This is a genomic window from Streptococcus sp. 449_SSPC, assembly GCF_001073005.1.
Classification (GTDB): Bacteria; Bacillota; Bacilli; order Lactobacillales; family Streptococcaceae; genus Streptococcus; species Streptococcus salivarius_F.
The window spans coordinates 115,344-222,839 of sequence record NZ_JVGR01000022.1; the positions used below are offsets into that span (position 1 = coordinate 115,344).

The 107,496-nt window shown below is 40.8% G+C and carries 103 protein-coding genes and 1 tRNA gene (1 of these 104 cut by a window edge); 19 read left to right on the plus strand and 85 right to left on the minus strand.

The window, feature by feature from the left end:
- From rsmH to ADH51_RS04930, 10 genes are all read right to left on the minus strand, one after another.
- Nucleotides 1–682, minus strand: the 5' portion of a protein-coding gene (rsmH, locus tag ADH51_RS04885; RefSeq protein WP_048674875.1) for a 16S rRNA (cytosine(1402)-N(4))-methyltransferase RsmH. The gene continues 269 nt to the left of window position 1, outside the view; only the first 682 of its 951 coding nucleotides appear in the window; it begins with the start codon at nt 680–682; its stop codon lies beyond the left edge, outside the window.
- A gap of 113 nt (nt 683–795) precedes the next feature.
- On the minus strand, nt 796–1,848 hold the full coding sequence (locus tag ADH51_RS04890; protein WP_048674877.1) for a DUF6287 domain-containing protein: 1,053 nt from the start codon (nt 1,846–1,848) through the stop codon (nt 796–798).
- Between the two features lie 30 nt (nt 1,849–1,878).
- The gene (locus ADH51_RS04895) at nt 1,879–2,334 is read right to left on the minus strand and encodes a Wzz/FepE/Etk N-terminal domain-containing protein (protein WP_048674878.1); all 456 of its coding nucleotides are present in this window, start codon (nt 2,332–2,334) and stop codon (nt 1,879–1,881) included.
- 141 nt (nt 2,335–2,475) lie between these two features.
- Nucleotides 2,476–2,868 carry a DUF805 domain-containing protein gene (locus ADH51_RS04900; protein WP_048674880.1) on the minus strand — a complete coding sequence of 131 codons (393 nt, stop codon included), beginning with the start codon at nt 2,866–2,868 and terminating at the stop codon, nt 2,476–2,478.
- A 99-nt stretch (nt 2,869–2,967) separates the two neighbouring features.
- Nucleotides 2,968–3,366 carry a DUF805 domain-containing protein gene (locus ADH51_RS04905; protein ID WP_022495876.1) on the minus strand — a complete coding sequence of 133 codons (399 nt, stop codon included), beginning with the start codon at nt 3,364–3,366 and terminating at the stop codon, nt 2,968–2,970.
- Nucleotides 3,367–3,465: 99 nt separating this feature from the next.
- A complete protein-coding gene (locus tag ADH51_RS04910; RefSeq protein ID WP_048674883.1) occupies nt 3,466–3,858 on the minus strand; it encodes a DUF805 domain-containing protein in 393 nt (130 codons plus the stop codon).
- Between the two features lie 91 nt (nt 3,859–3,949).
- Nucleotides 3,950–5,200 (minus strand): glutamate-5-semialdehyde dehydrogenase, encoded by a 1,251-nt coding sequence (locus ADH51_RS04915; protein WP_022495874.1) that lies wholly within the window; start codon nt 5,198–5,200, stop codon nt 3,950–3,952.
- Nucleotide 5,201: 1 nt separating this feature from the next.
- Nucleotides 5,202–6,005: a glutamate 5-kinase gene (proB, locus tag ADH51_RS04920; protein WP_022495873.1), complete on the minus strand. Its 804-nt coding sequence runs from the start codon at nt 6,003–6,005 to the stop codon at nt 5,202–5,204.
- Nucleotides 6,006–6,124: 119 nt separating this feature from the next.
- A complete protein-coding gene (locus tag ADH51_RS04925) occupies nt 6,125–7,714 on the minus strand; it encodes a hypothetical protein (RefSeq protein WP_048674884.1) in 1,590 nt (529 codons plus the stop codon).
- A 2-nt stretch (nt 7,715–7,716) separates the two neighbouring features.
- Nucleotides 7,717–8,448, minus strand: a complete 732-nt coding sequence (locus tag ADH51_RS04930) for an ABC transporter ATP-binding protein (protein ID WP_048674887.1) — start codon at nt 8,446–8,448, stop codon at nt 7,717–7,719.
- A gap of 273 nt (nt 8,449–8,721) precedes the next feature.
- On the opposite strand from ADH51_RS04930, the gene ADH51_RS04935 reads away from it, so the two are divergent.
- On the plus strand, nt 8,722–9,453 hold the full coding sequence (locus tag ADH51_RS04935) for a DUF554 domain-containing protein (RefSeq protein ID WP_048674888.1): 732 nt from the start codon (nt 8,722–8,724) through the stop codon (nt 9,451–9,453).
- 351 nt (nt 9,454–9,804) lie between these two features.
- Here ADH51_RS04935 and addA read toward each other — a convergent pair whose 3' ends face one another.
- From addA to ADH51_RS05010, 15 genes are all read right to left on the minus strand, one after another.
- Complete coding sequence (gene addA, locus ADH51_RS04940; RefSeq protein ID WP_048674890.1) at nt 9,805–13,458, minus strand: helicase-exonuclease AddAB subunit AddA; 3,654 nt, start codon at nt 13,456–13,458, stop codon at nt 9,805–9,807.
- A complete protein-coding gene (rexB, locus tag ADH51_RS04945; protein ID WP_048675015.1) occupies nt 13,448–16,768 on the minus strand; it encodes an ATP-dependent nuclease subunit B in 3,321 nt (1,106 codons plus the stop codon). Before rexB ends, addA begins: the two co-directional genes overlap by 11 nt.
- Before the next feature lie 248 nt (nt 16,769–17,016).
- The gene (locus tag ADH51_RS04950; RefSeq protein ID WP_048674893.1) at nt 17,017–18,390 is read right to left on the minus strand and encodes a GHKL domain-containing protein; all 1,374 of its coding nucleotides are present in this window, start codon (nt 18,388–18,390) and stop codon (nt 17,017–17,019) included.
- A 33-nt stretch (nt 18,391–18,423) separates the two neighbouring features.
- Nucleotides 18,424–19,734, minus strand: coding sequence for a hypothetical protein (locus tag ADH51_RS04955; RefSeq protein WP_048674895.1), 1,311 nt, complete (start codon nt 19,732–19,734; stop codon nt 18,424–18,426).
- Between the two features lie 331 nt (nt 19,735–20,065).
- The gene (locus ADH51_RS04960; RefSeq protein ID WP_048674898.1) at nt 20,066–21,805 is read right to left on the minus strand and encodes a DUF6287 domain-containing protein; all 1,740 of its coding nucleotides are present in this window, start codon (nt 21,803–21,805) and stop codon (nt 20,066–20,068) included.
- Between the two features lie 9 nt (nt 21,806–21,814).
- On the minus strand, nt 21,815–22,075 hold the full coding sequence (locus ADH51_RS04965; RefSeq protein WP_002884593.1) for a hypothetical protein: 261 nt from the start codon (nt 22,073–22,075) through the stop codon (nt 21,815–21,817).
- Entirely contained in the window at nt 22,076–22,891 is an 816-nt protein-coding gene (locus tag ADH51_RS04970; RefSeq protein WP_048674900.1) for an ABC transporter permease, read from the minus strand. It lies immediately after the preceding gene.
- A gap of 8 nt (nt 22,892–22,899) precedes the next feature.
- Nucleotides 22,900–23,685: an ATP-binding cassette domain-containing protein gene (locus tag ADH51_RS04975; protein WP_002891779.1), complete on the minus strand. Its 786-nt coding sequence runs from the start codon at nt 23,683–23,685 to the stop codon at nt 22,900–22,902.
- A gap of 9 nt (nt 23,686–23,694) precedes the next feature.
- Nucleotides 23,695–24,207: a hypothetical protein gene (locus tag ADH51_RS04980; RefSeq protein WP_048674902.1), complete on the minus strand. Its 513-nt coding sequence runs from the start codon at nt 24,205–24,207 to the stop codon at nt 23,695–23,697.
- Nucleotides 24,204–25,802: an Hsp70 family protein gene (locus ADH51_RS04985; protein ID WP_022495864.1), complete on the minus strand. Its 1,599-nt coding sequence runs from the start codon at nt 25,800–25,802 to the stop codon at nt 24,204–24,206. The genes ADH51_RS04980 and ADH51_RS04985 overlap by 4 nt, the downstream gene beginning before the upstream one ends.
- A gap of 333 nt (nt 25,803–26,135) precedes the next feature.
- Nucleotides 26,136–26,831, minus strand: a complete 696-nt coding sequence (locus ADH51_RS04990; RefSeq protein WP_048674903.1) for a hypothetical protein — start codon at nt 26,829–26,831, stop codon at nt 26,136–26,138.
- A gap of 4 nt (nt 26,832–26,835) precedes the next feature.
- A complete protein-coding gene (locus tag ADH51_RS04995; RefSeq protein ID WP_004183428.1) occupies nt 26,836–27,282 on the minus strand; it encodes a LytTR family DNA-binding domain-containing protein in 447 nt (148 codons plus the stop codon).
- A gap of 210 nt (nt 27,283–27,492) precedes the next feature.
- A complete protein-coding gene (locus ADH51_RS05000; RefSeq protein ID WP_048674905.1) occupies nt 27,493–29,220 on the minus strand; it encodes a zinc ribbon domain-containing protein in 1,728 nt (575 codons plus the stop codon).
- 46 nt (nt 29,221–29,266) lie between these two features.
- A complete protein-coding gene (locus ADH51_RS05005; protein WP_048674912.1) occupies nt 29,267–30,484 on the minus strand; it encodes a DUF6574 domain-containing protein in 1,218 nt (405 codons plus the stop codon).
- Between the two features lie 117 nt (nt 30,485–30,601).
- Nucleotides 30,602–31,987 carry a Cof-type HAD-IIB family hydrolase gene (locus ADH51_RS05010; protein ID WP_048674915.1) on the minus strand — a complete coding sequence of 462 codons (1,386 nt, stop codon included), beginning with the start codon at nt 31,985–31,987 and terminating at the stop codon, nt 30,602–30,604.
- Nucleotides 31,988–32,057: 70 nt separating this feature from the next.
- Here ADH51_RS05010 and ADH51_RS05015 point away from each other — a divergent pair, with 70 nt between their 5' ends.
- On the plus strand, nt 32,058–33,026 hold the full coding sequence (locus tag ADH51_RS05015) for an asparaginase (RefSeq protein ID WP_037602584.1): 969 nt from the start codon (nt 32,058–32,060) through the stop codon (nt 33,024–33,026).
- 3 nt (nt 33,027–33,029) lie between these two features.
- Nucleotides 33,030–33,173, plus strand: a complete 144-nt coding sequence (locus tag ADH51_RS10105; RefSeq protein WP_013991161.1) for a hypothetical protein — start codon at nt 33,030–33,032, stop codon at nt 33,171–33,173.
- A gap of 55 nt (nt 33,174–33,228) precedes the next feature.
- On the opposite strand, the gene ADH51_RS05020 is transcribed toward ADH51_RS10105, so the two are convergent.
- The 14 genes from ADH51_RS05020 to ADH51_RS05085 form a co-directional block, all read right to left on the minus strand.
- Nucleotides 33,229–33,435 (minus strand): helix-turn-helix domain-containing protein, encoded by a 207-nt coding sequence (locus tag ADH51_RS05020; RefSeq protein WP_048674918.1) that lies wholly within the window; start codon nt 33,433–33,435, stop codon nt 33,229–33,231.
- A gap of 9 nt (nt 33,436–33,444) precedes the next feature.
- A complete protein-coding gene (locus tag ADH51_RS05025; RefSeq protein ID WP_048674921.1) occupies nt 33,445–34,053 on the minus strand; it encodes a DUF2975 domain-containing protein in 609 nt (202 codons plus the stop codon).
- A gap of 190 nt (nt 34,054–34,243) precedes the next feature.
- Nucleotides 34,244–34,681 (minus strand): hypothetical protein, encoded by a 438-nt coding sequence (locus ADH51_RS05030; RefSeq protein WP_048674924.1) that lies wholly within the window; start codon nt 34,679–34,681, stop codon nt 34,244–34,246.
- Nucleotides 34,682–35,301: 620 nt separating this feature from the next.
- Nucleotides 35,302–35,808: a hypothetical protein gene (locus ADH51_RS05035; protein ID WP_048674927.1), complete on the minus strand. Its 507-nt coding sequence runs from the start codon at nt 35,806–35,808 to the stop codon at nt 35,302–35,304.
- 11 nt (nt 35,809–35,819) lie between these two features.
- Complete coding sequence (gene recG, locus ADH51_RS05040) at nt 35,820–37,850, minus strand: ATP-dependent DNA helicase RecG (RefSeq protein ID WP_275043210.1); 2,031 nt, start codon at nt 37,848–37,850, stop codon at nt 35,820–35,822.
- A gap of 120 nt (nt 37,851–37,970) precedes the next feature.
- Nucleotides 37,971–39,074, minus strand: a complete 1,104-nt coding sequence (gene alr / locus ADH51_RS05045) for an alanine racemase (protein WP_048674933.1) — start codon at nt 39,072–39,074, stop codon at nt 37,971–37,973.
- Between the two features lie 27 nt (nt 39,075–39,101).
- Nucleotides 39,102–39,455, minus strand: coding sequence for a holo-ACP synthase (gene acpS, locus ADH51_RS05050; RefSeq protein WP_022496303.1), 354 nt, complete (start codon nt 39,453–39,455; stop codon nt 39,102–39,104).
- A gap of 2 nt (nt 39,456–39,457) precedes the next feature.
- A complete protein-coding gene (locus ADH51_RS05055) occupies nt 39,458–40,489 on the minus strand; it encodes a 3-deoxy-7-phosphoheptulonate synthase (protein WP_048674935.1) in 1,032 nt (343 codons plus the stop codon).
- A gap of 84 nt (nt 40,490–40,573) precedes the next feature.
- Nucleotides 40,574–41,605: a 3-deoxy-7-phosphoheptulonate synthase gene (locus tag ADH51_RS05060; protein ID WP_002891816.1), complete on the minus strand. Its 1,032-nt coding sequence runs from the start codon at nt 41,603–41,605 to the stop codon at nt 40,574–40,576.
- 23 nt (nt 41,606–41,628) lie between these two features.
- Nucleotides 41,629–44,178: a preprotein translocase subunit SecA gene (gene secA, locus ADH51_RS05065; protein WP_014635034.1), complete on the minus strand. Its 2,550-nt coding sequence runs from the start codon at nt 44,176–44,178 to the stop codon at nt 41,629–41,631.
- Nucleotides 44,179–44,360: 182 nt separating this feature from the next.
- A complete protein-coding gene (locus ADH51_RS05070) occupies nt 44,361–44,705 on the minus strand; it encodes a hypothetical protein (RefSeq protein ID WP_239682169.1) in 345 nt (114 codons plus the stop codon).
- Nucleotides 44,706–44,707: 2 nt separating this feature from the next.
- The gene (manA, locus tag ADH51_RS05075) at nt 44,708–45,655 is read right to left on the minus strand and encodes a mannose-6-phosphate isomerase, class I (RefSeq protein ID WP_048674938.1); all 948 of its coding nucleotides are present in this window, start codon (nt 45,653–45,655) and stop codon (nt 44,708–44,710) included.
- Nucleotides 45,656–45,720: 65 nt separating this feature from the next.
- Nucleotides 45,721–46,614 (minus strand): fructokinase ScrK, encoded by an 894-nt coding sequence (gene scrK, locus ADH51_RS05080; RefSeq protein WP_048674940.1) that lies wholly within the window; start codon nt 46,612–46,614, stop codon nt 45,721–45,723.
- 182 nt (nt 46,615–46,796) lie between these two features.
- Nucleotides 46,797–48,698, minus strand: coding sequence for a sucrose-specific PTS transporter subunit IIBC (locus ADH51_RS05085; protein ID WP_048674943.1), 1,902 nt, complete (start codon nt 48,696–48,698; stop codon nt 46,797–46,799).
- 189 nt (nt 48,699–48,887) lie between these two features.
- On the opposite strand from ADH51_RS05085, the gene ADH51_RS05090 reads away from it, so the two are divergent.
- A complete protein-coding gene (locus ADH51_RS05090) occupies nt 48,888–50,330 on the plus strand; it encodes a sucrose-6-phosphate hydrolase (RefSeq protein ID WP_048674946.1) in 1,443 nt (480 codons plus the stop codon).
- Between the two features lie 8 nt (nt 50,331–50,338).
- On the plus strand, nt 50,339–51,304 hold the full coding sequence (locus ADH51_RS05095; protein WP_048674949.1) for a LacI family DNA-binding transcriptional regulator: 966 nt from the start codon (nt 50,339–50,341) through the stop codon (nt 51,302–51,304).
- A 90-nt stretch (nt 51,305–51,394) separates the two neighbouring features.
- Here the strand turns inward: ADH51_RS05095 and nusB are convergent, their stop codons facing one another.
- The 12 genes from nusB to uvrA form a co-directional block, all read right to left on the minus strand.
- A complete protein-coding gene (gene nusB / locus ADH51_RS05100) occupies nt 51,395–51,829 on the minus strand; it encodes a transcription antitermination factor NusB (RefSeq protein WP_048674951.1) in 435 nt (144 codons plus the stop codon).
- On the minus strand, nt 51,822–52,211 hold the full coding sequence (locus tag ADH51_RS05105) for an Asp23/Gls24 family envelope stress response protein (protein WP_002884704.1): 390 nt from the start codon (nt 52,209–52,211) through the stop codon (nt 51,822–51,824). The genes nusB and ADH51_RS05105 overlap by 8 nt, the downstream gene beginning before the upstream one ends.
- Nucleotides 52,212–52,281: 70 nt before the next feature.
- Nucleotides 52,282–52,842, minus strand: coding sequence for an elongation factor P (efp, locus tag ADH51_RS05110; RefSeq protein ID WP_002891830.1), 561 nt, complete (start codon nt 52,840–52,842; stop codon nt 52,282–52,284).
- 115 nt (nt 52,843–52,957) lie between these two features.
- The gene (locus ADH51_RS05115; RefSeq protein ID WP_002884736.1) at nt 52,958–53,413 is read right to left on the minus strand and encodes a deoxycytidylate deaminase; all 456 of its coding nucleotides are present in this window, start codon (nt 53,411–53,413) and stop codon (nt 52,958–52,960) included.
- A gap of 18 nt (nt 53,414–53,431) precedes the next feature.
- Nucleotides 53,432–54,493 carry a M24 family metallopeptidase gene (locus ADH51_RS05120; RefSeq protein ID WP_013991173.1) on the minus strand — a complete coding sequence of 354 codons (1,062 nt, stop codon included), beginning with the start codon at nt 54,491–54,493 and terminating at the stop codon, nt 53,432–53,434.
- A 132-nt stretch (nt 54,494–54,625) separates the two neighbouring features.
- A complete protein-coding gene (locus tag ADH51_RS05125; RefSeq protein ID WP_239682170.1) occupies nt 54,626–55,348 on the minus strand; it encodes a hypothetical protein in 723 nt (240 codons plus the stop codon).
- The gene (locus tag ADH51_RS10155; RefSeq protein ID WP_048674954.1) at nt 55,338–56,159 is read right to left on the minus strand and encodes an ABC transporter ATP-binding protein; all 822 of its coding nucleotides are present in this window, start codon (nt 56,157–56,159) and stop codon (nt 55,338–55,340) included. Before ADH51_RS10155 ends, ADH51_RS05125 begins: the two co-directional genes overlap by 11 nt.
- A 128-nt stretch (nt 56,160–56,287) precedes the next feature.
- Entirely contained in the window at nt 56,288–57,148 is an 861-nt protein-coding gene (locus ADH51_RS05135; RefSeq protein WP_048674957.1) for a thioredoxin family protein, read from the minus strand.
- Nucleotides 57,149–57,415: 267 nt separating this feature from the next.
- Entirely contained in the window at nt 57,416–57,616 is a 201-nt protein-coding gene (locus tag ADH51_RS05140; protein WP_037604727.1) for a hypothetical protein, read from the minus strand.
- Between the two features lie 36 nt (nt 57,617–57,652).
- Nucleotides 57,653–57,802, minus strand: a complete 150-nt coding sequence (locus ADH51_RS10110) for a hypothetical protein (protein ID WP_162837454.1) — start codon at nt 57,800–57,802, stop codon at nt 57,653–57,655.
- A 185-nt stretch (nt 57,803–57,987) separates the two neighbouring features.
- A complete protein-coding gene (locus tag ADH51_RS05145; protein WP_048674959.1) occupies nt 57,988–58,218 on the minus strand; it encodes a DUF3923 family protein in 231 nt (76 codons plus the stop codon).
- A gap of 97 nt (nt 58,219–58,315) precedes the next feature.
- Nucleotides 58,316–61,141, minus strand: coding sequence for an excinuclease ABC subunit UvrA (uvrA, locus tag ADH51_RS05150; RefSeq protein WP_037611178.1), 2,826 nt, complete (start codon nt 61,139–61,141; stop codon nt 58,316–58,318).
- Between the two features lie 295 nt (nt 61,142–61,436).
- Here uvrA and ADH51_RS05155 point away from each other — a divergent pair, with 295 nt between their 5' ends.
- From ADH51_RS05155 to ADH51_RS05165, 3 genes are all read left to right on the plus strand, one after another.
- Nucleotides 61,437–62,381 carry a magnesium transporter CorA family protein gene (locus ADH51_RS05155; protein WP_002884446.1) on the plus strand — a complete coding sequence of 315 codons (945 nt, stop codon included), beginning with the start codon at nt 61,437–61,439 and terminating at the stop codon, nt 62,379–62,381.
- Between the two features lie 68 nt (nt 62,382–62,449).
- Nucleotides 62,450–63,121: a DUF1129 domain-containing protein gene (locus tag ADH51_RS05160; protein ID WP_048674962.1), complete on the plus strand. Its 672-nt coding sequence runs from the start codon at nt 62,450–62,452 to the stop codon at nt 63,119–63,121.
- Between the two features lie 116 nt (nt 63,122–63,237).
- Nucleotides 63,238–64,119: a DUF4300 family protein gene (locus ADH51_RS05165; protein ID WP_022495971.1), complete on the plus strand. Its 882-nt coding sequence runs from the start codon at nt 63,238–63,240 to the stop codon at nt 64,117–64,119.
- A gap of 121 nt (nt 64,120–64,240) precedes the next feature.
- On the opposite strand, the gene rpsR is transcribed toward ADH51_RS05165, so the two are convergent.
- From rpsR to rpsF, 3 genes are read right to left on the minus strand one after another with little or no spacing between them, the layout of a single operon-like run.
- Nucleotides 64,241–64,480 (minus strand): 30S ribosomal protein S18, encoded by a 240-nt coding sequence (gene rpsR / locus ADH51_RS05170; RefSeq protein ID WP_000068665.1) that lies wholly within the window; start codon nt 64,478–64,480, stop codon nt 64,241–64,243.
- A gap of 41 nt (nt 64,481–64,521) precedes the next feature.
- Nucleotides 64,522–65,040 carry a single-stranded DNA-binding protein gene (locus ADH51_RS05175; RefSeq protein ID WP_002891844.1) on the minus strand — a complete coding sequence of 173 codons (519 nt, stop codon included), beginning with the start codon at nt 65,038–65,040 and terminating at the stop codon, nt 64,522–64,524.
- An 11-nt stretch (nt 65,041–65,051) separates the two neighbouring features.
- A complete protein-coding gene (gene rpsF / locus ADH51_RS05180) occupies nt 65,052–65,342 on the minus strand; it encodes a 30S ribosomal protein S6 (protein ID WP_002884188.1) in 291 nt (96 codons plus the stop codon).
- A gap of 220 nt (nt 65,343–65,562) precedes the next feature.
- On the opposite strand from rpsF, the gene ADH51_RS05185 reads away from it, so the two are divergent.
- Nucleotides 65,563–66,516 carry a hypothetical protein gene (locus tag ADH51_RS05185; RefSeq protein WP_002884801.1) on the plus strand — a complete coding sequence of 318 codons (954 nt, stop codon included), beginning with the start codon at nt 65,563–65,565 and terminating at the stop codon, nt 66,514–66,516.
- A gap of 1,041 nt (nt 66,517–67,557) precedes the next feature.
- On the plus strand, nt 67,558–68,709 hold the full coding sequence (mutY, locus tag ADH51_RS05190) for an A/G-specific adenine glycosylase (protein WP_037611174.1): 1,152 nt from the start codon (nt 67,558–67,560) through the stop codon (nt 68,707–68,709).
- Nucleotides 68,710–69,003: 294 nt separating this feature from the next.
- Here mutY and ADH51_RS10160 read toward each other — a convergent pair whose 3' ends face one another.
- Complete coding sequence (locus ADH51_RS10160) at nt 69,004–70,098, minus strand: DUF6287 domain-containing protein (RefSeq protein ID WP_037611246.1); 1,095 nt, start codon at nt 70,096–70,098, stop codon at nt 69,004–69,006.
- A 416-nt stretch (nt 70,099–70,514) separates the two neighbouring features.
- Nucleotides 70,515–73,154, minus strand: coding sequence for a DNA polymerase I (gene polA, locus ADH51_RS05200; protein ID WP_038676779.1), 2,640 nt, complete (start codon nt 73,152–73,154; stop codon nt 70,515–70,517).
- Between the two features lie 229 nt (nt 73,155–73,383).
- On the opposite strand from polA, the gene ADH51_RS05205 reads away from it, so the two are divergent.
- Nucleotides 73,384–75,732, plus strand: a complete 2,349-nt coding sequence (locus ADH51_RS05205) for an endonuclease MutS2 (protein ID WP_048674966.1) — start codon at nt 73,384–73,386, stop codon at nt 75,730–75,732.
- Between the two features lie 102 nt (nt 75,733–75,834).
- On the opposite strand, the gene ADH51_RS05210 is transcribed toward ADH51_RS05205, so the two are convergent.
- Together ADH51_RS05210 and zapA are read right to left on the minus strand one after the other, a co-directional pair.
- Nucleotides 75,835–76,377, minus strand: a complete 543-nt coding sequence (locus ADH51_RS05210; protein WP_048674969.1) for a CvpA family protein — start codon at nt 76,375–76,377, stop codon at nt 75,835–75,837.
- Nucleotides 76,374–76,688: a cell division protein ZapA gene (gene zapA / locus ADH51_RS05215; protein WP_004183554.1), complete on the minus strand. Its 315-nt coding sequence runs from the start codon at nt 76,686–76,688 to the stop codon at nt 76,374–76,376. The genes ADH51_RS05210 and zapA overlap by 4 nt, the downstream gene beginning before the upstream one ends.
- Nucleotides 76,689–77,004: 316 nt before the next feature.
- Between zapA and rnhC the strand changes: the two genes are divergently transcribed.
- From rnhC to ADH51_RS05230, 3 genes are read left to right on the plus strand one after another with little or no spacing between them, the layout of a single operon-like run.
- On the plus strand, nt 77,005–77,895 hold the full coding sequence (gene rnhC / locus ADH51_RS05220) for a ribonuclease HIII (RefSeq protein WP_037602749.1): 891 nt from the start codon (nt 77,005–77,007) through the stop codon (nt 77,893–77,895).
- An 18-nt stretch (nt 77,896–77,913) separates the two neighbouring features.
- On the plus strand, nt 77,914–78,555 hold the full coding sequence (gene lepB / locus ADH51_RS05225) for a signal peptidase I (RefSeq protein ID WP_048674972.1): 642 nt from the start codon (nt 77,914–77,916) through the stop codon (nt 78,553–78,555).
- A gap of 60 nt (nt 78,556–78,615) precedes the next feature.
- The gene (locus tag ADH51_RS05230; RefSeq protein ID WP_048674975.1) at nt 78,616–81,120 is read left to right on the plus strand and encodes an ATP-dependent RecD-like DNA helicase; all 2,505 of its coding nucleotides are present in this window, start codon (nt 78,616–78,618) and stop codon (nt 81,118–81,120) included.
- 51 nt (nt 81,121–81,171) lie between these two features.
- On the opposite strand, the gene ADH51_RS05235 is transcribed toward ADH51_RS05230, so the two are convergent.
- The 5 genes from ADH51_RS05235 to tsaB are packed head-to-tail and all read right to left on the minus strand — an operon-like array spanning nt 81,172 to nt 84,343.
- Nucleotides 81,172–81,498: an AzlD domain-containing protein gene (locus tag ADH51_RS05235; RefSeq protein WP_048674977.1), complete on the minus strand. Its 327-nt coding sequence runs from the start codon at nt 81,496–81,498 to the stop codon at nt 81,172–81,174.
- Nucleotides 81,485–82,177, minus strand: coding sequence for an AzlC family ABC transporter permease (locus ADH51_RS05240; RefSeq protein WP_002884750.1), 693 nt, complete (start codon nt 82,175–82,177; stop codon nt 81,485–81,487). The genes ADH51_RS05235 and ADH51_RS05240 overlap by 14 nt, the downstream gene beginning before the upstream one ends.
- A 51-nt stretch (nt 82,178–82,228) precedes the next feature.
- Nucleotides 82,229–83,242, minus strand: a complete 1,014-nt coding sequence (tsaD, locus tag ADH51_RS05245; RefSeq protein WP_002884621.1) for a tRNA (adenosine(37)-N6)-threonylcarbamoyltransferase complex transferase subunit TsaD — start codon at nt 83,240–83,242, stop codon at nt 82,229–82,231.
- Nucleotides 83,242–83,697, minus strand: a complete 456-nt coding sequence (gene rimI, locus ADH51_RS05250) for a ribosomal protein S18-alanine N-acetyltransferase (protein ID WP_048674980.1) — start codon at nt 83,695–83,697, stop codon at nt 83,242–83,244. The genes tsaD and rimI overlap by 1 nt, the downstream gene beginning before the upstream one ends.
- Nucleotides 83,657–84,343 (minus strand): tRNA (adenosine(37)-N6)-threonylcarbamoyltransferase complex dimerization subunit type 1 TsaB, encoded by a 687-nt coding sequence (gene tsaB / locus ADH51_RS05255; RefSeq protein WP_014635061.1) that lies wholly within the window; start codon nt 84,341–84,343, stop codon nt 83,657–83,659. Before tsaB ends, rimI begins: the two co-directional genes overlap by 41 nt.
- Nucleotides 84,344–84,603: 260 nt before the next feature.
- On the opposite strand from tsaB, the gene ADH51_RS05260 reads away from it, so the two are divergent.
- Nucleotides 84,604–84,834 (plus strand): DNA-dependent RNA polymerase subunit epsilon, encoded by a 231-nt coding sequence (locus ADH51_RS05260; RefSeq protein WP_002884752.1) that lies wholly within the window; start codon nt 84,604–84,606, stop codon nt 84,832–84,834.
- Between the two features lie 4 nt (nt 84,835–84,838).
- The gene (gene rnjA / locus ADH51_RS05265; RefSeq protein WP_048674982.1) at nt 84,839–86,521 is read left to right on the plus strand and encodes a ribonuclease J1; all 1,683 of its coding nucleotides are present in this window, start codon (nt 84,839–84,841) and stop codon (nt 86,519–86,521) included.
- Nucleotides 86,522–86,621: 100 nt separating this feature from the next.
- Here the strand turns inward: rnjA and ADH51_RS05270 are convergent, their stop codons facing one another.
- From ADH51_RS05270 to ADH51_RS05290, 5 genes are all read right to left on the minus strand, one after another.
- Complete coding sequence (locus ADH51_RS05270) at nt 86,622–87,254, minus strand: CHAP domain-containing protein (protein ID WP_048674984.1); 633 nt, start codon at nt 87,252–87,254, stop codon at nt 86,622–86,624.
- Between the two features lie 186 nt (nt 87,255–87,440).
- A complete protein-coding gene (glnA, locus tag ADH51_RS05275; RefSeq protein WP_002884322.1) occupies nt 87,441–88,784 on the minus strand; it encodes a type I glutamate--ammonia ligase in 1,344 nt (447 codons plus the stop codon).
- 48 nt (nt 88,785–88,832) lie between these two features.
- Nucleotides 88,833–89,207, minus strand: coding sequence for a MerR family transcriptional regulator (locus tag ADH51_RS05280; RefSeq protein ID WP_004183576.1), 375 nt, complete (start codon nt 89,205–89,207; stop codon nt 88,833–88,835).
- 173 nt (nt 89,208–89,380) lie between these two features.
- Nucleotides 89,381–89,884, minus strand: a complete 504-nt coding sequence (locus ADH51_RS05285; RefSeq protein WP_002884568.1) for an FUSC family protein — start codon at nt 89,882–89,884, stop codon at nt 89,381–89,383.
- A 187-nt stretch (nt 89,885–90,071) separates the two neighbouring features.
- Entirely contained in the window at nt 90,072–91,271 is a 1,200-nt protein-coding gene (locus ADH51_RS05290; protein WP_002884739.1) for a phosphoglycerate kinase, read from the minus strand.
- A 141-nt stretch (nt 91,272–91,412) separates the two neighbouring features.
- Between ADH51_RS05290 and ADH51_RS05295 the strand changes: the two genes are divergently transcribed.
- The gene (locus ADH51_RS05295; RefSeq protein ID WP_048674986.1) at nt 91,413–92,117 is read left to right on the plus strand and encodes a hypothetical protein; all 705 of its coding nucleotides are present in this window, start codon (nt 91,413–91,415) and stop codon (nt 92,115–92,117) included.
- Between the two features lie 111 nt (nt 92,118–92,228).
- Here ADH51_RS05295 and gap read toward each other — a convergent pair whose 3' ends face one another.
- From gap to rsgA, 10 genes are all read right to left on the minus strand, one after another.
- Nucleotides 92,229–93,239: a type I glyceraldehyde-3-phosphate dehydrogenase gene (gene gap / locus ADH51_RS05300; protein WP_002884461.1), complete on the minus strand. Its 1,011-nt coding sequence runs from the start codon at nt 93,237–93,239 to the stop codon at nt 92,229–92,231.
- A 187-nt stretch (nt 93,240–93,426) separates the two neighbouring features.
- Nucleotides 93,427–95,508: an elongation factor G gene (gene fusA, locus ADH51_RS05305; protein WP_002884537.1), complete on the minus strand. Its 2,082-nt coding sequence runs from the start codon at nt 95,506–95,508 to the stop codon at nt 93,427–93,429.
- Between the two features lie 212 nt (nt 95,509–95,720).
- Entirely contained in the window at nt 95,721–96,191 is a 471-nt protein-coding gene (gene rpsG / locus ADH51_RS05310) for a 30S ribosomal protein S7 (protein WP_002884746.1), read from the minus strand.
- Between the two features lie 18 nt (nt 96,192–96,209).
- A complete protein-coding gene (gene rpsL / locus ADH51_RS05315; protein ID WP_002884809.1) occupies nt 96,210–96,623 on the minus strand; it encodes a 30S ribosomal protein S12 in 414 nt (137 codons plus the stop codon).
- 228 nt (nt 96,624–96,851) lie between these two features.
- Nucleotides 96,852–97,667 (minus strand): pur operon repressor, encoded by an 816-nt coding sequence (gene purR / locus ADH51_RS05320; protein WP_002891918.1) that lies wholly within the window; start codon nt 97,665–97,667, stop codon nt 96,852–96,854.
- A 93-nt stretch (nt 97,668–97,760) separates the two neighbouring features.
- Entirely contained in the window at nt 97,761–98,702 is a 942-nt protein-coding gene (locus ADH51_RS05325) for a 3'-5' exoribonuclease YhaM family protein (protein ID WP_048674989.1), read from the minus strand.
- On the minus strand, nt 98,692–99,966 hold the full coding sequence (locus tag ADH51_RS05330; RefSeq protein ID WP_048674992.1) for a DNA recombination protein RmuC: 1,275 nt from the start codon (nt 99,964–99,966) through the stop codon (nt 98,692–98,694). Before ADH51_RS05330 ends, ADH51_RS05325 begins: the two co-directional genes overlap by 11 nt.
- 1 nt (nt 99,967) lies before the next feature.
- Nucleotides 99,968–100,600, minus strand: coding sequence for a thiamine diphosphokinase (locus ADH51_RS05335; protein WP_048674995.1), 633 nt, complete (start codon nt 100,598–100,600; stop codon nt 99,968–99,970).
- Nucleotides 100,593–101,252, minus strand: a complete 660-nt coding sequence (gene rpe, locus ADH51_RS05340; RefSeq protein WP_002884311.1) for a ribulose-phosphate 3-epimerase — start codon at nt 101,250–101,252, stop codon at nt 100,593–100,595. Before rpe ends, ADH51_RS05335 begins: the two co-directional genes overlap by 8 nt.
- 7 nt (nt 101,253–101,259) lie before the next feature.
- Nucleotides 101,260–102,132, minus strand: a complete 873-nt coding sequence (rsgA, locus tag ADH51_RS05345) for a ribosome small subunit-dependent GTPase A (protein WP_022495977.1) — start codon at nt 102,130–102,132, stop codon at nt 101,260–101,262.
- 136 nt (nt 102,133–102,268) lie between these two features.
- Here rsgA and ADH51_RS05350 point away from each other — a divergent pair.
- Nucleotides 102,269–102,351: transfer RNA gene (locus tag ADH51_RS05350), tRNA-Leu, on the plus strand.
- 39 nt (nt 102,352–102,390) lie between these two features.
- Here ADH51_RS05350 and rsmA read toward each other — a convergent pair.
- The 5 genes from rsmA to trxA all read right to left on the minus strand — a co-directional run bounded on the left by rsmA (nt 102,391) and on the right by trxA (nt 105,584).
- On the minus strand, nt 102,391–103,263 hold the full coding sequence (gene rsmA, locus ADH51_RS05355; RefSeq protein ID WP_048674997.1) for a 16S rRNA (adenine(1518)-N(6)/adenine(1519)-N(6))-dimethyltransferase RsmA: 873 nt from the start codon (nt 103,261–103,263) through the stop codon (nt 102,391–102,393).
- A 126-nt stretch (nt 103,264–103,389) separates the two neighbouring features.
- Nucleotides 103,390–103,950 (minus strand): ribonuclease M5, encoded by a 561-nt coding sequence (gene rnmV, locus ADH51_RS05360; protein WP_013991215.1) that lies wholly within the window; start codon nt 103,948–103,950, stop codon nt 103,390–103,392.
- Nucleotides 103,943–104,719, minus strand: a complete 777-nt coding sequence (locus ADH51_RS05365; RefSeq protein WP_048675023.1) for a TatD family hydrolase — start codon at nt 104,717–104,719, stop codon at nt 103,943–103,945. Before ADH51_RS05365 ends, rnmV begins: the two co-directional genes overlap by 8 nt.
- A 53-nt stretch (nt 104,720–104,772) precedes the next feature.
- A complete protein-coding gene (locus tag ADH51_RS05370) occupies nt 104,773–105,204 on the minus strand; it encodes a CoA-binding protein (RefSeq protein ID WP_014635075.1) in 432 nt (143 codons plus the stop codon).
- A 65-nt stretch (nt 105,205–105,269) separates the two neighbouring features.
- Entirely contained in the window at nt 105,270–105,584 is a 315-nt protein-coding gene (trxA, locus tag ADH51_RS05375) for a thioredoxin (RefSeq protein ID WP_014635076.1), read from the minus strand.
- Nucleotides 105,585–105,778: 194 nt separating this feature from the next.
- On the opposite strand from trxA, the gene ADH51_RS05380 reads away from it, so the two are divergent.
- Nucleotides 105,779–106,561, plus strand: a complete 783-nt coding sequence (locus ADH51_RS05380) for a protein-ADP-ribose hydrolase (RefSeq protein ID WP_002884817.1) — start codon at nt 105,779–105,781, stop codon at nt 106,559–106,561.
- Between the two features lie 34 nt (nt 106,562–106,595).
- Here the strand turns inward: ADH51_RS05380 and ADH51_RS05385 are convergent, their stop codons facing one another.
- Complete coding sequence (locus tag ADH51_RS05385) at nt 106,596–107,009, minus strand: acyl-CoA thioesterase (RefSeq protein ID WP_002884641.1); 414 nt, start codon at nt 107,007–107,009, stop codon at nt 106,596–106,598.
- Nucleotides 107,010–107,027: 18 nt separating this feature from the next.
- Nucleotides 107,028–107,363 carry a conjugal transfer protein TraF gene (traF, locus tag ADH51_RS05390; RefSeq protein WP_048675000.1) on the minus strand — a complete coding sequence of 112 codons (336 nt, stop codon included), beginning with the start codon at nt 107,361–107,363 and terminating at the stop codon, nt 107,028–107,030.
- Between the last annotated feature and the right edge of the window lie 133 nt (nt 107,364–107,496).

Sequence of the window (107,496 nt, forward strand, 5' to 3'; positions counted from 1 at the left end):
ACTCATCCGCAGCACCAAGCTCATCATTCACTTCGATGCGAATAGCTTGAAAAATTTGCTTGGCTGGATGGCCTTTCTTCTTCAATTCCTTAGCAGGCTTAGCCGATTTAATGATTTCCGCCAGTTCCGTCGTGGTCTCAATTGGTTTAACCTGACGAGCCTGTTCAATCTTACGTGCAATCTGTTTAGAGAACTTGTCCTCACCATACTTGAAGAAAATACGCACCAAATCGTTGTAAGGGTAGGTATTGACCACATCATAAGCGGTCAAGCTCGCCTCCTCATTCATGCGCATATCCAGCTTAGCATCCTGTTTATAGGAGAAACCACGCTCACGCTCATCCAACTGTGGGCTAGAGACACCCAAGTCATAGAGAATGCCATCAATTTCAGACACCCCCAAGGCTTCAAGGTTGGACTTGAGATTACGGAAATTATCCTTGATGAAAGTCACCATACCCTTATCAATATAGTCCTTAAGACGCACTTGAGCATTATCAATAGCCTTTTGGTCCTGATCAAAGCAGTACAAATGGCCCTTTTCAGATAATTGCGACAAAAGATAAGACGAATGTCCTGCGCCACCCAAGGTCGCATCAACATAGATACCATCGGGCTTGATATCAAGCATATCAACAGTTTCGTGTAAAAGAACGGTTATATGGTGAAATTCATTAGTCATAACTTTTATTATAGCACAAGAATAGAGAAATTGTCTCGTTCTGTAAGTTGACAGAATAGTAAAAGAGCCAGACCCGAGGCCTAACTCTTTAGTTACTATATCATCTGATAAGATTAATCCACTCTGTAAAAATAGCTTTCCTCAGATGGCACTCCATTCGTCGCTAGAATACGGTCCTTACTGTTATCTCCCGCATCACTTGCATCACTAACTCCCTTAGGACAAAGCTGAATTGGAGTATTCCCAACTGGACTAGAATCAACATAAGTTAAGGTATATATACCAGACACATACTGATTCGGTGAGACTTTGTCGATAGGATAAGTATAGCCCCAGAAATCCAACTGTCCATCCGAAGTAATGGTGATGGTCTTTCCATTTGAAGACTTCCATGTTCCTACGGCTGACTTATAGTTACCATTTTTCAATTCATCAGCGTTAAGTGAGGTTGAGCTTGTTTTATCTTCCGACGATGTTTTAGAACTACTATTACTTGAAGCACTACTCAAGTCCTTCCAATCCCAACTAGAAAGGTCCGCTTTCTCAGCACCCGAATCACTGTCATCTTTTACAAGAGACTGGCCATCCCTACTAAAGTGGTAGCCAGAACCTCCACCAGCCATAGCACCAGCACTACCATAGTAGCTAAAGGTGTTATCCATGAGGTAGGCCAATGTCATACGCTCACCCAGCATGCCCAGTTGTGGACCTTCTGTCAGACGAATGACCTGACCACTATCCTTAGAGATAGTGTAAATATCCGTAATCATATGCTCTTTAAAAAGTTTCCCCGGCTTAAAAGCAAGAATCAACTCATCAACACCATTACCATCCAAATCACGATAAGTATAGACCGTTGAGGCAGGACTTGTTTGAGAATTAGCATAGGTCACAATAAGAGAATTAATTGAGGCATCCGTTTGGTTGTTGGCCACAGCCGTTTGGTACTTACTAATGATGCTATCATAGGCAGAGGTATCTACCTTTTTCTCTTGACTAGAGCTTGAACTTGTACTTATGCTAGAGCTTTCACTACTACTTGATTGTGACTGCTCTACTGATGAAGATGAAGTCGTCGAAGTCAACCCATTTTGCTGGTTTGAACAAGCTGCTAACAGGACTAAACTAGACAAAGCCGTCACTAACACTAAAACTTTACTTTTCATTTTTAGTCTAACTTTCCTTCTCTTTGACTCTTACTCTGCTGTCCCAGAGCTGACATCTGCACTGTAGGCAGGAGCTGTGTAACTTGGAGCCTCACTATGTGACTCGGTATAAGTTGTTGGTGGCACATAGTTATACTGAGGAGCTTGATAAGTCTCTTGTGCTGAAGAAGGCGTTGGAGCCGATGCTACCGCAGGAGTTGAGCTTGCTTCTGTCTGACTAGCTGCTTCTACCGTTGAGCTTGATGACGACGATTCGCTTGAAGACTCACTTGAAGTTGAAGAAGATGATGACGAACTTGAGCTCGATGACTTGAATGAAGCTTTGGGTTTGCTTGATGATGATTGCTTAGTCCCCACCTTAACTTGGACCTTAGCATGATTCTGCGCAGGTTGCAAAAAGACAATAGCCAATGCCAAAAGAATAGCCGGTAGGGTAAATGCCAAAATAAGGTAACGTTTTTCTTTTAAATGACAAAGTAGTTTCATAGTGTGTTCACATTTCTTAAATTATATTTTAGTATTGATTAGTCTCAGATAAGATTATATCAGAAATATTAAAATGTTCAACATTAACATAAAACTTTTTTGACATCAGAAAAACCAACTCAAAGAGTTGGTTGATTGTCATTATTGCTGTGGGTTATCGACGTTGTTCAATGGCACTTCTACTTCTGTTGGTTGACATAGTAGAAAAATAAGGATAAAAATACCGACAAATGGAATTAAAGGAATAATAATATACGGCCAATTATAGCCAGCATCACGTAAACGACGAACCGTTAGAGCAATACCAGGTAAAACCGCAGCAACACCATAGGCAAAAAAGATAAGTAGGAAAATCACTTCATTAGTAAGTAAGGATATTTCATCTACCGCCATTCTTTGAAACACTGCTAGGAGCAAATAAGAAGCAAAGAAAATCAATACATGTGCCGAATATGCAAGCCAGTAATCCGAGGGTGTTGAACGGCCCTTAAAATCAACATAGCCCTTCCAAAATTTTTTGTAGGCTTCAATCATAATAAAATCCCCCTTTTTTATGTTACTCCCAGTATAACAAGAGAAGAGAAGCTTGACAAATCAACTAAAAAACAGCCTAGCTAGGCTGTTAAGTCATTATTATTGCTGTGGATTATTGAAGTTGTTAAATGGATACTCAACTTTAGTTGGTTTACATAGTAAAACAATGAAGATAATAGGACCTACAAATGGAATAAATGTAACAAAAATATACGGCCAATTGTAGCCAGCATCACGTAAACGGCGAACTGTTACAGCAATACCAGGTAAGATGGCAGCAACACCAAAGGCAAAAAAGATAAATAGGATGATGAATGAAATAACAGCTAAAAAGCTTGATTCTGTAGCACCTGCAATGCCTCCAAAGATTGCCAGCAACACATAAAAAGCAATAACTGTTAACATATTTGCCAAATATGCAAACCAGTAATCTGAACGTGTTGAACGTCCCTCAAAATCTACGTAGCCCTTCCAAAACTTCTTATAAGCTTCGATCATAATAAAATCTCCTCATTTTTTGATACTTATACTATACCAAAAGACTGGTCTTCTGGCAAATCAACTAAAAAACAGCCTAAGGAGGCTGTTAAGTAACTATCATTGCTGAAGATTATTAAAATTGTTGAAAGGAAATTCTACTTTTGTTGGTTGACAAAACAAAACCAACAGAACGATATCGCCTATAACAAAGGCAAAACGTAAAAAAATCAAGGCCCAATGATAGCCCGCATCACGCAAGCGACGGACCTGAATAGCAATAGATGGGATAAAGCTAGCAGGAAAATAGGTCATTACAAGCAGATACAGTATGTTGAGAATAATATGGTAAGGACTATCGGGACTATCAAAAACAATTACAACTATAAGTATGCTAAATAAAATGATAGTTACGATAGTATTTGCTAGAACTGCCAACCAATAATCTGAGCGACTTGAACGTCCCATGAAATCGACATAGCCCATCCAATACTTTTTATAAGCTCTAAACATCACAAAAGCTCCTCATTTTTGATACCCCCAGTATATCAGAAGACCCTTGGTCTAGCAAACAGACAAAAAAGCCCCATGAGGAGCTTTTTGTTTATTCTCTAACTTGACCTCGGCCGTTGATATAGAACTTAGTTGAGGTTAGGGCCTCAAGTCCCATTGGGCCACGGGCGTGCATTTTTTGGGTTGAGATTCCGATTTCAGCCCCCAATCCAAAGACGAAGCCGTCTGTGAAGCGGGTTGAGGCATTGACATAGACAGCTGCAGCGTCTACGTCGTCTTGGAATTGCTCAGCACGACTGATATCCTGAGTCACGATAGCCTCTGAATGCGATGTCGTGTAAGTATTAATCCAACCAATAGCCTCGTCAAGGCTGTCTACCACTTTAACTGACATGATATAATCAAGAAACTCTGTCGCAAAATCTTCAGGTGAAGCGGGTACAGCTTTTTCCATAAGTTTCAAAGCCCTTTCATCCGTACGGAACTCAACAGACTGAATTTTTGAAATAGCTTTTTCCAAGTTAGGCAAGAACTCTTCTGCAATATCAGCATGAACAACGAGAGATTCTGCAGCATTACAAACACTTGGTCGTTGGGTTTTGGCATTGATGACAATCTGTGTCGCCATATCTAAGTTAGCATATTTATCCACATAAATATGACAGTTACCAACACCCGTTTCAATGACTGGAACTTTGGCTTTTTCTTTAACCGTTTGAATGAGACGGGCTCCGCCACGAGGGATGAGCAAGTCTACATACTTAGTCGCCGCCATAAGTTCTTCTGCTACCTCATGAGAGGTATCTTCAACCAGCTGAACGGCATCTGCTGTGATACCCGCATTTTCCAAAGCCTTACGAGCTACCGTAACCAAGGCCTTGTTGGAATTGATGGCATCACGTCCTCCACGAAGAATGATAGCATTATTGGTTTTAAAGGCAAGGCTAAAGGCATCGATTGAGACATTGGGACGGCTCTCAAAAATCATAGCGATAACACCCATAGGAACACGCTTTTGAACGATTTTGAGACCATCTAGATTCGTATAGCCACGAACTACTTGACCGATTGGGTCCTGAAGATCTGCCACCTGACGGACACCCTCAGCAATCCCTGCGATACGGTCTTCCGTTAAGAGCAAGCGGTCTTGCATAATCTCTGAAATACCATTTTCCTTGGCATTGGCCATATCCTTAGCATTTTCAGTGATAATATAGGCACTCTCAGCTACTAGAGCTTTAGCTACCTGATTTAAAAGGTCGTTTTTAGCTGCTGTTGATAATTTAGCAATCTGACGACCTGCCACCTTGGCCTGTTGACCTAGTGTATCGATATATGTCATCTTAGTCCTCCTGTTTAAAGAGTGTACCAATCTTGGCTCCTTCTAGGACACGAAGGATGTCACGTGGATTTTCACCATTCATCAAAACCATTTGGCTTTGATTTTCAAAAACCATCTGAGCTGACTTAATCTTACTCATCATACCACCTGTACCAAATTTACTACCGGCACCACCAGCTGATGCTATAATTTCCTCTGTAATCTCTGGGACATAGCTACGAAGGGTGGCATCCTCATAGACATTTGGGTTCTTATCGAAGAGCCCATCAATATCTGACAACATAATGAGTAGGTCAGCACCAACAATCTTAGCTACGATAGCTGACAAGCGGTCGTTGTCCCCAAACTTAGTCGCATGGTCCATTTCATCTACGCTGACAGCATCATTTTCATTAACAACTGGAACAACTCCAAGCTTGAAGAGGCTCTCGAAGGCATTGATGGCATTGGCCAAACTCTCAGGATACTCGACCACATCACGGGTCAAAAGAAGCTGAGATACCTTAGTTTGGTAATGTGAAAAGACCTGAGAATAGAGGCTCATCATGGCTACCTGCCCTACACTTGAGACGGCTTGTTGCTTACCGACTTCAGCCGGTCGCTTGTCTAGGTCTAGGACATTGAGCCCGAAGCCCATGGCACCAGAGGATACGAGGACAACCTCAATCCCTTTATTATGCAGGCTAGAAATGACAAAAGCTAATTGATCGATTTTTTCAAGATTAATTTTTCCTGATGGTAAAACCAGAGAGCTAGTCCCGATTTTGATAACCAGGCGTTTTACTGAGTCAAAATTTCGTTTCATGTTTATGATTATACACTAAATTCAGGTTTTTTAACATATATAATGCATAAGTTTACATATTAAAGATTTTCAGTAAAAAAGAATCCCTCCAATCGGAGAGACTCTTTAAACAGTTTGTTCTAGGCAAAAAACATGGCTCTAATACGTTTCCAACGTCTGCGATCAACAAAGAGATAAACGATTAGGACAACTAAAGCTATAAGCCCAGATACTATGGCATTGACTACTAGGGCAATCCAGAACTTACTTGCAAAGAAGACAATACCTCCTAGCAAGGCAGCGATGAAAATTGTAAGAATAAAGATACCCATATAGAGCCACTGTCCTCCACCTCGATTGAAGAGCTGGGTAACTTCCTGCCAATTCACTTCCAACAATTTAAGGTCACGTTCAAAGTAATAGCCACCTACAAGATAGGTTGTTACGAGAAAACCAAGAGTGAAACTTGCTACCAAAATAGGATGGAGATGAGCCAAGAATATTAAACCAAGTCCTCCTAATAAGAGGGAAACACCGACTTGCAAGCTATAGAAAAGCCAGAACTTTTGACGAAGATAGTCACCCGTATTGATTGGTAGGCTACGAATAAAGTCAAAGTTTGTCCCCTCTAAGGATGTTGCTACACCAAGAAAACTTGTTGGTTGAGCTGAAAAGAAACCAAAGGCAATTCCGACCAAAAGCAGGAGTCCGAAATAGTCTGGACCTAGATCTTTCAAAAAGACCGCACCCCCACCTAACATGATCATATAGAAGACCGGCACCACATAGGTATTGATAATGAGGGTTGAATTCCCCAAAGTAGATAAATGATGGCGGACCAAGACCTGTCTTTGGCTTCGAGTAACAGCTTTGGCCTGAGGCTTTCTAGCCTTTTGGTTATAAATGGCTTCGTGGAAATAACGAGGCATTCTGACTTTATAAAACCAATAGCCCAAGATAAGCACTACGAAAAGAGGAAGATAGAAATTTAGTAGAGCCTCCGGAGATAGAGGGGCAGCTACGACATCATAGTAACCTCTTAGATAAGGAAGCAAGGGAAAATCGGCATGTCCAGCACCATCAACATAGCCTTTAATAAAACCAACCATCATAATAGGCAACATAATCAATAGGGTTGACAGGGTCATCAAAATGGTTGAATAGAGCTTTTTATGAGAACTGCGAACAATCAGCGTTCCAATACTATTAGACAGAATCACTGAAAAAACGAGATTGATAAAGAGAGAAACGATAAAGGTCAGAAGTCCAACGACTATCCCCAGTGGGCCAATAAATTGCCAGTAAGCTAGAATGAGAAGACTAAGGATAGGTACCATGAAGGTCATCCCAACCATAGAACCTGACAAGGTCTTGGCCAAAAAAACTTCCTCTGGCTTCAAGGGAAGAGGCAGATAAGCCTTGCTATCCTTACTGTCATAAAAGGTACTATAGAGAGCCGTAAAGGTCTGGAGAAGCCCCATTATTGAAAATGTCAAGAGATATAGGGTTAAGACTCCAGGATTAGCCTTATAATCGACACCTACAAAAAGATAGCTATAGACAACCGTAAAAACAACTAGAATCAAGAGTTGTTGTCTAAGCATGGCATTAACGATGGAGAAATTGGCTTTTTTCTTTTTCTCCTGACGTTTCTGTAGGTTAGTTACTGCTTGAGGATTAGCGTAGAGGAGATTAATTTTAAAAAGCTCCCAAACATGATTCCAGTTCATGACTATACCTCCTCAATCTTACGTCCAGCCATTTCCAGATAAATAGTTTCCAAATCCTTGTCAGGGTACTGAGCTTTCAGTTCAGCTAGAGACCCTTGGAAGATAAGTTTTCCTTTCTTCAAAATAGCAATCCGATCACAGAGCTGCTCAGCTACACTTAGAACGTGGGTTGAGAAAAGAACACTATTACCTTCCTTGGCATGATGACGCATGGCTTCCTTCAAGTCAAACGATGCCTGTGGATCCAAACCAGTCAGAGGCTCATCCAAAACCCAAATCTGTGGATTAACCAAAAGGGCACCGATAACAACAACTTTCTGACGCATACCGTGAGAAAAGGAAGAAATGAGGTTATAACGACTCTCCGTCAAGTCAAAGGTAGCCATGAGATTAGTCAAACGTTCCTCAACCTGACTAGCTTCCAAATCATAGATACGTGTCAAGAAGTACCAATAGTCATTGGCCGTCAAATTTAGGAATAGGTCCGGTGAATCTGGCACATAAGCGATTTTTTTCTTGATGGCATCACGATGTTGACTGAGGGCCATATCATCAACGTAAACTTCACCGTAGCTAGCTTCAATGATAGACGTCAAAATGGAAATGGTCGTGGTCTTACCAGCTCCATTGTGACCAATCAGCCCAAAAATCTCACCATCTCGAATATCGAGGTTAAGATCTGAGAGAGCATCTTTATCTTCATAACGTTTCGTTACGTGTTCAAAACGAATCATCTTTTATCCTTTCTTGAGAATCTATTTAACAATAGTCTCATTTTACACTTTATATTAAATTATAAATTAGAATTATTGCTATGTTTTTTATGAACAATACTCTAATAATGTCGACAATAGGTTTAGATAAGGCTATTTCGTTGTCTTCTCATTTATTTTATCATTTCAAAGGTACAATTTCAAGAAAACGTTTGTAAAAACGGGACAATTTTGCATTCGGTCTTTGATAATGCTAAACTTATAGTATTTAGAACAATAGGAGGAAAATCACTGGTGCCAACTGGAATTATCATCAACTCGCTATCTATTATCTTAGGAGGAATCGCTGGAGGACTCTTTGGGGATTATCTCAGAGACGATTTCAAGGACAATCTTAACCTTATCTTCGGCCTAGCCTCTATGGTTATGGGGATTAGTGCTATTATGAATATGGTTAATATGCCTGCAGTTATCTTTGCAGTAGTTATCGGTACCATTATTGGACTGGCCCTAAAGTTTGGAAACCTCATCAACAAGGGAGCTGGACTTATGGAAAAAGGCTTGTCTAAGATTACGCCAAGCAAACAAACAGGATTAGCTCACGATGAGTTTTATGCACAGCTCTTGACAGTTATCGTCCTTTTTTGTGCGAGTGGTACAGGAATTTACGGGAGTCTTGAGTCTGGGATGACAGGCGATGCTTCCATCTTGATTTCCAAATCTATCCTAGATTTCTTTACGGCCATGATTTTCTCTTGTAGTCTAGGCTACATCGTCTCCATGATTGCCATTCCACAATTTATCGTTTTCTTCCTCCTCTTTGTGAGTGCTGGTTTCATTCTTCCTCTAACAACAAAAGCTATGATTGGTGACTTTAAGGCTTGTGGGGGCTTTCTCATGATTGCGACTGGTTTTCGTATTATGAGACTTCGCCAATTTCCAACCGCAGATATGATTCCAGCCATGATTCTGGTTATGCCGATTTCCTGGGCCTGGGTCAATTGGGTGGTGCCTTTGATTAGTTGATATTAGGATTAAAATAAACTAAAACCGTCAGTCTAATGTTGGCGGTTTATGTCTCTATTTATTGCCGTTATGGACTCTAACTATTAAAAACTAGTAATGTTTATGGTGTTTAATTCTAATTTTTCTAACCTTGTTTAGACTTAGATGAGTTTGTTATAATAACCCTTGTAGGCCTAAGCAACCTACAAGATACTTTTTTTCATAACTATTTCCATCCTCTAATATTTTAACGAACTTACAATACTGATGGAAATCTATCGAAAAGACTGGTGTGTGCACACCGGTCTTTTTTGGTGGGATTAAGACACAAAAAACCACTCTTTCACTATGAAAGAATGGTTATGTTATAGCTTATACTTCTACGACTTCCAAGTCTTTTCCACCTAGGAGAATAAGGTATTTATCAATCTTATCTATTTGATAGGCTTGGCTGAGTGCTTTAGCATAGAGGCTCATTTGCCCTTTGTAACGTTCCTTAAGCTCACTAAGATGAGTGAAGCGGTCCGTCTTATAGTCAAAGAGGACAATACGGTCTTCAAGAAGAAGGTAGCCATCAATGATACCACGGACGACAAAGTCTTCTTTACTAGCGGGATCTTCTGCCAACATGGCAAATGGCGCTTCACGACGCAACTTATCACGGTTAGCTAAAATGAGCTTCCCAAGTTCGGTGTCAAAGAAGCCTAGTAGCTTTTCTAACTGTACACGCGCCTTGACTTGATCATCTGCGGATACCCGACTCAAGGCCTGTGTCAAATCTTGGAGGGTCACCTTGTCAGAAAGAATCAAGCGTTGCATGAGTTCATGGGTGGCTGAACCAACTGCAGCTCCAGTGACCTTCGTTTTTTGCCCAAAATCTGGAAGTTCAAAGCTAGTGGATGTCTCAAGAGGTTGTACCTCCTCTTTCTTGTCCATAATATCCACCCCTTCGGTATCCATAACAGGTTCGTAGAAGGCTTTGAGCTGGCTGGGCGTCCGCACAGATGGCAGGTCAATCGCTGGTGCATAAAGTTGGTTGAGCTTTTCAACACTTTCTAAGACAGTTAGGGCACGCTTAATGTCTTCCGTCTGGCGATTGTTAGATAGATCATCAGCATCTACTGCCGCTTGAACTTCAACCTGACCAATAGCCTCTGGAGTCAACTCCTCAGCCTCAACAAAACGAACAGTAAACTTGAGATCCTTTCTCATAAAGGCAGTATCCAAAGCCATAACCCAATCCTGGTAAGTAGCGATTTGGTCACGTAGAGCTACTGGTAGGCGATTATTTTCAACATCCGTGCCAAATTGCTGGGTTAATTTTTCCTTACTGCCCTTACCAACTAGGTAGAGTTTTTTCTCTGCCCGTGTCATTGCAACATAGAGGAGACGCATCTCTTCTGAAATACTTGCTCGACGCTCTTCTAACTGATTTTCTTGGAAGGTCAGGGTTTCGAGAACAACATTTAACTTAGGCAAATTGGTGTTTATCTGGTCTTTAAGATCAGCCAGGTATTTAATGCCTAGTCCTTTTTCACGGTTAATGATGTACTTACCACTTAGTCCGTCCTTACTGTGACCAATGAACTTGCGATTCATCTGCAAGACAAAGACATACTTGAACTCTAGTCCCTTGGACTTGTGAATGGTCATGAGGCTAACAGCATTTTTGGGAACCAAGTCTGTTACTTCCTCTAGGTCGTTACCGCTAGAAATAATCTTATCAATCATACCAATAAAACGAGAAAGTCCCTTAAAGCCAGTCTTTTCATAGGCATTGGCACGCAAGGCAAGGGCGTAGAGATTGGCCTGGCGTTGCTCAGCTCGTGGAAGACTGCCGACATAATCATAATAGAAACGATTGTCGTAAATCTTCCAGATGAGGTCATAGAGCGAGTGCCACTTACTGTAATCACGCCAATCTGCCAGAGTCTCAATGAAGAGAGTCAACTTGGCCTCCAGTCCTTGCGTCACGACTTCTGGATGAAGTCCTGATTTAGTATGAGCTGCAAGAAGCTTATCATAGAATTGTCCTTTGTCAGCCTGAACAGCAATCCGAGCCAGGTCGTCCTCGTTGAAGTTAAACATAGGTGAACGAAGGAGGGCAACCAAGGCGTAGTCGTTGAGAGGATTATTGATGGCACGAAGGGTATCCAACATAATCATAACTTCTAGTGACTCTAGGTAGCTTGACTTGTACTCGTCAGGAACCAATGGAATTCCGTGCTCCTCAAAGCTTGCCATCAAGTCCAGATAGGTGTTACGGGTTGGTGCTAGGAGGGTAATGTCCTCAAAACGTACACCCTGCTCGTGAAGTTTGATGATTTCTTTGATAACCAAGGAAATCTCGCCGCTACTGATAGGTTGATCAGCACTTTCCTCATCAGGAGTCACACTTGCTTCATCACTATTGTAAATCAGAACCTCTGTCTCATTTTCAGGATGGGGTTCTTTTTGCTTCTGGCTACCCGCTACCAGCATATGAGTCTTGTCATAGAGGATGTCCCCGATTTCCTGGTCCATGAGGTGGCTGAAAACACCATTAGTCGCATCAAGAACCTCAGATTGACTACGGAAGTTCTCTTTAAGGAGAATCAGCTTACCTGCATCTGGATTTTCAAGGAAAAGCTGGAACTTACCATTAAAAATCTGAGGGTCTGCCTGACGGAAACGATAGATGGACTGCTTGATATCTCCCACCATGAATCGGTTGTGTCCATTAGATAGGAGTTCCAACATGCGTTCTTGGGTATGGCTATTGTCCTGATACTCGTCTACCATTACTTCATGGTAACGGTCACGGTAGCTAGCTGCCACCTCTGGATTTTCCTCCAAAATACGGATGGCAAAATGGGCAATATCCGAGAATTCAAAAGCATTTTCCTGAATCTTGGCCTGTAAATACTGGTCCGAAAAATCAAGTACAAAGGCCTGAAGCAACCCCAACAGAGGTAGGATGTCATCATTATGCTTGGTCAAAACCTCGAGGACCGTTAGCTGGGTATCAAGCTCTCGCAACTGGGCCACAAACTCATTTTTGGTCTTGTTGTAAGCTTCCTTGTAGGCCTTGAGTTCCTCGTCTTTAGGACGGGTCATATTGGTCAAACCAGTCCCTCCTGACAAAGTCAAAAGTTGTTTGAGCAAGTCCTCCATATCGGTTTGGTCATTGGCCAAGGCTCCTTCAAGAAGGCTAATGGCATCTGACACATTATTCAGATACTTGGCCTTGGCAAATTCACGCTGAGCTAGGCCTAGATGGTCTCTTAAGAAGTCTAAGAAATCAGCCAACAAGCCATCTTTGAGACCCTCTAAAAGCTCAGCTTTAGCCTTTTCTGGATTGGCCTCTGCCTGCCCTTTTAAAAGATTTTGACGTAGCCATTTTTCAGGACCTGCAGTAGCCTGAGAAAAGTTATAGACATCGTAAACTAAATCACGAAAGGCCTTACTAGTCTTGCCATTTCCTGCGAAGTTGCGGACCAATTTTTGGAAAAGTTGGGCATCCTTTCCTTGCATGTAATCGTTGAAAAGATCGGCATAAACCTCATTTTTCATGAGTGTCTGCTCGGCAGGGTCTGTCATGATGCGGAAAATAGGTGACACACCCAGGAGATAGCCATACTGATTGACCAATTTCTGGATGAAGGCATCCATAGTTCCAATATCAGCCGTCCCAATCTTGGCAATCTGATCTGAAAGAAAGGCACGCTCTTCATCCGTCTCAACCTGTCCCAATTGCTCTGTCAGACGTTTTTCCAGACGCTCTTTTAACTCACCTGCGGCCTTTACCGTAAAGGTTGAGATAAAGAGTTGGTCAATGCCAACGCCACGTCCAATCATATCAAGGATACGCTCAACCATGACAAAGGTTTTTCCTGATCCAGCCGAAGCTGACACAAGAATATTAGTACCATTACTGTAAATGGCCTCAATCTGCTCAGGTGTTAACTTGCGTTCCTTGTCAGAAGCTGCTTCTTGGGCAATGCGTTCCTTAATCTCTGTTGGACTTAAAAAAGCTTTAGTCAACATGGTTGTCCTCCTGGTCTTTTTTGTCTGCTTTTACAGCTTGATCAGTGACTGGAAAGGGGATGATTTTTTCAGCAACTTGCATCTGATTCTTGTCCTCATCTTTTGCCATCAGCTCCAAATAGGCTTCCTTCTTGCCCCTACTTGGTAAACGCAGGAGCTTTCGAGCCTGTCCCATGTGGCGGTCGGCCTCAAAATGAGTAATAGCCTTGATTTGATCCCCTTGAACAGACTTGCCATCCTCAGTATAAGGATTGACAGCAAAATTCCCGCTTCGAATAACTTCAGCAGCACTTGTGAAGAGCTTGATATTGTAGTCTAGCAAGGTTTCTAGGTCCTCCTTGTCATAGGTGACAGTCTTTTGTAAATCATAGTTCCCACCAGCCAGATGCTCTGTTTCTGAAGCCACAAAAAGTCCCTTATAGGTCAATTCCTTATGAGCCTGAGCTGCTAGCTTATCCAGACCAAACTGAGCTAGGTTAAGCTGTGGGTCCTGCATGTGAAGATACATGGCCCCAAAAAGCTGATCAGCATCCACCTTATAGGTCTGGCGGAGGGCTTCTAGATAGGTTACCAACTGCGGACTAAGGCCATTGTAGAATTTTTGAATGTCAAAGACATTTTTACCTGACTTGTAGTCAACGACACCCAGAGCCCCATCCGTTAAACGGTCCACACGGTCAATAATCCCTGTAATCTTGATGCTATTTGCTAAGAGCAAATCAAACTTGGCTTCCTCACGCTCAACCTTAACAGCCGCATTGTCACGCAAAACACTGGCAGTTGAACGGGCGATATCTTCTAAAATCTGACGAGACAAGCGACTCTCTTGATCCTCTGTATAGAGAAGTTCAAAGGGCTGTTCCTGATTGGTCTGAGCAATAGCCTTTTCCAATTTATCATCGAAGTTTTCTGACGAAGAATCCCCCATAACACGCTCAAAGACACGGTGCAAGTAAGTCCCGTGGTGTCGAGCATCTGGATGGATGGACTCCAACTCTTCAAGCCCCAAAACATAACGCAAGAAATAAAGATATTGGTTGTTATAGAAGGTCGTCAGAGCCGAGGCTGATAATTTCAGTGGTTCTTCCCCTGGAAAGACCAGCTGCATGACCTGATCATCAACCTTGGTTGTCGTCACATCGTCAATCACATTTGGAATCAAGACTTGGTCCTTATCAAGTCGCTTACGGAGATAACGCACAGCAACTGACCAGAAAGTCTGCGTTTCCTTATCCAAATCAGCATCTAAATGGCTACTGTTAAGGGCAATGACAGTTGATAGAAGGTCCTTGTAGTTCCCAATCTGGTCACCCTTGGCCTCGAAACGATTACGTCCCTTTTCAACCAAAGAAAGACCAAGGTCAAGCAGCTCTTTCAAATAAACCGACATGTCATCTTGAGTCTCATTGAGAATTTGTGGCTGACTAAGCACCAATTGTTCACTAGCCGCATTAAAAAGTGACATAGCCACAAAATGCCCCCGCTGACTATTGCTCTGCGTAACAATATCCAAACTCCTGTCTTCATCCGTCGCCTCATTGATACGACTCCGTTCCTCGTCAGACAGGAGACTCTTATTTTGCCCTACCTTAGGAAAATGTGACTGGGTCATCCCCAAGGCAAAAACATAAGGAGCAGAATGGGGTTGAATCAAATCGTATTTCTTCACATTAACCACATCGACAGTGGCTGGGACCGTACGGTAATCACAGGCCAACATTCCCGAACGCAAAATGGACAAAAAGTCGTCCACTGACAGAGTTTCTTCCCCAAAAATAGTCTCAACCTGCTCCAAGAGTTGTGTGAAAGCCTTCCAGACCTGTTCGTTCTGTTCTTTTTCGGCCTCACTGGCCTTGGCAGTCAAACTAGCCATTTGGCTTGGCACTTGCACAGCCTCTAAAAAGACCACAAGTTTCTTGAGTAGACTAGAACCCTTTTGTTTGCGACTATTAAGCAACTTGTCCAAGGGCTCTACCAACTGTGACCGCAAGGTATTGAGCTGGTCTAAATCATACTTATCACGACTATTGGCCGTAAAATCAGATAAGAACTTGTGACGCCCCTTGATGTCTGCAAAATTGACATAATACTCAAAAAGATCTAAGTCCTCTTGAGCAAAACCACCATAGAGACCGGATTTTACGAGATTAAGCAAATCCTCGGCACGATAATTATAGCGTTTGATACGTTCCAGCGAATCCACAAATTGCACCAAAGGATGGCTAGACATGGTTTCTTCCTTACCGAAATAATAGGGAATATCAAATTTTCGGAAAATCTGCCCCACCTGAAGCTTATAACTCTCCTCATCACCAAGTAAGACCAGAATATCCTTATAGCGCTTACCATCTGCCAGCAACTGACGAATACTCTTGGCAACCTGAGCTACCTCTTCCTTTTGGTTGACCACTTCCCAGACCTGCAATGCTTGCTTGTCTTGATTGGTCAACTGCTCGTCTACCGTACTAAAATCATGACGGCTCTCCAAAAGACGGCTAATGCGAGCAAAAGAAGGATTGCCCTCTTTGTCTGTCGTCACGTAGTCGGGTGTCACCTTATAGGTCTGAGCCAAAGTTCTCAAAAAATCCACTGAGGCCTGATAAACATTGCCATAAACAAAGTTAGCCCTATAAGCTTTTTGACTGGCATAAGTCCCAATGACAATTTGATGACACTTATCATTCAAGAGGGCAACCAGAGCCTCCTCCTCGGCAGAAAAACGCGTAAAGCCATCAATGACCAAAACCGTGTTACCCAGTGCCTTATCCAGATGGCCTGAGGTAATTTCCTTGAAGAAGGCACTAAGTTTTGATTGATTGTCAAAATCTCCTGCCAACAAGAGGTCCTGAGCTGCACTGAAAATCCTGAGCAAATCCTCTTGTTTCTCAACCTGATCCAAATGCTGCAAATCCAGAACCGTCATATTAGCCTGTTGCAACTCTTTGTAAAGGTCTACCAATTGATTAATAAAGTTACTATCCTTGCGCAAACGGCCATAAACCTTGAGCTCATCATCGCCCATATGCGACAACACCTTATAAAAAATCATGGCCAGACCAGTATCATCCAGCTGCGTTTTAGGGTTGCTCGTATTGAGAATAAAGTATCTCGCCATCTGAGTAAAACGAGTCACCGTAATCTCAAAGGATGCTGACTGAGGCAGGTATTCCAAGACCTTACGCTCCTTCTCAAATGACAGAGCATTAGGGGCAATATAAAAGACCCTTTTCCCTTTTTGAGCATAGCTGGTTGCCTGCTCCGTCAGAATTTCTGTTAAATCCTGAGACATATCCGTATAAAGTAATTTCATAAGACGTCCCTTTCTTGTCTCTACACCAGTCGTTAGGGTAAGCAAGAATTGCCATTCACTTAGCGCTAACAACCACTAATCCTTGCTATTATAACACAGAATGAAGCAACAATCAGACTCTTCCCTCGCCCCTATCTCCTCCAATGTCCTAAGTTCCTCACATAAGCACAAGCACCACAGCAAAGAGCCCTCCTTTATGGACCTGTAAGTAAAAAAAGAGCCAAATCCTCTGATTTAGCTCTACATCTTTATTTAAAAATCAATTCCTGTTTGAAGAGGTAATCACCACTACTTGTAATCAGATTGGCATCACTATACTTCCTAAGAATATCCTTGGCCGAGTGGAGGTTAAGACCTGAGGTCTTCTTCTGGTTTTCTTCCTGCATAATGGCATCAAGGTCAACTTTTTCTTCTCGCGTCCTATTTTCCATAACGAAATGGTAACTTCCATCCTTATCATGTCGATGAAAACTAAAATTGATTTGACTGGCAGGTACCTGCTTACTCTCATCAATCGCATTACTAAAGAAAATAGACACCAGCAAGGTCAAGTCAACCACGTTCATGGTAAACCCTGAAATCTCCTCAGGAATATCACAAGTCACTGGAATATTACTACGTTTAGCCTCCATCATACGAGCCGAAAGAAGACTACGTAAGGGTAAGGACTGAATATTTTCTAGCTTAGGATTATCAACGACACGGAAACGTTCAAACTCCTTGGCACTCTCTCTAAGGACATTCTGGTACACCTGTTCAGCAAGAGCCTCTTCCTGGTCACGTACTTCCTCTGAAAATTGTTCCACAACCGTCTGATAAGACTGTCTGTATTGTAACAACTCATTGTAGAGAAGATCAATCTTTTGGTTGGCCTTGGTCAAACTATTCAAATGCCTCTTTTCCTCCATGGCCAAACTCTCTTCCAAATACTGCCGAGACAGTTGATTAAGATGGGCAATTAGGAAAATGAAAGCCACTGCAGACAAGAGAACCCAGAGCATCCGAAATCTCAATTCTACCTCTGAAGAATAGCCGGGGAACCAACTGTCTAAATTCACACTGAGATAGATTCCCAATAAATAAATGGCCATTGCTATAGCAACTCTTCTAGAAATCTGGAGGTTCTGGAAAGAGTCATCGCTATAGACCTTCCAACGCTTCAAATCCAAGCCCAAGAAACGGTCAAATACAAAATAAAGTGGCAAAATCAAACCGTAAGATAAGAGATAGAAAAGAGCATTTGACCCTACCTCAGCGACAGGGAGATTCAAGAGAAGGGGAATAAAGAAGAGTCCCAATAAACGATAAAGTAAATCTGACGTCACCACTGGAAACAAAGTATGAAAAGCATACTGGGTCACCGACCAGGTCTTCCCTTTAGCAAGAAAGGCCAAAATCATTAGGATAAAGACATCAAAAACCATAATCATGTTAGTAATATTATACTGAATGACTACATCTAACAGGGCTAAGGTCAAGAAGACCGTCCAGGAGATACGAATGTCTGTCATTCGTTTGAAAATGGCACAATTTATCGTCAGCGTTAAAATAAGCTGAATGGCTAGAAAGGCATCTGTATCATAGAGATTTAAAAAATTTATTCCCAAAAACGATTCAAACATCGAATCTCCTTTCTATATTTTTTTTACAAGTCTTTAGTATTCAAATTGCTGTCTATAGATGAACTTATCATTCTTAAAGCTAAGTTTAGACTGAGGGTAACGCTCCATAATATCTTCGAGCTGCTCATTGATTGATAAGTGACTCTCATACGTCTCGTGGGGCGCCTCGGTACTATCTTGCGAAAGGGTTGTCTCTACAGAGAGGACCTGGACCTCACCTCTTTGGTAATAAGACATACGAACTAAACTATTTTCTTGACCATGAGCTCTCAACAAGGCATTGTCCAAGAAGGTCGTTAGAACAGCTGATAAATCCACCACATCGATATGAACTGGGGATATAGGGTCTGGAACCTCCATGATAAAATCAACGCCAACAGCATGAAACTCCATATACTTACTCTCAATGACGGAACGTAACAATTGAGAAAGCAGGTTAGAAATATCTGGCATAACCTTGCTGAAGGGAACCTCTTCATCAGATAGGTTCTGAGTGTCTCCCTCTTGACTAGTAGCCAGAACGGTATTAGCCTTCTTAGGTACGACCACCTTAGGCACTCCATCACGGTATAGCTCCTGATAAAGATGGAGGATATGCCTACTAGATTCCTGTAAGCTCTGGAAATGACGCTCCTGCTCCTCTTTCAACTCCAGAAAAAGTTCATCCTTAATCCACTGGTTGGCATAGGAAACAACGATGAAGAAGGCTCCTGTTGCTAATAGAAGGATTAACTTGGCATAATTGTTAACCACTTCCACAGGCCAGATGCTAGCAAAGTAAGGCATGAAATCATTTAGAAGCCCGTATGAAAGAAAGGCAAAACTAACCCCAATAACAATAGGGGTGAAGTGAATGCGTAAGCGCTCCTTTTCCTCGACCTGCAAATATTCATAACCAATAAAACGGTGAACCAAGAGGTATAGAGGATAGGTAACTACCACACATATAAACTCCGTTAAAGATTCTGGAATACGGCTCATCAAGTCGTCTCCCAAAAGTAAAGGAAAGACGATTAATGACAAGCCTCGTATAATGATATTGGTTGTCCCCCAGGCATAAAAACTATTAAATACCGGCTCTATCCATGGCAAGTCTGGACGTTTGTAATAACTAAAACAAAATAAAATGAGAGGATTAAGTAAAAATTTGAATCCCATAGGAAGAAGGGGAGTCAAAACAACTGATAAAAGGCCACCTAATAAAAGTAGCCACCAAGAAATCTTGACCCTACCAGCTGCATGAAACATCAGATAATTGACAAAGAAAACCAAGAGCATGTCTATAGATACTAGCCAATGAAAATCTTTAAAAACAGCAAGTAGTGATTCAATAATAGAAGTCATTCTTTTCCCCCTCTCCCTTTAATCTGATTTAAGAAACTTCCTCAAAAATCCCCTAGGAAGCCCTTTTTACAACACTACTCATTATATAGCTTTTTGTAAGTTTTCACAATAATTAATTTTCTATTAAGGTCTATAATACCTCTAAGAATCCATTTATTTATAGAAGATAGACTTACTATTAAATTAAAGTTACAAATGTAACATAAAAAGTTGAGACAATTTTATCTCAACTTTTTCATTAAAAACATATTCTTTTAGAAACTTTCTTTAGGTGACTAGGGACCTCTGCGACCTTCTGAGAAATTCCAAGACTTATTTTTAAGCCTAAAGTCTAGTCAGCCTTGTAGTAGAATTGTTTGGCGTCAGATTGTGGTGATGCTGACTGAGTAATCAAAATACGATCTTTAGTATTATCCGAACCGTCCACAAATCCCTGCACTGTCGGAAGTGTGACTCCCTTAGGAATAAAGAGAATACCTGCTCCGGTAATTCCCATCCTTAAACTTGATGTGAGATAGCCATTCTCAAGTTTTCCATTTGTATTTTCAACAACATAATTCTCAGGAGCTGTTAAATTGTCCTTAGAAAAATTCAGACTTAAGCCATTCCCATTCTTCCAAGTCCCTTCGAGGCTTTGGAAGTTATTATCCTTGATAGCATTAACATCCATACCTGTTTGTTCGGTCTTGGTTTCCGTTTTTGATTCTGTCTTAGCCTCTGATGAGCTTGATGATGACTCCGATGTTTGTGAAGAACTTGAAGATTCTGAGCTTTCAGATGTGCCAGCACTAGAGTAATGCTTGAGCAACTCTTGGTAAGCCTCTTGCATGTCATCTGGTGCTACCTTATAGGTCTGAACAGCCTTCTTATCGTAATTACCCTTCCAGTAGTTCGTCACATAATAAACGGTACCGTTGGAGCCTAGAACGATTTGGTAAGAATCCTTATCTTGGTCAACCAAATCCTTATAGAGCTTGTTGTAGCCATTATAATTGCCACCAGTTTTGTCATCAGCTGAAAAGTCCTTAAAGAGGGCTTTTTGTTCAGCAGCATCGTCTTCATACATAGCATGTTTCTTATCCTTCAAGGTATAAAGACGGAAGGATGATGTGGGACTATAGTCTGCGGTCTTACCACTATTGTCATTAATCCCTAAAGCAAAGGAATCAACCGTGTTTTTATAATCCTTGAAATCATAGTTTGAGACTTCCTTGCCATTGATGATACCACTAGGAACACCAGTAATATGTTCATAGCCATCCGCATTGATGAGATTTGCAAGGACGGTAATCGTTTGGCTGCTACCTTTTTCCTTAGGTGCCTTAAATGAAAGGAAGGTTGGACTACCATCATTGACCTTGGTGATGCTGTCAAAGCTACTTTGAACTAAAACAGCATCCTTGGCATAATCAGACTGATAGAGCCATTTCCCAAAGGCTTCTGTGATAGACTTAATGTCCTCAGTCGAATAGTCTGCAATATAAGTGGTTTCCTTATCACCATTGACATCAGTCTTAGTCTTGATATCTGCATTTGGCTTATTTGGATCGTTAGAAGACGATTCTGAGCTTGCATCACTACCTGAGGATGAACTACTTGATTCCAAAATATCCTTAATAATGCTTTTAACTTGGCTACTTGAAGAACTAGACGAAGCCTCGCTAGACTCAACGACTTCAGAACCTCCCTCAACCTGAGTATAGGTGTCTGATTCAGTCATTTCAACCTTCGCATCTCCTCCAGGTACCATACTTGGTGTGATACGGATAGTACCGTCTGAGCTACCGTTAGTTCCAGGCAACTTAAAGCTCAAAGAACGGTCTTCGCCGGATTGGGCATTAGCCTGATAAGTATCCCCGGTCTCCGTATTTTTAACTTCGTATTTGTCTCCCTTGATCTTACGAACTTCAAAACGCACCTTGTTCCCGGTATTCTTATCGACAACGGTTGTGGCATAAACTCTTGAAGACGATGTAAAAGCCGTGCTCTGAGTGTATTTTCCAAGTACCATGAAGACCAAAAAGACAATCAAGGCTAAACCGATAAACTTTTTATGTTTAAACTGTTTCATGAGGTCCTCCTAGATAAATAGATAGCCAACAACATAGCCAAAGAGAGCAATACAAATCAAGAGCAAAATTTCCAAAACTAAAAACCAGCTAAACTTGAGATCACCCAAACCAACCTTAGACAAAACTTGTCTGAATTTAGAATTTTTCTGTCTGCTCAAGCCACTAGAAAGAGCAAAACCAGTCTTAGCAGCTTCTGCGACTTCCTTATCACTTGGCTTGCGACCATGCTGCACTTGGAAGTCAATCAGCCATTCATCATATTGTTGCATTTATTTCTCCTTCTTCTGAAGTGTGACAAAAAAGAGTAGGGCATAAACGAGGCAATGAAGCACCAAGGCCCACCATTGTCCCCAGAATTCGCCTGTAGACCCTTGAAAGGCCTCCAACTGGCTCTTAGGGACAGGAACACGGTACTTAGCCAAGCTAGATGGCAAGTCTGACAAGTCACTAGAAATCCCAAAAAGCTTGTGGCCATAACCAAGATAGATAAACTTTTGTACCCAATCAATGGCTTTGGGCAAAGACAGGATAGTTCCCGACAATGAAAATTGCATGATACCCACAACGACTGCTAGGATAACAGAGGTAATCTCAGATTTGCCAACCAAGGCTGAGATAAAGAGGGCAATAAAATGCGACGCCAAGAAAACCAGGAGTACTGTAATCCCAACTTCCCAACGGTAGGAACCCAAAATATGACCAGCGTCTGGAAATTCCTTGTCAAAGAACTTACTAAAGACAGAGTAAGATAGAATAAAGACAATGGTTTCCAAAACGGCAAAGAAGGCGTGAATCCCCATACTAGCCAAGGCAAAGGCCGAACGACTCAAACCTGAGAAAAAGTCGCGGTTGAGGACCGAGCGTTCCTTAGAAATATAAATGCTGTTTTGAACCACAATCAAGAGACTGGTTGAGAAAAGCAAGAGAAAGAGGGTCATTCGAGTTGTTTCGAAATCTTTCAAAAATCCCTTGTCTTGGATATAGAGAATTAAGCCTTCAAAAGCGACAATGCCCAGAAGAACCTTCACAAAATCCATGTAGTGGTGTTTAAATTTATACCAACTTAATCGTAATGCTGCGTTCATAAATCTCCCTAAATCTTGTAAATACGTGTTGAAGCATTGAGCTCTTGGTAGACATCTGCGATATTCATATCCATATATTTACGAATCATATAAGGATCGCTAGTCTTGTATTCCAAAAGCAACTCTTCATAGGTTCCTGCAAATGTCGGACGTCCCTTAGACAAGAAGATGATCTTGTCAAAAATAGCCAAGTTTTCTGTATTGTGAGTAATAACCACAATAGACTTGTTAGCTGATTTAGCCAAGATTTTCAAGGTACGTAAGAGATTACGATCACTAAGGGCATCCAAACCTGAAGACGGTTCATCAAGAATAAAGTAGGGACTAGGGCTAAGAAGCTCGATACCAATAGAGACACGACGTTTTTGCCCACCAGAAAGCTCTGAGATCTTCTTATTGGCAAATTCCGTCAACCCTAAATCATCCATGATGCCTGCAATGCGATGCTTTTTAGTCAGCTTACCGCTCCCTTTCAGATGGTGGTCCGCATAAAAATCAAAGGTCTCAGATACCTTGAGGTACTCACGTAGGAGATTTTGTTGGGGCACATAGGACCAAGAGCGTGAACCAGCAGTCACAGGTTTACCATTTTCTAAAATACGAAATTGTTGGCAAGTCGGTTTAAGCTGGCCTAGGAGAATCTCTGTTAAAGTTGTTTTCCCTGAACCAGAGGCACCCAAGATACCGACAACTTGACCAGTCTCCATAGTAACATCCAAATCTGTAAAGAGCTGGTTATCATTTCCCTTATATTTGAAACAGATATGTTCAAATGTTAATTGATTGGTTTCCATTAATATCTCCTAAGACATAAGTAACATCAAAGCCACAATTAGAATGGCTCCGATAATAAGAACGATGACATTGATATTGAAGAAGAGAATCAAGCTTAGTAAAATCACAAAGGCGAAGGCGGCAAAGAGGTAATTTTTAAGAGGTGACTCTTTGGTCTGAGTCACCGCAACAGGTTCAAAAGGGATTTCCTTTTTACCTGATACATTGCTAGTATCAGTGGCCGTCCCCTTCTCAACTTCCAAGGCCTTTCTCTGAGCCTGTCTGAGTTTTCGGTCATATTGTAACTTCTCATGGTCTGAGAAAAAGATTGAGCGAATCGTGTAGAGTTCACTGCGTAAACGCTCACCTTCTTTATCCAAGGTACCATTTGTCCAGAGCTCCTCCAGCTCCTCACGTAAAAAGGAAAGGGACACGAAACAATCTTGAGCCGACATCTCTGGAGAGATACGGTTACTGACCTCTCTTAAATAGGGCACTTCCTGTCCTGTCTCTGTATCAATTGCTTTGTAGTAGTCTATCATGAGATGAATTTAGCAAAAATAGCTTGAAGTTCTGACAAATCTTCCTTAACCACTTCTTGGGTTTGGTTGACTTGTGCATTGACTGAAAAGCGTGCCACAACAGTATTGCTTCGAGGATCCGATACTGTCACGGTAACAATTTGTTCTGAGTCAAAGGCATAGGTGACTTGCGCCAAGAGCTCGCCTTTCTGACGAGGTTGTGGCACTTGCCCTTCCACTTGTCCTAAAATCTTCACAGCAAATGGATTTTCATAATTTCCTTCTGTGATACGAAGTTTAAACTTACTCTGTCCATCCACGACCGCAAAGAGATCCTTGGTAACAGCCAAAGGCAAGACCGAGTTACGTGGAACCACGACACTATTATAGTAGTCACCCACAAAGCTGTAGTTCTTATTTGGATTTTTCTTGAAGAGCAGACCGATTCCCTGAGAGGTCACATCCTTAACAACTACTCTATCTGTCTCAGTTGTCTTACCATCCTGGTGTTCAGAGAAGCTAACCTCATTATTGACGATAAGGTCAGCCAAAATAGATGCCCCTTGTGCCACGATAGTGTCTGGATTAAGGTCAAACTTAGGTTCCAAACCACTCATCAGGCGAATCATTTGACGAATCATTGGCATACGTGTTGACCCACCTACAAGGAGAATATGGTCAATCTCTTCCCATTTCAAACCAGATGCTTGAAGGGTAGACTGCACCTTGATTTCAGTATCTTTGAGAAGGTCCAAGGTAATTTCATTGAAAATCGCTTGAGTAATCAAGACACCGTAACCTTGACCATTGACATAGTGCTCATAGAGAGCTTGGTCATTCACAGATAGACTAGTCTTAATCTGCTCAGCCTTATATTGAAGTTGAATTTTTTCCTTCTCGGAAAGGTTAGTCATATTGACCCCTTGTTTTTCCAACTCCTGCATGATGTAGCCCACAAGGCGCTTATCAAAGTCAATCCCACCAAGGCGTGAATTCCCGTCAGTTGCCAAAATATCATAGGCATGATCAGCCACGCGCATGATGGTAACGTCAAAAGTTCCTCCACCAAGGTCGAAGACCAAGACATTTCCTTGAGCATTTTTAGTGTGGGCATAGGCAATGGCCGCAGCTGTAGGCTCATTGATAATACGCAAGACATTAAATCCTGCAATACGACCAGCATTCTTAGTTGCCGCACGTTGATCTGATGTAAAGTAGGCAGGCACTGTGATAACAGCATCCTTGATACCATCTGCTTGACCCATCTCCTGACCAACTACATAAGCGCGTTTACGAAATTCGTTCAAAACCAAGGCAGAAAGAATAATAGAATTGACACGTGTGTGGTCTGGTGTATCACTAGCAATTGGACGCCCAATATCACGTTTAAAATCAAATTTAAAGTTTTCTGTACTTCCGATTTCTGTCCCACGTTCAATGGCTTCCTTACCAAAAGACACATGGTTTTGGCCACTAATATTTGAGAAATAAACCGCTGAACGTAGGACCTGATCGTCATTCGTTCCCATCGGAATAATCTCTGGCACATCTTCACGAACAACAGCCATAACGGAATTCGTTGTTCCTAAATCAATACCAATCGCTTTTTTTCTCATAACAATTTCCCTTCTAGCCTCATTTTGAGTTTACTTGACTATCACTCCTAGCGGGTATCCGCTTAGATTGTCTCCATGCATCGCTGTCACATAAAACTCCAAAAGAGTAAAGTTATTCCAGTCTAGTTTTTTTCACTATACTATATTATCACAAATAAAGAGACTATAAAATAGGAAAAAAGGGAGTGAGACCGAACAACTTTTTAAAAATTGTTCCCTGTCCCACTCCCTTGAGTATTAGTTATTAGTTGATTTGAAAGACTTGATGAACTTAGGAATCCCAGAGCTATTGCCCCCCTAAATTGTCATACTTATAGCAAATTCTCTCCTAACTTAATCAATTGAACTCTCACCAACATAAATAATTTCTAAATTACCCAAGGAAACATCTCCTTTGATATAAAGGTCCTTGCTAGTCAAGTTGCTAGGATTTTCCTCATGCTGTACAGCTGAAAGCGAATTATCCACATTCACATGTACTCGCCAATCACTGGGCACATAGAGGCTAAGACTTCCAAGAGAAACGTCCACATCAAACTGGGCAGATGGCCCCTCAATACGGCAATTATCAAAATAGACGGAAGCCTGTCCTAAACTAACATCTGCACTCCCATGCGTAAATTGCTGGTCATTGAGATACTTGGTCACCGCTGAAAAAGTGACATCAATATCATTTCCTCCATTATTAGCGTCTGAACCAGTTGCACCCAATCCAAAACGATTCTTTGTTTTACTAGAAGAATTGAAGAGAATGTTCAAGCCAATAACTGCAAGAATAGAAGAAAAAATAAGGACTGAATTAGATACTGGAAGAAAATGGAACTGTCCATTGAGTGAGAAAAGAGCCACAATACCATAGGCGAAACCAAGACCAAAATGTCGCTTCAAAAGACTAGAAAGGGATAAGATAGCCAGTAAGACCACCCAGGCCAACATCCAAATACTAATTTCCCATTTTATAAAGTAGTCCTGTACAATTACCAAAGCTGCCAAAAGGATCAAGAGGACCCCAATTAATTTCTTTCTCATTATCTTACCTCATTTCGTTTAGTCGTTCTTTTAAAACTTGATAATAGCGTCTTGATACATGGACCTGCTTGTGGGTCTGATAGAAATTCACCGTACTGGTCCCTGAAAAAGACTTCTCCAAAGAATAAATCTGCTTAGCATTAACAATCGTCGATTTGGAAATCCGACAAAAGGCAATCGGAAGCAACTCTTCCAATTCGTAGAGCTTTTGCTTCACCTCATAGGCCTCATCCTTAGTATGACCATAAATTTTCTCCCCGTCTGTTTCAAAAAAGAGAATATCTGCCAAATCCAGAAAATATTCACTGCGATCCTTGTAAAAGGCTAACGGAACTAACTTTTGCTTTAGAATAGACTCTTGGAGCTGGGCTAATTCCTGTGTTAACCGAGGCGCTCGAATCAAGATTTCAGGCTCATCCATGGATGGGTCTAATTCGATTCTAACTTTCATAAGACTCCTTTCCTGTCCTTTTGATGCTTCCATTATAACAACTGCTTTACACAAAACAAGGCCTTTTGGGTAAGTGGCACGGTTTAGCCCCTAAGAGGTAAAAACAGACAAACAAAAGAACCTGGCAATTACCAGGCTCTCATTTTTAGTGTGGAGGTCTAGCCTCCTATTTGTAATCTGTTCAATGCTAACTAACTGAGCAAGCAACTACTACTTCACAGTATCTTCACGACTCACTTTTTGTGATTCACCAGCCTTACCATTGATACGGTAGTCGCTATAGTTAGAACCACTACTGCTAGAGTCGCTATCGTCACCAACATATTCCACATTACATGACCAAGAGATTTTATCCTTGATATCTCCTGATGACTTGAATTTCGAATCATAACCATAATAGAAATCATAAACTGCTGTGAAGGTCACCTTGAAGGTCTTCTCACCAGTCTGAACGACTTCTGTGACGTCAACGTCTGAGAAAGAAATACTATCAGCAGCACGGTTTTTAGCACCCGTAGTATTTCTATCAATATCAGCCGTTACATCCTTGTACATGGTGTCATCAGTACCATTAAGGAATATGTCGGATACACCATCTGGTGTCGTGTTGTGATTAGAAGCGTAGCTACCAAATTTACCGTAGGCAGCAGTCAAGAGACGATCTGCCGTATCACGATCAAGAACACCATCAGCATCTAGAGTAACCGTTTGACCTTCAGAGATTTTCTTAATAGACAATGTCTCTGTCTTGATAGAGCTACCATCTTCGAAATTCTTCTTGACATAAACGGCTGATGATCCAGCTACTGCTACCTTGTTAACATCTAGTTTCCCTGAGTTAAGGGTTCCAATCTTAGTACCACCCACGTAGAGGTCTCCATCCTTAAGATTAGACTTAACAGTAAAGCTGAGATACTCTACAGAAAGATTGACTTCTGTTTTAGAGGTCACATTTTCCTCAGATGAGACAGTGATATCTTGATCATTGACCTTACCAGAAGCCACAAAATTGTAAGTACCTGGATAGAGATGATTCAATTTAGCCGTGTAGTTATTGCCATCTGTAGTTGCGTAAGAAACCCCGTTAATAGTCACATTCAAATCAGCTGTATTAACGGTCAAATCAACCGTTCCAGGATCTACCACGATTCGCCACTTAGGAAAAATAAGGAACTGACGTCCAACCTTTTGCATACGTTCGCCAGACATGAGTTGGCTCTTGCTATAGGCTTGTGTACTTTTAGTGTCTGTGTACTTGACTTCGGATGTTTTAATCTCTTTTTTAGTATCAGACCATACTTGGTACTCCAAGCTATCTTTAAAGCTCTTCTTGGCTGCTGCTTCATAACGTTCTGCTACTTGACCACGTGAGTAGTAGTAAGAACCAAAGCCGTAACCAGCAAGTGCTAAGACTGCTGCAACAACACCAGCAATAATCAGGATTTTCTTCCCTTTAGCCATAGCTGGCTTGGCTGGTTTCGCAGCCTTACCATCTGAGATAAACTGATGGATGGTTGATACATCATAACCTGAAGACTTACCAAGTAGGAATTCCTCAGGAAGAGGCTGACGTCCAACATAGGTTTTAAAAGCCTTCATCCAGATAGCTTGTGCTTCTTTAGAAGCGGCCTCTGAATTCTCTTCAGTTTGACCTTGATCTGCTTGAGATACTGGTGAAAGCTCCTCAGTTTCTAAAGGAGTCGTTTCCTCTTCATCACCAAGCGGTAAATCTTCAAACACTTCCTCGGCAACGTCATACTCATCAACTTCTTCTGTTGGTTCAGAAGGAGTGGTCTCTTGGTCCAAGCCCATTGCCGCAATGCCTTTTATAGCCTTTAAGTCAAAGTCTGCTTTCTGGCCTTCTTCAATCTCCAAAGCATGGGGCGGACGACCAACTGCCTTTTCAAATAAATCAATCCACTTTTCTTTTGTTGCCATAAAGACTCCTATAAACTTGCTTTTTCAAAAATCGTTAGAGGTTTACTTAGAATAGAAGACCTACTGTAAATGATGACATGATAGCAAATACGATTGCAAACAAGATTGACAAAATCACACCATTCAAAAGTGCTGCCAAAATCATTTGATAGAACTTATCAGCCTTCCACGCTGTTGTTACAGGAACAATTGTAAATAGATTAGCAATTGCAAATAAGAAGTAAACAACATAGAACAAGAATCCTGGGAAGGCAACAAGTCCAATAGCTCCCAACAAGATTGTTACAAGCAAGATTGGCAAGGCTAATGACGTCAAACGACCAAAACGATCAAAGCTATTCAAGAAAGTAGTCTCAGGGTCACGGAAGATGGCCTTACGTGTCACAAATCCTGCCAAGATAAAAGCAAAGATAAAGAGGAAGGCAGCTAGGATACTTGCGAAGAAGGCTCCAAAACCAATGCTAGATGTATGACTTGAAATTGAAGATGAGTAACTATCTGTTCCATAAGAACCAAACATACTAGACAATGCATTTGTTGTTGATACAACTGGGCTAATAAATTTACGTGCCACAGCGCTCAAAATTGCAAAGAAGGCAAGTCCAGTGAAGAGTGACAAGAAGATATAATTAAGCCAACCATTGTGCTTACCATAGTCTGTCATATCAGCTGGACGACGCCATGCATTAAGCAACCATGTCCAGTAGTTTTTGAAAGTTGTCGCAAATGCTGATGGTTGCGCTGGAACAACTACGGCTTGGCCATTGATAAATTGAACATTTTGACCTGGTTGAAGCGGTTGACCGTTAGCAAAAGCTGTTTGATGACCAGCTTGAGCATTCACAAAACCAGCTTGTGGTTGCGCTGCTTGATTTGGCACTCCTTGTACTGGAGCAGTTTGAGCCCCTGCAAAGCTTGGTTGTGCTTGAGCAGCCTGAGCATTTGCAAAAGGAGTTTGCGATTGTGCTTCTTGTGCACCAGCGAAAGTCGGTTGTTGTTGCGCCTCTTGTGCACCAGCGAAAGTCGGTTGTTGTTGCGCCTCTTGTGCACCAGCGAAAGTTGGCTGTGGCTGCGCCTCTTGTGCTGGTGTTTCTTGGGCACTAGCGAAAGCTGGTTGCGCTGGCGCTTCTTGTACTGGAGCATTTTCTACTGCTGGGGCGTCATCTTGGAACTCACCAGCTGCAAGTGCTGCTGCAATTTCTTCTTCAGTCGCTGAACGACCATTGATAGCTTCAAAAAAATCTAACCAATCTGCTTTAGTCATAATAATCTCCTTAAAAATACATAGAATGAATTTATTCTATCACAAATAAAGCCATTAATAAATGTCATTTTTATTAGAAAAAGGTTCGGAGCAAACTGTCCAAACCTTTATAACTTCTTATTTACTTCTTTGTAGAGATTTTTGAATCTGACGATCTAGCTCACGTTTAATGTGTGGTTCTGGTGCAAATCGCGCTTCCCAATCACTTGGTTTAAGAATTTTGTGAGACACAGGATCAAAGTGAGCTTTGCCATCTGGGAAAATTTTACCCATATTAGCCTCATGAACCGTATCAAAGAAAGGCTTAGGATCCACACCCATAAGGACAAATGAACCATAGGTCAAATAAAGCAAATCAGTCAAAGCATCCACCTGACCAACCATAGTTGATTCTGAGTGCTCTTTAGAACTAACTTTGAGTGCTGCCTTGTCAAGAGCAGCATGCAAATCCAGAACAGCCTGACCAAAGACACGCTTGTCCCCACCTGATGAAGCATAGAGGAATTCGACAATTTCTTCCAACTTGAAGTCCGAACGGTGACTAGCTTCCTCAATACCGTAAACACGAGGCATATCGGTAGTTGAGCCATCCATCAAATGGTGGAAATCCTTAACCTTGTTGAAGTTGTCATCATCACTGGTAAATGAATTCTCTGTTTCAAAGTGAATCAAACCATAGTGTGACAAGGCTTTGGCAATCCCATTCTGGTTATTAGTATCAGTGACATGGGTAGCCTGATCTTTCAGTTCATCCTCACCATTTCCCATGGCAACACCAATACCAACACCAGATAGCATTTCTAGGTCATTTTCCGAATCTCCGAAGGCCATAACCTCGCTGAGTTCGAAACCAAAAACCTCACCTAGATGGGCAATTCCTTTAAGTTTAGACTGTCCAGCTGAAATGATATCAGCTGAATAAGGGCTCGAACGTGTAATCTTCACGTGTGGAAATTTTTCCTCGATAGCCTGGGTTTCACCCACTGTCGCTACCATAACCACCTGATAAACTGGCTCGCGCATGATTGTTTTGAGGGTCTCCATGCTTTGTGGCTTGAAACGACGAATTAAGGATTTGAAACTACGTTCCACCATCTTAGCCCAAGACTTTGGTACAATACGGCTTACCATTTGCCCAAACTTGCTAGTCCCCATACTGATGATATTGGAACCAACCAGTCCTGTGCTAGTCCCCAGAGAAATCTCTCTACGGTGCTTGGTAGCATAGCGGATCAAGTTGTAGATAGTTGATTTAGGGAGCTGGTTTTGATAGAGAACCTTATCGTGGGTCAAGATATACTGACCATTATAAGTCACTGCAAAATCCAGACCCAGATTGTCCATGAAAGGCTGAACAAATCCTGGACCACGACCAGTTGCCAAACCAACCAAGATACCATCATCCTTCATTTGACTGATGGCTTTTTTGGTTGAACTCGATACGCGCTTTCGGTCATTTAAAAAAGTCCCATCAATATCAAAAAAGACTGCTTTAATCGCCACAGAGCTCCCCTCCTTCTAACATTTTATGCTAAAATAAATTATAACATAAATATGATAGTGAGTAATATAAATGACAAAAAAAATCCTAGTCCTTCACACTGGAGGAACAATTTCCATGTCAGCGGATAATGATGGCAAGGTCAGTCAAAACGCTGATAATCCCATGAACCATGTGGGGCTTGATTTAGACAATTTAGAACTAACCGTTCTCGATTTTCTTAATATCCCTAGCCCACATATCACACCCTACCACATGCTGGATATTTACAAAAAAATCAAGGAAACAGCTGGGCAATATGATGGTGTGGTCATCACCCACGGAACAGATACTCTGGAAGAGACAGCCTACTTCCTAGACACCATGGCCGTCCCTGAGATTCCAATCGTCCTAACTGGTGCCATGCGTTCGTCGAACGAACTAGGAAGCGACGGAGTCTATAACTATCTCTCAGCCCTACGTGTTGCTAGCGACGACAAGGCCGCTGACAAAGGAATCCTGGTCGTTATGAATGATGAAATCCATGCAGCCAAGTATGTGACTAAGACCCATACCACAAACGTGGCAACCTTCCACACACCAACCCACGGTCCACTAGGAATCATCATGAAGCATGACATCCTCTGGTTCAAAACTGCAGAGCCTCGGGTTCGTTTTGACTTGGAACAAATCACAGGAACAGTACCAATCATCAAGGCCTATGCTGGGATGGGTATCGGAGATGGAATCATCAGTCTCCTAGACCCTGAAAAGATTGATGGCGTGGTTATCGAGGCACTAGGTGCTGGAAACCTCCCACCATTGGCTGCAAGAGAAATCACAAATCTTATGGAAAAAGGAGTCCCTGTTGTGCTCGTTTCCCGCTGCTTCAACGGTATCGCCGAACCTGTCTACGCCTATGAAGGCGGGGGAGTCAAACTCCAAGAAGCTGGCGTTATGTTTGTTAAAGAACTCAACGCACCAAAGGCTCGCCTCAAACTCCTCATCGCACTCAGTGCGGGACTCAAAGACCAAGAATTGAAAGACTATATCGAGGGATAAGACATGAAACTTAGTATTGAAGCAACCGATAAATTGGAAAATAAAGATTTCCACTATGAGCTGACAGTCTCAAAAACACATATCGCCATGGTCTGTGGCACCGTGCTAGCCAGTCTAGCCCTGGTCGCATGGTTGAAGAAAAAATAAAAAGCTTGAAGCATGATCACTAGAGAAGTGACTGAACTGCTTCAGGCTTTTAATTTTATTCATCTGGTCTATATTCAAGAATATCTCCTGGTTGGCAATCTAGCTCCTTACAAATAGCATCCAGTGTTGTAAAACGGATTGCCTTGGCCTTGCCTGTCTTAAGAACTGAAAGGTTGGCTGGGGTAATACCAATACGTTCTGCTAGCTCACCCGAGCGCATCTTCTTCTTGGCAAGTTCAACGTCCAAATTGACAATAATCATAAGCCCCTCCTAAATCGTGTACTCATTTTCCTCAGCAATGGCATTAGCCTTAGTCAAAATCATAGCAACAGCATAGAGAACAAAGCTAACTAGCAAATAACTGATATTAAAGAAACTATAACTCTGGTTGCCTGTCCCAAATGTAAAAATACCATTATTGATAAAGGCCCCAAGAACGAGCAAATGCGCTGACCAACGAACTAACTTAGCATTTTTAGCGATGAAAATATCAGAACGATAAAGATTAATCAGAAAGGCACGTAGACACAACAAGAAGCCAATGTTGACTGCCAAACGAAGGAAATCAATGATTGCTGCAAAAAGTGTCAAACTTGGACCATTACTTTTCACAGTAACACCCGAACCAAGAAGCATCCGCAAGCCTTGTTGCAATAGTCCTTCATGACCAGTCAGAATAAAGGCATCATTAAGAATGGTAATCACAAGACTTAAAAATCCCGCAAAGAGGAGGACATTTACGAAAAGAAGGCCACTACGCAAACGCTTTTGTTCTTGTGTCTCCTGACGATTCTTAGCACTTTTGGCGGATCTCCAACCATAATAACTAGAGCCAGCCAAGGCTAGGACGATTAAAAAATAGAATAAGATAGTTGTCATGCGTTACCTCGATTGTAAATTCAATTGATTTCTCTGATGATAGACTAGAAAAGCCAAGGTGCTTCTAGAAGCCCTTGACCTCATACCAAATCAGTAGCTAGCTATTAACAGTATCAATTATATCGAATATCAATATAAAATACTAGTTTATAGATAAGATTTTACTACTTTGCAAATAAGATTTATTAAATTATTTAGCAGCTGTTTGTCCCTTACGAAGACGGACAGCATCACAAGCTAGAGAGACCAAGAGGAGCCAGACTGATGTGCTGAAGTCCACTACAAGGTGATTAGTCGTTCCCAACTGCAGGAAGATATTCAAGGCTGATGGCACAAAGGTTAGAAGAGCAGCCTTTTTCAAGAAGAGAGAAAAATCTTCTGTCCAAAATGCCTTCCAAGTAAAGTCTTTAAGCTCTTTACGAAGGAGACAAAGCAAGGCAAGATAGAAGGCGAATTGTAACTCTGAGACTAGCCAGTAACCCCATCCAGAAAGGTAATGAACCTCAGCACCTGGAAAAAGATTAGTCACATCCACAAAAGGAAGGATAAGTAAAGCAAGCATTGCAAGACCGTAGATTGCCATAAGAAGAATAAGAACAGCGTTGATGATTGATTTAAGTGTTTTCATGATAAGTATTTCCTTTATTAAATAGTTTTTGGTATATAATTTCTCTTTTTCGCGAATAAGATTATCTTTATCGAAAACTTATTATCGTTTATCGATAATTATATATTACACTCTTTATTTCTCCTTGTCAACACATTTTTATCGTTTTTCGATATTTTTTATCTAAAATTCAAAAAATAAAAACCAGCCAAGAAAATCTCAACTGGTTAGCTTACTTATTTTAATCTCCTAGACTGGTCATGGTTCCGTCTAGACTTTTTATGAGTTTAAGAAGAGGGATTCTACGTTATGAAAAAAAGGAAAAAGGGATTTTGGAAAATGAAGGATGAAAGTTGTAGAATATGGGTAAATTGAGCCTCTTCCTAGCATCAATACTAGTTTTGATAAACCTTAAAGTCTTGAGGATGCTTCTGGAAATTTCGGTTGTAGGTTACTTTAATTTTTACTGTCATTGTTTTGTCCTCCTTTTTTAGGAATGGTTTGGCTTAGCCAAAACGTTTTATTATCAAAACCTATCTCGTTTTGATGGTTTTATTATAGGTGTCCTAACTTAAAGAAAGCTTGTAATAAGCTTGAAGGAAACTTAAAACTCTCAGTGAGTTTACTGAGAGTTTTTCTGTCTAAAGCATGGATAAAATAATTCCCAAGACCAGAGCCACCCAAACGGCATAGCGAATTGTCGCATGATAGCGGTAACTTTCAATAACCTTGGGTAGCTTTGTAAAGAGATAGGCAATGTAGGCAACTATGGAAAGAAAATACCCTTTAAAATTCCAGGACGAGCTTAAGATACTAAAATCTTCGAATAGGGGCACAAGCATCAGTACAGCCGTAAGCATACACCAGACCGGCAAAAGCGTCCTTTCCTTTTGATGCTGTATATGTATAATCAGCTGAGCTATAAAACCCGCGACGTACATAATCAGTAATATCGAACAAGCTAGAGAGATAAGAAGTGAATAAAAATATAGAGTATGAAAGTCTGTCTTTCCTTCTATCAGCTTTGCCAATTCGGTAATAAACCAAATCAAGATGAAGGCGAAAAAATAAAACATGAGACCTAACATCATAAGAAACAAGGGATGCAAAATCGCAAAAAAATCGAGTTTTAACCGTTTCTTTTTCATGGTTTTCCTCCTCAATCAAACTCGCCTTGGCTTCTCAAATGAGCTCCAAGCACCTGCCAATCAGGATTCTCGCGCCAGTTAGGGTCAGATACAATTTGGCTGGCCACGCGCCTTGCTTCTTCTAGGATATTATAGTCTTCCACAATATCAGCCACTTGAAATTCAGGAATTCCTGACTGACGTGTTCCAAAGATTTCTCCTGAACCACGCATTTTAAGGTCCTCTTCTGCTAGAACAAAACCATCCGTAGTCTCACACATGGCCTGCATGCGTTTTTTTCCAGTATCATTTTTAGGATTGGCCACTAAAACACAGTAGGACTGCTTATGGCCACGACCTACACGTCCTCGAAGTTGGTGAAGCTGGCTAAGTCCAAAGCGGTCGGCATCCATAATGATCATAACTGTAGCATTTGGCACGTTAACCCCTACTTCGATAACTGTGGTTGATACTAAAATCTGAGACTTTCTTTCCTTGAAGTCCTGCATAATTTGGTCTTTTTCATCATTTTTCATGCGACCGTGCATCAGAGCCACTTTAGCTAAATCCCCCAAAAAATCTGTGAGTTCCTGATGAAGGGCCACCGCATTTTTCAAATCGAGAGCCTCGGACTCTTCAATCAAAGGTGAGATAAAATAGACCTGAGCATCTTTTTCCAACTCACCCTTGATCCAAGTCAGTACGGTATCTAGTTGCTCATGTTTAACCCAGCGAGTAATAATGGGTTTCCGTCCAGCTGGCATCTGGTCAATAATCGACACATCCATTTCTCCAAAAGCAGTGATAGCCAAGGTCCTAGGGATAGGTGTCGCTGTCATCATGAGGACATCAGGATTGTCACCTTTCTCACGGAAAATACGACGTTGATTAACCCCAAAACGGTGCTGTTCATCAGTAATAACTAACCCAAGTTTGTGATAAATTACAGCATCCTGAATCAACGAATGAGTCCCCACTATCATCTGAGCCTTCCCAGATTCAATTTTAGAAAGAGCTACTTTTTTGTCCGCTGCCTTCATCCCAGAAGTTAAGAGCACTACCTCTAACTCAGGGAAAAGCCCCTGCAAACTCTGATAATGCTGCTCAGCTAAGATTTCCGTCGGTACCATGAGGGCAGACTGGAGGCCCGCCGTGTAGGCTCCATACATGGCAAGGCTAGCGATAACTGTTTTCCCTGATCCCACATCTCCTTGCAAGAGACGGTTCATATGAGCCCCAGATTTCATATCAGCTAGGATTTCCGACAAACTACGCTGTTGGGCTTCTGTCAAGGGGAATGGTAATTCTGCAATTTTGGCTTTGATTTTGGCTTCATCATAAGCAATTGCTAGACCATTGGTTTCGGACTTATTTTCAGCCTTGAGCACCTGTAAGTTCATCTGGAAATAAAAGAGTTCCTCAAACTTGGTCCTACGTAGGGCCTGCTTATATTCAGCCAAATCTTTCGGAAAATGCATGGCTCGCACTGCCTCTTGACGCCTCATGAGACGATACTTGTCCATTAGCACCTGCGGGAGACTCTCCTCCAACAAATGAAGGGCCCCACTATCAAAAGCTGCCTTTATAGCCTTTATCAGCTGGGCCTGACTAACCCCCTGGGCCACATGATAGACTGGCTGCATATCGTCCTCAACTTGAGCCAACACTTTCATACCAGTTACTGCAGACTTCTTCTGGTCCCATTTGCCAAAAATAGCCACTTCTGCTCCCATCTCAATCTTGTCCACAAGATAAGGCTGGTTGAAGAAACTAATGGCAATCACAGCCTCTCCTTGCTTGATTTTAAAACTCAGACGATTACGTTTAAAGCCATAATACTGCACATTGGCAGGTGTCACCACTGTTCCCGTAATAACTGCCTTTTCGCCATCCATCAGTTCAAAGATAGACTTACTCTTAAAATCTTCATATCGGAAAGGAAAATAAAGCAAGAGGTCCCCAACCGTGTGCAAATCTAATTTGGTAAATTTTTCAGCGGACTTAGGACCAAAGCCTTTCAAATCCGCAATTGGTGAATCTAGTTGAATCATATCCTCTATCATTTCTATCGTGTTCTTCTCCTCGTGAAAGAGGAAGCCTTATCAGCTATTATAACACATGAAAATGGTCTTCACTAAAATCAAAAAATCCAGTATCAAACTGGATTTCTCTTTTTATTTATATTAATCATAGCTACGAGGTACACGATCACTAAGCAAACAAAGAACTTCGTAGTTGATAGTACCACGTTTTTCAGCCACCTCTGTCGCAGTGATGCTTGCTCCCCCATTTTCCCCCATAAGAGTGACAGGAGTTCCTAGGGGATAAACCTTAGGAAGTCGAACAGTGATCTGGTCCATAGACACACGCCCAACAATAGGACAAAGCTGGCCATCCACAACAACGTGGAAACCTTGTAAATCTCTGGTCCAACCATCCGCATAGCCAATCGGAATGGTTCCAATAACCTCATCAGCTGTCGTCGTATACGTTGCACCATAACCCACATCTTGACCTGCTGGCAGGGTCTTAACATGAACAAGTGCTGTCTCCAAGCTTAAAGCAGGACGAATGTTATAGGGAAGGTCTAAAGCACTGCCACTAGGATTGAGACCATAGATGACGACACCTAGACGTACCGCATTAAAGACTGTTTCTGCATGCCAAATACTTGTCGCAGAGTTGCTAGCATGTACCAAGCGAGGGCGGTCCACCAAGTTATTAACCAAATCCGTGAAGAAGGCCAATTGACGCTTGAATTTACTATCATCTGCCTCATCAGCTGTTGCAAAATGGGTAAAAATACCTTCGACATCCGCACCAAGTGCCTTAAGACCAGCAATCAAACTATCTGCATCCCCTTGGCTACGCACCCCAATGCGTCCCATGCCTGAATCAATCTTAATATGACAGGTCAAACCAGTCAAATCAAGCCCTTGATCCTTAGCCATTTCCAACCACTCAAGCGAAGCGACCGTCAGCGTGATGTTTTCTTGAATTGCCAAAGGAACCTCGCCTGGCAAGACAACTCCTAAAATAAGTATCGGTTGCTCTAAGCCAGCTTGACGGAGTTCAAGTGCCTCGTCTAGGTTGGAAACACAAAAACCATCCACCTGCTTAGATACATGCTTGGCCACTTCGACAGCGCCATGACCATAAGCATTGGCCTTAACAACTGCAAAAGTCTGCACCTGTTTAGGGATGTGACTAACCACTTGTTCAATATTTTCTGAAATTGCTGATAGATCAACCTTTGCCAAGGTTGGTCGATGTAAACTTGAAATCATAAGCTATCCTCTTCCAACATCTATCTCTTAGTTTTTTTCTAAAATGACACTTGCCTGAACAAAATCACCGCTATGGGAAATCGAGATAAAAACCTTGCCTTCAAAAGGTGATTGGGTCACCACTGGAGCTCCCTTGTCATTGGTCAATATTTCAATATCCTTAAAGCCGACTGCTCCAATACCAGTACCCCAGGCCTTTGAAAATGCTTCCTTACCGGCCCAACGCCCTGCTAAATAGGACATCTGACGATTACCAGAAAGGGATTCAAAACGCTCCCACTCTTTTGGTGTCAATACCTTTTTTGCAAAGCGTGGATTACGGTCATAAGCCTTTTTTACAGCTGAAATTTCCTGCAAGTCTATACCATATCCAAAAATCATAATTATAACGAAAGTCGATTGTGGATTTCACGAATAAGGCTATCTGTCTTATCCCAACCAAGACATGGATCTGTAATTGATTTCCCATAAACTTCAGGTGTATCTTGACGACCATCCTCAAGGTAAGACTCAATCATAAAGCCACGCACGGTATCCGCGATACGCTTATCCCACTCACGGTTAAGAAGGACTTCACGCACAATACGAACTTGCTCCATGAAGTTTTTACCTGAGTTGTCATGGTTAGTATCAACAAGGATAAATGGATTTTCCAGATTAAATTCACTATACTTGTCCAAAGCCTTAACCAAGTCCTCGTAATGGTAGTTAACAATATTCTGCCCATTTTCATTATTGGCACCACGCAGGATAGCGTGAGCTAGTGGGTTACCATCTGTTCTAACTTCAGCGCCATTGTAAAGGAAATGCTGTTGATTCTGCGCAGCATAGATACCATTAAACATGACATTCAAATTTCCTGACGTTGGGTTCTTCAAGCCAATTGGCACATCAATACCTGAAGCTACAAAGCGGTGCTCTTGGTCCTCAACAGAACGGGCTCCAACAGCATGATAGCTAAGCAAATCATCAAAGAAGGAAAGATTTGACGGATAAAGCATCTCGTCAGCGATTGGAAGACCTGTTTCAGTAATAATACGTGACTGAAGGTGGCGAACTGCCTTAACCCCCTCAAGAAGGTCTACTTCTCCCTCTGCATCCGGTTGGTGGATAAGTCCCTTATAGCCATCCCCATTGGTACGTGGTTTAGCTGTATAAACACGCATAACAATAAAGATTTTGTCCTTCACCTCTTCCTGAAGTTTGGCCAAACGGTGAGCATAGTCAAGAACAGCTTCTTCATTATCGGATGAACATGGACCAATAACCAAGAGAAGACGTTTGTCCTCACCCTTGATGATTTTTGCCAAAGCCTCATCATTAGCTTGTTTAGTTACTAGAGCGTCTCCCGTAAGAGCATGCAATTTCCTTACTTCCGCTACATCAATCAGCGGACTATTTTGATGAATTCCCATTTATTTCCCTCTCTTTGTGAAAAGAGAGTGAACCGCTTGGTCATCCAAACGGCTCACTCCCCATATATGGTTTCTGTTACCTTATTATTTTGACAATGTATCGTGGATTTCACGAATCAATTCTTCTGTCTTATCCCAACCAAGACATGGGTCAGTGATTGATTTACCATAGACATCTGGTGCATCTTGACGACCATCTTCAAGGTAAGATTCAATCATGAAACCACGTGCAACTTTGTTGATTTTTTCATTCCAGTCACGGTTAATCAAGGTTTGGCGAACGATACGGATTTGTTCCAAGTAACGTTTACCTGAGTTATCATGGTTTGTATCAATAACGATGAATGGATTTTCAAGGCCCATTTGTTCATAGTGTTCAATTGTTTCAAGCACATCATCATAGTAGAAGTTAGGCACGTTTTTACCATATTCATTCGTTGAACCACGAAGAATAACGTGTGCCAATGGGTTCCCTGGAGTTTCAACTTCTTCACCGTTAAAGAGGAAGTTTTGTTTGTTTTGTGCAGCGTAGATACCGTTAAACATCACGTTAAGGTTCCCTGATGTTGGATTCTTCATACCAGTTGGAACATCAATACCTGACGCAACAAAACGGTGTTGTTGGTCTTCTACAGAACGTGCACCAACGGCAATGTATGACACAAGGTCATCTACCAAAGGAAGATTTTCTGGGTAAAGCATTTCGTCAGCAGTTGTGATACCAGTTTCAGTGATAACACGGTAGTGAAGGTTACGCACAGCCTTGATACCGTTAATTAGGTTTGGTTTCCCTTCAGCATCAGGTTGGTGTACAAGTCCTTTATAGCCATCACCATTTGTACGAGGTTTAGCTGTATAGACACGCATAACCATAAAGACTTTATCTTTAACTTCTTCTTGAAGTTTAGCCAAACGGTGAGCATAATCAAGAACAGCTTCTTCATTATCAGATGAACATGGACCAATAACTAAAAGCGTACGGTCATCTTCACCCTTGATGATTGCTTCAAGCTCTTTATCACGAGCTTGTTTCTTGGCAAGGGCTTCACCTGTCAATGTAGTTGATTCTTTAACTGCATCAAAATCAATTTTTTCACTTACTGCTTTAAAAACCATAATAATTACCTATTTCTTTTTTCCTAAAATTGTTTACGACCGTGACAATTTTTAAATTTCTTACCAGAGCCACATGGACAGAAGTCATTACGACCAACCTTACTAAAGTCAATTTCTTGACCATTAGCATCTGCTTGGTGAGCCTGGATATTGCCTGTTGCTGTTGTTGACACACGTTCATTCACATTTTCACGAGATTGTTCATGAATTTGTGCTTTCATCATTGTACGTGTCACATCATATTCAATTGCCCCAATCATATCTTGGAACATCTTGAACCCTTCAGATTGATACTCAACGATTGGGTTGTTTTGGGCATAACCACGCAAACCAACGGCATTACGTAATTGATCAAGGGCATCGATATGGTCCGTCCACTTGTTATCAACAACCATCAAAATCAAGACTTTTTGGAATTCACGGATAGCTTCCTCTGAACGCAATTTCTTGATTTGACGATCATAAACATCATCTGCTAACTCATTCAAGTAAACTTTAATAGCGTCATAATTAACACTACGTTTCGTTACCTCTCCCACTTCTCGTAAATCTTCAAGTGAGATGGCATTCTCAGGAACCAAGGCCTGACGAGCAAAGTTCAAGATACCTTTAAGAGCTTCCTCTTGATCATTGCGGCTGTGACCATCTACCGTACGGTTAATCGTACGCTTAATCATAGCCTTAATCTCAGGTTCAAGGTCACGTTCTGCTGTGATAACATCATAACGCTCAGCGTAGATGATTTCACGTTGTTCACGCATAACGTCATCGTACTGAAGGACTTGTTTACGAGTATCGTAGTTATTTCCTTCGACACGTTTTTGAGCCGCTTCCACTTGGCGTGTCAACATACGTGATTTGATAACGATATCTTCATCATCAGCATTCAAACGTTCCAAGACTTGCTTGATACGATCAGAACCGAAACGACGCATCAATTCGTCTTCAAGTGAAAGGTAGAATTGAGATTCCCCTGGGTCCCCTTGACGTCCCGCACGACCACGCAACTGGTTATCAATACGACGGCTTTCGTGACGTTCTGTACCAATAACACAAAGGCCACCAAGTTCAAGAACACCTTCACCAAGTTTGATATCGGTACCACGACCGGCCATGTTGGTCGCAATCGTAACGGCACCACGTTGACCCGCATTCATGATAATATGCGCTTCTTTTTCGTGGTTCTTAGCATTAAGCACTTCATGAGGAATGCCTGCTTCAACCAACATCTTAGAAATCAAGTCAGATGTTTCAACGGCAACCGTACCAACAAGGACTGGTTGTCCCTTTTCATAACGACGCTTAACATCTTGTACCACAGCACGGAATTTAGCATCCAAGGTTGGGTAAAGAAGGTCATCGTGGTCAATACGTTGAATTGGACGGTTAGTTGGAATCGGAATGATTCGCATGTTATAGATTTCACGGAATTCATCTTCCTCGGTCTTACCAGTACCGGTCATACCTGACAATTTCTTGTACATACGGAACATATTTTGGTAAGTGATTGAGGCAGATGTCTTCGTTTCTTCTTGAACTGGCACACCTTCTTTTGCCTCGATGGCTTGGTGGAGTCCATCTGAGAAACGACGACCTTCCATGGTACGACCTGTAAATTGGTCGACGATAAGAATTTCTTGCTCAGGACTTACCACATAGTCGATATCATGCAACATGATGTAGTTGGCACGAAGGGCATTGTCAATATAGTGAGTCAAGGCAACATTATCAATATCGTACAAGTTGTCCAAGTTGAAGAATTCTTCAGCCTTGTCAATACCTGAGTCATTCAAACCAATTGTTTTTGTTGGAATATCAATGGCATAATCATCTTCTGTTAATGTTTTAACAAAAGCATCCGCACGGTGATATAACTGATTAGTTTCTGAACTTACAGGTCCTGATACGATCAATGGTGTACGGGCTTCATCAATAAGAACCGAGTCAACCTCATCGACCAAGGCATAGTTCAATGGACGTTGTACCATGTTTTCCTTACGAACAACCATGTTATCACGAAGATAGTCGAAACCTACCTCTGAGTTGGTTGAGTAAGTGATGTCACAGTTATAAGCTTCACGTTTTTCAGCTGGTGATTTGGCAGAAAGGTTAATCCCTACTGACAAACCAAGCCAACTATAGAGCTCACCCATTTCAGTCGCATCACGCTCTGAAAGGTATTCGTTAACGGTGATAACGTGTACACCTTCACCTGAAATAGCATTTAGGTAAACAGGCATGGTCGCAGTCAGGGTTTTCCCTTCCCCTGTACGCATCTCTGGTACGTCACCATGGTGAAGAACGATACCACCCATGATTTGCACACGATATGGGAAAAGTCCAAGGACACGTTTTGCCCCTTCACGAACAACTGCAAATGCCTCTGGCAAGAGTTGGTCTAGGCTTTCTCCGTTTTGATATCGTTTTTTAAATTCTTCTGTTTTTGCCTGAAGTTCTTCATCTGAAAGAGCCGCCATTGCATCAGCATAGCTCTCAACTTTCTTGGCAGTTTTTTCTAGTTTCTTAATTTCGCCTTTATCATTTTCAATGATTTTGCGTAATATATTTGCCATCTTTTTTCCTTTCGACAGTCTTTATCTCCATATTTTACCACAAAAGCCCCCTTTAAACAAGAAATCACTCAAGGATTGACAAAGAAAAAAGCCCTAGTTTAAGGGCTTTCACAATGAATTCGCAAATAAAGTAAAACTTTTTTATTAGATTCACTGAAAATATCGACAATAATACTTTATACCTACTTCTCAGAGTTTTCTTGGCTCTCTAGAATATCCTCAAAATCATGCAAAAGATTTTCAAAAGCCTGCTCAAAGAAAACATGGTCGGTGCTACTATAGGCCTTCATTATCATAGGACTAGCTTCAAAATCAACGTAGAATTGATAGTCCAAGACACCATTTTTCCAGTAAAATTTGATGCTAGGGGAAGCTGTTTTTTCACCACACATACCAGGAATTGCCCGTTGTAAGCCATAAATGTGGTCGCCATAGTCTTTCAGACGATAATAAGCTCCCTCAAAATAATAGGATTTGTTGATTTCAATATGCTCAAATAGTGCCACTAAAACTTTTTCATTACTCATACTTAAGCCTCGTTAGGGTGACTGACAATCATCTCCAATTGTCCATCAATTTCCCAATCTGTCACATCATTTGGAAGAATGAAGTGATCGCCTTTTTTTAGACAATAAATGCGTGAATCGATAGTCATGGTCCCATTGCCAGAAAGTACGGAACAAAGCAAATAAGGAGCTGATTGCTTGAAGTCAACCAAGCCACTGAGTTTCCATTTATACACAGTGAAAAAGGAGTTTGATGTCAAACAAGTCGACTCTAATTGCAAGGTCTTAACAGTTGCTGGGACACTATTTTCAGGATTCCCTAGATTCAAGACATCAAGAGACTGTTGAATATGAAGTTCACGTTTATTGCCCTGATTATCCCTACGATCAAAATCATAGACACGGTAAGTGGTATCGCTAGATTGTTGAGTCTCTAAGATCAAGATACCTGGACCAATAGCATGCATGGTACCACTTGGTACAAAGAAAAAGTCACCTTTCTTAACAGGAGTTTTCGACAAAAGTCCGTCCCAATCACCTGCTTCAATTAAGGACGCCAATTCTTCCTTGGTCTTAGCCTTGTGACCATAAATAATCTCTGCACCCTCTTCAGCATCAATAATATACCAACATTCTGTCTTTCCTAGCTCACCTTCATGCTCTAGTCCATAAGCATCATCAGGGTGTACTTGTACTGAGAGCCAGTCATTAGCGTCCAAAATCTTTGTCAACAAAGGAAAAACACTAGTCTTGGGATTTCCAAAAAGTTCCGGTTTATCCTTGTAAAGCTCTGCCAGGTGGAAACCAGCATACTTTCCGTTTTTGACATAGGATACACCATTAGGATGGGCAGAAATTGCCCAGTATTCACCAGTGTGTTCACTGGGAATATCGTAACCAAACTCTGTCTTGAGGCGATTACCTCCCCAGATTTTCTCATGCATTGGTGAATCTAAAAATAAAGGTTCCATTACACCCTCCTGTATAGAGCAAAACGCCTTAAGATTATCTCTTAAAGCGATTTTACATATTTTGTTTATTTGTTTGCATGCTTATCAGCTACGTCTTTAGCAAGTGCGAAGTTACCAAGCGTTGCAGAACCATTACCTGAAACAGCGGGTGTCACAATATACTCATTTACATCTGGTACTGGAAGGTAACCATTCAAAAGAGCTGTGAATTTTTCACGAACACGACGAAGCATGTGTTCTTGCCCCATAACACCACCACCAAAGACGATAACTTCTGGACGGTAGAGCACAGTTGCCTGGACAGCAGCTTGAGCAATGTAGTAAGCTTGAACATCCCAAACCTCAGAATTTTGCTCAATCAATTCGCCACGAATACCTGTACGGGCTTCAAGTGATGGACCAGCAGCCAAACCTTCCAAACATCCGCGGTGGAATGGACAAGTTCCGTTAAATTCATTGGAAACATCATTTGGGTGAAGAGGTACATATACGTGACCAGCTTCAGTGTGACCCATACCACCAATGAACTCACCATTTTGAATAGCACCGGCTCCAATACCAGTTCCGATAGTGTAGTAAACAAGACTCTTAACACTTTTACGAACAAGTGTCTCACCATAAGCAGAGGAGTTAACATCAGTCGTAAAGTAGAAAGGAATATTAAACTCTTTAGCAATCAAACCAAGAAGGTCGACATTTGACCAATGTGGTTTTGGAGTTGAAGTCACAAAACCATATGTTTCAGAGTTTGGATCAACATCAATTGGTCCAAATGAACCAATTGCAATTCCAACCAATTGATCTTCATAACGTTTGAAAAATTCAATCGTACGGTCAATTGTTTCGTAAGGTGTAGTTGTTGGGAATTGAGTTTTTTCAACGACTTGGAATTTCTCATCACCGACAGCACAAACAAATTTTGTACCACCAGCTTCCAAGCTTCCGTAAAGTTTAGCCATATCTAAAGCTATCTCCTTCTGTGATCTATAAATAACTATCTTATACTATTATAAAGAAAAGCAGGATAAAAGACAATCTAAATGAGGCCTTATTTGACAAGGTACAGACTACTCTGCTTCATACTTTTCTTTATGAGACTTTTAACTAAAAAAGCCGAATTGGCTTCGACTTTTCTAGCTTATTATTTAACTGCGATGAAGTCTGCACCTTCAGCAACTGAACCAGTCGCTACTGATGAAACATCTTCGAAGTCTGCAGTGTTTGTAACGATAACCATAGTTGTATCGTCAAGACCTGCTTCAGTGATTACTGAGCTATCGAAGGTAGCCAAGACATCACCTTTTTTAATACGTTGATTTGCTTGAACTTTAGCATCAAATCCTTTACCGTCAAGTGAGACAGTGTCGATACCGATGTGGATAAGCACTTCAGCACCTTTATCAGATTTAAGACCGTAAGCGTGACCTGTTGGGAAGGCGATTTGCACTTCACCATCAAATGGTGCAACTACTTGGTTACCTGAAGGTTTGATAGCGGCACCTTTCCCCATAGCTCCTGATGAAAAGACTGGGTCATTAACATTTTCCAAAGCTACAACTTCACCTTTAAGTGGTGCAGCGATTGTTTCAGCTTGCAATGCAACTGGAGTTGATTCTGCAGATGCAATATCTTCAGCAACAACTTCTTTTTGAGCTTCAACTTCTTCCTCTTTGTAACCGAAGATCCAAGTAAGAGCAAAACCAAGAGCAAGTGTTACAAGTACCATAAGAACATATTTTAGTACTTGACCGTTAAGGTAAAGAAGTGTACCAGGAACGATTGTTACACCAAATCCTGTACCAGCAAGGTTAAGGATTGATGCCAACCAACCACCAGCAGCACCGGCGATAAGACCCATGATAAATGGTTTACCGAAACGAAGGTTAACCCCAAAGATAGCTGGCTCAGTGATACCAAGTACCGCTGAAAGAGTTGCAGGGAAAGCAAGTGCTTTCAATTTAGCATCTTTAGTTTTTACACCAACTGCAAGTGTCGCACCAGCTTGTGCAGTCATAGCAGCTGTGATGATTGCGTTAAGTGGGTCTTTACCAGTATTTGCAATAAGGTTAGCTTCAAGCAAGTTGAAGACGTGGTGAACCCCTGTAACGACGATAACTTGGTGAACACCACCAATAACAAGACCAGCAAGACCAAATGGCAAGTTAAGAATCCATTCTGTAGCAGCAAGAACATAGCTTTCAACAGTATGGAAGACAGGACCAATAATAAAGAGGGCCAAAGCTGACATTACAGCGAAGACGATAAGTGGACGCAAGAGTAGGTCAAGAACGTCTGGAACCCATTTACGAACCCATTGCTCAAACTTAGCACCTAGCAAACCTACGAAGAAGGCTGGAAGAACTGAGTTTTGGTAACCTACTACAGGAATAAAATCAAAGAAGTAGATTGGTTTAGCTGCACCTGATGCAACGTCCCAAGCATTTGGAAGGGCGTTATTAACCATCATCAAACCAAGAACCAAACCAAGAAGTGGTGAACCACCAAAGACGTTAAAGGCTGACCAACAAATCAAAGCTGGGAAGAAAGCGAAGGCTGTATCTGTCAATACAACTGTGTAAGTATAGAAATCTGTAGCAGCAAAAGCTTTAGATGTTGTACCGAACAAACCAAGAACTGTATCGTTATTGATTGCTCCACGGATACCCATGAAAAGACCAGTCGCTACGATAGCTGGAAGCAATGGAACGAAAACGTCACCGAATGAACGGATAGCACGTTGGAACCAGTTCCCTTGTTTAGCAGCTTCTGCTTTTTGTTCGTCTTTAGATGCTGTTGGAAGACCTTGAGCAACGACTTCGTCGTAAATCTTGTTAACAGTACCTGTACCAAAAATCATTTGGTATTGACCTGAGTTGAAGAAAGCACCTTGAACTTTTTCAATGTTCTCAGCCTTTTCTTTATTGATTTTGTTTTCATCTTTGACCATCACACGTAGACGAGTCGCACAGTGAGCAACACTGTTGACGTTTTCACGTCCACCGAGGGCATCGATGACTTCTTTTGCAATTTGTTTGTTATCCATTTGCAAAATTCTCCTTAATAAAATTTGGTATGAAAGCGTTTAGCTTTTCTTTACGGTAACTATTTTAGCATCTTTCTGTCATATGTCAACCGTTTAGCATAATTTTTTGTTTTTTTATGATAAATCGTTGATTTTTCTAGGTAAAACGTTTACTATATTATTAACAAATAGATTAGGAGATTACTAAATATGAATCTACCAACAGAAGTTCGTTACCGTCCATACGCAGATTGGACAGACGAAGAAAAAACAAAGATTAGAGAAAATGTCGCTAAATCACCTTGGCGTGCAAGTTACCATATCGAACCAGAAACAGGGCTTCTTAATGATCCAAACGGTTTTTCTTACTTTAATGGTAAGTTCCAACTTTTCTACCAAAGTTGGCCATTTGGAGCTGCTCATGGTTTGAAACAATGGGTGCATACTGAAACTGAAGATTTGGTTCACTTTACAGAAACTGGTGTCAAACTCTTGCCAGACCATGAAAATGATAGCCACGGTGCCTACTCAGGTTCTGCTTATCAAATCGGTGATAAACTCTTTATCTTCTATACTGGGAACGTTCGTGATGAAAACTGGGTTCGTGACCCACGTCAAATCGGCGCTTGGATGGATAAAGACGGCAAAATCGAAAAATTCGACAAGGTTCTTATCAAACAACCTGCTGACGCTACTGGGCACTTCCGTGACCCTCAAATCTTCGATTACAAGGGACAATTCTACGCTATCGTAGGTGCTCAAAACCACGATAAACAAGGTTATATCAAACTTTACAAGGCAGTAGACAATGATGTCGAAAACTGGGTTGAGGTTGGTAATCTTGACTTTGGTGGCACTGGGTCAGAGTACATGATTGAGTGTCCTAACCTTGTCTTTGTAGATGACAAACCTGTTCTTCTTTATAGCCCACAAGGTCTCGATAAAGCTGAACTTGACTACGGTAACATCTACCCTAACACTTATAAGATTTTCCAAGATTTCGACACAGAAAAACCTGCCCTCGTTGATGGCACACCAATTATCAACTTGGACTACGGATTTGAAGCATATGCAACTCAAGGCTTTAATACTCCAGATGGTCGTGCCCTTATTGTCAGCTGGATCGGTCTTCCAGATGTGGACTATCCAACTGACAAATACGACTACCAAGGGGCTATGAGCTTGGTTAAAGAATTGTCTATTAAAGATGGCAAACTCTACCAATATCCAGTCGAAGCCATTACAAGCTTACGTGCTAGCCAAGAAGATTTCTCTGAAAAAACGGCAACAACTAACACTTACGAGCTTGAACTTAACTTTGAAGCTAACACTCAAACAGAACTTGTCCTCTTCGCAGACCAAGAAGGAAATGGCTTGTCACTTACAGTTGATACTGAAAACGGAAAAGTTATCCTTGACCGTTCTAAAGCTGGTGAACAATATGCTACTGACTTTGGAACAAGTCGTGAATGTACACTTGATGCCGGTCAAGCTGCAACAGCAAACATCTTTGTAGATAACTCAATCGTTGAAATTTACTTCAACAAAGGTGAGAAAGTCTTCACTAGTCGTGTTTTCCCAAGTGCAGAACAAACTGGTATCAAAGTAACGTCAGGAAACGTTTCTGGACACTACTTCGACTTGAAATACTAAGGTGATTTATGGTCGCAAAGCTTACTGACGTTGCCGAACTGGCTGGTGTGAGCCCAACCACAGTTTCTCGCGTCATAAACAAAAAGGGCTACCTCTCACAGAAGACCATTGACAAAGTTCACGCTGCTATGCAAGAACTCAACTATAAACCTAATAATTTAGCTCGAGGTCTTCAAGGAAAGTCGGCCAAACTCGTTGGCTTGATTTTCCCAAATATTTCCAATGTATTTTATGCCGAACTTATTGAACGTCTTGAGGATGAACTCTTTAAGCAAGGTTATAAAACCATTATTTGTAATAGTGAGCATGATCCTAACAAGGAGAGGGACTATTTGGAGATGCTCGCCGCCAACCAATGTGACGGCATCATCTCATCTAGTCACAATCTTGGTATTGAGGATTATGAGAAGGTTGAAGCTCCCATCGTTGCCTTCGACCGTAATCTCGCCCCAAAGATTCCTATTGTTTCGTCTGACAACTTTGAAGGTGGCAAGTTAGCCGCAAGAGCTATGGTCAAGGCTGGCTGTCAACGCATTGTCATGATTACAGGCTATGATAATTCGGATTCTCCAACAGGACTTCGTCAACTAGGTTTTAATTATGAATTGGACAAGGAAGGTATTATTTGTCCTGTTCCAAACGATTTGTCTCTCATGCGACGAGAATTAGAAATCAAATCTATTATCTCTCGTGAAAAACCAGATGGCATCTTTGTTTCGGACGATTTAACAGCTATCTTGGTTATGAAGATAGCTAGACAATTGGGACTTTCTATCCCAGATGACCTAAAAATCATCGGTTATGACGGTACCGCCTTTATCCGTCACTTCTACCCAGAGTTAGCAACTATCCAACAACCTTTGGATGAAATTGCTAAACTTTGTGTCGAAATTCTTCTCAAGAAAATTAAAGGCAAAACAGTTAATCGTGATTATGTACTTCCAGTGAGTCTGATTGCTGGTAGCAGTATATAAATGAAAGTCGCAAGAAATCTCCGCTTGCGACTTTTTTCTTGTTACATTTGTAGAAAAAAAGAAGTTGAAACAAGGCTCAACTTCTTTTGCTTATGCTTCATCTGTCACAAACTGACTAAGTACACCATTAATGAACTTAGCAGATGTTTCATCAGAATATTTTTTAGCGATTTCAATGATTTCGTTAATAGCTACACGTCCTGGTGTTTCTTCAAATGACGTGATTTCATAAAGTCCCAAACGAAGGAGAGTACGATCTGTCACAATCAAACGTGAGAGGCTCCAACTCTCTTTCAACTTTTCTTCAATTTGACTATCAAGTTGGGCCAACTCTTCACGGACACCTGTTACCAGGCTAAGGAGAAAGGCTGGTACATCAACTTCAGTTTCTTCGTCAATTGGCTTGTCATAAGTGTAAGCGAAAAGTGCTTGTTCCAGAGCTTCTCCACCAAATTCAAGGGCAAAAAGCGTTTGAAAAGCACGCTCACGAAGGTCACGACGTGAATCTTTAAAGATATTAGTCATTCAAAAAATCCTCGTTAAACAATTCAGCCAAGTCTGGTTTTTGTGACTTTTCAGTAACAATAGATTCAACGTGAACATTGACTTCTGAAATTGCCACTTCTGCCATATCATAGACAGCTGCTTTAACAGCCTTTTGAATTTCAATTGAAACCGCTGGTACGTTAACCCCATACTGAAGTGAGACGTAGATATCAGCATTTACAGTACCATCTTCTTCTGTTCGGAGGTAAACACCACGTCCCAAGCTTGTTTTGCTGAGACTATCCGTAACATTTTTATTTTGAAGGGCGTAAACACCTTCCACTTTAGTTGCAGCGATACCTGTAATCACTTCGAGCACGCGAGGGGCAATTACAATTTCACCGATATTTTCTGTAGTCATCGCATGTTTCCTTTCCGTTAGTTTGGAAAATAAAGCCTTCAAACCAGTGGTTTGAAAGACTTAGTTGGGCTTAGGCACGTGATACGTAAGTACCTTCAGCTGTGTTGATAACCAATTTTTGACCAGCTTCGATAAAGTCTGGAACGTTAACCACAAGACCAGTTTCAAGTGTTGCAGGTTTACCTGAACCTGTAACTGTTGCACCTTTGATAGATGGTTGTGTTTCAGTAACAGTCAATTCAACAGTTGTTGGAACTTGAACACCAATAACTTCTGTTCCGTAGAATTGGATTTTTACGTCTGAGTTTTCAAGGATAAATTTCAATTCTTCTTGAACGTTGGCTACTGGGATTTCATATTGGTCATATGTTTCAGTGTTCATGAAGTATGCAGTATCATCCATTTGGTACAAGTATTGTGCTGGTACTGTTTCGATGATTGCTTGTTCAAATTTTTCTTCTGGACGGTAGCTAGTATCAAAAGTTGAACCTGAGCGAACATCACGCAATTTCATACGCATGATTGTGTTACCTTTACCAGGTTTGTGGTGGCTAGCTTCAAGAACTTTGATCAATTTGCCATCGTTAGTTACGAAAGTCATACCCGCACGGAGTTTACTTGCTTCAATCATTATTAAATACCTCTTTGTAAAAAATTATTATCAGTTTATTCTACCATAAATGACAGCATGGCTCAAATGTTTTATAGATTCAAGCCCAATCCTCAGGCTTTTTCCAAAGAACAAACTAGTCATCCATTCCTAAGTGAACCTCTGGAACATCATGTTGCAAATAAGAAACACCCTTTTGTTCCATCAACTCAATCGCAAATGGGTGCGGTCTATAATTGGCCTTGTAAGTAATCTTTACGATACCAGCTTGCAAGAGGGCTTTGGTGCAGTTGATACAAGGAAAATGCGTCACATAAATCTCTGTATTTTTGGTAGAAATCCCCTCTTTGGCACATTGGATAAGGGCATTCATCTCTGCGTGTACCGTACGAATACAATGACCATCTTCCATATAGTGGCCTACTTCGTTACAGTTATCAGTCTCAGAAACTCCGCCGTTATAACCTGTAGCGATAATACGCTTGTCCTTGACTAAAACAGCTCCAACAAAGGCACGATCACACGTAGAACGCTTAGAAATCAACTCTGCATTAGCCATAAAATAATCTTGCCAAGATAAACGGTTTGGCATAAAGTATTCCTCCAAATCTTAGAGAACAATCAATTCCTTAGGCGCAAGGGTAATCAATTCACAACCATTTTCTGTGATAATGATGTCATCTTCGATACGAACACCGTATTTATCAGCCAAATAAACACCTGGCTCGTCCGTCAAGACCATACCAGCTTCGATAGTCTCATCAGAGTTACCAAAGTAAGGAATCTCGTGAATGTCAAGACCGATACCATGTCCAATACCATGTGTAAAGTAGTCACCGTACCCCGCTTCGACAATAACATCACGCGCAACCTTATCATAGTCACGACGTGTCATACCAGCCTTAGCTGCGTCAATCAAGGCCTGGTTAGAACGTAGAACGATATCATAAATTTCACGCTCCTCATCAGTGGTGTCACCAATATGGATAGTACGAGTCATATCGCTAACGTAGTGGTTGTAGTAGCAACCAAAGTCCATCGTTAAGGTTTCACCAGATTGGATAACCTTTTCTGAAGCAACCCCATGAGGCATAGCAGAACGGTAACCTGAAGCAATGATAGACTCAAAGGAAACCCCTGAAGCTCCGTACTCACGCATACGGAAATCTAGGAAGTTTGCCACTTGTAGTTCTGTTGTTTGACCTGGTTTAATAAAATCAAGTACATCTGTAAAGGCACGGTCTGAGATAGAACAAGCCTTACGGATAGTTGCCAATTCTTTTTCGTCCTTGATCATACGCAACTCTTCCATGAAGTTGCTTTGTGGTGATAAAGTGTAGCCTTCAAAAATCGCTTGAAGACCTTGATAGTAAGCAAATGATACCTGATTATCAAATCCGATTATTTCCAGTTTATCAGCCTCGATAATTTTAACAATATCCTTAAGCGGATCCTTACTTTCGATAATATCAAAGCCATGCACAGATTGTTTGGCAATGAGGGTATAACGTGAATCCGTTAAGAAGAGGCGACGATTCTTAGTAATGAAGACAGTCGCATTTGTCCCCCAGAAATCTGTTAAATAATAGATATTTTTTTGTCCTGTCACCAACAAGGCATCAAGGCCTGATTGGGCAAGTTTGGCATCAAATCGTTCAAGTCTAAGTTGCATTATGAATTACTCCTTTGGTATTTTAGGTTAATTATACCAAATTTTCAGACTTTAAAGGATTAAATTGGCATTTTAGAGTGTTTTTTTGATGTCATAAAGAAAAAGCCAGATGAAACTCTGACTTTATTAGCATTATACAAAGGCTCGCTTTTCGTAGATAGTTGGCGCAAAGAAGAGCAAAACCAGAGTCCAAGCAAACAAAACAAGGGCTTCGCGAAGACTGAAGAACTGTTGACCGCTAGTAAAAACTGCTCGCATAAAACTAAATGGCACATAAGTCATCAGCTTAGTCATGGTATCCCCTAAACTAGCCAAATAGAGGGTGAAGAAAGTCATTCCTGTTACTCCAAAATAAGCCGTTACAAAGGCTGTCAAGGTATTTTTTACAAACAAGACAAGCAAAGAGGAAACCATATAAATAAAGGCTCCATAGAGTAGGAAATCAATATAGATGTCTCTGATATAATCCCACAAAGGAAAATCTACATGCTGCACAGAATACTTGTAGAAGGCCAACTCCAAAACCAAAATAGTAGCAGCAACTATAGATAACACAAGGAAACTTAAGAGTTTTCGAAGAATAACCTCGCGTCCAGATAAGGAAGACACCCGAATCATATTAATTGTTCGATTCTGAAATTCTCGTCCAAGACTAGATACTGCTAGATAAGCAAAGACGATATCCACGATAAAGGAATAACTGGCAATAATCGCTGATGGCCCAAGGTAATCTCCCTTATAGCCATCACATAAGATAACAATTGCACCAATCAAGGCTACCAATCCAAGACAAACAAAAACGCTCCTAGTCACACATTCCTGCTTTAAAAATACCGTTCTCAATTTACTTTTCATTGAATAGCACCTCACTTAATCCTTCTTTTTCATAAGTAAAAGGAATTCCCTCCCGATCCATAACCTGCTTAACAGCTGCTAATCCTTTGACTAAGATGTCATGTTTTTGTCGTTCAAAAGGTAAACCATTTAATTTGAACAGAGACATCAATGACTTCAAACTTAAATCCTCAGTATAAATCTTGTATTTGACATTATCACTATCATCTAAGTAAATCAGCTTATGATTCTTCAACAAATAGTTTTTCGTACAAACCTGTTCAAGATTAGACAGGATATGACTTGAGATAATAAAGGTTAGACCATGATTTTTAGCTAACTTTTTAATTAATGTGAGGAGACTGTTGATTCCATTAGGGTCCAGACCATTTGTAGGCTCATCAAGAAGGATGAGTTCATCTGAAGCAATTAAGGCGATAAACAACCCCACACGTTGCTTCATTCCCAAAGACAATTTGGAAGCCTTGCGTTTAAGATAGGCTGCAACCTCCAACTCGTCCTTATAACGATCAATCAACGCATAATCCTTACTGTACAATTTACAATAAAATTTAAGGTTTGCTTCAACAGTCATGTTAGGATATAGGGCTGGAGCTTCAATCAAGGCTCCTACAGTTTTTGTTTTTAAGTCAATAATATCCTTGGGTCCTGCCAAAATACCTGAAACTAGTTTCATCAGGGTCGTCTTCCCTGCACCATTATTACCAATCAAACCAGCAATATCCCCCTTCTCTAACGTGAACGAGATATTATCCAAAACGGTTTGCTTTCCAAAACTATAGGTTAAGCCTTTCACCGCTAGCACTGTCATGTATTTACCTTTCTTTGTTTAAATAACTAGCCCAATCGCTTATGATACTCGAAGAAATGACCTTAGATTAAGTCCGATGAAATCATATTTGATAAATTCTTTTATTTCTCGATTTAGAAAATAGTCTGTTAGAAAAATTTCCCTAAAAGACTTATAAGCAGGTCTGTTAGATTCCTAAAAACTTGCTTAATTTGAGACATTAGGCTAGTAACAGACCCTTCAGTATGATTAATTACATCCTTATCACTATCCTTGATAGTATCTTCAGAGGGGGATTCAGGTAAGGGATTTTCCGCCTTCTCTACTACCTCTGTTCCCTCTGGTGTCTCCGTTTTCTCAGTTTCTTCCTTAAAAACAGCCTGATAAATAGCTTGGGCATCTGGAGCACTGCCAAGATAGCCAGAAACCAATTGACCATTTTTGAGACGAATTACACTTGGAGTCCCTGGAATACCTAGCTTATCAAATAGTATTTTACGAGACTCACGGTCCAGCTGATCCGAATCTGTATTGTAATAAAGAAGCTGACCATCAATCAGGGTATTGAAATCCTTCAAAACTGGAGAATTTTGACGACAATAGTAGCAGGTTGGCCGGCCAACATAAAGGATATGGTCTCCGCCATCTTCAGTCAACATATTTGTGACATCACTATAAGAGACTGGCTTCAGGTTTTCAAGATTCTTTTCATAAGTTTCAACCGAAACCTCTTCGGACCTCACTTCTGTCTCAGCCACTCCTGTCTGTAATGATTGAGGAAGCGAATTTTCCTTTGTCTCACTATTAGATTCAGCCTTCTCAACCACTTGTTCGGAGGTTGTTTCGGAAGAAATCTGTACATTATCTACCTGACTATTCTCAACAAAATTATTGGATAATTCGATTGTAGATTCCTTAACATCTGGCTCATCCGCTGCTCCACTAAGCACTGCTAACTGGCAAGTACCTAAAACAAAACTCGCCATCAAAATAAATTGTATTTTCTTCATGTGTTCTCCTTATTTGTTTACTGTGTGACATCTTATCTTTTACCCATTAACAAAAGCAAGGGTACCATGACATTAATTACCATATTTCTCTCCTTTTTCTATTTAATTAGCACTTTAACAACTAGGTCCAAGCTATGAACTTCATTATAAGAGCTTAACAAGATAAAAAATAGTGACATAGATGTCACCATTCCATAGAATTAAAGACAAAAAGAAAAGGATAAGTATATAAACTCAACCTGAGACTATAGCAATTAGCAGAGAAAATCATTTCTCCTTGTCCTTACCCGCTACCCTAAGCGCAAACAAAGAAAAAGCTAGCGAAAGTGTTGACCAGACGAGACAATGGTCAATAAAGGCAACGCCTTCGGTGAAACTTAACGTAGCATTTATAATCACAATAAATAGCCAGACAATCACGATAACAATGCTTAAACTTCTAATAAGATTATTCTTCTGTTTATCCATATTACTCTTTCCCATATTTGGTACTCATGGTAACTTCTAATCACCATAAGGGTATTTTCTTTTCAACCACCATCTATTCCAACCCAATCGTTCAGGTAAGGTTTGAGGTCTAGATACAAAATCACCCCCTGTGACATTTTCTAAGGTTTCAGCAGTGAGCTCTTCGCCATATGCCTTAGTTCGCATTCTTATTTCTCCTTTCTTGTCAAAAATAAATACAGCAATAACCACTTGGACTATTCAAAAACTAGTTGTCTTGGTAACCTAGTGGGTTTGGCTATAAGGTCATTATAGGTTCTCTCTTTTCAAAAAAATAGTGACATAAATGTCACTATCTCTGAACACAAAAATCCAGGCCTTTATAGGACCTGTTACAAAACTTGTTTATTTCTACGGTGTTTCAGAATAAGATAAAAAATCACTTCAAAAAGGAGAAAAGTAAAATAAATTCCTAAAACGTAAAGCAAAGTTTCCCATTTATCTGTTGCTGATTGAAAATGGCCGTGATGATCCACTGTACGGATGCTAATCAAAAGACAAACATCTAGAAATAGGGCTAGAAGAATACCATTAAAGCCTATAAAAAAACGCTTTTTAACCATAGTCTGACTCCTGTATGTTTTTTTCTTAACCATAGAATAGCAAGCTCAACTTAAACCAGCCTAAAGCAAAAAAAAGACTCAAAGAGCCCTTTTTCCTTTATTTCAATTTTTCTTTCAAATATTGTCCTGTGTAGCTTTCTGGAACAGCTGCTACCTCTTCTGGAGTCCCTGTAGCTACGATGGTACCTCCACCGACACCGCCTTCAGGACCCAAATCAATGATATGGTCTGCTGTCTTTATAACATCCAGATTGTGCTCGATTACGAGAACAGTGTTCCCATCGTCCGCAAAACGCTGCAACACCTTCAAGAGACGCGCAATGTCATCTGTATGAAGACCTGTCGTAGGTTCATCTAGAATATAGAAAGACTTCCCTGTAGAGCGTTTGTGCAACTCACTAGCTAGCTTCATACGTTGGGCTTCACCACCTGAGAGGGTTGTTGCTGGTTGTCCCAGGGTCACATACCCAAGTCCTACATCCTTGATAGTCTGTACCTTACGAGCAATCTTAGGAATAGCCGCAAAGAAGTCAACTGCGTCATCAACTGTCATATCCAGAATCTCCGCAATATTTTTTCCCTTATAACGAACTTCTAAGGTTTCTGAATTATAGCGTGTGCCATGGCAAACCTCACAAGGAACATAAACATCAGGTAGGAAGTGCATCTCAATCTTGATAATACCATCACCAGAGCAGGCTTCACAACGGCCACCCTTGACATTGAAAGAGAAACGCCCCTTCTTATAACCTCGAATCTTGGCCTCATTGGTTTGAGCAAACAGATCACGAATATCGTCAAAGACGCCTGTGTAAGTCGCTGGATTAGAACGAGGTGTACGCCCAATTGGACTTTGGTCAATATCAATCAATCGCTCGATATGTTCAATGCCTGTCACTGATTTGTGTTTACCAGGTTTCTCACTATTGCGATTGAGCTCTTGAGCAATTTTTTTCTTGAGAATTCCATTAACCAAAGTCGATTTTCCTGAACCAGAAACACCTGTGACTGCAATCAACTTTCCAAGCGGAAACTTGACAGATACATTCTTAAGGTTATTTTCGCTAGCTCCTGTAACCTCGATAAAACGACCATTACCTACACGACGTTCCGTCGGTACAGGAATTGATTTAGCACCTGACAAATATTGCCCGGTGATTGATTTCTTGTTCTTAGCCACTTCCTCTGGAGTTCCCGAAGCCATGATTTGCCCACCAAAGGCACCAGCACCAGGTCCCACATCGATAAGCCAGTCAGCCTCACGCATGGTATCTTCATCATGCTCCACCACAATCAAGGTATTGCCAAGGTCACGCATCTTTTTAAGACTTGAAATCAAGCGATCATTGTCACGCTGATGAAGCCCAATAGAAGGCTCATCCAACACATATAGGACTCCAGAAAGGTTAGAGCCAATCTGTGTCGCCAAACGGATACGCTGACTCTCACCACCTGAAAGGGTTCCAGCCATACGAGAGAGAGTCAAATAATTAAGGCCTACATTATTTAAGAAAGTCAAGCGATCCTTGATTTCCTTAACAATTGGACGAGCGATCACTCCCTCGTTTTCACCTAATTCAAGGTTATCGATTTCCTTAAGATGATCTGAAATAGACAAATCAGAGATTTGACCAATATTGAGACCATTCTCACCACCAACACGAACTGAGAGTGCTGCTTCGTTAAGACGATAGCCATGACAAGTTGGACATGACAGCTCATTCATATAACCTCGCATGACATTGCGAGTGAAATCACTATTGGTCTCGTGATAGCGACGATTGATATTAGTCACAACCCCTTCAAAAGGAATGTCAATATCACGCACCCCACCAAAATCATTAACATAATGGAAATGGAATTCACGATCCCCAGATCCGTAGAGAATCAAATCTTGTTCTTCTTTTTTAAGATCTTCAAATGGCGTATCCATATCCACGCCGAACTGCTCCATAGCCTGCTCAAGCATGGCTGGATAGTAGTTGGACGAAATAGGATTCCAAGGCGCCAGAGCACCTTCACGTAAGGTCTTACTAGCATCAGGGATAACCAAATCCATATCAACTTCCAGTTTATTACCCAAACCATCACAGGTCGGACAAGAGCCGAATGGCGCATTGAATGAAAAGAGACGAGGTTCTAACTCTGGCACTGTGAAGCCACAAACCGGACAAGAATAATGTTCTGAGTAAAGCAGCTCATTATCATCCATGGTATCCACAATCAAGTAGCCATCTGCTAAACGTAGGGCCGCCTCCACCGAATCAAAGAGACGACTACGGATACCATCCTTATTCACCAAGCGGTCTACAACTACTTCTATATTATGCATTTTAGACTTAGACAACTCTGGCACTTCTGTGACATCGTAAATCTCACCATCTACACGAACACGAACATAACCGTCCTTTTGTACACGCTCAAAAACGGCCTTGTGTTGCCCTTTTCTACGACGAACAATCGGCGCTAAAATCTGCATACGCGTACGCTCAGGAAGAGCTAGAACCTCGTCCACAATCTGTTCCACAGAGGACGACTGAATGGCTCCATGACCATTAGGACAATAAGGAACACCCACACGGGCATAAAGAAGACGAAGATAGTCATTAATCTCTGTTGCCGTTCCGACCGTCGAACGAGGGTTTTTGCTTGTTGTTTTCTGGTCAATGGAGATGGCAGGACTCAAACCATCAATCGAGTCCACATCAGGTTTCTCCATATTTCCCAAAAACTGGCGGGCATAGGCTGAGAGACTTTCCACATAACGACGTTGCCCCTCTGCATAGATGGTATCAAAGGCCAAAGAAGACTTACCAGAACCTGACAAGCCCGTCACCACCACCAGTTTATCACGCGGAATCTCCACATCGATATTTTTTAAATTGTGAGCTCTTGCTCCATGAATCACTAACTTATCTTGCATATTTTTAAGAGGCCCTAGCGCAAAAGCTACTGCCGCTCCTTTCTACAGACGGATGGAAAATCCATCCCGACTTTCTCTCATAATTATAACAAAATTTCAATTTATCCAGCCCAAAAATGTTTCAAATGTAGTATAATGGTGGAGTGTCTAAAAAAGGCAAGGAACATCATCCCAAGCCTCATTTGACAGCACTAAAAAAGCTAAGAGCAGTGTTTATTGGACTTAAAAGCGATTGTAAAAATCCTTTTATAATCAAGACGCCAGCGCTTACTTAATGACGAAGGAGGGGTTCCCATTGAAACAAATGTTCTTATCCACCGGAAAAGAATTCAAAGAAATTGAAACATTCGAGCCTGGTGCTTGGATTCATTTGGTGAACCCTTCCCAAGAAGAAGCCATGAAGGTCGCAGAACGGTTTAACATTGATATTCAAGACCTCCGCGCCCCTCTGGACGTGGAAGAAACTTCACGTATCGATGTCGAAGATGACTACACCCTGATTCTGGTCGACGTCCCAACCCAAGAAGAGCGTAATAACAAAAGCTACTACGTCACTATTCCATTGGGTATCATCGTTACCGATGAGGTGGTTGTTACTACTTGTCTTGAGGACATTAGTCTCATGGATAACTTCCTCAACCACCGTGTGCGTAACTTCTACACCTTTATGAAAACCCGTTTTGTCTTTCAGATTCTCTATCGCAACGCTCAACTTTACCTAACCGCCCTACGTTCTATCGACCGTCAGAGTGATAAATTGGAAGCTCAGTTGGAAAATGCGACTAAAAACGAGCACTTGATTGACATGATGGAATTGGAAAAATCCATTGTCTATCTAAAAGCCTCACTTAAGATGAATGAGCGTATTGTCAAAAAGCTAACAGGTAACGCCTCTAGCTTGAAGAAATATATCGAGGACGAGGATCTCTTGGAAGATACGCTGGTTGAAACCCAACAGGCCATTGAGATGGCAGGCATCTATGAAAATGTCTTGAATGCCATGGCTGAAACCTCTGCCTCTATCATTGGCAATAACCAGAACACTATCATGAAAACACTCGCTCTCATGACTATGGCTCTGGACATCCCAACCGTTATCTTCTCCGCCTACGGTATGAACTTTAAAAACAATTCTATGCCACTAAACGATTTAGATAACGCCTTTTGGGTCATCTTCTTCATGGCAGCCTTCGGGTCATCCTGCGTTGTTATCTACTTTATCAGGAAAAAATGGTTCTAACATAGAGCCTCTTCTTTTCCCTAAACTACAAAACTAAAAAATAATACTATTTATCGAAAGGTCATCTCATGGACATCCAAAAACTCACCAAGAAAAACCAAGAATTTATCCACATCGCAACTAACCAACTCATCAAAGATGGTAAATCAGACCAAGAAATCAAAGACATCCTTGGCAATGTCATTCCTGAACTTATCGAAAATCAGAAAAAAGGAATTACAGGACGTGGACTCCTTGGTGCTCCAACTGTTTGGGCTGCTAGTTTCTCTCCTGAAAAACACCAAAAACCTGAAACTAGTAAGCCTAACAAAGAAGTACCAGAAACAGATAAAACACCTTGGAAGATGTGGCTTGATACCTCACTCTTCCTTCTAGCCATCGTTGCTATCATGAACGCAATCTTTGGTTTCTCAGGTACACAAACTAGCTACGGTCTCACAACCCTTCTTTCAGTGTCATTCATTGGAGGCCTTGCTATGTATACCCCTTATCACTACATCTACCGTCACAATAACAAACCAAAAGAAGAACGTCCAAAATGGTGGTTCAGCATGACCGTCATCACACTCTCTTTTATTGCATGGTTTGCTCTCTTTAGTCTTACAGCCCTTCTTCCAAGCTACCTCAACCCTGGTCTTTCACCAATTGTGATCCTTATCATTGGTGTCATTGCTGGTGTTGCCAAATACTTCTTCAAACGTCATTACAACGTCCAAAGTACTTACGCACCTGCATCTTAATCAATCTCAACCTCAAGTACCCTTATGGGTGCTTTTTTACGTCAGAAATCTTGACACAGTTGGCTATTCTATACTAAAATGTTAAAGTTAATAGACAAAAGAAAGAATTCCAATAGATGCGTATCAAATTCCCTCTACTAATCATTGCTTGCTGCCTATTACTTATGGCTTGTGGCCACAAGAATACTCAGAAAAACTATCAAGCTTACTATAGTTTTAACAATGTGACGTCTTCCACTCAGGAAAAACAACTAGCAAAAGCCTTAAAAAGCAAGGGCATCCCGACAAAAGACTGGGACAATCTAGCCCCTTATATTAGTCGTTACAATCAGGAAAATACAAACCTCCAACCTGTTGTCAAAAATTGGACCAAAAGTAAAATCGGCAAGGATCAAAATCAATTCGTCACCTTCCTTAATGAAAAAACTTTCGAAGATAACAAATCACATTTTACTGATGACTTAAACTGCCGACGAACATCATTCCTCCTTCTTCATGATCTTATTACAAGTTCAGAGGACCTCACCAAATTAGACCTCCCCCTTCAAAATGAATTTATAGATCTTAAGTCACGCCACAAAGAGCTAACCGCCAAGGATCAAGCTCTCTATAGTCTCCTCTTTGGGGATAATATTAGCTACCAGTCTACGGATGACCTTCTTAAAGCTTGGAAAAAAGCTGGACTCAAGTTTCCAGAAAAGGTTAAACTCCTCTCGGTCTTTCAAAATAGCCCTGGTGATGTTAGCAATTTCCACACGGCTATAGCTTACGAAAAAGACGGCAGTATCTATGTCTTTGAAAAACAGGACCCAACACTTCCTTATCGCTGGAGCCGCTTCAATAATTGGGCTGACATCAAATCACACTGGTTATCCAATCGCTTCAAAGTCTTCAAAAATAATGTTGATATCCTCGTTAACGACCAAAAATTTGATGATTTCTTAGAAAACGCCCTCTTTATACCACAAAACAACCAACTAGCTCCTCAAGACAAATGAGAGACCAGTTGGTTTTTCTTTACGCTTAACTATAAGACTAAATCTCTCCATGTAGCCCTAGAAATGTCTAAAATCTACAAAATCAAGACAGAAAAAAATACCCTCAATCGAGGGCATTATTTTAGTCTTCGTTTACGTAAGGCATAAGTGCCATAACGCGAGCGCGTTTAATCGCTGTTGTTACTTTACGTTGGTTTTTAGCTGAAGTTCCTGTTACACGACGTGGAAGAATTTTACCACGTTCTGAAACGAAACGGCTAAGAAGCTCAGTATCTTTGTAATCAACATATTCGATTTTGTTAGCTGCGATGTAATCAACTTTTTTACGGCGTTTGAATCCGCCACGACGTTGTTGAGCCATGTTTATTTCTCCTTTATATATTTAATTCGTTTTGTCCATTATTAGAATGGAAGATCGTCATCTGAAATATCCATTGGGTTTGAATTACCAAATGGACTCTCGTCACGACCGAAGTTTGGTGTAGATTGCGCAGGCTGTGATCCACCAAATGAACCACCAGTTGAAGCTCCACCACCGAATGAATTTGAATTATCAAATCCTCCAGCGTTGTAAGAACCACCACTGTGACCTTCACGTGCCGCACGGCTTTCCAACATTTGGAAATTATCAGCGACAACTTCAGTTACGTATACACGTTGACCTTGTTGATTTTCATAGTTACGAGTCTGAATACGACCTGTAATTCCAATCAATGCGCCTTTCTTAGCCCAGTTAGCCAAATTTTCAGCTTGCTGGCGCCAGATAACACAGTTAATAAAGTCAGTTTCACGTTCACCATTAGCACCCTTGAAGTTACGATTAACTGCAAGACTGAATGTAGCAACTGCAACATTACTTGGTGTATAACGAAGTTCCGCATCACGGGTCATGCGACCAACGAGTACGACATTATTAATCATAATCTACCTTCTTACGCGTCAAGTTTAACGATCATGTGACGAAGAATGTCACCGTTGATTTTTGAAAGACGGTCAAACTCGTTAAGAGCAAAATCGTTATCAGATTCAACGTTAACAACGTGGTAAAGTCCTTCACGGAAATCTTGGATTTCGTATGCAAGACGACGTTTTTCCCAATCTTTTGATTCAACAACAGTTGCACCGTTGTCAGTCAAGATAGAATCGAAACGTGCTACCAAAGCGTTTTTAGCTTCTTCTTCAATGTTTGGACGAATGATATAAAGAATTTCGTATTTAGCCATTGATATTTTCCTCCTCTTTTGGTCTAATGACTCATGGTCTTTCGCCACGAGTAAGTGAGGTGCACTCACAAGATATGATTTTACCAAAGAATAGGAGATATTGCAAGGAAAAACTTATTAACTTTATCTTCCAAATAGTAAAAAGTTTAAATGACCAAGAAAAGAGCTAGACCTCATCAGTTATCTTTTCTCTGACTAAACTTCATGCTAAAATAAGAGAATGCTTTATCATAAAAAGAAATTAGGGGAAAAACTAGGGCTTCCAACCTTTAACCACTACTATAATATCCCTATTACCTCCCTAGAATATGATTTTCAAAACCTAGGTCCGAGTGATGCCTACATTATCACTTTCAAACAGGACAACAACCTTTTTGTTGTCGATATGACACATCAGCTTGGTCACACCAGTCATTTCGATACTGTCTCTCTCTTTAAAAAAGACAATCTCCTATCAGGTATCGCTGCTGTCCCTTTAGCTGCTGTCCACAGCATTCAAATCTTGAGTTTTCCAGACGAGTTATACTCTCTGGATTCTAGCCAGCATCTTAAAAATCTGGTCGCTCTTTACTACAAGGATGCTGAAATCATGCGCTACCTCAAGACGACTAAAAATATCGGTGATCAGGTGACAAGATATCAATTAGAGGCTAATCGACTAGAAAGACAAGGTAAGAGTTTTGACTTCTTCAAGTACACCAATCGTGGCAAAATACGAGAAGAAAACGGTCTATCGGAAGTATCCAGCAAGGACTACGACTTCATTCCTGATTTTCATCCCTTCTTAACCTCACCAAGAAGCCAACAGGTTTTAAGCGTCCCAGTAACCTACTGTGATGACAAAACGAAACAGACCGCTAGAATAGACATCATGGGCTGGTACATCAAGGACCAGCAGCTTAAGATTCGTTGGAAACCTAAGTACATGCGCAAACGCCGATGGCGTTCTTCACGTATCTCAGTTGACATCGTTACCGGCAACTACTTCTTCCAAGGGCAAATCTATAGAGACAGTAGCGCCCCCATATTTCTAGACAACCTAAGCTTTGATAACAAGGTTCCTAAAAGTTTCCTGCCACATCTCCAGAAACAGTACCAAATCTTTATGGCTCTAGTCGAAGAACAAAAAAGACTGGCTCTCCTACGAGAGGTCCAGTTGAATAATAAGGATTAAGAGTCTTTCACTAAAATCCAACATATCAAAAAGCTCATTCTTACACGCTAGAATGAGCTTTTAAGATTCTTCAATTGTCATTAGAACATCCTTTTGGAATTTTGTAAAAAATATTTTCATAAGGAGGAGTCATTGTGTGTCACCATTTTTATACCTAGCAATCATAGATTACCTCCATCAACTTACAAATAACATTTTTGTATTGTAAATTTTCTATTACATTGGTATCACTCCCTAAGCTATTTTATGCAATAACTTGAAGTGTCTCCATTTTTATAACGTCCTAAATTCATCATCATAGTAATCACCTCTGATTCGTATGATTTGAGACCTATCTCCCCATTGACCACTCAATGAGACTTACTTGTCGCCGTTCTTATAACGACTTACATCAAACATCAACATAAGCGTCACCTCGGTACTTTTTTACAAGATTTAAGCATTTAACTTTTGTCGATAGTTTACTCATTTGGCATCGGTATCACTCCCTTGTAGCTATTTTATGCAACATTTTTAATCGCCGTTTTTATACCTACTGATATTTTTCATGAACTCACCTCGTTCATCTTAAGAATATAGGATTTACGTTTCGTTTGGCATGGGTATCACTCCTTAGGCTATTTTACGCAACAACCTAAGTGTCTCCATTTTTATACCTACTAACATTTCTCATGAGCTTTACCTCACTATTTCTTAAGTTAACAGATTTGAGTTTGGCTTTCGACTTCTGGTGGTATCACTCCCTTGTAGCTATTTTATGCGACTGAATTAATCTCCGTTCTTGTAACGTCCTACTGTCATGCGGTCACGCTCCTCAGAGATGATTGGTAAAGTTACTTGTTTTGCCTACTGTTTTGTTTAGAGATCTTAGTCTCCGTTTTTGTACCTTGAAATATTGACTCTCACCATGGCTTTTACCTCCTTGATGAATCCTTATCTTCTTTACACTCTTAGTATAATGTAAACGCTTACTTTTGTCAATCTTTTTAACAGAAAAACGCATGATTTTTTGAAAAAAGATTTCTTTGCTACAATAGAGACATGTTAGATTTAAAAGAATACGGCATTGTCATGTGGGATGCTGAGAAAATCGCCTCTTTTCGTCGTACCCTCCTGGACTGGTACGATCGAGAGAAACGAGACCTACCGTGGCGTAGAACTAAAAATCCCTATTATATCTGGGTCAGTGAAATCATGCTACAACAAACCCAGGTTCAGACTGTCATTCCCTATTACGAGCGCTTTTTAGACTGGTTCCCAACAGTTAAGGATTTAGCTGAGGCTCCTGAAGAGAAGCTTCTCAAAGCTTGGGAGGGGCTAGGTTACTATTCACGTGTCCGAAACATGCAAAAGGCTGCGCAACAAATCATGAATGATTTTAATGGTCAGTTTCCAGATACTTATGAAAACATTGCCAAACTCAAGGGCATAGGGCCTTATACTGCTGGTGCGATTTCTAGCATCGCCTTTGGGCTCCCAGAACCCGCTGTTGATGGTAATGTTATGCGAGTCATGGCTCGTCTCTTTGAGGTTAACTACGATATCGGAGACGCCAAAAATCGTAAGATTTTCCAAGCAATTATGGACATTTTGATTGACCCTGACCGTCCAGGTGACTTTAATCAGGCGCTTATGGACCTTGGAACTGATATCGAATCAGCTAAAAATCCGAGACCAGACGAAAGCCCAATTCGCTTTTTCTGTGCAGCCTATCTCAACGGAACTTATGATAAATACCCCATAAAATTACCTAAGAAGAAGCCTAAACCTATGCAAATTCAAGCTTTTATTATCAAAAATGAAAAGGGAGAGTTTTTGCTCGAAAAAAATGTCGAGGGACGTCTACTAGGTGGTTTCTGGTCCTTCCCTATCATGGAAACGGACTTTATTGGTCAACAACTTAGTCTTTTTGAAAAGGACGATTGTATTCTCGAGACAGTCTCTCAAAAGGCTATTTTTGAGGAAAATTATGCCCTCAAACCAGAGTGGACGAATAATAGTTTTACACCCGTAAAGCATACTTTCAGCCACCAAAAATGGACCATCGAGATGGTGGAAGGTAGCGTTAATGACGATAAAGTCACTACCGATAAGGAGCTATGCTGGGTAGCGGCTGAAGACTTCGACCAGTTCCCAATGGCCACACCACAGAAGAAAATGATTAAAACTTATGAAGACAGCAAAAAAGGATAGCGTTGAGTGCTACCCTTTTTCTTATGCATCAATTTTATTGTGCTTCCGGCTACGCAAAGCAAGGTATACTTTTGAAAGAACTACTCCCAAAAAGATATAAAACAACTCCAAATAAGTCACATTTTTTGACATCAAAAATTCAATCATAATACGACACTCCTTTTTATTAAGAACTCCTGCCACTGTTCTTAGTTGTGCTTCTATTATAGGTAAGAGGGCCAATAAAAAATAGTGACATAAATGTCACTATAGAGAACAAAAAGCCGAAACGTTCAAGTTTCAGCTTGAGAATTATTAATCTACTTTGTAGAAGAAGTAACTGTCGTCTGTGGTGCCACTTAGTTGTTGTCCCATCCAAAGACGCTCTTTTGTCTTATCAGATTGGTCATCAGCTGTCTCTGATGATGACATTACAGAACCAGTCAGAGATACTCCTTTAGGTAAGAATGCAATCATTCCACCTCCAGGACCAACTACTTTTGGTACAAGTCCTGCTTTAAAAAAGCCATCAGTAATTTTACCATATTCAATTGCTACTTTCTCAGTATCACTTACTAACCCATTTTTATCAAAGGTCATTGTATAGCCTTTACCATTCTTCCAAGTTCCAGCGATACTTGAGAAATCACCATTCTGAATAGCATTGATGTCCATACCAGTCTCTTTGTTTGACTTGCTATCGCTACTACTATCTTCTGTCTCGTCACTACTTGAGTCGTCAAAATCATACCAATCTTCGGAAGATAAATCCAAAGTCTGTTCGTTACCTAAGCCAACCTTACTTGCACCATCAGTTGTCTCAGACATGCTGAAATCAACTGATTGAAGCTGGTTAAAGGCACCATCTTTAATTTCATAGGTCTCAGCCTTTGCTTCAGGCTTCATGCGCTGGAATAGTTGACAGTAAATTGTACCATCTTTATAAAATTTCATAGTGCTCAAGTAACCACCCTTGGCAAAAGTTCCAGCACTTTTGGCAAAAACAGGCTTATCATCATTATCAAGATAATATAGCGCATGGACACTGTCAGGAGTACCAATCAAAAGTTCAGCTGAGCCATCATGGTTGATGTCTACATAGCTATATTGCACGTTTTCTCCTGCTCTTTTAGCATCAAAAATAGTGCTAGTCGCATAAGCTTCGTCAGACGAAAGATCACTTGGAACAGCCGATGTATCACCGTTCAGAGCAATGGGACGATAGAGGTCCAAGACCGAAGCATAGAGCTCATCGTAGCTCACTTCCTCGGTTTCGGACGAATCGCCACTCACTTGCTCAGACTTAGCAGTACCGTCTCCTGAACCTGAAATGTCCGTATTCGTTGCGTTACAAGCCGTCAGCAAAAACAAACTTGATAGGAGTGCAAATCCTGTTAATTTCTTTTTCATAACTATCCTTTCATAAGAAACGACCTAACGTTAACATTAAATCATTTAAATCTCTCTGACGTTATATTAACAATTGTATGATTATCAAGTCAAGTATTTTTTGAAAAATTAATTTATATTTATTTGTCAAGAACACTTATATAATCCGAGCTTTCACTATGACTAAACAATTTCAATCTCAATAAAATTAGAGTTTTAATTAAAAAATCTAGACATTAGATGGTAATTCTTTTTACAATTACAAGTATACGAATCAAAAAAAGCCGGATCTCAGTCCAGCTTTTATCTGTCTATTTCTACTTGGTCATGAAGTAGGTGATAATCACCAACACTGCTACGATAGCTAGAACAACGGCCAGAAATCCTAGCATGTAGCGCAAGAGAAAATAGGTAAATGGAAAATTTTCTTTCATGTTTTACTTTGCCTCATACCATGTGCGGCCGTCATTCTCATCTGCGATGAGAGGAACAGCGAGTTCGACTGCAGCTTCCATGGTTTCTTTAACCAAGGCCTTCATAGCTACAAGTTCGTCGTTTGGCACCTCAAGGACGATTTCATCGTGCACCTGGAGGAGCATCTTAGTTTTATAGCCACCTTCTACCAGAGCCTTGTCTAGGTTAATCATAGCAATCTTGAGGATATCAGCGGCACTTCCTTGGATAGGCGAGTTGATAGCTGTACGCTCTGCGAAGTTGCGGACGTTAAAGTTACGAGAATTGATATCTGGCAACTCACGACGGCGGTGGAAGAGGGTCTCGACATAGCCCTTATCCTTGGCTTCACGAACCACATTATCCATATAGGCCTTGATACCAGGATAACGTTCAAAGTAGGTGTCGATATACTCCTTAGCCTTCTTACGGCTAATGCCTAAGTTGTTGGATAGACCAAAGTCAGAAATGCCATAAACGATCCCGAAGTTAACAGCCTTTGCATTACGACGGTCGTTAGGTGTAACATCCTCTGGCTTTTCAATACCAAAGACACGCATGGCTGTAGAGGTATGGATATCTGCCCCCTCTTTAAAGGCTGCAATCAAATGTTCATCTCCCGAAATATGGGCAAGCACGCGCAACTCAATCTGTGAGTAATCCGAGCTTAAAAGGACTGCGTCCTCAGTCGATGGGACAAAGGCCTTACGAATGAGACGACCTTGCTCCAAGCGAACGGGGATATTTTGCAGGTTGGGATCCACTGATGACAAACGACCTGTCTGAGTTAAATCCTGCACATAACGGGTATGAATCTTGCCATCCTCAAGGATATAATCTTGAAGCCCCAAGACATAGGTAGACTGAAGCTTGGTGATTTGGCGGTACTCCAAAATTTTAGCTACGATTGGAGCAATTGGAGCCAAACGTTCAAGGACATCCACAGCTGTTGAGTAACCTGTCTTGGTTTTCTTAGTGTATTCCAAAGGTAGCCCCATCTTTTCAAAGAGGATAACACCCAACTGTTTAGGCGAGTTAATATTGAACTCCTCGCCCGCCATTTCGTAGATTTCTTGGGTCAATTTATCGATGACTACTTGGTTTTCCACTGCCATCTCGTTAAGGGTTTGTCCCTTGACCTTAATACCAGCGATTTCCATCTTAGCTAGCACATTTGCCAGTGGTAACTCCATGTCAAAGAGAAGCTCTGATTGACCGTGTTCAGCCAACTTTTCTAGCATGACCGGTTTAGCGACCTGAAGGACCTTGACTTTTTTAGCCAGGTGGCTAAGTAAGACCTCTTTTTCAGGAACCGCACGCTTAGCTCCCTTGCCATAGACCACTTCATCTGTTTCCAACGGTAGGTCCGTATAGAGACGGGCAATGGTTGACAATTCATTATCCTCAACGGTTGAGAGGAGATACTTAGCCAGACGGGCATCAAAATTAGCCGTAGGCAAGTCAATCCCTAGATGGCTCAAAAGGACCTTACTACGCTTGAAATCGTAGATATTAACAGCTTTTGAAAGAGCTGTCTGGAATGCCTCTGATTTGAGTAGGTCAGTATCTGTAGACGCATAAATCTGCTTGTCATTCCCCCAAGCAAAACCGATGATAGGTTCTGTGTGATAATTGTCACCAAGAATCTCAAAATAGAAGAAATCATCAGAACTAAAGTGACCCGCTGTCACTTGGCTAGGCTCAGTATAGGCCACATCAAAATCCTGCGGCACAGCCTCTCCACCAAGGGCATTTTTGAACTGAACAAAGCCCATCTCGTCATAGAAGGCCGCCAATTTTTCAAGGTCAGGTCCCGTAAAGGCCGTATCATCTAGGCCAATTTCAATAGGAGACTGGGTATCAATGGTCGCCAAAGTCTTAGAAAGGAAGGCTTGATCCTTGTCGTTGATGAGATTTTCCTTCATCTTGGACTTCTTCATCTCATCAATATGCTCATAGATACCTTCAAGGGAACCGTGTTCCAAGAGGAGCTTAAGACCAGTCTTTTCACCAATCTTAGTAACTCCTGGAATATTATCGGACTTATCACCCATGAGGGCCTTGAGGTCGATGAATTGCGCTGGGGTAATCCCCATTTTCTCCATGAGGTAGTCAGGTGTGAAGGCCTCAAACTCAGCCACACCTTTCTTCGAAATCTCAACGACTGTGTTTTCGTCAGTCAGCTGAATCAAGTCTTTATCCCCTGAGACAACCGTGATTTGATAGTCTTCACTGGTGTTTTCAGCCATCTTAGCCAAGGTACCGATAATGTCGTCTGCCTCGTACTGAGCCAGGTCATAATAGGCGATACCACGTGCAGCCAACATCTCACGAATATAAGGAAACTGCTCACGGAATTCCTCTGGAGTCTTGGCACGACCAGCCTTATAATCCGCAAACATCTCTGTACGGAAAGTTGTTTTCCCAGCATCAAAAGCTACCAAGACATGAGTCGGCTGGATTCGCTCAAGCAGGTTGTCCAACATGAGGTGGAAACCGTAAATAGCATTGGTATGAAGGCCATTATTGTTACGAAAACGGTCAATTTGATTATAGAGTGCGAAAAAGGCACGAAAGGCAACGGATGAACCGTCGATTAGGAGTAATTTTTTCTGATTAGTCATAGGTTTATTATAGCATAGATGAGAGCATTGGTTTTGATTGAAAAACTCTTATTTTGCGGAGACTGTTTTATAAAATAGTCGTTCAAAGATAGAAACTGAAAGGAAAATTGTCCAGAGACAAGCTGTAAAAATAGTCAGTCAACAGCTGATGGCAAAAGTCCGCTCACAAAACGATCTCAGGCATTTCCCACCTCCACGCCCCATATCCAAATATGCTATAATAGGAGCTATGAACACAAAGATTTTAGACCAATTAGAATTTAACAAGGTCAAGAACCAGTTCACAGAATACCTGCAGACTGAACAGGCTCAGGCGGAGTTACGTGACTTGGTGCCTATGACCAATCCAGAGAGAATTCAAAATCAATTTACAGAAATTCAAGAAATGGCTGAGATTTTCGTAGAGCACCATGGCTTTGCCATTGGTAGCTTGCGAGATATTTCTGAGCCCTTGCGTCGCTTGGAACTGGATGCTGACCTCAACATTCAGGAGCTTATTGCCATCAAGAAGGTGCTGCAAGCTTCAGCTGACCTTGGTCGCTTCTACGCTGACCTTGAAAATGTTAAGCTCGTCGCTCTCAAACGTCTTTTCGAAAAGATTGAAGCCTTCCCAAGTCTACAAGGTAGCCTTCAAAGTATCAATGATGGTGGTTTTATTGAGCATTTTGCTAGCCCTGAGTTGCAGAATATCCGTCGTCAACTCAAATCTTGCGATGATGCCATTCGCCAGACCTTGCAAGACATTCTCAAGAAATCTGGCCACATGTTGGCTGAGAGTTTGATTGCTAGTCGTAATGGTCGTTCAGTGCTGCCTGTCAAAAATACCTACCGTAACCGTATTGCTGGGGTTGTGCATGACATCTCAAGCTCTGGAAACACAGTGTATATCGAGCCACGCGCCGTTATCCAACTTAACGAAGAAATTACACAATTACGTGCAGACGAACGTCATGAGATGGCTCGCATCCTGCATGAACTGTCTGATCAACTCCGTCCACAAGCGACTGCTATCGCTAACAACGCTTGGATTTTGGGCCACATGGACTTTATTCGAGGAAAATACCTCTATCTCCAGGATAAAAAGGCAGTTATTCCAAAGATTAGTGACAACCAAACACTTCAACTGCTTAACGTTCGTCACCCGCTCTTGGTCAATCCAGTGGCCAACGATTTGCGCTTTGATGAGGACCTCACAGCTATTGTCATCACCGGTCCCAATACCGGTGGTAAAACGGTCATGCTTAAAACTCTTGGATTAGCACAACTGATGGCTCAATCTGGTCTTCCAATTTTGGCTGATAAGGGTAGTCGTGTAGCCATTTTCCAAGAGATTTTTGCAGACATCGGAGATGAACAGTCTATCGAACAGAGTTTGTCAACATTCTCTAGTCACATGACCCACATTGTTGAGATTCTGGATGCTGCCGACAGCAACAGTCTTGTCTTGGTCGATGAGCTTGGGGCTGGTACTGACCCTCAGGAAGGGGCTAGTCTAGCCATGGCAATCCTAGAGCACCTCCGTTTGAGCCAGATTAAAACCATGGCTACTACTCACTATCCTGAGCTTAAGGCCTATGGGATTGAGACGCAACATGTGGAAAATGCCAGCATGGAGTTTGACACAGCGACTTTAAGCCCTACCTATCGTTTTATGCAGGGGGTTCCTGGTCGCTCTAACGCCTTTGAGATTGCTCGACGCCTCGGTTTGAATGAGATTATTGTCAAGGAGGCAGAAAACCTCACGGATACTGATAGTGATGTCAACCGTATCATCGAGCAACTTGAAGCCCAAACTGTGGAAACACAAAAACGTCTGGAGCACATCAAGGACGTTGAGCAAGAGAACCTTAAATTCAACCGTGCGGTCAAGAAACTCTATAACGAATTCTCCCATGAGTACGATAAGGAACTCGAAAAGGCTCAGAAAGAAATTCAAGATATGGTGGATACAGCTTTGGCTGAGAGCGATAGTATTCTCAAAAATCTCCACGATAAGAGTCAACTCAAACCTCATGAAGTTATCGACGCCAAAGGAAAACTCAAGAAACTTGCCCCTCAAGTGGACCTCTCTAAGAATAAGGTCCTTCGTAAGGCCAAGAAAGAAAAGGCTGCGCGTGCCCCTCGTGTCGGAGATGATATCATCGTTACCGCCTATGGTCAACGTGGTACGCTTACCAGTCAAGCCAAAAATGGTAACTGGGAAGCCCAGGTAGGTCTCATCAAAATGACACTCAAGGCGGATGAATTCACTCTTGTTCGTGCCCAAGCAGAAGCACAACAACCTAAGAAGAAACAGATTAACGTGGTTAAAAAAGCCAAAAAGGCATCTGGCGGTCCTCGTGCCCGTCTAGACCTTCGTGGGAAACGTTACGAAGAAGCCATGCAAGAGCTTGATGCCTTTATTGACCAAGCCCTACTTAATAACATGAGTCAGGTGGACATCATCCACGGTATTGGTACAGGTGTCATCCGTGATGCTGTTACCAAATACCTCCGCCGTCATCGCCATGTTAAAAGTTTTGAATATGCCCCACAGAGTGCTGGTGGTTCCGGATGTACCATTGCAACCTTAGGGTAAAAAATAGTTAAGAAAGACTGGGACCTTGTGTCCGGTCTTTTTCATATCCTACCAAAACAAAGAACAAAAAAGTCTCCCTTAATCAAGGAAGACTTCTATTTTCTATATCACACTTGTCCACAAATGCTGGATAATCTGACTAACTGGAAAATAGCCATTAATCAAGATACGTAAAACCCAGCTCGATGACAAGAGCGTTTGAATGTTGTTCATAGGAACAGTCGCAAGAATATTCCCCAACATAGTCAAAGGCACAAGACTCACTAAGGTGGCCAAGACCCCACCCACCACTTGGTAATGTCTCTGATCAAGTCGCTCAATTCTCACAAAATGGAAGAAAATACCAAGAAAGCGTAAGCCATAATAGGCTATACAGTAGATAGCAAAATAAGCAACACCCACATAATAGACACGGTCAAGTGAAAAGATGTTCTGATCTTTAAAGAAAGCTATACTAGCATCCTTGGTTGGATTGGTATAAGGTACCCAAAGATTGATAGCCTCTCCTAGCGACCGGTAGAAATAGGCCGCCACACACATGGCGATAATGACTGAAACCACGTAATAAGCTTGCATAAAGAGGCCTCGACGGTAGCCAATGTAGAAATTCCAAGCCATAATGGCTAAGACAAGGAGTCCAATCATGCGTCATCCTCATCGTCATTTGTAGCTGTCGCCTTAACCTTGAGCTGCTCAAGTTGCTTAGCTCTCAACGTTTCCAACTCTTTTTCCATATCTTCAACTTGAATTTCGCGTTCCAACTGAGTCGACAAAGAATTGATAGCCATTAGGATAGCGATTGTTTCATTGTCAGCATTTTTCATCTGCTCTTTGATAATTTTATATTTCTCGTGGGCAACACGCTCCACCTCTTCCATGAAAAGGTTGTCCTTATCAGTTGTTAGCGTGAGATTCTTCTCTCCAAAATGAAATTTGTAACGGTTCTTATTTGCCATTTGCTTGTTAGCTGCCAATCAATGGTGGTCACGAATTCGTCACCGCAGCTTCTCCTTATTTTATTGCTTTTATATCGCCATTTGTTAGCAAGATTCAGACACTTACTCTGAGGCGTGTTCGATACTTAAATGCCAACCCATTTTCTCTAATTGTGGAAAAAAGAGCATGGTTAGGCATCCTCTTTCTAATCATTATATCCTAAATTTTAACTTTCGTAAATTTTAGACTTTGCACTTCTCTAGAAAAATAATTTTCAGAGATTCCGAGTCTGTAAAATATCTACCAATTCTCCTTTTTTGTGCTAAAATAGATTTCATGGGCACAATCGTATTAAAAATGACAGCAGAGCAGATTTCGACACTTCAAAAGGACCTGGCAAACTATGCGACTGCGACTAAAAATCCTTATGCACGTTTTTCAGCCAAGGTCGATGGAATAAGTGTCATCGCCTATACTTCAGGAAAGGTAACTTTCCAAGGAGCTAAGCCAGAAGTCTTGGCTAGCCGTTTTGGATACCAAGCTGAACCTAAGCATTCACCTGATGGGCAAAACCTAGCCCTAATTGGATCAGACGAAGTCGGAAATGGCTCCTATTTTGGTGGTCTAGCTGTTGTAGCTAGTCTAGTTACCCCGGCTGACCATGCCTTTTTGAAATCTCTTGGGGTCGATGATTCTAAAAATCTTAATGATATCAAGATTCGTCAGATTGCACCTATATTGGAGGAGAAAATTCCTCACAAGGCACTCCTTCTTTCGCCTAGAAAGTACAATGAAGTGGTTGGAGACGGTAAGAGTCATAATGCTGTGTCCGTTAAAGTAGCTCTCCACAATCAGGCTATCTTCTTATTGTTACAATCAGGTGCTAAACCAGATAAGATTGTCATTGATGCCTTCACCAGTGAGAAAAATTATCAAAAATACCTCAAGAATGAACGCAATCGCTTTGACTTTCCTATCACTTTAGAAGAAAAGGCTGAGGGGAAATACTTAGCTGTTGCGGTGAGTTCTATCATCGCTCGCAATCTCTTCCTGGAAAATCTGGACAAACTCAGCCAAGAGGTTGGCTACACCCTTCCTTCAGGTGCTGGTGCTAAATCTGACCAGGTCGCAGCCAAGCTTCTTCAAGCCTATGGAGATCAGGCTCTCCAAGCTACTGCTAAATACCATTTCGCTAATACTAAAAAAGCCTACCAACGCTTAAAATAACCCTGAAAGGCCTTAACTATGAAAAACAAATGGACCCAATACTTCCTCATTTTCCTTAGTGAATGGGGACTCTTTCTCCTCTTTATCACCTTCTTCCTCTTGACTCGCCTCTTCCTATGGCTCCCTGTTCAGGTTGACGGCCATTCAATGGATCCTACTCTAGCAAATAACCAACGTGTTATCGTTTTAAAACATACATCCATTGAGCGCTTTGATATTGTCGTTGCCAAGGAAGTCGAAAATGGTAAAACGAAACAAATCGTAAAACGTGTCATTGGTATGCCAGGTGACACTATCACCTATCAAAACGATAAGCTTACTGTCAACGGCAAAGAAGTTAAGGAAGAATACCTCAAAGAATTCCAGGCTGCCTTTGCCAAAGATAAGCTACAAAAAGAATATGCTTACAACGATGACAAGAGCAAGAGTGGCTACTTCCAACAACTAGCTAAGGATGCCAAGGCCTTTACAACCAATGCTGACGGTAACACGACCTTCTCTGTCACTGTTCCTGAAGGCAAATATTTCCTACTTGGAGACAACCGTATTGTTTCCAAAGATAGTCGAGTAGTTGGTTACTTTGACAAGAGTGCTCTTGTAGGGGAAGTTAAATTCCGCTTCTGGCCACTTAATAAAATTGGTACCGTTGAGGACAACTAAAAATACTGAATAAGATAAGGTTGGGGAAACCCAGCCTTATTATGTATCTAGGAAAAACACATGCAAGAATTTTATTTTTCAGGAACTATCGAACGCGTCATTTTCGAAAACGCTAGTAATTTTTTCCGTATTCTACTCTTAGAAATTGACGAAACAGACAGTGATTTTGAGGACTATGAAATCATTGTCACAGGAACCATGGGAGATGTCATGGAAGGCGAAGATTATACTTTCTGGGGTCAGCTAACCAATCATCCAAAATATGGTGAACAACTCCAAATGACGCGCTACGAACGGTCAAAACCTTCTGCTAGCGGTCTTATCAAGTATTTCGCCAGCGACAATTTTAAGGGGATTGGTAAGAAAACAGCTGAGCGTATTGTCGAGATTTATGGTGAAGACCCTATTGACAAGATTCTCGAGGATCCGAGCAAATTAGAACAGATTCCTAATCTGTCCAAGGTCAATCGAGAAGCCTTCGTTGCAAAGTTAAAAATCAACTATGGAACCGAACAAATCTTGTCCAAACTTTCCAGCTATGGACTCACACCAAAAGCTGCCTCACAAATTTTCAACCAATATAAGGAAGAATCGCTCAACCTTATCGAAGAACACCCTTATCTCTTGGTAGAAGAAGTTCAAGGAATCGGATTTAAAATAGCCGACCAACTAGCCGAACGCTTAGGGATTGCTAGTGATGCTCCTGAGCGTTTACGAGCTGCCTTGATTCATTGTCTGCTAGAAACTAGCATGGAAGAAGGCGACACCTATATCGAAGCCAAAGCCTTGCTTGAACGAACTATCATCCTTTTGGAAAGTGCTCGTCAGATTGAACTTGACCCCGCCTTAGTCGCGAAGGAATTAACCAATCTCATCCAAGAGGATAAAGTGCAAAATATAGAGACTAAAATCTTTGATAATACCCTATATTTTGCGGAACAGGGCATCTATACCCACCTAACTCGTATCATGAAAGACCAACCTGACATCAGTGCAGAGGACAAAATCCAAGCAAGTCTTGAAGAGGTGGAAGAGGAACTTGGTATTACTTATGATAAGGTTCAAAAAGATGCCATTATCAAAGCCCTACAAAGCAAGGTCTTCATCCTGACAGGTGGTCCCGGAACAGGGAAAACCACCGTTATTAATGGAATTATCAAAACCTATGCTGACCTTCATGGTCTAGATCTCAAAAAGTCTGATTTGCCTATTATTTTAGCGGCGCCAACGGGACGGGCTGCTCGTCGAATGAACGAACTCACCCAACTCCCTAGTGCCACTATCCATAGACATTTGGGACTCAATAGCGAGGACGATTTCAAGACCTTAGAGGACTATCTCGATTGCGACTTGATTATCATCGATGAGTTTTCTATGGTTGATACTTGGTTGGCCAATCAACTCTTTGAAAGTATCTCTGATTCAACCCAAGTCATCATCGTAGGTGACCAAGACCAACTGCCTTCCGTAGGTCCTGGCCAGGTCTTGGCTGACCTTTTGCAGATTGATGACTTGCCTAAGGTTTCTCTGACCAAAATTTTCAGACAATCTGAGGACTCCACTATCGTTACCTTAGCTAGCCAGATGCGACAAGGCCAACTACCCGCTGATTTCACAGAGAAAAAGGCTGACCGCTCTTACTTTGAGGCCAATGCCAACCATATTCCACAGATGGTTCCTAAAATTGTCTCTGCCGCTATAAAGAGCGGGATCGCTGCTCAGGATGTGCAGATTCTAGCTCCCATGTATCGAGGACAGGCTGGTATTAACAATCTCAATACCATTATGCAGGACCTACTTAATCATCAAGAAAAGGCCAATCAGTTTGCCTTTAATGATATTTTCTTCCGTAAGAACGACAAAATTCTCCATCTGGTCAACGATACCGAACTCAATGTCTTCAATGGCGACATCGGCATCATTACTGATCTCATCCCTGGTAAATATACTGAAAGCAAGCAGGACGAAATTTACATGTCCTTCGATGGCAATGAGGTTATCTATCCTCGTAACGAATGGAATAAGATTACTCTGGCCTATGCCATGTCAATCCACAAATCCCAAGGGAGTGAGTTCCCAGTCGTTATCCTTCCCATCACACGACAAAGTGGACGTATGCTACAACGTAACCTCATCTACACCGCCATCACACGCGCCAAGAGTAAACTAGTCATGTTAGGGGAAATCGCTGCCTTTGATTATGCCGTTCGCAACGAGGGAGCTAAACGAAATACTTATCTCATCCAACGTTTTGAACAAACTTATACACAAGCTGTTGATAAGTCTGTCGAAAAGATTGTTAAAAACGAGGCAACAGACGCCTCCAATCAAACAAAAACGAAAAACAACGACCCCTCAGAAACCCTTGAAAACAAAGACTTCTCGGAAAATATCAATCCATCCCCAGATCTTGTTAACACTTATTCACAACCTGTGGATAAGTCTGTTAACAAACCTGTGCAAACAGAAGAAAACTATCGTTTAACTGAAGATAATTGGTCAACTATAAATCCAATGATTGGTCTCAGCGAAGACGATATAGCTGCCTTTTTTAACAATAACTAAAAAAGACTTGGAGAACGACTCACTAAGAGCAACTCCAAGTCTTTTCATTTGCTAAAATAGTAAACGAATCAGGGCCATAGATATTATACCAACGATTACTGCATAGAGCAGATTTTTGCTCTTAAAGGCTACAATTACCGTTGGCACAGTAGCCAGGATTTCCATCCACTTAAACTGTGGCAAGTGACCAATCTTCTCAGTCGTGAGACTAGAGAGAATCAGAGCAAAGAGGATAGAAACTGGTAAATAGTGCAAAAATCGAACAAAGATATCTGGAAGCCCCTTGTATTTCACTAAAACAAAGGGAAGCACACGAGGAACCCAGCTGACCACAAACCCAAGTAGAATAGAAATGAGAATAAACTTATTGACGGCCATCACACATCACCCCCACACTACATCCAACCAAAGTAGCCACTAAAACAGCCAAAGATTCCGACAAGATGACACTAAAGCTCAGATAAGCCACAGCAATAGATAGTAAAATCAAGAGTAGCTTACGCACGCCTTCCCCTAACAAGGCATCAATCTGACTACTCAACAAACCAATAAACATGGCAATCAAAGCAAAATCCAAACCAAATAGCTCAGGATTAGGAATCATGGAACCAATCAAACAACCAATAACTGATGATACAATCCAAACCAAATAGCTGAAAATATTGTTACCATGCATCCAGTTAGCAGGAATATCTTTATGATGCACATATTCTCCCAACAAGACACCATAACTTTCATCCGTAATCAGACTACCAATTCCCAGCTGATTCCAGAGGCTTGTTTTTGTAAAAATCGTCGTTGCATGTAAACTCATCAACATGTTACGCAAATTAACCAAGAAAACAGTCAAGGTTAACTCACCTAGACCAGCTCCTGCAACTACTAAGGCACACATGGCAAACTGGGCCGAGCCACCATAGACCAAGGCACACATGAGGCCAACCTCAAGGGCTGATAAACCCGAAGCGGCTGCTACAACACCAAAGGCTAGACCAATAGCTACATAGCCTAAAGCTGTCGGTACTGCGGCTTTTACACCTAAACGAAAGTCAGACACACTCAATTCCTTTCTAAAGGAACCTCTTACCAAACTAGTAAGAGGTTCTTCTTATTCTTCAAATCCTGCAAAGGCTAGACTTGGTTTTGCATTCAAGTCCAACTCAGCAAAATGTTTTTGATCACATTCAATAGCAGCTGCTAGAGCAATCATGCCAGCATTGTCACCACAAAGACGTAAAGGCGGAATGACTACATCTACATCTGTGATTTCTTCAGCCAAACGTTCTCGTAAGCCCTGATTAGCTGCCACGCCACCTGCAACAACAAGTGTCTTGACAGGATAACGCTCCAAGGCTTTCTTAGTCTTAGCTAGAAGGATATCCAACACAGCAGCTTGGAAAGAAGTACAAAGGTCTTCTTTAACTAGTGCTTCTCCCTTCTGTTCTGCATTGTGATGTAAATTGATGAAGGCTGACTTCAGGCCTGAAAATGAAAACTCCAAGTGGTCTTCCTTAATCATAGCGCGTGGAAAATCATAAACATCTTTCCCTTTATGAGCCAATTCATCAATTTCACGCCCGGCTGGGTAGGTCAAACCCATCACACGCCCGACCTTGTCATAGGCCTCACCAACTGCATCATCACGTGTCTCACCAACAATCTTGTAATCCCCCGGTTCTGACACATAAACCAACTCTGTGTGTCCCCCAGACACCAAAAGTGCTAAGAGGGGATATTCCAATTCTTGAACCTCACGCGCTGCCATAAGATGCCCAGCCATATGGTTAACTGGAATCAAAGGCAATCCGTGTGCCCAAGCGAAGGCCTTAGCAGCTGCCATCCCGACCAAGAGCGCCCCGACCAAACCAGGACCATAGGTTACTGCTACAGCATCTAGTTGTTCAGCAGTAATTCCCGCCTCAGAAAGGGCATCTTTAATGCAAAGAGTTACCACTTCCACATGGTGACGGCTAGCCACCTCAGGAACAACACCACCAAAACGTTTATGGCTTTCCACCTGACTGGCAATAATATTACTTAAAAGTTCCTTCTCATTTTTCAAAACGGCAACTGAAGTCTCATCACACGAGCTCTCCACTGCCAAAATATATCTATCTGCCATTAGACTTCCTCTCGCCTCATGATAACTGCATCTTCTTGAGGCTCATGATAATAATTTTTCCGAATCCCTAGACTTTCAAAACCAAATTTTCTATAAAGTGTCTGAGCGACTTGATTTGAAGCCCTCACTTCTAGAAATATAGGCTCACTACGCTCTTCCAAATGCTTCATCAGCTGACTAGCATAACCACGCCCCTGATAAGCTTTTAAAACGGCGATATTGGTCACCTCAAGCTCACCCACCAAATTTTGAAGGGCTAAAAAACCAACAACTTCTTCCTGGTCATAAACATAGAAATACTCAGTAGTATCCAAAGCCAAGTCCGCTACCACTTGTTCTATCGTCCACGGAGATTTGTCATAAACATCCGACAAAATCCGATAAATCAGTTGAGCTTGCTCTTGGCTACTCAATCTAGACGCGCTTGATGTAGTTGTCACGGTTAGTCTCCTCATGCGTCTTAAGCCAATTCTCTTCCGCCTCAACCCGCTTCAAGTAATATGGAACAAAAGCATCCACATCAACAGAAGGCAAGGACAAGCCTAAACGACCAATTAACTGGGCAGACGGAAGACTTGACAAGATAGTTGCTTCTGGAAGGCTTTCTTTAATCTGATCCACAAAATTAGCCACTTCACCGACAAATGTCACCTTTTCAAAAGTTTTAGCTTGCTCAAGAACATCTACAAAAGCTGCATGGCAATCTGGGACGAGGGCCTGACCATTTTCATAAAAACCAACGTAAACATTATTACGACGGGCATCCATAATAGGAATCACAACACCGTCAACCGAAAGGTCTGTCAGTGCCTGTAGGCTTGAAACTCCCACCAAATCAATGTCGAGCGCATAGGCTAAAGTCTTAGCTGTTGCGACAGCCACACGAAGCCCTGTGTAAGAACCAGGACCCTGTGCAACCACAATACGTTCTAAATCAGACGGTTGCCAACCTGCCTGAGCAACTAAAAAATCAATGGTTGGCATTAGACTAATACTGTGGTTCTTTTTTACTGTGACAGTTGACTCTGCCACTAGTTTCTCATCTTCTAACAAGGCTACTGATAAAGCTGTGCTAGAAGTATCAAATGCTAATATTTTCATCTTTTTTCCTTGTTTCCTTTTATGCTTTTCTATTATAACACAAGTCACTGTTTCCCAGAAACGAACATTTTCCAACTTTTTCCGCCATTTTCTTTATCTAGCCCTTATCTTATGGTACAATAATAGTAATTGTTAAACGAATCAAGGCTACTAGCTATTACTCATAAAGTGAATATCATAACGTCAAGTAAATCATAGAAAGATTAACTTGACCGGTTTTTTTATAGAATGGCAGAGCCTTTTGGAAAGAAAGGAAAACCATGATTTATAAAGTCTTTTACCAAGAAACTAAAGAGCGTAATCCACGCCGTGAACAGACAAAATCACTCTACCTAGATATCGATGCAGAAACTGAACTTGAGGGACGTATCCAAGCTCGTCAAATCATCGAAAAAAACACTGCCTATAACATCGAATTCATCGAGCTCCTCTCAGAAAAAGCCCTTGAATACGAAAAAGAAACAGGCGTTTTTGAAGTAACGGAGTTCTAAGACCATGGCATCAAAAATCAATCTAAAACCTGAAGAAGTTGGGGTTTATGCGATTGGTGGTTTGGGGGAAATCGGTAAAAATACCTATGGTATTGAATACCAAGATGAGATTATCATCGTCGATGCGGGTATTAAATTCCCCGAGGATGATCTTCTCGGAATCGACTATGTTATCCCGGACTATTCTTACATCGTTGAAAACGTTGATCGTGTAAAGGCACTTGTCATTACCCACGGTCACGAAGACCATATTGGTGGGATCCCCTTCCTTCTTAAACAGGCAAATATCCCAATTTATGCAGGGCCACTTGCTCTTGCTCTTATCAAAGGAAAGTTGGAAGAACACGGACTACTTCGTGACGCACAACTCTATGAAATTAATGCTAATACAGAGCTTACTTTCAAAAATATGAGCGTGACCTTCTTCCGTACTACTCACTCAATTCCAGAACCTCTCGGTATTGTCATCCATACACCTCAAGGTAAAATTGTGTGTACCGGTGACTTTAAGTTTGACTTCACCCCAGTAGGTGAGCCAGCAGACCTTCACCGTATGGCTGCACTTGGTGAAGAAGGCGTTCTTTGCCTCCTCTCAGACTCAACCAATGCTGAAGTACCAACTTTCACAAATTCCGAAAAGGTCGTTGGTCAATCCATCATGAAAATTATTGAAGGTATCCACGGACGTATTATCTTCGCCTCATTTGCCTCAAATATTTTCCGTCTGCAACAAGCTGCCGAAGCCGCTGTAAAAACTGGCCGTAAGATTGTTGTCTTCGGACGTTCTATGGAAAAAGCCATTGTCAACGGGGTTGAACTAGGCTACATCAAAGTTCCAAAAGGAACTATCATTGACCCTAGTGAGATGAAAAACTACCATGCCAGTGAGATTCTTATCATGTGTACCGGTTCTCAAGGAGAGCCTATGGCAGCCCTTGCACGTATCGCTAACGGGATGCACCGCCAAGTGACACTACAACCTGGTGACACTGTTATCTTCTCATCTAGCCCTATCCCAGGAAACACAACCAGCGTTAACCGCTTGATTAATACTATTCAAGAAGCTGGGGTCGATGTTATCCACGGTAAAATCAACAATATCCATACCTCTGGACACGGTGGTCAACAAGAGCAAAAACTCATGCTTCGTTTGATCAAACCAAAATTCTTTATGCCTGTTCACGGTGAATACCGCATGCAGAAAGTCCACGCAGGTCTTGCTGTTGATTGTGGTGTTCCAAAAGATAATATCTTCATTATGGAAAATGGTGATGTCTTGGCCCTAACAAAAGACTCTGCGCGTCGTGCAGGTCACTTCAATGCTCAAGATATCTATGTTGATGGTAATGGTATTGGGGATATCGGAGCTGCCGTTCTTCGTGACCGTCGTGATCTCTCTGAAGATGGTGTCGTACTTGCCGTAGCAACTGTCGACTTCAAGTCTAAGATGATTCTAGCCGGTCCAGACATCCTCAGTCGTGGCTTCATCTACATGCGTGAATCTGGCGATCTTATCCGCGAAAGCCAACGCATTCTATTCAATGCTATTCGTATCGCTCTTAAGAATAAGGATGCTAGCATCCAATCTGTTAATGGAGCAATCGTCAATGTTTTACGCCCATTCTTATATGAAAAAACAGAACGTGAACCAATCATTATTCCAATGATTCTCACACCTGATAAATAAAAAAATGGTAGCTAGATGGCTACCATTTTTTAAAGTTTAAATCCAGTCTAGAGCACACCATTCTAGCAAGTAAAAAAGCGCTTATAACGCTTTTTTCATTTTATGCACCTGGATAAATGTAAGATACTGAACCTGGTGTTAGTGAATTTTGTGGGTCAAACCAACCACGATAGTTATTGATTTGTTGTTGACCTTGATAGTTTGACTCCAAGATTTGAATTTGACCATCTTGACCAACTTGTGTTACATAACCAACGTGACCGTAACCACCATCAGTCCAACATACAATTGATCCTGTCACAGGTGTTGAACCTACAGCATAACCTTGGCTAGCAGCGCTTCCTGCCCAATCGCCACCATTACCCCACCAGTTACTTGCCCATGGAGCGACTTCCTTAACACCCCATGTACATTGACCAACTGGATAACGATTCCAAGTAGCATCTGAATCAGTAGCTGCTACCTCTGAAGAAGAAGCTTCTGTTGTTTCCTCAACTGCTGTCGTAGCACCTGAAACTTCCAAGCTTCCACCAGGAACAATTGTTGACCAAATAGTCATGCCATTTTCAGCTGCCAATTGATAAGGATCTACCCCATACTGACTAGCAATCCCGAAGAATGAATCTCCATTTTGAACTGTATAAGTATCAGCATTAACTGTTTGTGCGACTGTAAGACCGAGCAATAATGCACTTGAGGCTACTGCCAAAGCAGCTTTTTTTGTAGTTTTCATATTTCCCCCTGAATAAGATTAATATAAAATTAGTTTAACACTCTCATATTTTAATGCGATTAAGGGGGAATAAAGAAATATGACAAAAGAAAACAGCTCAGTTAAAACTACGTAATTTGTCCAAGAACTTAATGAATTTAGAATAAAAAGAAAACCAGGCATAACCTGATCTTCAAATTTAATTTATTAATAAATGTCCAAGTAGTTATCAATTTCCCATTGTGAAACAAAGGTAGCATAACTTGCCCATTCCATACGTTTCGCATCAAGGAAGTTTGTATAGATATGATTACCCAAAGCTTGACGAACCACTTCATCTGTTTCCAATGCTTTAAGAGCGTTACGAAGTGTTGATGGCAAATCAATAATACCAGCCTCTTTACGTTCTTCAGGAGACATTGAGTAGATGTTTGTTTCAACTGGATCTGGAGCATCAATCTTGTTAATAATACCATCAAGACCAGCTTCCAAAAGAACTGCAAGTGCCAAGTATGGGTTTGCCATTGGGTCTACTGAACGTAATTCCAAACGTGTACCCATACCACGAGACGCAGGAACGCGAATCAATGGTGAACGGTTGCTACCTGCCCATGCAATATATACAGGAGCTTCGTATCCAGGAACCAAACGTTTGTAAGAGTTAACTGTTGGGTTAATAATTGCAGTATAGTTGTATGCATGTTTCATCAAACCACCAAGGAAGTAGTAAGCATCTTGAGACAATTGCATACCACGTGGATCCTCTGGATCAAAGAATGCATTTCCTTCTTCAGTGAAGAGAGACATGTTACAGTGCATACCGCTACCAGCAATACCATATTTAGGTTTCGCCATAAATGTCGCATAAAGACCATGTTTACGAGCGATTGTCTTAACAACCAATTTGAAAATTTGGATATTATCACAAGCCTTCAAAACATCTGTATACTTGAAGTCGATTTCATGTTGACCAACAGCCACTTCGTGGTGAGATGCTTCAACATCGAATCCCATTTCTGTCAACACATTAACGATTTCACGACGTGTGTTATCTGCAAGGTCAGTTGGTGCAAGGTCAAAATAACCACCTTTATCGTTAACTTCAAGTGTAGGATTACCTTGTTCATCTAATTTGAAAAGGAAGAATTCTGGTTCTGGTCCAAGGTTAAATGATTTATAACCAACTTCTTCCATATGACGCAAAGCCTTTTTCAAGTTACCACGAGGGTCACCAGCAAATGGTTCACCTGCAGAGGTATAGATATCACAAATAAGACCAGCTACTGCACCATTTTCATCCCCCCAAGGGAAAACTGTCCACGTATCAAGATCTGGGTAAAGATACATATCAGATTCGTTGATACGAACAAATCCCTCGATTGATGAACCATCAAACATAGCTTTATTTGAAAGTACCTTATCCAACTGTTCATCTGTCGCAGGAATTTCAACGTTCTTCATAACACCAAGAATATCAGAGAACATTAAACGCAAGAAAGTAACATTCTTCTCTTTGACTTCGCGACGAATATCAGCTGCTGTGATTGCCATAATAGGGGTCTCCTTTATAAAAACCAAAAATAAAAGTTCAAAGCGTAATTAGATACGCAAGTTACCAAATTGTTGTGACGGGGTCGTAAAACGGCCTTGCTGAAGGAGTTCATCATGCAAGATACGTCGAACGTCCGCATCTGTTAAAGCCGCTTGTTTTTGTTGGGCACGAACTTCACGCTCTTCGTACTCATGCTTAATCGCTGCAATATTGTAACCATCATCCAAAAAATCTTTGATTTCCAATAAACGATCCATATCATTTAATGAGTACATACGACGATTTCCAGCTGTACGTTCAGGTTGAATTAAACCTTGATCTTCATAGTAACGAATTTGACGAGCAGTTAAATCCGTCAATTTCATAACTGTTCCAATCGGAAAAACAGCTAGAGAACGTCTTAATTCTTTCTCTCTTGCCATGATCATCCTCCTTTCCTAACAATTATATTCTGAATATTTCTACATGTCAACAGTTTATGTTACTTTTTCTTACACAACGAGCAATTCCCGAACATTATATTGTGTATTCGCTCTAATTTAAGGATTTTATCAAAAAAACATAAAAAATAGAGTTCAATAGAACCCTATCATTCTTATTTTAAGTGTTTAAGTAACCAATCATAATCATAATTGACAAGGATTGCTATAAAGACTCCACAGAAAGTTTCAAAGACTCGTGCAATAACATAAGTAAAGGTATTATCAGGTGGAATAGACAAAGTAATAATCAGAAGTGCAGCCACCCCTCCAATAACACCAGATGCATTATTAAAAGACACATTAATGACAATCGTCAGCATTGTCAAAATTGGAACCAATAGCAAGGTCACCCAAACTGAATGATTAAACCACATATTCACAAAGTAAAATAATAGCGACAAAAGCCCTCCAACCGTATTCGCAAAAATACGTGATTTACCAAACTGAATACTTCTGTCAAAGTTTTCTCGAAGACTAAAGACTGCTGTCAAACAACCAATCTGAAGCCCTTCCCACCCTAAAGCAGAAAAAAGACCTAAAACAAGAAAGACAGCAATCCCCGTCTTAAGTGTACGCATACCAAATTTAAATTTTTTCGGTTCAAATTTCAATCCCATTTTACTATTTTAACATGATTATGAAACTTTTGGCTACTTCTACAGTATTATGACGCAAAGTTCAAACTAATAATCGCAATTTTTTGAGAGAAATTTACTTCCCAATAATAATTTAAGCCTCTATCAAATATTCAAAGAGATGACACAAAAAAGAGTTGGTTTCCCAACTCTTTTCATTCTAATAGACTTATTTATCAGTAAGTGCAGCCAATCCTGGAAGTTCTTTACCTTCAAGAAGTTCCATAGAAGCACCACCACCAGTAGAGATCCATGAGAATTTATCTGCACGTCCAAGGTTGATTGCTGCAGCAGCTGAGTCACCACCACCGATGATTGATTTAACGCCTGGTTGTTTCACGATTGCGTCCATCACACCGATTGTACCAGCTTGGAAGTCAGGGTTTTCAAATACACCCATAGGACCATTCCATACAACTGTTTTCGCACCAGTCAAGGCTTTATCGAATTCAGCAATTGATTTAGGACCGATATCCAAACCAAGGAAACCTGGGTCTACTGCTTCACCTTCAGTGTCTTTCACTTCAGTGTAGTCAGCAAATGCATTAGCTTCTTTTGAGTCAACTGGCAAGATCAATTTACCGTTTGATTTTTCAAGAAGAGCTTTAGCAACATCAAGTTTATCTTCTTCTACAAGTGAGTTACCGATTTCGATACCTTGTGCTTTGTAGAATGTGTAAGTCATACCACCACCGATAAGAACTTTATCAGCTTTTGCAAGAAGGTTTTCGATAACACCAATCTTATCAGATACTTTAGAACCACCAAGGATAGCTACGAATGGACGTTCTGGAGTTTCAACTGCTTCTTTGATGTAAGCAATTTCGTTTTCAAGAAGGAAACCAGCAACAGCTTTATCAACGTTTGCTGAGATACCAACGTTAGATGCGTGTGCACGGTGAGCTGTACCGAATGCATCGTTTACGAAGATACCATCTCCAAGTGATGCCCAGTATTTACCAAGTTCAGGATCATTTTTAGATTCTTTCTTGCCATCAACATCTTCAAAACGAGTGTTTTCAACCAAGAGAACTTGTCCATCTTCAAGAGCGTTAACAGCTGCTTCCAATTCAGCACCACGTGTAACACCTGGGATAAATTTAACGTCTTGACCCAATTTAGCAGCCAAGTCAGCAGCTACAGGAGCAAGTGATTTGCCTTCTTTATCAGCTTCTTCTTTTACACGTCCAAGGTGAGAGAAGAGGATTGCACGTCCACCTTGTTCAAGAATGTACTTGATAGTTGGAAGGGCAGCAGTGATACGGTTGTCGTTAGTGATCACGCCATCTTTTACAGGTACGTTGAAGTCAACACGAACGAGAACTTTTTTCCCTTTCAAGTCAACATCTTTAACAGTCAATTTAGCCATTTGATCAGACTCCTTAATTTTTTAATACGTTTTCATTATATCACAAAATGCATAAAAGAGATAGCAAAATCAGAAGGATTTCTAGCTTATTGCTAGTATAAGACATTTAGCATATAATCTAAATAGAAAGGTCGAATATCCATGAAAAAACCGCTAAACAAGAAGCAGAAACAAGCTGACCATGATCTAAATGTAATCCTTATTCTTACCCTTGTTCTTCTGCTCCTCTTTCTTACTCTTAAACCAACTCTTTTTTCATACACTAACCAAACCTCAGTACCGCTATGGCTGCGATTAATCTTATTAGCTAGTTGTCAATTTGCCATCGCAGGCTTAGGAACCAGCACTGTTATGCTTTATCGCAAAGAATCTTTCAGACACTTTGGATTAATCACCAAAAATCTAGTTACCACCCTTTTTCAATCTCTTCTTGTAGCCCTACCACTTATCATATTTAAAGGAATTACTCATCAGATTCATTCCTATCTACCTCTTCAATCAATACAATTAACAAAAGAAGTAATGAGCCAATCATTTCCTAGTAATATCCTGGCATACCTATTCATCTGTCTTATTTGGGGATTCTGGGAAGGATTTAACTATGTAGTCATCGCTGAAAAGATACGCATACGTTTTCCATCTCCTTACATTTGGTTAGATAGTGGGGCAATAACTTGTGCGATTTTTTGCCTCCTTATCCATGGAATCATTGGTTTTGATGTCTATACCCTATTTGAATCACTTACCGTTTTTATACTTATTTATGGTATGCTAGCTATACAAAAACATAATAAAAACGCCTGGGGTTGTATCATGCTCTTTCTACTCATTTGGAATGCCTTCTAGCTTATTCATAAATCACAATCCTACTGAGATTATAACAGCCTATTTATACGGCTGTTTTATTATTTTGGAAAATAAAAAAAGAGCCGAAGCTCTTCTTTTTATACAATTGAATTATTTAGCGATTTTCGCGAAGTATTCAAGAGTACGTACAAGTTGTGAAGTGTATGACATTTCGTTGTCGTACCAAGAAACAACTTTAACCAATTGTTTACCATCAACAGTTTGTACTTTAGTTTGAGTTGCATCAAACAATGAACCGTAAGAAATACCTACGATATCTGAAGATACGATTGGATCTTCAGTGTAACCGAATGATTCGTTTGAAGCTGCTTTCATAGCTGCGTTCACTTCATCAACAGTAACGTCTTTTTCAAGAACTGCTACCAATTCAGTAACTGATCCAGTTGGAACTGGAACACGTTGTGCAGCACCGTCAAGTTTACCGTTCAATTCTGGGATAACCAAACCGATAGCTTTAGCAGCACCAGTTGAGTTAGGAACGATGTTTGCAGCACCAGCACGTGCACGACGAAGGTCACCACCACGGTGTGGTCCGTCAAGGATCATTTGGTCACCAGTGTAAGCGTGGATAGTAGTCATCAAACCTTGTTTAACACCGAAGTTATCTTGCAATGCTTTAGCCATTGGAGCCAAGCAGTTTGTAGTACATGAAGCACCTGAGATAACTGTTTCAGTACCATCAAGGATATCGTGGTTAGTGTTAAATACGATTGTTTTAACATCGTTTCCACCAGGAGCAGTGATAACAACTTTCTTAGCTCCACCTTCGTGCAAGTGTTTTTCAGCAGCATCTTTCTTAGCAAAGAAACCAGTTGCTTCAAGAACGATTTCTACACCGTCGTTAGCCCAGTCAATTTGTTCTGGGTCACGTTCAGCAGAAACTTTAACGAATTTACCGTTAACTTCAAATCCACCATCTTTAACTTCAACAGTACCGTCGAAACGACCTTGAGTTGTGTCGTATTTCAACAAGTGTGCAAGCATAACTGGATCTGTAAGGTCGTTGATGCGCGTAACTTCAACACCTTCTACGTTTTGGATACGACGGAAAGCAAGACGACCGATACGACCGAAACCGTTAATACCAACTTTAACTACCATTAGTGATTTCCTCCTTATGAAAATCAAATAAATATAATTTTGAGAGCAAGCTCTCCCTATTGTGAAAAGATTAACTTGAGCGCTTTCAATTCAACCTTTCAACAGTCATATTATATAATTTTTTTCAAAAAATTGCAAATAGAAAAGGCACTTACTTTCATAAGTACCTTAACTTTATAAGTTCTAATTAAGCTTCACCAGAATTTTTCTTGATGATTTCTTCTTGAACTGATTTAGGAACATCTTCATAGTGGTCAAATACCATCATGAATGTACCACGACCTTGAGTTGCAGAACGAAGTGTTGTTGCATAACCGAACATTTCAGCAAGTGGAACATACGCACGAACGATTTGGCTGTTACCGTGTGCTTCCATACCATCAACACGTCCACGACGAGCTGTAACGTGACCCATAACATCACCAAGGTTTTCTTCAGGAACAGTGATTGTTACAAGCATCATTGGTTCAAGGATAGTTGGTTGTGCAGTCTTAGCAGCTTCTTTAAGTGCAAGAGACGCAGCAATCTTGAAGGCAGTTTCAGATGAATCGACATCGTGGTATGAACCATCGTAAAGCTTAGCTTTGATGTCAACCATTGGGTATCCAGCAAGGACACCGTTAGCCATAGATTCTTCCAATCCTTTTTCTACTGCAGGGATGAATTCACGTGGAACCACACCACCGACGATAGCATTTTCGAATTCGAAACCTTTACCTTCTTCATTTGGAGTAAATTCAATCCAAACATCACCAAACTGACCTTTACCACCAGATTGACGTTTGAAGAATCCACGTGCTTGTGTTCCAGCACGGAATGTTTCACGGTAAGATACTTGTGGAGCACCAACGTTTGCTTCAACTTTGTGTTCACGTTTCAAACGGTCAACAAGGACATCAAGGTGAAGTTCACCCATACCAGAGATAACTGTTTCACCAGTTTCAGGGTTAGTTTCAACACGGAATGTTGGATCTTCTTCAGCAAGTTTTTGAAGACCGATACCCATCTTATCTTGGTCAGCTTTAGTCTTAGGCTCAACCATCAATTGGATAACTGGTTCTGGAACTTCGATTGACTCAAGAATAACTTTAGCTTTTTCATCAGTCAATGAGTCACCAGTTGTAGTATCTTTCAAACCGATAGCAGCAGCGATATCACCAGCGTATACTTGTTCAATTTCTTGACGGCTGTTAGCGTGCATTTGAAGGATACGTCCGATACGTTCACGTTTACCTTTAGATGTGTTCATTACATATGAACCTGATTGAAGGATACCTGAGTAAACACGGATAAATGTCAAACGACCTACAAATGGGTCAGTCATGATCTTGAAGGCAAGAGCTGCAAATGGCTCATCATCAGATGCTGGACGAGTTTCTTCTTCGTCTGTATCTGGGTTGATACCTTTGATTGCAGGGATATCAAGTGGACTTGGAAGGTAATCGATAACCGCATCAAGCATCAATTGAACACCTTTGTTCTTGAAGGCAGAACCACAAAGAACTGGGAAGAATTCAACGTTGATTGTTGCACGACGGATAGCTGCTTTCAATTCCTCGTTAGTGATTTCTTCACCTTCAAGGTATTTCATCATCAAATCTTCGTCAGTTTCAGCAACTGCTTCGATCAATTTTTCACGGTATTCGTTTGCTTGATCAACGTAATCAGCTGGAATATCTTCTTCAAGAATATCTGTACCAAGGTCATTAGTATAGATTTCAGCTTTCATTTTAATCAAGTCAATGATACCACGGAAATCATCTTCAGCACCGATTGGCAATTGGATTGGGTGTGCGTTTGCTTGAAGACGATCGTGAAGTGTGCTTACTGAGTAAAGGAAGTCTGCACCGATTTTATCCATTTTGTTGGCAAATACGATACGTGGAACACCATACTCAGTTGCTTGACGCCAAACTGTTTCAGTTTGAGGTTCTACACCTGATTGTGAGTCAAGAACGGTTACGGCACCATCCAATACACGGAGTGAACGTTGTACTTCGATTGTGAAGTCCACGTGTCCTGGTGTATCGATGATGTTAACGCGGTGACCATCCCATTGTGCTGTTGTAGCGGCAGATGTGATTGTGATACCACGCTCTTGTTCTTGCTCCATCCAGTCCATTTGTGATGCACCTTCGTGAGTTTCACCGATTTTGTGGATTTTACCAGTGTAGTAAAGGATACGCTCTGTTGTAGTTGTTTTACCGGCATCGACGTGGGCCATGATACCGATATTACGAGTTTTTGCAAGTGAAAATTCGCGTGCCATTAGGTTTATTCTCCTATAAATATTTTAGTTTACTTATTTATTATAACATTATTGTCAAAAAACGGATAGGCAGGACCTACCCGTTTTTTCACTAATATTTAACTGGTTTTCAAATGATATGAATAATATTATTTAAATTCAGAGTCAGCCTATTACAAATCCATAATCTTAGCTTATGAATATATGACTGTAATTCAGCTTGAAACTTATGATTACCAGCGGAAGTGTGCAAAGGCACGGTTTGCTTCAGCCATTTTGTGAGTATCTTCACGTTTCTTAACTGATGCACCAGTGTTGTTTGCAGCATCCATGATTTCTTTTGCAAGACGATCTTTCATAGTGTGTTCACCACGCGCACGTGATGCGTTAACCAACCAACGAAGACCAAGAGTTGTACGACGTTCTGGACGAACTTCAACTGGGACTTGGTAGTTTGAACCACCGACACGACGTGCACGTACTTCAAGTACAGGCATGATGTTGTCCATAGCTGTTTCAAATACTTCAAGAGCATCGTTTCCAGTTGCTTCTTTGATTTGCTCGAAAGCATCGTATACGATTGTTGCAGCAGTACCACGTTTACCGTCAAGCATTACACGGTTGATAAGACGTGTAACGATTTTTGAATTGTACAATGGATCTGCCAATACTTCGCGTTTAGGCGCTCTATTTTTACGACTCATTTTATCTTATCTCCCTTCTTATCCTTTAGGACGTTTAGCACCGTATTTAGAACGGCTTTGTTTACGATCAGCTACACCTGCAGTATCAAGTGCACCACGGACGATGTGGTAACGTACCCCTGGAAGGTCTTTTACACGTCCACCACGGATAAGAACAACGCTGTGTTCTTGGAGGTTGTGTCCGATACCTGGGATGTAAGCAGTAACTTCGATAAGGTTGCTCAAACGTACACGAGCGAATTTACGAAGGGCTGAGTTAGGTTTCTTAGGTGTCATTGTTCCAACACGTGTTGCAACACCACGTTTTTGTGGTGAAGATACGTTAGTTTGAACTTTTTTGTGGCTGTTGTAACCAACGTTCAAAGCTGGTGATTTAGATTTAACAACTTTTGATTGACGTGGTTTACGAACCAATTGGTTAATTGTAGGCATCTACATTCTCCTGTGTTTTTTTATTTTTGGTTGATATGGCACTTGGTGACAGCCCATATCTTTGTGTACTTTTGCAACTTATGTCAGCACGTCTCTGTACACTTTTGAGAGACCAAAAGTAAAAAGTACCGTCTAATATAGTATCATTTTTTGATGATTATTGTCAAGACTTTCTTGTTAAAAAGAAAAATTCCTAATCGTTAAATTAGGAATACTATCGTAGATTAATTATTTATCAAAAATATTACCGACTTCAACTTCTACCTTCTGTGCTTTTACATCGATGTCAGAAACAGTAAGTAATGATTTATATTCATGGATATCACGATCGCCTTTAGCATTTTCTGCGAATACAGCTACACCTACTAACTCACTATCAAATTCTGAAAGCAAGCTAATCATACCCGTAATGGTACCGCCACCTTTAAGAAAATCATCAACAATAAGGACGCGGCTATTTGGTTTCAAACTACGTTTTGAAAGGAACATCTTTTCAATACGATCACTTGAACCACTAACGTAGTTTACCGATACGGTTGAACCTTCTGTAATTTTCAAGTCACGACGAACGATAACAAATGGAATGTTCAAGACATCTGCTACTGCATTTGCTAAAGGAACTCCTTTGGTTGCAACTGTCATAACGGCATCAATTTTTTGTCCTTTAAAGGCACTGGCAATGATACGACCAACATTTTTTAAAATAGACGGTGTACTCAATAAATCAGATAGGTAGAGATAACCACCTGGTAAGATACGATCACTCTCGGAAAGACGTTTACAAAGATCTTCAACCAGACTTCTTGCATCTTCATCAGAAATAGTCGGTGTAAACATAACGCCACCAGATGCACCAGTTACTGTTTCGATTTCTCCTATTTGACTTTCCTCAAAAGCTTTTTTAATGATAGCAACATCTTCTGAGATTGAAGACTTTGCAGCTTCATAACGTTCTGCAAAGGTGTTGAGGCTTGTCAATTGATAAGGATTATTAATCAGGTAGTTTGAAATCACTACCATGCGCTCACTTCGTTTTAATTTCATATGTTACCTATATTTTCTGTACTTTTTAACTATTATACCATAATACAGCAAAAAACGAACATTTTCATATGAAATGCTCGCTTAATTTCGATTTTAATCAAATTTTGGCTTGTAGAAAGAACGATTATCCATAGCAAAGAGACGATTTGTCATTTCTCCTGGACCTACTAGGTTAAGGGCTGTCGTCATCATCATCATACTGGCATCAAGATTATCAATCATATGAATAATTTCTGCCTCCATAATACGGGGGCGCACTGGACTACCATACTCTAGTTGTCCATGATGGCTGAGAATAACATGACGCAAAACAACGACATCCTCACGCGTATCGTCAATATTGAGCTCCATGAGCACCTTAGTGATTTCTTCATCAATCAAAGCAATATGACCAATCAAGTTTCCACGAACCGTATACTCAGTATTTTCAGGACCAGTAAGTTCAATAACCTTAGCTAAATCATGAAGCATAATTCCGGCAAAGAGTAGACTCTTATTGAGCTCTGGATAAATATCTCCAATGCTGTCCGCTAAGCGAACCATAGTAGCTGTATGATAGGCTAGTCCACTTTCAAAGGCATGATGATTTGTTTTAGCAGCTGGAAAAGTGAAAAACTCTTTATTATACTTTCGATAGAGGGTACGAACAACACGCTGCCAAGTTGCTTCCTCAATCTTGAAAATCATTTGCTCTAGGTATTCGCGTACTTCGGAAGGATTTACTGGTGGTTTCTCTTTGAAATCAGCCGGATCATTTGGCTCACCAAATGTAGGCAAGCGTAAGGTAATTTGGTTTACCTGAGGAGTATTATTATAAACCTCTCGACGGCCCTCCATATGCACTACTTTACCTGCGGTAAATTCTTCGACATTATAAGGCTGAGCATCCCATAGGTTGCCTGAAATCTCTCCAGTATCATCCTGGAATGTAAAGGCAATGTAATCCTTTCCTGCTCTTGTCTTACGTACCTCTGCACGCTTAATCAGATAAAAACCTTCAAAATACTCGTCTTTTTTCATTTGATTAATCTTCATGCTTGTCCTCGTTTTCTAATCGTGGTAAATCCAACAAACTTTGTGTCGCACTGTCTTGATAGGTTTCAATTGTATCAAGAGCTCTAACAATTGCCCTACTCCTTGTGTTAAGAAGACTATCGACGGTTTTACTTGCTGTATTCAATTGTTTCTGAGCTTTAGCTAACATATCTCCAAACCTGCCAAACTCTAGTTTGACGTTGCCTAAAATCTTACTAATATCATCCGCATTCTTTTGAATATTCAAAGTTCTAAATCCTACAGACAATGAATTCAAGAGTGCTGATAAGGTTGACGGCCCTGCGATAACAATATTCTCCTCGCGACGAAGGGCATCAAAGAAGGCTGGTTGACGTACTACCTCAGCATAAAGTCCTTCCGTCGGCAAAAATAATATACCAAAATTTGTGGTTTCAGGTGGGTTAAGATACTTCTTGTTAATATCCTTTGCAAATCGCTTAATACTAGTCAAAAGTGACTTACGGTGATTCTCAATCTCCTCTTTATTACCAGACTCATAAGCATCTTCCAGACGATAGTAATCTTCCAAAGGAAACTTAGAATCAATGGGAAGGTAGATATATTCATCTTTATGGTTTCCTGGCATTTTGATTGCATATTCAACTCGTTCACTTGAACCTGATACCGTAGGAAATTCTCGCTCGTACTGATTAACAGTCAATATGTCTTCAATAATTTGCCCTAATTGAAGCTCTCCCAAAATACCTCGTGTTTTTGTATTTGAGAGGACCTTGTTAAGACTTCCAACATCCTTGGCTACATTTTTCATTTCCCCCAAGCCCTGGTTAACCGACTCTAATTGTCTTGAAACCGTCTCAAAAGAGGCTTGTAAACGTGTTTGTAAGGTTTGCTCAAGTTTCTCTTCAACTGTCTGACGCATTTGTTCCAAACGTTTCTCATTGGAATCCTGCATATCTTTAACAGCTTTGGTTAAGCTTTGGTTTATTTGCTCAAGGCGTTGGTCGGAACGGTCTCGATTATCAGACAAATTTTGATGTAAAACCTCTCGGATATCTGTCAACTGTTGATATAGTTCCATCTGCAATTGGTTCAATTGCTTTGTTGTTTCCAGTTGGTTTGTCTTAGCAAAACTTTCCAATTGAAACGAAACTTGATCTGAAAGATTATCTGCATTTTCTTCCAAACTCTTATTAATCTGTTCTTTTAACTCCATATTCTTCAAGAAAAGAGCAATAAGAATCCCCAAGCTTAATAAAGTTAAAAGTGTAAGTAGATAGATCATACTAACTCCTATCTTTAGTCTGGATGACAATCACATATCCATTTGGCACAAGCACTTGAATAGGACCATCAACGAATTCATTGCTAGAATAGATTTTCTTCTGGAAATAATTCATACTAGTTAATTCGTATTTTGCTCCCAAAATCGTCAGTTCTCCATCTCCTTCATGTAAAAAAGAAACATATGTCATTCCGGGTTCTGGTAAAACTTTATGACTTCCTTCTGGATAATAAGTAATCTTATTTTGCTTATCTCGCAAACAGATACGCCTCATAAAAGGAGCTAATTCAGGATCGCTGACCAAAAATATATTTGATAACATATGATCAATTCTGCCACCAAAAGCACCAAAAATAGTTACTTCCGCCTCAGGATATAGCTGAAATATAATTTTTAGGGCTAACTCTGTATCCGTATCATCCTTTTCAGCTGGAGCAATCATACAATCTTTGGCAGCTGATTGAATCATCTCTAACTCTGACCGAGATACTGAATCAAAGTCTCCGACAGCCAAATCAAGAGGTAAACCTAAATCCAACAAACGTAAGCACGCACGATCCACCCCAACAAAATAATCAAAATCGGTAGCGAACCACTCTAGCTCACCACCGACAAATAAAGCTATTTTAGGCATCGATAGCATCACGAAGCGTTTGAACTTGCGCTGTCAAATCAGGATTTTTGAAGAGGTAAGAGCCCGCTACAAAAACATTAGCCCCCGCCTTGGCACATGCTGCAATAGTGTTGTTATCTACACCACCATCAACTTCAATATCGAATGAATAGCCACCTTTTTCACGAAGCTCCACAACACGCTCTACTTTAGACATCATTTCTGGAATGAACGCCTGACCACCAAAACCTGGATTTACAGTCATGATAAGTACTTGATCGACTAAATCAAGTACAGGAATAAGTGCCTCAACTGGGGTTCCAGGATTAATCACAACACCTGCTTTCATACCAGCAGCTTTGATTTTCTGGAGGGCACCATGGATATGCTTAGTGGCTTCAACATGAATAGTCATGATATCTGCACCAGCTTGTGCATAGGCATCCACATAACGCTCAGGATCAACAACCATAAGGTGACAATCAAAAACTAACTTGCTATGTTTACGCATGCTAGCAACCACATCTGCTCCCCAACTGATATTAGGAACAAATTGACCATCCATAATATCAATGTGAACATATTCCGCACCTGATGCATCAATACGAGCTAGTTCTGAAGCAAAATTAGCGTAATCAGCAGCTAGGATAGAAGGAGCAATTTTATATGACATGAGAGACCTACTTTCTTTTTACAGTTTTTTTATATGTTTCACGACGATTTTCAATTTCACTTAAAAATTGAAGGTAATTATCATAACGGACTTGCCAGATCTGGCCATTTTCAACCTCATCCTTAACAGCACAAGAAGGCTCATGGGTATGAGTACAAGAACGGAATTTACAGCCATGACTAGCTTGACGGATTTCCGGAAAAGCTTCACTCAAGTCCTCTGCATTATCCACTTCATAATCTAGCGAAGAGAATCCTGGTGTATCAGCAATCTTCCCACCATGAACGTCATAAAGACTTACAGCCCTTGTAGTATGACGTCCACGACCTAGACTGTCTGAAATCTCACCTGTTTCTAAATGTAACTGTGGGGCAATACGGTTCAACAAGGTTGATTTTCCAACACCTGTCTGTCCCATAAAGACTGTTATTTTATCAGTCAAGAGCGGCAATAGGTCTTCCAAACTGAAGATAAAATCAAAACCAATTTTTTGATACTGTTTTTGAATAGCTTTCATTTCTGAATCATCTTCAACCAAGTCCATCTTAGAAATATAGATTACAGGCTTTATATTTTTATGCTCTAGTAAAACCAAAAAACGGTCCAAAAGATTACTGTTAAAATCCGGTTCCTTAGCAGACATAATAACCACAGCCTGATCTATATTGACAATGGGTGGACGCACTAAACTATTGATTCGTTGACCAATTTTTAGGATATAACCTTCTGAATTTTCCTCTGCTGAAAATTCAACAAAATCTCCAACATAAGGTGTTTGTCCTTTTTTTCTAAAATTTCCTCGTGCACGCGTCTGGTATACAACACCATCATGCTCTACATAATAGAAACCTGCCAGTGCTTTGATAATTCTTCCTTGCAAGTGAACTCCTCATTCGTTTAATAGCCCTATTATATCACAAATTAGAAAGCTTTTCTGGAACAAAAAAACTGATCTTCCATTTCCCATGGGCCTCCTTGCATTTTCAATAGATTGCAGTATAATAGGCATATCATCTGCGGAGGTGGTGGAATGGCAGACACGCATGCTTCAGGCGCATGTGCTTTTTCAAGCGTGAGGGTTCAAATCCCTTTCTCCGCATAGCTAAAAATCCCACTGAGATTCAGTGGGATTTTTGAATTATAGGCCTGCTTCTCTCAAAGCATCTGATAAGTGTGCAAAATCAGAAATAGATAAAGCCTCTCCACGAATAGAAGGTTTTATATCTGCAATTTCCAAAGCCTGCTCAAGTTGGGCTTTCACTTCCTCAGATTTACCAAAATGATTTGTTAAATTATTCCACAATGTCTTACGACGATGGACAAAGCTAGCCTTAGCCACTCGGAAAAGGAAATCCTCATCTTTAACTTCAACCAACGGTTGTTCACGACGCGTCATCTTCAAAATAGCTGAGTCAACATTAGGGGCTGGTACAAAGACTGTACGAGGGACAATGAATGCCACTTTAGCGATCATATAATACTGAACAGCAATTGATAGAGAACCATAAGCCTTACTATTAGGCTCTGCAGAAATACGGTCAGCGACTTCTTTTTGCATCATAACGACAAATTCTGCAAAAGGAATCTTACTCTCAATCAAATGCATCAAGATTGGCGTCGTAATATAATATGGCAAATTGGCTACGACCTTAATTGGTAGTTCTGGATTTTTAAATTCTTTTACTCGTGTCTGTAAATCCGCCTTGAGAACATCTTCATTAATCACGTTAACATTATCATGATCACGTAATGTATCCTCCAAAATCGGAACCAATCGATCATCAATTTCAAAAGCCATAACTTCCGCAGCATTTTCAGCCAAGAATTCTGTTAATGCTCCAATACCAGGTCCAATTTCAATTACATTGACATTTTTATCAATCTCTGCCGTATCAACAATTTTTTGTAAAATATTTGTATCTGTTAAGAAGTTCTGTCCGAAAGACTTCTTAAAGGTAAAGCCATGGCGTTCAAGGACAGCCTTGGTCACGCTATAATCTGCAATTCTCATTTATTCTCTTTTCTTATTAATTTCACGATTTTTATATTTGGACAAAAAATAGGTCCAAATTCTTAATTATCCCAACCTCTATAATAAGCTACTTAATAGCGATTTGATTTTAAGATTACTGGTAGTCTAATAATTTGACATAGCCTCTTCCAGCTCCTCTAGAGTGATTCCAAACAATTCCAAACGTTTTAGAAGCTGCTTTCCATTGCAATAACCAATACGAAGCGCCTCGCCCAAATATTCTCGACGCTTTCGACTATCTGCTCCCATTAGTAGTCCTAACTTCATAAGATTTGATTTACTAATATCAAACTGATTATCATCATCGTAACTACCTAGAACTCCAGATAAGGCCTTTTGAAGATCCTCAAAACTCGCATGCTCAACACCCAATGAACGACCTTTAGTCTTAGATTTTGGTGTTGCTTCCCCACGGTTTAAAAAAGCATGCTTTGCTGTCGGAACAGCTTCCATGATGATTTTACGGATACGTTCACCATTATAGTCTGGATCAGTAAAAACAATCACCCCGCGTAAATCATTAAGCTTATTGATACGCTCTAAGTCGTCTTCATTGATAGCAGAGCCTCTAGTCTCATAGGTATCCACCTCATAAAAGCGTCTCAAATTTGCAGTATCATCCTTACCTTCTACCACGATGACTTCTTGAATTTTTATTTTATTCATCCAGCCCAAAAATCCTCATCGCATTATTATAAGTAGCCCTAGCAACCTCTTCACTTGTTAAACCACGAAGCTCAGCAATCTTTTCTACTACGTAACGTGTATAGCCTGTACGATTCTCTCGACCACGTTTGGGAACGGGTGCCAAATACGGTGCATCCGTTTCAACCAGAATCTTATCTAAAGGTAACTTCTGAGCAGCTTCTTGGACATCCAAAGCCTTCTTAAAAGTCACAACACCTGAAAATGAAATCATCATCCCAAGATCAACAAATTTTTGAGCCATTTCTAGGGATCCTGAGTATGAGTGCATAATCCCCCCACGAGGACCAACACCAACTTCTTTAATAACAGCGTAAGTATCCTCTAATGCATCACGTGTATGGACAACAAAAGGTAAATTGTGTTTCTTTGACAAAGCTATTTGACGCTTAAAGACATCAATCTGAATCTCTTTAGGATCTTCCATCCAGTAATAATCCAAACCGATCTCCCCAAGTGCCACTACTTTCGGATTATCCAATTGTGATACAATCATATCCTCAATTTCCTGAGAATAGGACCCTGCTTCCGTAGGATGCCATCCAATCGTACTATATAGTTGATCATACTTCTCTGATAGTGCTAAAGATTTATCAATTGTCGGCTTATCAAAACCAACAATATTCATTTTTATAACACCTAGTTCAGCTGCAAAATCTATTTCTTCTTGTTCTTTTCCTGCAAAATTATCCACATTAAGATGGGTATGCGTATCAAAAATTCCAATCATAGGTCTATTATAACAAAAACGAGCGAGCATAGCTCACTCACCTTTTCATTTTATTAAACAAAGAGTCGCATATATTCTATCTTTGTACAACGATTCATTACAATATCCTGTCTATTCGCTTGACGAAGAATAGTCTCAGCCTCCTCATTCTCAAGACCAATTTGACTCCAAAAAACTTTTGCATCTGTCTCAAGAAAATCATAAGCTACATCTGGTAAAAACTCACTTCGTCTAAATACATCAACAATATCAATCGAAAATGGGATATCTTTAAGATAAGCATAAACATGCTCTCCTAGAAGCTCCTGACCTTCTAGTTTGGGATTTACTGGTATGATACGATAACCAGCAGCTTGTAGAAAATGAGCAACCTGATAAGATGCTGCCTCCTTGCGATGAGATAAACCAACAATTGCAATCGTCTTTGCTGATTTTAAATAAGATTCTATAACCTCAGCACTAGGATTTTGAAATGAATAAGACATATGACTCTCCTCGTCGTTCGAATAAACTAAAAATAAAAATCCCTAAACGGGACTGTGAAGATTAGTTAGCTAAGCTCTGCAACGATAGCTTTAATTTGTTCTTTTGTATGTACACCTGCAACTTGCTTAACAACCTCACCATCTTTTTTAAAGAGTAAAGTTGGAATAGACATGATTCCAAACTTCTGAGCTGTTTCTGGGTTCTCATCAACATCAATTTTAACAATCTTAAGTTCATCTTCTGAAATCTCTTCAGAAAGTTGCTCAAGAATTGGTGCTTGCATCAAGCAAGGCCCACACCAAGTTGCCCAAAAATCAATCAAAACGAGTCCTTCAGCTGTTTCTTGTTCAAATGTAGCATCTGTTACTACTTGTGACATATATTCATCCTCCTAGACATTATAAAACTTTTGTAGACCTATTCTATATGATTCTAAAGACCATTGCAAGAATTTGACACATACATAAAAAATTCTTATCAAATATTAGTCATTGCCTATCATAGACATCACTTGCTCACAGCCTATCTTGGGAGTATAATAATAAAAAACTATAAAAATAGAAATGAGTAAATATGGATAAAGATGCAATGATTACCTATCTCATAGGTGAACTCAAAAAAGAAAATCTAGAATTACATGATTTGATTATCCCAGAAGAACTCGAGGAAAAGCAAAAGCTTCTCAGAGCCCTCTTTAATACACGTAAACCAATGGCAGCATCAACACAATTCTTGACAATACAAGACCTTTACCTACAAGTTAGGAAAGGGGAACGTGGATTTGTACAACTCAGTTCACTCCAGCCCATCCCTCAAGATGATCGAATCTACCTCTGGAAGGGTGATATTACAAGACTTGAAGTAGATGCAATCGTAAATGCAGCCAATAAAACCTTACTAGGATGTATGAAACCACTTCATGATTGTGTAGATAATGCTATTCATACATATGCAGGTGTTCAGTTACGCCAAGCTTGTTTCGAACTCATCTTAGAACAAGGATATGAAGAACCCGTTGGCATGGCTAAAATCACCCCAGCTTACAATCTTCCTTCTGCCTTTGTCATTCATACTGTAGGTCCGAAAATAGTTGACCAACCAACACAAATTGATGAAGATCTTTTAGCAAAAAGTTATCTTTCAGTATTAGCACTAGCCGAGAAAAATAACATTGAATCAATTGCTATTCCATGTCTATCAACTGGAGATTTCAATTTTCCAAAACAAAAAGCTGCCAAAATCGCCATTCAAACAGTCAAAACCTTTATTAATGAGTCAAGTATAATAAAAAAAGTTATATTTAACGTATTTGATGATGAAAATTTAGCAATTTATCAAAAACTGCTTGCTGAATAAAAAAGAAGAAAATCAATATGATTTTCTTCTTTTTTTATTGCATAACTGAATGCTCTTTTAAAAGATTAAAAAATGAGGGATAATCTCTTTTAAGATTAACAAAACCACCATCCTTAGATAAGAAACTATGTTCAGAAGCAGCTGTACAAACAAGAACACCATTCTGATTTACCATATGGTATACAAAAGAAAGTCTAGCAGATTTAACACTTTTAACAATAATCTCAATAGAAATCTCATCTGCAAAAGTAGAAGTAGCTTTATAGTCACAGGAAATTGAAGTAACAGGAGAGATAATTCCCTCCTCTTCAATTTTTTCATAAGGCCAACCTATCTCTCTTAGAAAAAAAGTTCTAGCCTCTTCCATCCATCGTACATAATTGGAATGATGAGTAATACCCATTCTATCTGTTTCATAATACTGGACCTCGTGTTTACAAATAAACATAAGAACCTCCAAAAAAGATTAAGAAATAAAATCTAAAATGTCATCCTCAGAAAGAGAAGAGTCACAAACAACCTTAGCAGTTCCATTTTCTGAAACAAAGAGAGCTGGAACGGTAGCAATACCATATCTTTTACGCAAAGCTTGGATATCTTCAAGTTCTTCACTATTTTCACTATTAATATAGAAAATAGTAAGATTTGAATTACGTGCAACATTAGATAATTTAGGTTCAAAAAGTTGACAATATGGACAAGAAGAACGGCCAATAAATAAAATAAACTTATCTGTAGAAGAAATTTTATCTTTAGCAGTAGTAACAGAAATAGGTGTAAATGCTGATGCAAAATTCGACATAATAATACCTCTCAATTAAAATATAATCATATCATATCTGAAATTAAGAGTTTTAACAAGTAAATAACTTAACAAAAAAGCTAGACCTACGTCCAGCAATGAAATCTATACTCCGCCAGTAGGACTCGAACCT

Coding starts and splice junctions, on each gene's coding strand:
- ADH51_RS05000 (WP_048674905.1), bottom strand. CDS start 29,220: ATGGCAACAAAAGAAAAGTGGATTGATTTATTTGAAAAGGCAGTTGGT.
- rpsF (WP_002884188.1), bottom strand. CDS start 65,342: ATGGCTAAATACGAAATTCTTTATATCATTCGTCCAAACATTGAAGAA.
- ADH51_RS05210 (WP_048674969.1), bottom strand. CDS start 76,377: ATGATTGGACTCCTTGTCTTAGCCATTATGGCTTGGAATTTCTACATT.
- ADH51_RS05295 (WP_048674986.1), top strand. CDS start 91,413: ATGAAAAAACCGCTAAACAAGAAGCAGAAACAAGCTGACCATGATCTA.
- ADH51_RS04950 (WP_048674893.1), bottom strand. CDS start 18,390: ATGTTTGAATCGTTTTTGGGAATAAATTTTTTAAATCTCTATGATACA.
- manA (WP_048674938.1), bottom strand. CDS start 45,655: ATGGAACCTTTATTTTTAGATTCACCAATGCATGAGAAAATCTGGGGA.
- tsaB (WP_014635061.1), bottom strand. CDS start 84,343: ATGAAAATATTAGCATTTGATACTTCTAGCACAGCTTTATCAGTAGCC.
- ADH51_RS05235 (WP_048674977.1), bottom strand. CDS start 81,498: ATGGCCGTCAATAAGTTTATTCTCATTTCTATTCTACTTGGGTTTGTG.
- ADH51_RS04925 (WP_048674884.1), bottom strand. CDS start 7,714: ATGAACTGGAATCATGTTTGGGAGCTTTTTAAAATTAATCTCCTCTAC.
- ADH51_RS04990 (WP_048674903.1), bottom strand. CDS start 26,831: ATGAGAAAGAAATTAATTGGGGTCCTCTTGATCCTTTTGGCAGCTTTG.
- ADH51_RS05330 (WP_048674992.1), bottom strand. CDS start 99,966: ATGATCTATCTACTTACACTTTTAACTTTATTAAGCTTGGGGATTCTT.
- ADH51_RS05030 (WP_048674924.1), bottom strand. CDS start 34,681: ATGAAAACACTTAAATCAATCATCAACGCTGTTCTTATTCTTCTTATG.
- rimI (WP_048674980.1), bottom strand. CDS start 83,697: ATGAGGAGACTAACCGTGACAACTACATCAAGCGCGTCTAGATTGAGT.
- ADH51_RS04890 (WP_048674877.1), bottom strand. CDS start 1,848: ATGAAAAGTAAAGTTTTAGTGTTAGTGACGGCTTTGTCTAGTTTAGTC.
- lepB (WP_048674972.1), top strand. CDS start 77,914: ATGAAAAACAAATGGACCCAATACTTCCTCATTTTCCTTAGTGAATGG.
- recG (WP_275043210.1), bottom strand. CDS start 37,850: ATGATAGAGGATATGATTCAACTAGATTCACCAATTGCGGATTTGAAA.
- ADH51_RS05085 (WP_048674943.1), bottom strand. CDS start 48,698: ATGGATAACAAACAAATTGCAAAAGAAGTCATCGATGCCCTCGGTGGA.
- ADH51_RS10160 (WP_037611246.1), bottom strand. CDS start 70,098: ATGAAAAAGAAATTAACAGGATTTGCACTCCTATCAAGTTTGTTTTTG.
- rpsG (WP_002884746.1), bottom strand. CDS start 96,191: ATGAGTCGTAAAAATAGAGCGCCTAAACGCGAAGTATTGGCAGATCCA.
- ADH51_RS04965 (WP_002884593.1), bottom strand. CDS start 22,075: ATGCAACAATATGATGAATGGCTGATTGACTTCCAAGTGCAGCATGGT.
- ADH51_RS05365 (WP_048675023.1), bottom strand. CDS start 104,719: ATGATTGGAATTTTTGATACGCATACCCATCTTAATGTGGATAATTTT.
- ADH51_RS04980 (WP_048674902.1), bottom strand. CDS start 24,207: ATGATAGACTACTACAAAGCAATTGATACAGAGACAGGACAGGAAGTG.
- ADH51_RS04895 (WP_048674878.1), bottom strand. CDS start 2,334: ATGAAACTACTTTGTCATTTAAAAGAAAAACGTTACCTTATTTTGGCA.
- uvrA (WP_037611178.1), bottom strand. CDS start 61,141: ATGCAAGATAAGTTAGTGATTCATGGAGCAAGAGCTCACAATTTAAAA.
- zapA (WP_004183554.1), bottom strand. CDS start 76,688: ATGGCAAATAAGAACCGTTACAAATTTCATTTTGGAGAGAAGAATCTC.
- ADH51_RS05290 (WP_002884739.1), bottom strand. CDS start 91,271: ATGGCTAAATTGACTGTTAAAGATGTTGACTTGAAAGGGAAAAAAGTT.
- ADH51_RS05205 (WP_048674966.1), top strand. CDS start 73,384: ATGAACACAAAGATTTTAGACCAATTAGAATTTAACAAGGTCAAGAAC.
- rpe (WP_002884311.1), bottom strand. CDS start 101,252: ATGTCATATAAAATTGCTCCTTCTATCCTAGCTGCTGATTACGCTAAT.
- ADH51_RS05285 (WP_002884568.1), bottom strand. CDS start 89,884: ATGGGATTGAAATTTGAACCGAAAAAATTTAAATTTGGTATGCGTACA.
- ADH51_RS05095 (WP_048674949.1), top strand. CDS start 50,339: ATGGTCGCAAAGCTTACTGACGTTGCCGAACTGGCTGGTGTGAGCCCA.
- ADH51_RS04995 (WP_004183428.1), bottom strand. CDS start 27,282: ATGAAAGTTAGAATCGAATTAGACCCATCCATGGATGAGCCTGAAATC.
- ADH51_RS04985 (WP_022495864.1), bottom strand. CDS start 25,802: ATGAGAAAAAAAGCGATTGGTATTGATTTAGGAACAACGAATTCCGTT.
- rpsR (WP_000068665.1), bottom strand. CDS start 64,480: ATGGCTCAACAACGTCGTGGCGGATTCAAACGCCGTAAAAAAGTTGAT.
- traF (WP_048675000.1), bottom strand. CDS start 107,363: ATGTCGAATTTTGCATCAGCATTTACACCTATTTCTGTTACTACTGCT.
- efp (WP_002891830.1), bottom strand. CDS start 52,842: ATGATTGAAGCAAGTAAACTCCGTGCGGGTATGACTTTCGTAACTAAC.
- ADH51_RS05160 (WP_048674962.1), top strand. CDS start 62,450: ATGGACATCCAAAAACTCACCAAGAAAAACCAAGAATTTATCCACATC.
- ADH51_RS05120 (WP_013991173.1), bottom strand. CDS start 54,493: ATGCAACTTAGACTTGAACGATTTGATGCCAAACTTGCCCAATCAGGC.
- ADH51_RS05070 (WP_239682169.1), bottom strand. CDS start 44,705: ATGAGTAATGAAAAAGTTTTAGTGGCACTATTTGAGCATATTGAAATC.
- ADH51_RS05325 (WP_048674989.1), bottom strand. CDS start 98,702: ATGAAGATTAATCAAATGAAAAAAGACGAGTATTTTGAAGGTTTTTAT.
- ADH51_RS10155 (WP_048674954.1), bottom strand. CDS start 56,159: ATGACAGTGCTAGCGGTGAAAGGCTTAACCTATAGTTTTGGAAAGCAA.
- ADH51_RS04960 (WP_048674898.1), bottom strand. CDS start 21,805: ATGAAACAGTTTAAACATAAAAAGTTTATCGGTTTAGCCTTGATTGTC.
- acpS (WP_022496303.1), bottom strand. CDS start 39,455: ATGATTTTTGGATATGGTATAGACTTGCAGGAAATTTCAGCTGTAAAA.
- ADH51_RS05260 (WP_002884752.1), top strand. CDS start 84,604: ATGATTTATAAAGTCTTTTACCAAGAAACTAAAGAGCGTAATCCACGC.
- glnA (WP_002884322.1), bottom strand. CDS start 88,784: ATGGCAATCACAGCAGCTGATATTCGTCGCGAAGTCAAAGAGAAGAAT.
- ADH51_RS05055 (WP_048674935.1), bottom strand. CDS start 40,489: ATGGGAATTCATCAAAATAGTCCGCTGATTGATGTAGCGGAAGTAAGG.
- ADH51_RS05035 (WP_048674927.1), bottom strand. CDS start 35,808: ATGAAAAAGAAACGGTTAAAACTCGATTTTTTTGCGATTTTGCATCCC.
- ADH51_RS05140 (WP_037604727.1), bottom strand. CDS start 57,616: ATGGATAAACAGAAGAATAATCTTATTAGAAGTTTAAGCATTGTTATC.
- ADH51_RS05015 (WP_037602584.1), top strand. CDS start 32,058: ATGACAAAAAAAATCCTAGTCCTTCACACTGGAGGAACAATTTCCATG.
- ADH51_RS04975 (WP_002891779.1), bottom strand. CDS start 23,685: ATGGAAACCAATCAATTAACATTTGAACATATCTGTTTCAAATATAAG.
- ADH51_RS04970 (WP_048674900.1), bottom strand. CDS start 22,891: ATGAACGCAGCATTACGATTAAGTTGGTATAAATTTAAACACCACTAC.
- scrK (WP_048674940.1), bottom strand. CDS start 46,614: ATGGCTAAACTTTACGGAAGCTTGGAAGCTGGTGGTACAAAATTTGTT.
- ADH51_RS05175 (WP_002891844.1), bottom strand. CDS start 65,040: ATGATTAATAATGTCGTACTCGTTGGTCGCATGACCCGTGATGCGGAA.
- ADH51_RS04915 (WP_022495874.1), bottom strand. CDS start 5,200: ATGACATATATCGATACACTAGGTCAACAGGCCAAGGTGGCAGGTCGT.
- ADH51_RS04930 (WP_048674887.1), bottom strand. CDS start 8,448: ATGATTCGTTTTGAACACGTAACGAAACGTTATGAAGATAAAGATGCT.
- rpsL (WP_002884809.1), bottom strand. CDS start 96,623: ATGCCTACAATTAACCAATTGGTTCGTAAACCACGTCAATCAAAAGTT.
- rnjA (WP_048674982.1), top strand. CDS start 84,839: ATGGCATCAAAAATCAATCTAAAACCTGAAGAAGTTGGGGTTTATGCG.
- tsaD (WP_002884621.1), bottom strand. CDS start 83,242: ATGGCAGATAGATATATTTTGGCAGTGGAGAGCTCGTGTGATGAGACT.
- rnmV (WP_013991215.1), bottom strand. CDS start 103,950: ATGAATAAAATAAAAATTCAAGAAGTCATCGTGGTAGAAGGTAAGGAT.
- ADH51_RS05090 (WP_048674946.1), top strand. CDS start 48,888: ATGAATCTACCAACAGAAGTTCGTTACCGTCCATACGCAGATTGGACA.
- ADH51_RS05335 (WP_048674995.1), bottom strand. CDS start 100,600: ATGCCTAAAATAGCTTTATTTGTCGGTGGTGAGCTAGAGTGGTTCGCT.
- ADH51_RS04910 (WP_048674883.1), bottom strand. CDS start 3,858: ATGTTTAGAGCTTATAAAAAGTATTGGATGGGCTATGTCGATTTCATG.
- ADH51_RS05060 (WP_002891816.1), bottom strand. CDS start 41,605: ATGGTTTTTAAAGCAGTAAGTGAAAAAATTGATTTTGATGCAGTTAAA.
- ADH51_RS10110 (WP_162837454.1), bottom strand. CDS start 57,802: ATGCGAACTAAGGCATATGGCGAAGAGCTCACTGCTGAAACCTTAGAA.
- ADH51_RS05125 (WP_239682170.1), bottom strand. CDS start 55,348: ATGAAAAGTAAATTGAGAACGGTATTTTTAAAGCAGGAATGTGTGACT.
- nusB (WP_048674951.1), bottom strand. CDS start 51,829: ATGACTAATATCTTTAAAGATTCACGTCGTGACCTTCGTGAGCGTGCT.
- ADH51_RS05280 (WP_004183576.1), bottom strand. CDS start 89,207: ATGGCAAGAGAGAAAGAATTAAGACGTTCTCTAGCTGTTTTTCCGATT.
- ADH51_RS05005 (WP_048674912.1), bottom strand. CDS start 30,484: ATGACTAAAGCAGATTGGTTAGATTTTTTTGAAGCTATCAATGGTCGT.
- trxA (WP_014635076.1), bottom strand. CDS start 105,584: ATGTCACAAGTAGTAACAGATGCTACATTTGAACAAGAAACAGCTGAA.
- ADH51_RS04905 (WP_022495876.1), bottom strand. CDS start 3,366: ATGATCGAAGCTTATAAGAAGTTTTGGAAGGGCTACGTAGATTTTGAG.
- rnhC (WP_037602749.1), top strand. CDS start 77,005: ATGGGCACAATCGTATTAAAAATGACAGCAGAGCAGATTTCGACACTT.
- ADH51_RS05230 (WP_048674975.1), top strand. CDS start 78,616: ATGCAAGAATTTTATTTTTCAGGAACTATCGAACGCGTCATTTTCGAA.
- ADH51_RS05020 (WP_048674918.1), bottom strand. CDS start 33,435: ATGATTATTGTCAATTTGGACGTTGAACTTGCCAAGAAGAAGATGCGC.
- mutY (WP_037611174.1), top strand. CDS start 67,558: ATGTTAGATTTAAAAGAATACGGCATTGTCATGTGGGATGCTGAGAAA.
- gap (WP_002884461.1), bottom strand. CDS start 93,239: ATGGTAGTTAAAGTTGGTATTAACGGTTTCGGTCGTATCGGTCGTCTT.
- ADH51_RS05185 (WP_002884801.1), top strand. CDS start 65,563: ATGCTTTATCATAAAAAGAAATTAGGGGAAAAACTAGGGCTTCCAACC.
- alr (WP_048674933.1), bottom strand. CDS start 39,074: ATGATTTCAAGTTTACATCGACCAACCTTGGCAAAGGTTGATCTATCA.
- ADH51_RS05380 (WP_002884817.1), top strand. CDS start 105,779: ATGGATAAAGATGCAATGATTACCTATCTCATAGGTGAACTCAAAAAA.
- purR (WP_002891918.1), bottom strand. CDS start 97,667: ATGAAATTAAAACGAAGTGAGCGCATGGTAGTGATTTCAAACTACCTG.
- ADH51_RS05270 (WP_048674984.1), bottom strand. CDS start 87,254: ATGAAAACTACAAAAAAAGCTGCTTTGGCAGTAGCCTCAAGTGCATTA.
- ADH51_RS05165 (WP_022495971.1), top strand. CDS start 63,238: ATGCGTATCAAATTCCCTCTACTAATCATTGCTTGCTGCCTATTACTT.
- ADH51_RS10105 (WP_013991161.1), top strand. CDS start 33,030: ATGAAACTTAGTATTGAAGCAACCGATAAATTGGAAAATAAAGATTTC.
- fusA (WP_002884537.1), bottom strand. CDS start 95,508: ATGGCACGCGAATTTTCACTTGCAAAAACTCGTAATATCGGTATCATG.
- ADH51_RS05370 (WP_014635075.1), bottom strand. CDS start 105,204: ATGTCTTATTCATTTCAAAATCCTAGTGCTGAGGTTATAGAATCTTAT.
- addA (WP_048674890.1), bottom strand. CDS start 13,458: ATGTTGACTAAAGCTTTTTTAAGTCCAACAGAGATTAAGGAACGCATT.
- ADH51_RS05145 (WP_048674959.1), bottom strand. CDS start 58,218: ATGGTTAAAAAGCGTTTTTTTATAGGCTTTAATGGTATTCTTCTAGCC.
- ADH51_RS05135 (WP_048674957.1), bottom strand. CDS start 57,148: ATGAAGAAAATACAATTTATTTTGATGGCGAGTTTTGTTTTAGGTACT.
- rexB (WP_048675015.1), bottom strand. CDS start 16,768: ATGAAATTACTTTATACGGATATGTCTCAGGATTTAACAGAAATTCTG.
- proB (WP_022495873.1), bottom strand. CDS start 6,005: ATGAAACGAAATTTTGACTCAGTAAAACGCCTGGTTATCAAAATCGGG.
- ADH51_RS05385 (WP_002884641.1), bottom strand. CDS start 107,009: ATGTTTATTTGTAAACACGAGGTCCAGTATTATGAAACAGATAGAATG.
- ADH51_RS05105 (WP_002884704.1), bottom strand. CDS start 52,211: ATGACTACAGAAAATATCGGTGAAATTGTAATTGCCCCTCGCGTGCTC.
- ADH51_RS05115 (WP_002884736.1), bottom strand. CDS start 53,413: ATGCCAAACCGTTTATCTTGGCAAGATTATTTTATGGCTAATGCAGAG.
- ADH51_RS04955 (WP_048674895.1), bottom strand. CDS start 19,734: ATGACTTCTATTATTGAATCACTACTTGCTGTTTTTAAAGATTTTCAT.
- polA (WP_038676779.1), bottom strand. CDS start 73,154: ATGACTAATCAGAAAAAATTACTCCTAATCGACGGTTCATCCGTTGCC.
- ADH51_RS05025 (WP_048674921.1), bottom strand. CDS start 34,053: ATGACAACTATCTTATTCTATTTTTTAATCGTCCTAGCCTTGGCTGGC.
- rsmA (WP_048674997.1), bottom strand. CDS start 103,263: ATGAGAATTGCAGATTATAGCGTGACCAAGGCTGTCCTTGAACGCCAT.
- secA (WP_014635034.1), bottom strand. CDS start 44,178: ATGGCAAATATATTACGCAAAATCATTGAAAATGATAAAGGCGAAATT.
- ADH51_RS04900 (WP_048674880.1), bottom strand. CDS start 2,868: ATGATTGAAGCCTACAAAAAATTTTGGAAGGGCTATGTTGATTTTAAG.